96 protein-coding genes and 9 pseudogenes (2 of these 105 running past the window's edge) are annotated in these 115343 nt (G+C 63.5%); 61 read left to right on the top strand and 44 right to left on the bottom strand.

The window, feature by feature from the left end; translation table 11 throughout:
• The 4 genes from CSV86_RS02405 to CSV86_RS02390 form a co-directional block, all read right to left on the bottom strand.
• Nucleotides 1-218 carry the 5' end (the start) of a hypothetical protein gene (locus tag CSV86_RS02405; protein WP_009398583.1) on the bottom strand. 541 nt of this gene lie to the left of the window's left edge, so only the first 218 of its 759 coding nucleotides appear in the window; the start codon lies at nt 216-218; the stop codon falls past the left edge of the window.
• On the bottom strand, nt 211-483 hold the full coding sequence (locus CSV86_RS02400) for a DUF1145 domain-containing protein (protein WP_009398581.1): 273 nt from the start codon (nt 481-483) through the stop codon (nt 211-213). Before CSV86_RS02400 ends, CSV86_RS02405 begins: the two co-directional genes overlap by 8 nt.
• Nucleotides 484-542: 59 nt before the next feature.
• Nucleotides 543-1265: a PA1041 family peptidoglycan-binding anchor lipoprotein gene (locus tag CSV86_RS02395; RefSeq protein ID WP_009398579.1), complete on the bottom strand. Its 723-nt coding sequence runs from the start codon at nt 1263-1265 to the stop codon at nt 543-545.
• A 90-nt stretch (nt 1266-1355) separates the two neighbouring features.
• A complete protein-coding gene (locus CSV86_RS02390; protein WP_037060005.1) occupies nt 1356-2054 on the bottom strand; it encodes a PA1041 family peptidoglycan-binding anchor lipoprotein in 699 nt (232 codons plus the stop codon).
• A 140-nt stretch (nt 2055-2194) separates the two neighbouring features.
• Here CSV86_RS02390 and CSV86_RS02385 point away from each other — a divergent pair, with 140 nt between their 5' ends.
• The 8 genes from CSV86_RS02385 to CSV86_RS02350 all read left to right on the top strand — a co-directional run bounded on the left by CSV86_RS02385 (nt 2195) and on the right by CSV86_RS02350 (nt 10122).
• On the top strand, nt 2195-2689 hold the full coding sequence (locus tag CSV86_RS02385; protein WP_009398574.1) for a DUF6231 family protein: 495 nt from the start codon (nt 2195-2197) through the stop codon (nt 2687-2689).
• Nucleotides 2690-2693: 4 nt separating this feature from the next.
• Nucleotides 2694-3170, top strand: coding sequence for a YchJ family protein (locus CSV86_RS02380; protein WP_009398572.1), 477 nt, complete (start codon nt 2694-2696; stop codon nt 3168-3170).
• A gap of 2 nt (nt 3171-3172) precedes the next feature.
• Entirely contained in the window at nt 3173-3646 is a 474-nt protein-coding gene (locus CSV86_RS02375; protein ID WP_170394326.1) for an LEA/WHy family protein, read from the top strand.
• Nucleotides 3647-3652: 6 nt separating this feature from the next.
• Complete coding sequence (locus CSV86_RS02370) at nt 3653-3856, top strand: SEC-C metal-binding domain-containing protein (protein ID WP_009394439.1); 204 nt, start codon at nt 3653-3655, stop codon at nt 3854-3856.
• Nucleotides 3857-4087: 231 nt separating this feature from the next.
• The gene (locus tag CSV86_RS02365) at nt 4088-4729 is read left to right on the top strand and encodes a glutathione binding-like protein (protein WP_009394438.1); all 642 of its coding nucleotides are present in this window, start codon (nt 4088-4090) and stop codon (nt 4727-4729) included.
• 123 nt (nt 4730-4852) lie between these two features.
• A complete protein-coding gene (locus CSV86_RS02360; protein WP_009394437.1) occupies nt 4853-7282 on the top strand; it encodes a penicillin acylase family protein in 2430 nt (809 codons plus the stop codon).
• A gap of 165 nt (nt 7283-7447) precedes the next feature.
• Nucleotides 7448-8467 (top strand): ligase-associated DNA damage response exonuclease, encoded by a 1020-nt coding sequence (locus CSV86_RS02355; protein WP_009394436.1) that lies wholly within the window; start codon nt 7448-7450, stop codon nt 8465-8467.
• Nucleotides 8464-10122, top strand: a complete 1659-nt coding sequence (locus tag CSV86_RS02350; protein ID WP_009394435.1) for an ATP-dependent DNA ligase — start codon at nt 8464-8466, stop codon at nt 10120-10122. The genes CSV86_RS02355 and CSV86_RS02350 overlap by 4 nt, the downstream gene beginning before the upstream one ends.
• Nucleotides 10123-10261: 139 nt before the next feature.
• On the opposite strand, the gene CSV86_RS02345 is transcribed toward CSV86_RS02350, so the two are convergent.
• The 10 genes from CSV86_RS02345 to CSV86_RS02300 form a co-directional block, all read right to left on the bottom strand.
• On the bottom strand, nt 10262-11719 hold the full coding sequence (locus CSV86_RS02345) for an MFS transporter (RefSeq protein ID WP_100228073.1): 1458 nt from the start codon (nt 11717-11719) through the stop codon (nt 10262-10264).
• Complete coding sequence (locus CSV86_RS02340; protein WP_170394322.1) at nt 11616-12104, bottom strand: prephenate dehydrogenase dimerization domain-containing protein; 489 nt, start codon at nt 12102-12104, stop codon at nt 11616-11618. Before CSV86_RS02340 ends, CSV86_RS02345 begins: the two co-directional genes overlap by 104 nt.
• 7 nt (nt 12105-12111) lie before the next feature.
• A complete protein-coding gene (locus tag CSV86_RS02335; RefSeq protein ID WP_170394320.1) occupies nt 12112-12603 on the bottom strand; it encodes a hypothetical protein in 492 nt (163 codons plus the stop codon).
• A gap of 3 nt (nt 12604-12606) precedes the next feature.
• The gene (gene pabB / locus CSV86_RS02330) at nt 12607-14616 is read right to left on the bottom strand and encodes an aminodeoxychorismate synthase component I (RefSeq protein WP_009394430.1); all 2010 of its coding nucleotides are present in this window, start codon (nt 14614-14616) and stop codon (nt 12607-12609) included.
• Nucleotides 14604-14984, bottom strand: coding sequence for a chorismate mutase (locus CSV86_RS02325; protein ID WP_009394429.1), 381 nt, complete (start codon nt 14982-14984; stop codon nt 14604-14606). Before CSV86_RS02325 ends, pabB begins: the two co-directional genes overlap by 13 nt.
• A 17-nt stretch (nt 14985-15001) precedes the next feature.
• Nucleotides 15002-16282, bottom strand: coding sequence for an aminotransferase class I/II-fold pyridoxal phosphate-dependent enzyme (locus CSV86_RS02320; protein WP_009394428.1), 1281 nt, complete (start codon nt 16280-16282; stop codon nt 15002-15004).
• Nucleotides 16279-17124: a N5-glutamine methyltransferase family protein gene (locus CSV86_RS02315; protein WP_009394427.1), complete on the bottom strand. Its 846-nt coding sequence runs from the start codon at nt 17122-17124 to the stop codon at nt 16279-16281. The genes CSV86_RS02320 and CSV86_RS02315 overlap by 4 nt, the downstream gene beginning before the upstream one ends.
• Nucleotides 17121-18551 carry an NAD(P)/FAD-dependent oxidoreductase gene (locus CSV86_RS02310; protein WP_009394426.1) on the bottom strand — a complete coding sequence of 477 codons (1431 nt, stop codon included), beginning with the start codon at nt 18549-18551 and terminating at the stop codon, nt 17121-17123. Before CSV86_RS02310 ends, CSV86_RS02315 begins: the two co-directional genes overlap by 4 nt.
• A 367-nt stretch (nt 18552-18918) precedes the next feature.
• Nucleotides 18919-19239 carry a LuxR family transcriptional regulator gene (locus tag CSV86_RS02305; RefSeq protein ID WP_170394318.1) on the bottom strand — a complete coding sequence of 107 codons (321 nt, stop codon included), beginning with the start codon at nt 19237-19239 and terminating at the stop codon, nt 18919-18921.
• The gene (locus tag CSV86_RS02300; protein ID WP_170394316.1) at nt 19182-19580 is read right to left on the bottom strand and encodes an autoinducer binding domain-containing protein; all 399 of its coding nucleotides are present in this window, start codon (nt 19578-19580) and stop codon (nt 19182-19184) included. Before CSV86_RS02300 ends, CSV86_RS02305 begins: the two co-directional genes overlap by 58 nt.
• Before the next feature lie 341 nt (nt 19581-19921).
• Between CSV86_RS02300 and CSV86_RS02295 the strand changes: the two genes are divergently transcribed.
• From CSV86_RS02295 to pdeM, 8 genes and pseudogenes are all read left to right on the top strand, one after another.
• Nucleotides 19922-20704 (top strand): transporter substrate-binding domain-containing protein, encoded by a 783-nt coding sequence (locus CSV86_RS02295; RefSeq protein WP_009396467.1) that lies wholly within the window; start codon nt 19922-19924, stop codon nt 20702-20704.
• A 64-nt stretch (nt 20705-20768) separates the two neighbouring features.
• Nucleotides 20769-21497, top strand: a complete 729-nt coding sequence (locus tag CSV86_RS02290) for an ABC transporter permease (RefSeq protein WP_009396468.1) — start codon at nt 20769-20771, stop codon at nt 21495-21497.
• On the top strand, nt 21494-22204 hold the full coding sequence (locus CSV86_RS02285) for an ABC transporter permease (protein WP_009396469.1): 711 nt from the start codon (nt 21494-21496) through the stop codon (nt 22202-22204). The genes CSV86_RS02290 and CSV86_RS02285 overlap by 4 nt, the downstream gene beginning before the upstream one ends.
• 12 nt (nt 22205-22216) lie before the next feature.
• Nucleotides 22217-23332, top strand: coding sequence for a succinylglutamate desuccinylase/aspartoacylase family protein (locus CSV86_RS02280; protein ID WP_009396470.1), 1116 nt, complete (start codon nt 22217-22219; stop codon nt 23330-23332).
• Between the two features lie 9 nt (nt 23333-23341).
• Nucleotides 23342-23814, top strand: a pseudogene (locus CSV86_RS33215) (ATP-binding cassette domain-containing protein); the annotation flags it as partial.
• A gap of 33 nt (nt 23815-23847) precedes the next feature.
• Nucleotides 23848-24105 carry an ATP-binding cassette domain-containing protein gene (locus CSV86_RS33210; protein WP_376699758.1) on the top strand — a complete coding sequence of 86 codons (258 nt, stop codon included), beginning with the start codon at nt 23848-23850 and terminating at the stop codon, nt 24103-24105.
• Between the two features lie 54 nt (nt 24106-24159).
• The gene (locus CSV86_RS02270; RefSeq protein ID WP_009396473.1) at nt 24160-26625 is read left to right on the top strand and encodes a ligase-associated DNA damage response DEXH box helicase; all 2466 of its coding nucleotides are present in this window, start codon (nt 24160-24162) and stop codon (nt 26623-26625) included.
• The gene (gene pdeM / locus CSV86_RS02265; RefSeq protein ID WP_009396476.1) at nt 26609-27268 is read left to right on the top strand and encodes a ligase-associated DNA damage response endonuclease PdeM; all 660 of its coding nucleotides are present in this window, start codon (nt 26609-26611) and stop codon (nt 27266-27268) included. Before CSV86_RS02270 ends, pdeM begins: the two co-directional genes overlap by 17 nt.
• A 2-nt stretch (nt 27269-27270) precedes the next feature.
• Here the strand turns inward: pdeM and CSV86_RS02260 are convergent, their stop codons facing one another.
• Entirely contained in the window at nt 27271-27495 is a 225-nt protein-coding gene (locus CSV86_RS02260) for a hypothetical protein (protein WP_009396477.1), read from the bottom strand.
• A gap of 84 nt (nt 27496-27579) precedes the next feature.
• A complete protein-coding gene (gene dcd, locus CSV86_RS02255) occupies nt 27580-28146 on the bottom strand; it encodes a dCTP deaminase (protein WP_009396478.1) in 567 nt (188 codons plus the stop codon).
• 335 nt (nt 28147-28481) lie between these two features.
• Between dcd and CSV86_RS02250 the strand changes: the two genes are divergently transcribed.
• Nucleotides 28482-28691: a cold-shock protein gene (locus CSV86_RS02250; RefSeq protein WP_009396490.1), complete on the top strand. Its 210-nt coding sequence runs from the start codon at nt 28482-28484 to the stop codon at nt 28689-28691.
• 152 nt (nt 28692-28843) lie between these two features.
• On the opposite strand, the gene apbC is transcribed toward CSV86_RS02250, so the two are convergent.
• A complete protein-coding gene (apbC, locus tag CSV86_RS02245; RefSeq protein ID WP_009396492.1) occupies nt 28844-29938 on the bottom strand; it encodes an iron-sulfur cluster carrier protein ApbC in 1095 nt (364 codons plus the stop codon).
• Nucleotides 29939-30092: 154 nt separating this feature from the next.
• Here apbC and metG point away from each other — a divergent pair, with 154 nt between their 5' ends.
• From metG to CSV86_RS02210, 7 genes are all read left to right on the top strand, one after another.
• Nucleotides 30093-32135, top strand: coding sequence for a methionine--tRNA ligase (gene metG, locus CSV86_RS02240; protein ID WP_009396494.1), 2043 nt, complete (start codon nt 30093-30095; stop codon nt 32133-32135).
• Nucleotides 32136-32194: 59 nt separating this feature from the next.
• Complete coding sequence (locus CSV86_RS02235; RefSeq protein WP_009396498.1) at nt 32195-32857, top strand: Rnf-Nqr domain containing protein; 663 nt, start codon at nt 32195-32197, stop codon at nt 32855-32857.
• A complete protein-coding gene (locus tag CSV86_RS02230; RefSeq protein ID WP_009396500.1) occupies nt 32854-33825 on the top strand; it encodes an RnfABCDGE type electron transport complex subunit D in 972 nt (323 codons plus the stop codon). Before CSV86_RS02235 ends, CSV86_RS02230 begins: the two co-directional genes overlap by 4 nt.
• Nucleotides 33822-34430 carry an RnfABCDGE type electron transport complex subunit G gene (locus tag CSV86_RS02225; protein ID WP_009396502.1) on the top strand — a complete coding sequence of 203 codons (609 nt, stop codon included), beginning with the start codon at nt 33822-33824 and terminating at the stop codon, nt 34428-34430. Before CSV86_RS02230 ends, CSV86_RS02225 begins: the two co-directional genes overlap by 4 nt.
• Nucleotides 34431-34438: 8 nt before the next feature.
• On the top strand, nt 34439-34966 hold the full coding sequence (locus CSV86_RS02220) for an Rnf-Nqr domain containing protein (protein ID WP_037059325.1): 528 nt from the start codon (nt 34439-34441) through the stop codon (nt 34964-34966).
• A complete protein-coding gene (gene nth / locus CSV86_RS02215; RefSeq protein WP_009396506.1) occupies nt 34963-35601 on the top strand; it encodes an endonuclease III in 639 nt (212 codons plus the stop codon). The genes CSV86_RS02220 and nth overlap by 4 nt, the downstream gene beginning before the upstream one ends.
• A gap of 104 nt (nt 35602-35705) precedes the next feature.
• Entirely contained in the window at nt 35706-35885 is a 180-nt protein-coding gene (locus CSV86_RS02210; protein WP_009396510.1) for a PA3496 family putative envelope integrity protein, read from the top strand.
• Between the two features lie 67 nt (nt 35886-35952).
• Here the strand turns inward: CSV86_RS02210 and CSV86_RS02205 are convergent, their stop codons facing one another.
• Nucleotides 35953-36579: a response regulator transcription factor gene (locus CSV86_RS02205; protein ID WP_009396511.1), complete on the bottom strand. Its 627-nt coding sequence runs from the start codon at nt 36577-36579 to the stop codon at nt 35953-35955.
• Between the two features lie 463 nt (nt 36580-37042).
• Here CSV86_RS02205 and CSV86_RS31585 point away from each other — a divergent pair, with 463 nt between their 5' ends.
• On the top strand, nt 37043-37561 hold the full coding sequence (locus CSV86_RS31585) for a hypothetical protein (RefSeq protein WP_009396512.1): 519 nt from the start codon (nt 37043-37045) through the stop codon (nt 37559-37561).
• 30 nt (nt 37562-37591) lie between these two features.
• On the opposite strand, the gene CSV86_RS02195 is transcribed toward CSV86_RS31585, so the two are convergent.
• The 4 genes from CSV86_RS02195 to CSV86_RS02180 form a co-directional block, all read right to left on the bottom strand.
• On the bottom strand, nt 37592-38809 hold the full coding sequence (locus CSV86_RS02195) for an argininosuccinate synthase (protein WP_009396513.1): 1218 nt from the start codon (nt 38807-38809) through the stop codon (nt 37592-37594).
• Between the two features lie 128 nt (nt 38810-38937).
• A complete protein-coding gene (locus tag CSV86_RS02190; RefSeq protein WP_009396515.1) occupies nt 38938-39933 on the bottom strand; it encodes a flagellar protein MotY in 996 nt (331 codons plus the stop codon).
• A 78-nt stretch (nt 39934-40011) separates the two neighbouring features.
• Complete coding sequence (locus CSV86_RS02185; RefSeq protein WP_000610830.1) at nt 40012-41289, bottom strand: ISL3 family transposase; 1278 nt, start codon at nt 41287-41289, stop codon at nt 40012-40014.
• Nucleotides 41290-41301: 12 nt separating this feature from the next.
• Nucleotides 41302-42306 (bottom strand): permease, encoded by a 1005-nt coding sequence (locus CSV86_RS02180; RefSeq protein ID WP_040363373.1) that lies wholly within the window; start codon nt 42304-42306, stop codon nt 41302-41304.
• 141 nt (nt 42307-42447) lie between these two features.
• Here CSV86_RS02180 and CSV86_RS02175 point away from each other — a divergent pair, with 141 nt between their 5' ends.
• The 3 genes from CSV86_RS02175 (at nt 42448) to rnt (ending at nt 44774) form a co-directional block, all read left to right on the top strand.
• Nucleotides 42448-42762 carry an ArsR/SmtB family transcription factor gene (locus CSV86_RS02175; RefSeq protein WP_000349485.1) on the top strand — a complete coding sequence of 105 codons (315 nt, stop codon included), beginning with the start codon at nt 42448-42450 and terminating at the stop codon, nt 42760-42762.
• Nucleotides 42763-43056: 294 nt separating this feature from the next.
• Nucleotides 43057-44103, top strand: a complete 1047-nt coding sequence (gene pyrC / locus CSV86_RS02170) for a dihydroorotase (RefSeq protein WP_009395308.1) — start codon at nt 43057-43059, stop codon at nt 44101-44103.
• Nucleotides 44100-44774, top strand: a complete 675-nt coding sequence (gene rnt / locus CSV86_RS02165) for a ribonuclease T (protein ID WP_009395305.1) — start codon at nt 44100-44102, stop codon at nt 44772-44774. The genes pyrC and rnt overlap by 4 nt, the downstream gene beginning before the upstream one ends.
• 62 nt (nt 44775-44836) lie before the next feature.
• Here rnt and CSV86_RS02160 read toward each other — a convergent pair whose 3' ends face one another.
• Nucleotides 44837-45439 carry a peroxiredoxin gene (locus CSV86_RS02160; protein WP_009399747.1) on the bottom strand — a complete coding sequence of 201 codons (603 nt, stop codon included), beginning with the start codon at nt 45437-45439 and terminating at the stop codon, nt 44837-44839.
• Between the two features lie 230 nt (nt 45440-45669).
• Between CSV86_RS02160 and CSV86_RS02155 the strand changes: the two genes are divergently transcribed.
• On the top strand, nt 45670-45891 hold the full coding sequence (locus tag CSV86_RS02155; RefSeq protein WP_009399750.1) for a bacterioferritin-associated ferredoxin: 222 nt from the start codon (nt 45670-45672) through the stop codon (nt 45889-45891).
• 208 nt (nt 45892-46099) lie between these two features.
• Nucleotides 46100-46570 carry a bacterioferritin gene (bfr, locus tag CSV86_RS02150; protein ID WP_009399751.1) on the top strand — a complete coding sequence of 157 codons (471 nt, stop codon included), beginning with the start codon at nt 46100-46102 and terminating at the stop codon, nt 46568-46570.
• A 190-nt stretch (nt 46571-46760) separates the two neighbouring features.
• Here bfr and grxD read toward each other — a convergent pair whose 3' ends face one another.
• Nucleotides 46761-47096: a Grx4 family monothiol glutaredoxin gene (gene grxD / locus CSV86_RS02145; RefSeq protein ID WP_009399752.1), complete on the bottom strand. Its 336-nt coding sequence runs from the start codon at nt 47094-47096 to the stop codon at nt 46761-46763.
• A gap of 92 nt (nt 47097-47188) precedes the next feature.
• A pseudogene (locus CSV86_RS02140) lies at nt 47189-49295 on the bottom strand (molybdopterin oxidoreductase family protein).
• Between the two features lie 393 nt (nt 49296-49688).
• Here CSV86_RS02140 and argF point away from each other — a divergent pair.
• On the top strand, nt 49689-50609 hold the full coding sequence (argF, locus tag CSV86_RS02135; protein ID WP_009399755.1) for an ornithine carbamoyltransferase: 921 nt from the start codon (nt 49689-49691) through the stop codon (nt 50607-50609).
• Nucleotides 50606-51712, top strand: coding sequence for an ABC transporter ATP-binding protein (locus tag CSV86_RS02130; protein WP_009399757.1), 1107 nt, complete (start codon nt 50606-50608; stop codon nt 51710-51712). Before argF ends, CSV86_RS02130 begins: the two co-directional genes overlap by 4 nt.
• 133 nt (nt 51713-51845) lie before the next feature.
• On the opposite strand, the gene ybaK is transcribed toward CSV86_RS02130, so the two are convergent.
• Nucleotides 51846-52316 carry a Cys-tRNA(Pro) deacylase gene (gene ybaK / locus CSV86_RS02125; protein ID WP_009399764.1) on the bottom strand — a complete coding sequence of 157 codons (471 nt, stop codon included), beginning with the start codon at nt 52314-52316 and terminating at the stop codon, nt 51846-51848.
• 301 nt (nt 52317-52617) lie between these two features.
• Here ybaK and CSV86_RS02120 point away from each other — a divergent pair, with 301 nt between their 5' ends.
• Both CSV86_RS02120 and glpK read left to right on the top strand, forming a co-directional pair.
• Nucleotides 52618-53469: an MIP/aquaporin family protein gene (locus tag CSV86_RS02120; RefSeq protein ID WP_009399766.1), complete on the top strand. Its 852-nt coding sequence runs from the start codon at nt 52618-52620 to the stop codon at nt 53467-53469.
• Nucleotides 53470-53514: 45 nt separating this feature from the next.
• Nucleotides 53515-54990 carry a glycerol kinase GlpK gene (gene glpK / locus CSV86_RS02115; protein ID WP_170394313.1) on the top strand — a complete coding sequence of 492 codons (1476 nt, stop codon included), beginning with the start codon at nt 53515-53517 and terminating at the stop codon, nt 54988-54990.
• 134 nt (nt 54991-55124) lie between these two features.
• Here the strand turns inward: glpK and CSV86_RS02110 are convergent, their stop codons facing one another.
• A complete protein-coding gene (locus CSV86_RS02110; protein WP_000349485.1) occupies nt 55125-55439 on the bottom strand; it encodes an ArsR/SmtB family transcription factor in 315 nt (104 codons plus the stop codon).
• A gap of 141 nt (nt 55440-55580) precedes the next feature.
• Between CSV86_RS02110 and CSV86_RS02105 the strand changes: the two genes are divergently transcribed.
• The 10 genes from CSV86_RS02105 (at nt 55581) to aauR (ending at nt 67492) form a co-directional block, all read left to right on the top strand.
• Nucleotides 55581-56585, top strand: coding sequence for a permease (locus CSV86_RS02105; RefSeq protein ID WP_040363373.1), 1005 nt, complete (start codon nt 55581-55583; stop codon nt 56583-56585).
• A 12-nt stretch (nt 56586-56597) separates the two neighbouring features.
• Nucleotides 56598-57875, top strand: a complete 1278-nt coding sequence (locus tag CSV86_RS02100; protein WP_000610830.1) for an ISL3 family transposase — start codon at nt 56598-56600, stop codon at nt 57873-57875.
• 256 nt (nt 57876-58131) lie between these two features.
• Nucleotides 58132-58887 (top strand): DeoR/GlpR family transcriptional regulator, encoded by a 756-nt coding sequence (locus CSV86_RS02095; RefSeq protein ID WP_009399774.1) that lies wholly within the window; start codon nt 58132-58134, stop codon nt 58885-58887.
• 185 nt (nt 58888-59072) lie between these two features.
• On the top strand, nt 59073-60593 hold the full coding sequence (gene glpD, locus CSV86_RS02090) for a glycerol-3-phosphate dehydrogenase (protein ID WP_009399776.1): 1521 nt from the start codon (nt 59073-59075) through the stop codon (nt 60591-60593).
• Between the two features lie 382 nt (nt 60594-60975).
• A complete protein-coding gene (locus CSV86_RS02085; protein ID WP_009399777.1) occupies nt 60976-61896 on the top strand; it encodes a glutamate/aspartate ABC transporter substrate-binding protein in 921 nt (306 codons plus the stop codon).
• Between the two features lie 145 nt (nt 61897-62041).
• Nucleotides 62042-62788, top strand: a complete 747-nt coding sequence (locus CSV86_RS02080; protein ID WP_009399778.1) for an amino acid ABC transporter permease — start codon at nt 62042-62044, stop codon at nt 62786-62788.
• Entirely contained in the window at nt 62788-63459 is a 672-nt protein-coding gene (locus tag CSV86_RS02075; RefSeq protein ID WP_009399779.1) for an ABC transporter permease subunit, read from the top strand. Before CSV86_RS02080 ends, CSV86_RS02075 begins: the two co-directional genes overlap by 1 nt.
• Entirely contained in the window at nt 63456-64190 is a 735-nt protein-coding gene (locus CSV86_RS02070; protein ID WP_009399781.1) for an amino acid ABC transporter ATP-binding protein, read from the top strand. The genes CSV86_RS02075 and CSV86_RS02070 overlap by 4 nt, the downstream gene beginning before the upstream one ends.
• Nucleotides 64191-64253: 63 nt before the next feature.
• Entirely contained in the window at nt 64254-66170 is a 1917-nt protein-coding gene (gene aauS, locus CSV86_RS02065) for a two-component sensor histidine kinase AauS (RefSeq protein WP_009399783.1), read from the top strand.
• Nucleotides 66167-67492, top strand: a complete 1326-nt coding sequence (gene aauR / locus CSV86_RS02060; RefSeq protein WP_009399787.1) for a two-component response regulator AauR — start codon at nt 66167-66169, stop codon at nt 67490-67492. The genes aauS and aauR overlap by 4 nt, the downstream gene beginning before the upstream one ends.
• A gap of 20 nt (nt 67493-67512) precedes the next feature.
• On the opposite strand, the gene CSV86_RS02055 is transcribed toward aauR, so the two are convergent.
• Nucleotides 67513-68508, bottom strand: coding sequence for an alpha/beta fold hydrolase (locus tag CSV86_RS02055; protein WP_037060430.1), 996 nt, complete (start codon nt 68506-68508; stop codon nt 67513-67515).
• A gap of 292 nt (nt 68509-68800) precedes the next feature.
• On the opposite strand from CSV86_RS02055, the gene CSV86_RS02050 reads away from it, so the two are divergent.
• Together CSV86_RS02050 and metR are read left to right on the top strand one after the other, a co-directional pair.
• The gene (locus CSV86_RS02050) at nt 68801-73954 is read left to right on the top strand and encodes a dermonecrotic toxin domain-containing protein (RefSeq protein ID WP_009399795.1); all 5154 of its coding nucleotides are present in this window, start codon (nt 68801-68803) and stop codon (nt 73952-73954) included.
• A gap of 93 nt (nt 73955-74047) precedes the next feature.
• Nucleotides 74048-74964, top strand: a pseudogene (gene metR, locus CSV86_RS02045) (transcriptional regulator MetR).
• A 3-nt stretch (nt 74965-74967) separates the two neighbouring features.
• On the opposite strand, the gene CSV86_RS02040 reads toward metR, so the two are convergent.
• Nucleotides 74968-75606: a LysE family translocator gene (locus CSV86_RS02040; protein WP_009399802.1), complete on the bottom strand. Its 639-nt coding sequence runs from the start codon at nt 75604-75606 to the stop codon at nt 74968-74970.
• 103 nt (nt 75607-75709) lie between these two features.
• Nucleotides 75710-76108 (bottom strand): NUDIX hydrolase, encoded by a 399-nt coding sequence (locus tag CSV86_RS02035; protein WP_009399804.1) that lies wholly within the window; start codon nt 76106-76108, stop codon nt 75710-75712.
• A gap of 105 nt (nt 76109-76213) precedes the next feature.
• Between CSV86_RS02035 and CSV86_RS02030 the strand changes: the two are divergent.
• The 3 genes and pseudogenes from CSV86_RS02030 to CSV86_RS02020 all read left to right on the top strand — a co-directional run bounded on the left by CSV86_RS02030 (nt 76214) and on the right by CSV86_RS02020 (nt 83440).
• Nucleotides 76214-80484: pseudogene (locus CSV86_RS02030) on the top strand (DEAD/DEAH box helicase).
• Nucleotides 80485-80550: 66 nt separating this feature from the next.
• Entirely contained in the window at nt 80551-82170 is a 1620-nt protein-coding gene (locus CSV86_RS02025; RefSeq protein ID WP_009399809.1) for an FMN-binding glutamate synthase family protein, read from the top strand.
• 145 nt (nt 82171-82315) lie between these two features.
• Complete coding sequence (locus tag CSV86_RS02020) at nt 82316-83440, top strand: OpgC family protein (protein ID WP_009399811.1); 1125 nt, start codon at nt 82316-82318, stop codon at nt 83438-83440.
• 111 nt (nt 83441-83551) lie between these two features.
• Here CSV86_RS02020 and CSV86_RS02015 read toward each other — a convergent pair whose 3' ends face one another.
• A complete protein-coding gene (locus tag CSV86_RS02015) occupies nt 83552-84889 on the bottom strand; it encodes an amino acid permease (RefSeq protein ID WP_009399812.1) in 1338 nt (445 codons plus the stop codon).
• A 203-nt stretch (nt 84890-85092) separates the two neighbouring features.
• Here CSV86_RS02015 and CSV86_RS02010 point away from each other — a divergent pair.
• The 3 genes and pseudogenes from CSV86_RS02010 (at nt 85093) to CSV86_RS02000 (ending at nt 89788) form a co-directional block, all read left to right on the top strand.
• Nucleotides 85093-88259 (top strand): annotated as a pseudogene (locus CSV86_RS02010) (transglycosylase domain-containing protein).
• A 207-nt stretch (nt 88260-88466) separates the two neighbouring features.
• Nucleotides 88467-89024, top strand: a complete 558-nt coding sequence (locus CSV86_RS02005) for a PadR family transcriptional regulator (RefSeq protein ID WP_009399816.1) — start codon at nt 88467-88469, stop codon at nt 89022-89024.
• Nucleotides 89021-89788, top strand: coding sequence for a siderophore-interacting protein (locus CSV86_RS02000; RefSeq protein ID WP_009399817.1), 768 nt, complete (start codon nt 89021-89023; stop codon nt 89786-89788). Before CSV86_RS02005 ends, CSV86_RS02000 begins: the two co-directional genes overlap by 4 nt.
• Nucleotides 89789-89794: 6 nt before the next feature.
• Here CSV86_RS02000 and CSV86_RS01995 read toward each other — a convergent pair.
• A pseudogene (locus CSV86_RS01995) lies at nt 89795-90432 on the bottom strand (Pr6Pr family membrane protein).
• A 4-nt stretch (nt 90433-90436) separates the two neighbouring features.
• Entirely contained in the window at nt 90437-90670 is a 234-nt protein-coding gene (locus CSV86_RS01990; RefSeq protein WP_009399821.1) for a VF530 family protein, read from the bottom strand.
• 162 nt (nt 90671-90832) lie between these two features.
• Here CSV86_RS01990 and CSV86_RS01985 point away from each other — a divergent pair, with 162 nt between their 5' ends.
• The 3 genes from CSV86_RS01985 (at nt 90833) to CSV86_RS01975 (ending at nt 96957) form a co-directional block, all read left to right on the top strand.
• A complete protein-coding gene (locus tag CSV86_RS01985) occupies nt 90833-92872 on the top strand; it encodes a TonB-dependent receptor (RefSeq protein ID WP_009399822.1) in 2040 nt (679 codons plus the stop codon).
• A 293-nt stretch (nt 92873-93165) separates the two neighbouring features.
• Nucleotides 93166-94503 (top strand): carbohydrate porin, encoded by a 1338-nt coding sequence (locus CSV86_RS01980; protein WP_051032702.1) that lies wholly within the window; start codon nt 93166-93168, stop codon nt 94501-94503.
• Between the two features lie 45 nt (nt 94504-94548).
• Entirely contained in the window at nt 94549-96957 is a 2409-nt protein-coding gene (locus CSV86_RS01975) for a glucose/quinate/shikimate family membrane-bound PQQ-dependent dehydrogenase (protein ID WP_009399826.1), read from the top strand.
• Nucleotides 96958-97050: 93 nt separating this feature from the next.
• On the opposite strand, the gene CSV86_RS01970 is transcribed toward CSV86_RS01975, so the two are convergent.
• Nucleotides 97051-97497, bottom strand: coding sequence for a ubiquitin-conjugating enzyme family protein (locus CSV86_RS01970; RefSeq protein WP_009399827.1), 447 nt, complete (start codon nt 97495-97497; stop codon nt 97051-97053).
• A 177-nt stretch (nt 97498-97674) separates the two neighbouring features.
• On the opposite strand from CSV86_RS01970, the gene lon reads away from it, so the two are divergent.
• Nucleotides 97675-100098: an endopeptidase La gene (gene lon, locus CSV86_RS01965; RefSeq protein WP_009399828.1), complete on the top strand. Its 2424-nt coding sequence runs from the start codon at nt 97675-97677 to the stop codon at nt 100096-100098.
• Between the two features lie 195 nt (nt 100099-100293).
• Nucleotides 100294-100692, top strand: a complete 399-nt coding sequence (locus CSV86_RS01960; RefSeq protein ID WP_009399829.1) for a protease inhibitor I42 family protein — start codon at nt 100294-100296, stop codon at nt 100690-100692.
• On the opposite strand, the gene CSV86_RS01955 is transcribed toward CSV86_RS01960, so the two are convergent.
• A complete protein-coding gene (locus CSV86_RS01955) occupies nt 100689-101642 on the bottom strand; it encodes an alpha-xenorhabdolysin family binary toxin subunit B (RefSeq protein WP_009399831.1) in 954 nt (317 codons plus the stop codon). The two genes, CSV86_RS01960 and CSV86_RS01955, sit on opposite strands and share 4 nt — an antisense overlap.
• Nucleotides 101639-102847, bottom strand: a complete 1209-nt coding sequence (locus CSV86_RS01950) for an alpha-xenorhabdolysin family binary toxin subunit A (protein WP_009399833.1) — start codon at nt 102845-102847, stop codon at nt 101639-101641. Before CSV86_RS01950 ends, CSV86_RS01955 begins: the two co-directional genes overlap by 4 nt.
• A gap of 215 nt (nt 102848-103062) precedes the next feature.
• On the opposite strand from CSV86_RS01950, the gene cmoA reads away from it, so the two are divergent.
• The 4 genes from cmoA (at nt 103063) to CSV86_RS01930 (ending at nt 107039) form a co-directional block, all read left to right on the top strand.
• Entirely contained in the window at nt 103063-103806 is a 744-nt protein-coding gene (gene cmoA, locus CSV86_RS01945) for a carboxy-S-adenosyl-L-methionine synthase CmoA (RefSeq protein ID WP_009399835.1), read from the top strand.
• Entirely contained in the window at nt 103803-104759 is a 957-nt protein-coding gene (cmoB, locus tag CSV86_RS01940; RefSeq protein ID WP_009399837.1) for a tRNA 5-methoxyuridine(34)/uridine 5-oxyacetic acid(34) synthase CmoB, read from the top strand. Before cmoA ends, cmoB begins: the two co-directional genes overlap by 4 nt.
• A 229-nt stretch (nt 104760-104988) precedes the next feature.
• Nucleotides 104989-105663, top strand: coding sequence for a heavy metal response regulator transcription factor (locus CSV86_RS01935; protein WP_009399840.1), 675 nt, complete (start codon nt 104989-104991; stop codon nt 105661-105663).
• The gene (locus CSV86_RS01930; protein WP_009399842.1) at nt 105660-107039 is read left to right on the top strand and encodes a heavy metal sensor histidine kinase; all 1380 of its coding nucleotides are present in this window, start codon (nt 105660-105662) and stop codon (nt 107037-107039) included. The genes CSV86_RS01935 and CSV86_RS01930 overlap by 4 nt, the downstream gene beginning before the upstream one ends.
• Before the next feature lie 88 nt (nt 107040-107127).
• Here CSV86_RS01930 and pdxJ read toward each other — a convergent pair whose 3' ends face one another.
• The 8 genes and pseudogenes from pdxJ to CSV86_RS01890 form a co-directional block, all read right to left on the bottom strand.
• Nucleotides 107128-107871, bottom strand: a complete 744-nt coding sequence (gene pdxJ, locus CSV86_RS01925) for a pyridoxine 5'-phosphate synthase (RefSeq protein ID WP_009399844.1) — start codon at nt 107869-107871, stop codon at nt 107128-107130.
• A gap of 44 nt (nt 107872-107915) precedes the next feature.
• Nucleotides 107916-108598 (bottom strand): annotated as a pseudogene (gene recO, locus CSV86_RS01920) (DNA repair protein RecO).
• Between the two features lie 54 nt (nt 108599-108652).
• Nucleotides 108653-109555 carry a GTPase Era gene (gene era, locus CSV86_RS01915; protein ID WP_009399847.1) on the bottom strand — a complete coding sequence of 301 codons (903 nt, stop codon included), beginning with the start codon at nt 109553-109555 and terminating at the stop codon, nt 108653-108655.
• Complete coding sequence (rnc, locus tag CSV86_RS01910; RefSeq protein WP_009399849.1) at nt 109548-110237, bottom strand: ribonuclease III; 690 nt, start codon at nt 110235-110237, stop codon at nt 109548-109550. Before rnc ends, era begins: the two co-directional genes overlap by 8 nt.
• A 233-nt stretch (nt 110238-110470) precedes the next feature.
• The gene (gene lepB / locus CSV86_RS01905) at nt 110471-111325 is read right to left on the bottom strand and encodes a signal peptidase I (RefSeq protein ID WP_009399851.1); all 855 of its coding nucleotides are present in this window, start codon (nt 111323-111325) and stop codon (nt 110471-110473) included.
• Nucleotides 111326-111330: 5 nt separating this feature from the next.
• Nucleotides 111331-113129: pseudogene (gene lepA, locus CSV86_RS01900) on the bottom strand (translation elongation factor 4).
• 188 nt (nt 113130-113317) lie between these two features.
• A pseudogene (locus CSV86_RS01895) lies at nt 113318-114696 on the bottom strand (DegQ family serine endoprotease).
• Nucleotides 114697-115012: 316 nt separating this feature from the next.
• Nucleotides 115013-115343, bottom strand: the 3' end of a protein-coding gene (locus CSV86_RS01890; protein ID WP_009399858.1) for a MucB/RseB family sigma factor regulatory protein. Its footprint extends 635 nt past the window's final position; only the last 331 of its 966 coding nucleotides appear in the window; its start codon lies beyond the right edge, outside the window; it ends in the stop codon at nt 115013-115015.

Genomic DNA, 115343 nt, shown 5'->3' with positions numbered 1-115343 from the left:
GAAATCCGCGCGTCACGTCCCAGGTGCAGTTGGTCGACCTTGAGCTCCACCAGGCTGGCCGGCAGGACCAGGGTGGCCGAGTCCGCCACCTCGAGCCGCTCCAGATGCACCACGCCGGCCTTGCCCGCCAGGCGCAACACCGAGTGGGGCTCGACGTTCAGTGAACCGGCCAGGGCCAGCGGGCTGAACATCGCAGTCAACAGCAACAGCTTACGCATGCGGTACTTCCTTGGGTGCGGGAATGGAGAGGATATGGAAGATGCCCACCAGGAGGATCTGCAAGCGGTCGAACCAACGGTGGCTGCGCTCGCGCAGGCGACCGTTATAGAACAGCACTTCCAGCAGGTGCAAGCCCAGCAGGGCGGCGCCCGCCAGGTTGATCAACTGATGGAAGGGTTTCTCCGCCGGCATCAGCAGATTGGCCAGCACCACCCACCAGAACAGCACGGTCAGGACCTTGAACAGGCCCAGCAGTGTTTTCATCCGTCGTTCTCCTCAAACCGTGGCGGCCCGTGCGCAAACGGACCGCCAGCGTTGCCGGATCAATTCAGATGCAGCTCGACCCGGCGATTCTGCGCACGCCCTTCGTCGGTTTCGTTGTCGGCCACCGGCTCGCTTTCGCCACGGCCCATGCTGGTGACTTTCTGCGGCGCAATGCCCTCGTTTATCAGCCAGGTCGCCACCGCCCCGGCACGCCGTTCGGAGAGCGCCTGGTTGTAGGCATCGGTGCCCTTGCTGTCGGTATGCCCGACCACCCGGATACTCAGGACCTGCGCACCGCTCAATCTTTCCACCAGCCCTTGCAGTTGCTGCCGGGCCGCCGGGGTCAGTTCGGCGGAATCGAAGGCGAACAGCACGTTGCCCTGGTCGCTCAGGGTAATCACCTCGGGCTGCGGCGGTTCAGGCTCGGCGACCTTCTGCGCAGGCGGGTACTGCGGCAACGGGCAGCCGTTGTGGCTGACTGGGGTGTTGGCCGGCGTATCCGGGCAACGGTCGCGGCGGTCGAAGACCCCGTCACCGTCCTGGTCGCCATCCTGGACAAAACAGATCAAGCCACCGGCAATGGCACCGGCCGCCGCGCCACCACCGGCCCAGGCCGAACTTTCGATGGCGCCGAGACCGCCACCGACCAGCCCGCCCAGCAGGCTGCAGATCGGCCAGGTACGTTGATTGAGCGGAGCGCTGCCGTCGCTGTGGGTTGCACAACCTGAAAGCAGGCCGGCTGCCAGTAACACCGGAAGCGCGGCCTTGGTGAGTGCGTTCATGGGGAAATGCCTCCTGTGTTACCGGCCATTACCGGCACACAGGAGTAAAGACCGGCCCGTGGCAGTTCTCAAGCCACGGGCCGCGGGACATCAACGCTGGATCTTGATCTCGGTACGGCGGTTCATGGCCCGGCCTTCCGCAGTTTTGTTATCGGCGACCGGCTGGCTTTCACCTGCGCCGCTGACCGAAACGAAGTAACCCTGCGGCACTCCGCTTTCCACCAGGTAGCGAACCACCGAGTGGGCACGTTTGTCCGACAGCCGCTGGTTGTAGGCATCGGAGCCGACACTGTCGGTATGTCCGGTCACGGTCAGTTGCACACCCTCTTTCTCTGCCCGCAGGCGTTCGGCGATGGTGTTCAGGCGCGACTTGTCGGCAGCGGTCAGCTTGTCGGAGTCGAAGGCGAAGTGCACATCGCGGATGACGATGGTTTCCTCCTTCACCACCACCACTTCCTCGACCACAGGCGGTGCGGGCGGAGCCAGCGGGCAACCGGTGGCATCCACCGGAGTGCCACGCGGCGTGCCCGGGCACTTGTCGCGGCTGTCCGGTACGCCATCGCCGTCTTCATCGCCATCACCATGCACCCAGCAATACGCAGCCGCCATCGAGCCGCCCACCAGCGCGCCCCAACCCGCCCAACTGCTGCTTTCAATGGCGCCCAACGCGGCACCGCCGACACCCCCGACCGCCGCGCATTTCGGCCAGTCGGTCTTTTGCAGACCTGCACAACCAGTCAGTACGCTGGTTAGCAGAACCAGAGGTAAAGCTGTGCGAACTATGCTCATCTGTTGCTTCTCCATGGGAAATGTGCCTTGCGGTACCGCTGCTCTGGGAGTAAAGACCGCCGATTCCATCTCCGCCAGCAATAAGCCATGACGCGAAAGCCTTTGCCCGCTAGGCTTGGCGGAACAGACGAGGATCTTCGATGACCGAGAGTTTTTCTTCGCGCACGCCGCAACAGGCCCTGGCGGCGCTGCTGGATCACTACGCCCCGCACAGTGTGCTGCTGGTGGGTGCGTCCTTCCCTGCACTCGACGCCTTCGCCGCAGCGCATCCGCGAGCCAGCATCGATATCGCCAGCCCCGGCCCGCTGCCGGCAGAACTGGCCGGCAAGCGCTACGACCTGGCGTTGCTGGTGGATTGCCTGGAGCACCTGGAGAAACGCGACGGCCTGCAACTGCTGGGCGGCATCCGCAATCTCAATGCCAGTCGTATCGCCGTGCTCGCCGACAAGGGCGCCAGCCAATGGGAAGACCGCGACTTCTATTCCCTGGCCTTGCAGGCCAGCGAGCGTTTCCGCCGCGACGAGCAGGTGCTCGACCTGTTCACCTACGACGTGCGCGACTACAAGCAGGTCCCGGATTGGCTCAACGCCAAGTTCTGGGCCAACCCGCAAAATTTCGGCAAGTACTGGTGGTGACACGATGAGCGTTTCGGTTTGTCCCTGCGGCAGCGGCAACCTGCTGGACGCCTGCTGCGGGCATTATCACGCCGGGCATCCGGCTCCCGACGCCCAGGCCCTGATGCGCTCGCGCTACAGCGCCTATGTGCTGGGCCTGGTCGATTACCTGGTGGCTACCACCCTGCCGGTGCAGCAGGCCGGGCTCGACCGCGCCGCCATCGCCGCGTGGAGCGCCCAAAGCACCTGGCTGGGACTCGAGGTTGAATCGGCCGAGGTGTTCGGCGGCCAGCCCGAGCATGCCTTCGTTACCTTCACCGCGCGCTGGCACGACCTGGACGGTGAACACAGCCACCGTGAGCGCTCGGCCTTCGTGCAGAACCAGGGCCGCTGGTATTTCATCGACCCGACCGTGGGCCTCAAGGCCGGGCGCAACGACGCCTGCCCCTGCGCCAGCGGGCAGAAGTTCAAGAAATGCTGTTCGAGTTACGTCGGTAACTGAGCATGGCGATGCTGGCGCGCCTGCTGCTGTTCAGCCTGCTGCTGGGCCTGGGCGGTTGCGCCAGCTGGTTCGACAGCGACTGGCGCGAACCGCAAGTGCACCTGGTCAAGATCGAAACGGTGAAGGCGCGCCTGCTGCAGCAGCATTTCATCCTTCACCTGCGTATCGATAACCCCAACGACAGCACCCTGCAGGTTCGCGGCCTGAGCTATGCCGTACGCCTCAACGACATGCTGCTGGCCGAAGGCGACGACGGCCAGTGGTTGCGGGTCGATGCCAATGGCAGCCGGATCTTCAAGGTCGAGGTGCGTACCAACCTGTGGAAGCACGCCAGGCCGGTGGCGAAGATGCTGCGCCAGCACACGCCCCTGCATTACCGCCTCGAGGGCACGCTGCGCACCGGATTATTCTTCGCCCGCGACCTGCACTTGGCGCGCAGTGGTGAGATAATCCCCGGCGATTTTTTCCCGGAGTAACCTGCAATGAACCAGCAACCCCACGTCCACGGCCCAGACTGCAACCACGACCACTACCACGATCACCACCACGACCACGGCCATGTACATGGCCCGCACTGCAACCACGGCCACCAGGAGCCGGTGCGCAACGCCCTGAAGGACGTCGGTCGCAACGATCCTTGCCCGTGCGGCAGCGAGAAGAAATTCAAGAAGTGCCACGGCGCCTGAGTTTGGTGGCTTTGTACGAGAAGTGACTGCGCGGCGATCAGGCAAGGCGAAAACAGGCGAGGAAGCGGAGTTTGCTGGTTGCAAATGAGCATTCCGAGCCTGTTTTCAACGCAGCATGATCGTCGCGCAGGCATTTATCGTACAAAGCCAAGTCTGTAACAGCGGTCGGGCTTTGTGGTATCCATGACGCCCACCGCTGCGCTGGAGCGCAGCAGACTGACGGAGCGCCTCATGATCGATCTGTACTACTGGACCACCCCCAACGGCCACAAGATCAGCCTGTTCCTTGAGGAGACCGGCCTTCCCTACCGGATCCACCCGATCAACATCGGCAAGGGCGAGCAATTCGCCGCCGACTTCCTGAAAATCGCCCCCAACAACCGCATCCCGGCCATCGTCGACCACGACACGGCGGACGGCCAGCCATTGTCGCTGTTCGAATCCGGGGCCATCCTGCTCTACCTCGCCGAGAAAACCGGGAAATTCATTCCCCAGGATCTGCGCGGCCGCCAGGAAGTCCTGCAATGGCTGTTCTGGCAGATGGGCGGGCTCGGCCCGATGGCCGGGCAGAACCACCATTTCAACCGTTTCGCGCCGGAAAAGATCCCCTACGCGATCAAGCGCTACGTCGACGAGACCGCGCGCCTGTACGGCGTGCTGAACAAGCGCCTGGCCGACCGACCGTTCGTCGCCGGAGAGGCCTACAGCATCGCCGATATGGCGATCTATCCGTGGATCGTTTCGCACAAGTGGCAGGAGCAGAATCTCGACGATTTCCCCCACCTGAAGGCCTGGTTCGAAGGTATTCAGGCGCGTCCGGCGACCCAGCGCGCCTACGCCCTGGTGGAGAAGATCAACCCGCCGCAGAAATAAGCTCACATGGCCGGCGCGCGGCTTTGCAAATAAAGCCCGCGCCCCTGCTTGCATGGCGCTGGCGCGCTCACTAACGTAGCGCCTTTCGCCGCCAGCCTTCCCCTTGCATGCAGGAGCTTCGCCATGGCCTCGCCAGCCTTTCCCCTTTCACGTCTGCGCTTCGGCGTCGCTGCGGCCGCGCTCGGCCTGCTAAGCCTCGGCGGTTGCCAGATGGGCAATGTCCGCGACAGCGTGCCGCCCAGCGTCGGCGTGCAACCGCTCAAGGGCCTGGCGAACAACGTGTCGGTACGGCGCAGCGCCCAGGGCCTGCCGCTGATCGAAAGCAGCTCCTTCCATGACGCCCTGTTCAGCCTCGGCTATGTGCATGCCTCGGACCGCATCGGGCAGATGCTGGCCATGCGCCTGCTGGCCCAGGGACGCCTGGCCGAGATGGCCGGCGCCGACGCCCTGGATGCCGATCGCTTCATGCGCGCGGCAAACCTGCGGCAGAGCGCCAGCCAGCTCTACGCCGACGCCTCGCCACGGGTGAAGCGCTTCTTCGAGGTGTATGCCCGGGGCGTCAACGCCTACCTGTTCCGTTACCGCGAAAAACTGCCTTCGCCGATTGCCGACTATCGCCCGGAATACTGGAAGGCCGAGGACTCGGCGCTGGTCTTCGCCCTGTACAGCTTCAGCCAGTCGGTGAACCTGCAGGAAGAACTGGCGGCCCTGACCCTGGCGCAGAAAGTCGGCGCCGACAAACTGGCATGGCTACTGCCGACCTACCCGGACGAACCGCTGGCCGAGGCCGAGGCAGACAAGCTCAAGGGCCTCAACCTCGCCAGCCAGTTGCCCGGCCTGGCCTCGGTGAGCGCCGTCAGTGCGCAACTGGCCGCCTTCAATGTGCTCGGCAGCGGCAATTCAGCCAACTGGGCCATCGCCCCGCAGCGCAGCCGCAGCGGCAAGAGCCTGCTGGCCGCCGACAGCCAGGGCGCCTGGGTGCTGAGCCCGGTGCAGATTCGCACCGGCAAGTACCAGGCCGCCGGCTTCACCCTGCCGGGCCTGCCGTTCGTGCTCTCCGGTTTCAACGGCGCGCTGGCCTGGAGCAGCAGTGCGGTAATGGGCGACAACCAGGACCTGTACCTGGAGAAACTGCGTCGCAGCGGCAACCAATTGAGCTACGAAGTGGACGGCCGCTGGCAGCCGGCGCGCGCGCGCAACGAGACCTACATCATCAAGGGCCGCAGCCCGCTGCGCGAGGTCATCTACGAAACCGGCCACGGCACGCTGCTCACGGGCGCCCAGGGCGGCCTTGGCCTGGCCCTGAAAATGCCCGACCTCAAGGGCGATCGCAGCCTCGATGCGCTGTTCGACCTGAGCCGCGCGCGCAATGTCGAGCGGGCCTCCGAAGCCAGCCGCGAGATCGGTGCGGCGGCGTTGAACATGATCTTCGCCGACGCCAGCAACATTGGCTGGCAGGTCACCGGACGCTATCCGAACCGTCGCGAAGGCCAAGGCCTGGTGCCGTCGCCGGGCTGGGAAAGCCGCTACGACTGGGACGGTTACGCCGACCCGATGCTGCACCCCTACGACCAGGACCCGATGCAGGGCTGGCTCGGTACCGCCAACCAGCGCAGCGCCCCCAAGGGCTACGGCATGCAGTTGTCCAGCAGTTGGTCCTATCCGGAGCGGGCCGAGCGCCTGGCGCAACTGGCCGGCAATGGCAAGCATGACGGTCGCAGCCTGATCGCCATGCAGAACGACCAGATCACGCTGTTCGCCGCCAGGCTCAAGGCGATGTTCGAAGCCCCGGGCATGGCCCAGCCGCTGAAAAAGGCCATCGAGGCCCTGCCGCCGGAGCACAAGGCCAGGGCCCGCGAGGCCTATACCCGGTTGATGGCTTTCGATGGACGTCTTAGCCAGACCTCTACCGATGCCGCGATCTACGAGCTGTTCCTGCAGGAAAGCACCAAGGCCATCTTCCTCGACGAACTGGGCCCGGAGTCGGGCCCGGCCTGGCAGGCGTTCGTCAGCACCGCGCGATCCTCCTACTCGGCGCAGGCCGATCACCTGCTGGGCCGGGACGACAGCCCGTTCTGGGATGACCGCAACACCCCGGCAAAAGAAGACAAACCGACGATCCTGGCCCGCAGCCTTGCCGCGGCGATCAGTGAAGGCGAACGGCAGATGGGCGCGGACCGCCGTACCTGGCAATGGGGACGCCTGCACCAGTACCAATGGCCGACGGCGAACCTGCTCGGCATTGGCGACAACATCGAGCGTCGGGCCCAGGCAACCGGCGGCGACCACAGCACGCTGAATCCGTCGGGGTATGCCTGGGGCCAGGACTTCAAGGCCTCGTTGCCTTCGTCGATACGCATGGTGGTGGACTTCGGCCAGGCCGAGCCGTTGCAGGTACTGACCAGCGCCGGGCAATCGGGGAACCCGGCAAGCCCGCAATTCAACGGGCTGGACGGCTGGTTCCGCGGGCAGTACCAGAGCGTGCCGTTGCAGGGGCAGAACCATGAGCGGGTGTTTGGCAGCAAGCGGCTGACGCTGGTGCCTGGCAAGTGACCTCGAGGTCCTCATCGCTGGCAAGCCAGCTCCCACGGGAATCGCGTCTGTGGGAGCTGGCTTGTCGGATCGCCGCACCGCAGCGATAGGCCCTCAAAAACAAAGAACTTCCCAAGCCGGTCACCGCTCTATCGATACAAGCCCACCCACTCCGGCCCCACGCCCATGGACCTTGTCATCGCCCGCCCCGAAGGCCTCTACTGCCCACCCGGCGACTTCTACATCGACCCCTGGCGCCCGGTAGACCGCGCGGTCATCACCCATGGCCACGGCGACCATTCCCGCCCCGGCAACCAGCATTACCTCTGCGCCGAACCCGGTGCCGGCATCCTGCGTAGCCGGCTCGGCGCAGACATCAACCTGCAGACCCTGCCCTACGGCCAGACGCTGCTGCACCATGGCGTCACCCTCAGCTTCCACCCTGCCGGCCATGTCCTCGGCTCGGCCCAGGTGCGCCTGGAATACCAGGGCGAGGTCTGGGTCGCGTCGGGCGACTACAAGGTCGAGCCCGACGGCACCTGCGCGCCGTTCGAGCCGGTGCGCTGCCATACCTTCATCACCGAATCCACCTTCGGCCTGCCCATCTACCGCTGGCAACCCCAGCAGGAGATCTTCGAGCAGATCAACGCCTGGTGGCGCGACAACCAGGCCAAGGGCAAGGCCAGCGTGCTGTTTTCCTACGCGTTCGGCAAAGCCCAGCGCATTCTTCACGGGATCGACGCCAGTATTGGCCCGATCCTCGCACATGGCGCGGTGGAGCCGCTGAACCGCGTCTACCGCGAGGCCGGGGTGTACATCCCGGAAACCCGCTATGCCGGCGATATCCCACGCAACGACCCGTTGCTGCGCCAGGCCCTGATCATCGCCCCGCCGTCCGCCGGCGGAAGCAGCTGGATGCGCCGCTTCGGCGACTACAGCGATGCCTTCGCCAGCGGCTGGATGCGCTTGCGCGGCACGCGGCGGCGGCGCGGGGTGGATCGCGGCTTCGTGCTTTCGGACCATGCCGACTGGCCCGGCCTGCTCTGGGCCATCGGGCAGACCGGCGCCGAGCGGGTGATGGTCACCCACGGTTCGGTGCAGGTGCTGGTGCGCTACCTCAAGGAGCAAGGCCTCGATGCCCGGGGCTTCGTCACCGAGTACGGTGAGGAAGACGATGCCAGCACCAGTGGCGAGGCCGAAGCATGAAGGCCTTCGCCGAGCTGTACCTGCGCCTCGACGCCACGACCTCCAGCAACGCCAAGCTGCAAGCGTTGCAGGACTACTTCACCCAGGCCCCGGCCGAGGATGCCGCCTGGGCGGTGTACTTCCTTTCCGGGGGACGCCCTCGGCAGCTGGTGCCGACCCGCCTGCTGCGCGAGCTGGCCGTGCGCCTGTCGGACCTGCCCGAGTGGTTGTTCGAAGAGAGCTACCAGGCGGTGGGTGACCTGGCCGAGACCTTCTCCCTGCTGCTGCCGGAGAGCGAGCACAGCAGCGATGCCGGGCTGGCGTACTGGGTCGAGGAACAACTGCTGCCCCTGCGTGGCCTGGCGCCCAATGACCTGGCCGAACGCCTGCCGCCCCTGTGGGCGCAACTGGACCGCAACAGCCTGCTGGTGTGCATGAAACTGATCACCGGCAGCTTCCGGGTGGGCGTGTCGAAACTGCTGGTGACCCGTGCCCTGGCACAACTGGCCGACCTGGATGCCAAGCAGGTTGCCCAACGCCTGGTCGGCTATACCGACCTGCGCCACAGCCCCACACCCGAGGGCTACCTGGCCCTGATCGCCCCGCCCAGCGCCGAGGAACATGCGCAGCGCGGTGGCCAGCCCTACCCGTTCTTCCTGGCCCATGCCCTGCAACAGCCGGTGGAGCAGTTCGACGCCCTGCTCGGCCCGGTCGGCGACTGGCAAGCGGAATGGAAGTGGGACGGTATTCGCGCGCAACTGGTCAAGCGCGACGGGCAACTGTGGATCTGGTCGCGCGGCGAGGAACTGGTCACCGAGCGCTTTCCCGAACTCCATGCCATCGCCACCTGCCTGGCGGACGGCACGGTGCTCGACGGCGAGATCGTGGTGTGGAAGCCCGACACGCGCACCGATGCCATCGCCGTACAGCCCTTCGCCCTGTTGCAGCAGCGTATCGGACGCAAAACCCTGGGCAAGAAACTGCTGGCCGATGCACCGGTGGCCTTGCTGGCCTACGACCTGCTGGAGTGGCAGGGCGAGGACTGGCGCAACCGGCCGCAGTACCAGCGGCGCCAACAACTGGAACAGGTGGTCGGCAATTGCGCGGCATCGGTATTGCAACTGTCGCCGGTACTGACCGCCAGTGACTGGAATGATCTGGCCCGACAACGCGAAACATCACGTAGCCTGGGGGTCGAGGGGCTGATGCTCAAGGCCCGGGAATCGCTCTACGGCGTGGGACGGACCAAGGACATGGGCGTGTGGTGGAAGTGGAAGATCGATCCCTTCACCGTGGACGCGGTGCTGATCTATGCGCAGCGCGGACATGGCCGGCGCGCCAGCCTGTACAGCGACTACACCTTTGCCGTCTGGGATGCGCCGGCGGGCTCGCCGGAACGCAGCCTGGTGCCCTTTGCCAAGGCCTACTCCGGGCTGAGCGATGCCGAAATGCGCAGCGTCGATGCGCTGATCCGCAAGACCACCATCGAAACCTTCGGCCCGGTACGCAGCGTGACGCCGAGCATGGTCTTCGAACTGGCCTTCGAAGGCATTGCCCTGTCGAAACGGCACAAGAGCGGGATTGCAGTACGCTTCCCGCGGATGCTGCGCTGGCGGCAGGACAAGCCGGTGGAGGAAGCGGATGACCTGGCGACGTTGCAGGGGTTGCTCAGTTGACCCGGGTCTTGTGGTGGTGCTGATGGCCTAATCGCTGGCAAGCCAGCTCCCACAAGGTTCTGCACCATTCTTGAGGGCAGCGGTGAACCTGTGGGAGCTGGCTTGCCAGCGATGAGGCCATGAGCATCGACAACACCCCTTACCTGACCCGCAATCCCCGCATCACCACCAACGCAAAGGCCACGACCACCACCGCCACCACCCCGCTGGTCACCATCACCCCTTCCCGGAACGCCAGCCCCGCCGCCGGCGCCAGCCCGTCCACGGCATAAGCCTCGGCCAGCGTTGCCGCAGAAACCCCATCAGGCACCACCAGCGACAGCCGATACACCGCTGCCACCGCCCCGCCAATCAAGGTGGTCCCCAGCACCACCCCGACCTCATACGCCGTCTCGCTCACCGACGAAGCACTCCCTGCGCGGTCCGCCGGCACGCTGCCCAGCACCAGGTCATTGGACACACTGGTGATCGCCGCCACGCTGACGTTCAGCAAAAGGAAGGCAATGCCCAGGCTCAGCACCGTGGCCTCCACCAGCGCCATCAGCGCAAAGGCCGCCGCCGCGCCAAGCAGGCACAAGGCAATCAGGCGATTCGGCACCACCCGCTGCGCGACCGGCACCACCGCCATCCCGGCCATGATCGCCAGCGCCTGCCCCGGCACCAGCACCAGGCAGGCCGCCAGCGGCGACAAGCCGAACACCAGTTGCAGCAACTGGGTAGCAAAAAAGATGAAACCGATCAGCAAGCCGAGGCTGACCAGGTTGACCAGGATCGACACGCTGAACGCCGGTCGGCGAAACAGCCGCAGGTCGAGCAGCGGCTGGTCCAGTCGCAGTTGCCGGCGCACGAACAGCAGCCCCCAGGCCGCGCCTGCGAGCAGGCAGAGCACCGCCTGGGCATCGAGGCCCGTGGCCGCGGCATGCTTGAGGCCGAGCATGATCCCGGTCATGGCAGCGAGGCTGAGCAGGATGCTGGCCAGGTCGATGGCGCCCCCGGCCTGCCGCTCGGTCTCCTTGATCGAGGGTGCCAGCAGCAATACCGGCAACAGGAACGGCAAGGCCACCAGAAACACCGAGGGCCAGCCGAAGAACTGCAATAGCACTCCGCCCAGCAGCGGCCCCAGCGCCGAGCCGAGGGTCAGGCAGGTGGCCCAGACTGCCACGGCGACCCGCCGTTCTTCACGCTCGGGAAAGGCGCTGCTGATCAGGGCCAGGGTCGCTGGCAGGATCATCGCTCCAAAGACGCCAAGCAGCGCCCGACCCGCGATCAGTTGCCAAGACTGCTGGGACAGCGCCAGCAGCAAGGAAACCACGGCGAAACCGCCGCAGCCGATGAACAGCAGGCGCCGGTGGCCCAGCCGGTCACCACTGCTGCCCATGGTGACCAGCAACCCGGCCAGCACCAGCGAATAGGCGTCGATCATCCACAATTGCGCAGCGGCGCCAGGGTTCAGGTCTGCTGCAATCCGTGGCAGGGCAAAGTTGAGGATGGTGTTATCGATGGTCACCAGCAGGACCGGCAGCATGATCACCAGCAGTGCCGCTCCCTTGGCGCGATCCCGCATCATCGAGAACAGAGGGCTTGACGCTTCGTGCATCGGGTAACTCTCCCTGGTACAGGTTCAACAGATTGAAAAGCCGCGTGCAGGTACGGCTGTATCCGGCGGCCCCCGGACCGAACCAATGGCGCACCGCCTCAAGCTCGGCGGCGAAGGCATCCGCCGAGTCCTGGCGGCAAAACTGGTGCAGCAGATCCAGCCCGCCGGCGAGGTGCTCGCGCTGACGGGCGCCATGGCGGTTGTGACGCTGGATATCCCAGTAGGTCTGCGGCGGGTTGTGCAGGATGCGCGCGGCCAGCGCGAGCAACGCCTGCATCGGCGGCGGAGCCAGTTCGGCCAGCAGCCCGGGATCACACTCGCTGCGTTGCAGGGCAAAGGCAAAGGCCATGACCGCCGCATGGGGCAGGGTCTGGCACACCGCCATGGTCCGGTCATGTTCCTCGGGCCCAGATGCCGCACGCGCATGCCCTGCGCGGTGAGCAAGGTGGCGAAGCGCGCCCCGGCCGCGCCGGGTTCGCGTTCGCACAACACCACCGGGCGGCCGCGGCAATCCAGGGTCGGCGAGAACATCGGGTTGATCCCCAGCGACGGCACACCCGGCAGCAACCTTGCGGCACATTCCTGGAACGGTTGCTGCACCGAACAGGTATTGACCAGCAGGCGCAGCGCCGGCATCGCCCCCCACAGCGCTCCAGCACCTGCAAGGCGACCTCCTCGGGCAGGGCCAGGACCAGGGCAGTGGTGGCCTCGAGCAGTTCGGGCGCCTGCTCCGGCAGGTCGAGGGCGTCCATCACCCGCTGGTCGAAGGCGCGTCCGGCAGGCTCCCGGTCGATGATCAGTGGTGCATGGCCGGCATCGGCCAGCAGCCCGGCAATAAAGCGTCCGACGATGCCGGCTCCACCGACGACCAGATAGTTGTCCAAGGTTCACCTCCTGAGGCTGTGGAACGGCACGCTCGCCTTTACCAGCGTCTCGCGCATTTCTTCGGCCGGGTCCGAGGCGGCGACTATGGCGCCGCCGATACCGAAGCTGGCGGTGCCATCCTTGAGCACGGCGGTGCGGATGACAATGCTCAGGTCGGTGTAGCCGTCCATGCCGATCCAGCCCAGGGCACCGGAATACACGCCGCGCGCCGAGGACTCCAGGCGATCGATAATCTGCATGGTCCGGCGTTTCGGCGCACCGGTCATGGAGCCTCCGGGAAAGCAGGCGCGAATGGCCGCGAACGGCGCGATACCTGCGCGCAACTGGCCTTCGACGGTGGACACCAGTTGATGCACCGACGAGTAGCTCTCGATGGCGAAAGCCCGCGGTACCTTGACCGAACCGGGTACGCAGATGCCGTTGAGGTCGTGCCGGACCAGATCGACGATCATCAGGTTTTCCGCGCGATCCTTGGCCGAGTCGGCCAGCTCCTGGCGCAGCGACTGGTCGATCTCGGTATTGCAGCCCCGCGGCCGGGTGCCCTTGATCGGCCTTGAAACGATGCGCCCGCTGCTGTCGATACGCAGGAAGGTTTCCGGCGAGGCACTGAGGATGGCGAAGTCACCGGTATCGATGAAGGCCCCGTAGGGCACCGGGCTGATCGCCCGCATGCGTTGGTAGGCCTTGAGCGGCGCGTCATCACAAGGCATGCGTGCGCGGTTGGTCAGGCAGATCTCGTAGGACTCGCCGTCAAAGATTTCACGCAGGCAGCGGTCGACCTTCTCCTGGTAGGTGGCGGCGCAGTCGGCCAGCCCCAGGGACGATTCGCACACCGGGCCCGGAAAGAACTGCGGAATGCGCGCCCGGCTGGTCTTGCCCGGCGGTTTCAGGGCGAGGCGTTCCCCCCAGAGATAACAGAGCCAGGCCTTGTTGCGCAGATGGTCGAACACCAGCAGGTTGCGCGGCAGATACAAGAGTGCGTCCGGCAGCTCGGAGACATGGATGTTGTCGGAACCGGTCAAGGCCTTGAGTTCGTAGCCCAGGTAACCCACCAGCCCACCGGTGAAGGGAAAGGGCGCCTGGGGTCGATCGGGCTGGCGCAACCGGGCCATGACCTGCCCCATCAACTCGAAGAAGTCGCCCCGCAGCAGGCTTCGCCCGTGCGGGCCCTGAATGCTCAGTTGACGGTTCTCCACGTCATAGCCGAACACCAGGGCCGAGGCCGGGTCGCAGGCGCCCATCAACGAGTAGCGGGCCTGGCCGCGGTCAGCCAGTTCGCTGTCGAGCCAGAACGCCGCGCCCTGTTCGCCGAACTGGCTGGCGAAGGCGTCCAGTGGTTCCGGCACCCGCGCCAGCGGCTGGAAATCGAACGCCAGGCGCTGCGGACCGCCCGCCTCTTGCAGGGCCCTGACGATATCAGCCTCGCGACGGTGGGCACGGCCCGCTGTCACCATGCCCGCGAAATTGCGCAGGATCTGCCGGCCATGCTCGGAGTCGATGGACTCGGGATGGAACTGCACACCCCAGATCGGTCGCTCGCGATGGGCCAGGCCCATGACCAGGCCACAATCGGAACGGGCGCTGACCTCCAGGCACTCCGGCACCCGGGTACAGACCAGCGAGTGGTAGCGCACCACTTCGAAATCCTGGACAAGCCCCGCGAACAGGCCCTGCCCGGTATGGCGGATGCGCGTGCGGTAGCCATGCACCGGCTGCGGCGCGTGCTCGACCTTGCCGCCAAAGTAGCAGTTGATGCCCTGGTGCCCGAGGCACACACCCAGCAAGGGAATACGCGCCCTCTCCAGCACTTCGCGACACACCCCGAAGTCCGCTTCGCGGGTCGGGTGCCCCGGCCCGGGCGACAGCACCACGGCGTCGAAGCGGGCCAGGTCGAGTTGCTCGAAACTGCAGGTATTGGGCAGCACCACCGGCTGTTCGCCACAGACCTCATAGAGGTACTGGGCGATGTTGTTGGTGAAGGAGTCGAAGTTGTCGATGATCAGCGTGCGCATGGTTCACGCCCCTCCGGCGACGCTTCGAGCACGGCCATGACCCGCCGCTCCTCGTCGCAGGTTTCCTCGATGATCAGTCGGAACAAACCATCCAGGTACTCGGGGCGCAACTTACGCGGACCGGACAGGGCGCGAACCTGATCGAGCGTCGAGTTCACGCGCAGCGGCTGCATTATCGCGATGCCGCGGGCCGACTTGACCCTGGCGATAAGCCGGCAGACCTGCATGCGCTCGGCGAGCAAGTCCACCAGCAGTTCGTTGATCCGGTCAAGTTGTTTGCGATAGGGCTGCAGCTCGGCGCTGGCATTGCCATTGCCATGGCCATGGCCATGGCCATGGCCATGGCCATCGCAAGTATCCAGGGACATGGGCGTTCCTCCGCGTTTCAGTGCTGGCTACTGGCCCGGCCGGTCTGCAGGTTGAGCTGCAGGTTGAGCTGGCGGGCCAGGCTATCGATCTGCTCGCTGCTGTGAGCCGCCGACACCGCGCAACGCAGCAGTGCACGACCGGTCTCGACGATCGGATAGAACACCGGGAACGCCACCATTCCCGAGGCTCGCAAGGCATTGGCGGCAAGGATGCCCTGGCGCTCGTCGTCGAACATCGCACCCCGGATCGGCGCACGCAGTCGGGCATTGAGCAGGGTTGGCCCGACCTGGTCGTCGAGGCGTTGCACATTGCTCCACAGCACCTGCTGCAAGGTACGGATTTCCGATGACAGGTGTATCTGCGCGGCGGCGACATTCACCGCCTGCAGCGGTACCGGGATGCTGTGCCCGAACACAAGCGGATTAGCCAGGGCGCGCAACTGCCCAGCATTCGCCCCGCGCTTGAGTACGATGAAGCCGCCGGCGCCACCGAAGGCCTTGCTAAGCGAGCCGGCGATCAAAGTGTTGCCCGGCAGTCGATGTCCGAGACTCTCGAAGGCGTAGCCGGCACCATAGCAACCGCTGATGGAAATACCGTGGGCGTCGTCGACGTAGAGGTAGCCGTGGTGGCGCTGCAGCCGCTCGCTAAGTTCGGCCACCGGCAGCAGGCCGGACATCGAGCCGACGCCGTCGATGAGCATGACCGGGGTCAGGCGCTCGCGTTCGCAGTGCACCAAGGCTTCTTCGAGGCCATCGGTGTCGGCGCTGTCGACCCGGCGCACCGGCCCGAACTGGGCAAGCAGGCCACGCAGCGCCTGCATCGAGGCATGGGCGGTGCGGTCCACCAGCCACATTACCCCGCGCTCGCGGACCAGGTAGCCGTCCATGCATCCGCTACCGAGCAGGGGCAGTACGCCAAGGTGGGCATTGCTGGTGGAACTGAACACGGTAACGCTGCAACCGCCATAGATTTCGCCGAGCAGGTGCTCCAACTGGCGCAAATACAGCGGGCTCATCGCCGAACGGCTAGCGGACAGGTGCACGCCGAAGCGCTCCAGCGCAACCTGGGCAGCCAGGATCAGGGCCGGATGGTTCTCCAGCCCCAGGTAGGAACAGGAGACGAATTCGGTGCAAATGCTGCCGTCCAGCAGGGTCAGTTGCTTGCCATTGCGCGCAATCACCTCGAAGCCGGTCAGGCCGTCGGCCGCGGCACTGTCGAGTGCATCGCTGGTGCGCTGGCGACGAATGTTCATCCAGTTTTCTTCGCTGCCGGCCGGCAGCGGGTCATGGTCGTTCATGGCGCTCTCCCTACGGTGAAAACGGAAGCTCCCGTCGCGTCGCTGAAGTCGTCGTCACGGCAATGGTGGATGGCCTGGAAACCATGGCGCTCCAGGGCAGCAGCGACCTCTCGGGACTGGGTTTCGCCGTGCTCGATCAGCACGACCCCGCCGGCACGCAACAGGCCGGCGGCACAGACGGCACTGGCGACGATCAGCTCGGCGCCCTGGCGGCGGGCATAAATGGTGCCCGGCGGATGATGCTCGCCCCATTCCGGCAGCAGTTCGGTGCCAGGCGGCACATAAGGCGGATTGCTCACCACCACGTCGACACGACCACGAGCCGTGGCGAAGGCCTCCGGGCGGGTGATATCGGCCGCCAGCACGCTGACTTCCCGCTGCGCATCGAGGCGACGGATGTTGCGTTGCAGATAGGTCCTGGCGGTGCTGTCGTTATCGACACAGACGGTCCGGGCAGCGGTCGCGGCCCAGATGGCCAGGCCGATGGCGCCGACACCGGCGCACAGGTCATAGACCGTGGAAGCGCAGGTCAAGGCCAGGTTGAGCTCGATCCAGCGGACCATGGCCAGGCTCTGCCGGCGCGGCACGAAGGTGCCGCTGCCGACCAGCAGGCGGCGCCCGCCGAAATCGGCGTAACCGAGGATATGCCCCAGCGGGATGCGTGCGCAGCGCTCGGCGATATCGTCGCGAAAGGCTTCCAGGCGCTGCGGGTCGAGGGCGCGGCCGCCCTTGAAATGCTTGTCGGTGATGGCCTGCAGATCGCCCTGCGGGTCCCACAGGCCCGCCTCGCTCAACTCGCGCAGGGCCAGGGACTGATGATGTTCGAACGCGCAAAGGATCATGACCAGGCCTCGTAGTAGGCGGCCAGACGCTGGTACATCGAGTGGTACAGCCAGGAGAAGGCCACCAGTTCCGGTGGCGGGGTGAAACGCGGGTGCAGCGAGGTGATCAGGCGCGTGTAGTTTTCGCTCATGCCCTGGTCCAGCAGCGGCATCCAGTAGGGCTTGATGTTCCAGCGGTACTCGTAGCCGGTGGCGAACATCTGCCGTACCGTCTCGGCCACCGTCTCGTCCCGCGGCAGTCCGGCAAGGGGTTCGCGGATCGGCGTGAAGCGGGACAGGTCGAGGCTGTTGTCCAGGCCCTCGATACGGTCGGCGATCCAGGTGGCCAGCAGCGGTGACTGGTGCAGGCCGTCGCGATAGGTGCCGGTGACCATCCACAGGCCGTCATAGTCGCAGGCGCCGATCAGCGGGAAGCCGTCGGCACTGACCGGACGGTTGCCAACCTGGATATCGACTATCGCGGCATCGTGCAGGTCGAGGTTGAGCTGGTCGACGGCGCAATCGAGGAGGAACTGCACGTCGGACACCTGGGCGTGGCTGCGCGGTTGCTCGGCAAGGATGTTGGTGGCGCCGATATAGAGCAGGTCGTCACCACGGGGAACGCAGTGCAGGCCGCAGGCGAAGGCGCGGTTGGGCGTGCGGATTACCGTTTGCGGTACCTGCCGCCCGGCAGGCAGGCGCAGAAGGATGGATACGCCGTAACCGGCGAACAGCGGCGGGATATGCCGGCGGATGTCCTCCAGGCCGTCGAACAGTTCCAGGGAATGCACGCCGGCGGCAACCACCACATGCCGGGCCGGCAGATGGCGGCCATCGTGCAGGGCCACACCCGTGGTGCTCCAGCCTTCGCTGAGGACCGCACGGGCATTGCCGTCGATGATCTCGCCGCCACAGCCGAGCAGCGCGGCGTCGAGTTTTTCCAGAAGCAGATGGGCGTCGATGGCGTTTTCGTCGGGGATCAGCAGGGCCTGCATCGGCCGCACCAGGTCGTTGGCCTTGATCCAGTCCAGCTCAGCGGGAAGCACCGGGGTGTAGAAGGTCTGGTAGTCGCGCAGCGCCTGTTCGATAGCGCCGAAGTTGACACTGTCGATCTCGGCCATGCCGGCCGAGTTGAGGATCACCTGGGTACCGCAGGCGCTGAGCAGGCCCGCCGGGTTGCCGCTGGCCCGGGCCAGGCGTTCGCACCAATGGGCCCAGAGGCCCTTGGCCTGGATATCCATGGCCAGTTTCAGGCGACCATGGTCACTGGCCAGAAGACCGCGGGTGACTTCGCCGAAACAGCCGTTCATGGCCCCGGCTGCCCGGGAAGCGGCAGTACGCCGGGCAGTCTCGCCGACCCGGCAGACGCTGAGTCCGCGGCTGGCCAGTTCGAAGGCAATGGACGCGCCGACAGCACCGCTGCCGACCACAACAACGTCGTGGATCATGGGTGTCTCCCGCGATGAGTGAAAGCAATAAAACAGGACGGCTGGCACTGTAGGAGTGCAGTGCCAGGAGACAGGCTGCCGGCTTGTCTCGAACCCGTCCGAATGTCCAGGGCGAGCGACGCGGACAAAGGGTGGGATTGTCCTTGCGTCGTTCACCGCTCGACAGCACGGCGAAGACACTAGGGGCATCGGCGCGGGGGACAACTACCGGAACAGGCAGGTGAAATCGTGTAGGAAAAGTCCCGTCGAATGGCGCCACGGCGCAGGTCGGCTCACTTTTTCATCGGGCCGGAATTGCGTTTTGCACCTGCGCATCCGCTTTAAACACTCGCCGGCACGACAGGTTGCCGGGCGACCGATGGCAGCCTCAGATCAGCCCGAGCGCGGCCGCCTGCGCCGCTGCCTGTACCCGGTTGGGCGAGTCGAACTTGCGCAGGATGCTCTTGATATGGAAGTTCACCGTGTGCTCGGACAGCTCGAGGATCGCGGCGATGCCCTTGGAGCATTTGCCATCGGCGATCCAGCGCAGGATCTCGGTTTCCCGGTCGCTGAGATGGAGGGTGCAGGGGCGGCCTTCGACACGTTCGAGGTGTTCGTCGAGCAGTTCCAGCAGGCTGCGCAGGTGCAGCTTCAGGGGCAGCAGCTCGCTGGCTTTGAGCGGGCCTTTCTGACGGGCGACGCAGAGCATGTGCCAGCTACCGTCGCGACCACGCTGGGTGAAGGTGGCTCCGCTGGCGAAGCCGAAGTCGCGCAGGCTCCCGGGGGCGTCGGCCTGGTCGTCCCAGAGCAGCAGGCCTGGGGCGGGAACTGATCCTGGTCGGCCAGCCAGGCGGCGGGATAGGTGCCGGTGAACTGCCCACGGGCCTGACTGAACGGCAAGGGGCGGCGGCGGCCCCAGGCGAAGCGCTGGAAATCCAGGGCGCGGGTCAGGCGCGCGGTTTCCTCGAACAGCTCGTCCGGGGTGTGGCAATCGTCGAAGCGGGCATTGGCTTCGAGCCACCAGTGCATGAAGTCGGGGGTGGGCCTCATTGGCGGGGGTCCTGTCCTTGATCTGGTGCTGCTGATGGCCCTATCGCCGGCAACGCCGGCTCCCACAGGGTGGTGCACGCGACCTGTGGGAGCCGGCGTTGCCGGCGATAGGGCAGCCGCCACACCATAGCATCCAGCCCCCCTGCACCGACAAACAGCCTCCCACTCCACCCCCAGCGCCAAAACAGGGCGGCGCCATGCATCCCCTGAATCCCCCAACCCCAACCCGGACAGCACTTTTGGAACGATGGTGCGGAAATTGCTATCACTGCGATGTCGGGCCGCGACCGGTAACGGTGCACGGCCATACCCAATATCCGCCGTTTCACAAGGACTACATGATGAAAAAAGCATGGCTGACGCTTTCCGCTGTTGCTCTGTGTCTGGCTGCCGGCAGTACCTTCGCCAAGGAATACAAAGAGCTGCGCTTCGGCGTCGATCCTTCCTATGCTCCGTTCGAGTCCAAGGCCGCCGACGGCAGCCTGGTGGGCTTCGATATCGACCTGGGCAACGCCATCTGCAAGGAGCTCAAGGTCACCTGCAAATGGGTCGAGAGCGATTTCGACGGCATGATCCCGGGTCTGAAGGCCAACAAGTTCGATGGCGTGATTTCGTCGATGACCGTCACCCCGGCACGGGAGAAGGCCATCGACTTCTCCGATGAACTATTCAGCGGCCCTACCGCGCTGGTCTACAAGAAAGGTTCCGGGCTGAGCGCCGATATCGCCTCGCTCAAGGGCAAGACCGTCGGCTACGAGCAAGGCACCATCCAGGAAGCCTACGCCAAGGCCGTACTGGACAAGGCCGGGGTCAAGACCCAGGCCTACCAGAACCAGGACCAGGTCTACGCAGACCTGCTTTCCGGCCGCCTCGACGCCTCGATCCAGGACATGCTGCAAGCCGAGCTGGGCTTCCTCAAGTCCGAGAAGGGTGCCGGCTATGAAGTGAGCAAACCGGTGGACAGCGAGCTGCTGCCGTCCAAGACCGCCATCGGCATCCGCAAAGGTAACACCGAGCTGAAGGCACTCCTGAACAAAGGTATCAAAGCGTTACACGATGACGGCACCTACGCCGAAATCCAGAAGAAGCACTTCGGTGACCTGAACCTCTACAGCGGCAAGTAACCGCCGAACCAGTGCCCGCCCCACAAGGGTGGGCACTTTTATTTCTGCCTCGGGGTTCGCCTCCATGCTCGACCAACTGCTCGCCCTTCTCGGGCTTTCCGCTTTCAGTCTGAAAGGTTTCGGCCCGCTGCTCTGGCAAGGCACCCTGATGACCGTGGAACTGGCCTTCATGTCCCTGCTGGTGGCGGTGGGCATCGGCCTGGTCGGCGCCAGCGCCAAGCTGTCGCCGATCCGCATGCTGCGCCTGCCGGCCCAGCTCTACACCACGTTGATCCGCGGCGTGCCGGACCTGGTGCTGATGCTGCTGATCTTCTACAGCCTGCAAACCTGGCTCACCAGCCTCACCGACTACCTGGAATGGGAGTACATCGAGATCGACCCGTTCGCCGCCGGGGTCATTACCCTGGGCTTCATCTACGGCGCCTATTTCACCGAGACATTCCGCGGCGCCATCCTTGCCGTGCCACGTGGCCAGGTCGAGGCCGCCACGGCCTATGGCCTCAAGCGCATGCAGCGCTTTCGCTTCGTGGTCTTCCCGCAAATGATGCGCTTCGCCCTGCCGGGCATCGGCAATAACTGGATGGTGATGCTCAAGGCCACCGCGCTGGTCTCGATCATTGGCCTCGCCGACCTGGTCAAGGCCGCCCAGGACGCCGGCAAGAGCACCTACCAGCTGTTCTTCTTCCTGGTCGTCGCAGCGCTCATCTACCTGGCCATCACCAGCGCTTCGAACCTGATCCTGCGCTGGCTGGAACGGCGCTATAACGTCGGCACCCGAGAGGCACTGCGATGATCGAACTGCTCCAGGAATACTGGCGGGCCTTCCTCTATACCGACGGCACCCATATCACCGGGCTGGCCATGACCATGTGGCTGCTCAGCGCCTCGCTGGCCATCGGCTTCCTCGTATCCATCCCGCTATCCATTGCCCGGGTTTCACGCAAGCTGTGGATACGCTGGCCGGTGCAGTTCTACACCTGGCTGTTCCGCGGCACACCGCTCTATATCCAATTGTTGATCTGCTACACCGGGATCTACAGCATCGCCGCAGTGCGCGAGCAACCGCTGCTGGATGCGTTTTTTCGCGACGCGATGAACTGCACCATCCTCGCCTTCGCCCTGAACACCTGCGCCTACACCACGGAAATCTTCGCCGGGGCGATCCGCAGCATGCACCATGGTGAAATCGAAGCCGCTCGCGCCTACGGCCTGCACGGTTGGAAACTCTATGCTTACATCATCATGCCGTCGGCACTTCGCCGGTCGCTGCCGTTCTACAGCAACGAGGTGATCCTGATGCTGCATTCGACCACGGTGGCCTTTACCGCGACCGTGCCGGATATCCTGAAGGTGGCGCGGGACGCCAACTCGGCGACATTCATGACCTTCCAGTCGTTCGGCATCGCGGCGCTGATATACCTGGGCGTCACCTTTACCCTGGTCGGCCTGTTCCGCCTCGCCGAACGGCGCTGGCTGGCCTTCCTCGGCCCTGCTCACTAGGACTGATTTTCCATGCACCACAAGACCCACGACCTGCTGGCCCCGGTTCCCGGCATCGCCCGGCAGATCCACAGCTTTCACTTCGGCCCCCGGGCCGGCGGCAAGATCTACATCCAGGCCTCGCTGCATGCCGACGAACTGCCCGGCATGCTGGTGGCCTGGCACCTTAAGCAACGCCTGGCCGAGCTTGAGGCGCGCGGCCTGCTGCGCAAGGAGATCGTCCTGGTCCCGGTAGCCAACCCGGTGGGCCTGGAGCAGGTGCTGATGGACGTCCCGTTGGGACGCTACGAACTGCAAAGCGGCGAGAACTTCAATCGGCGCTTCGTCGACCTCAGCGACCAGATCGGCGACCAGATCGAAGGCCACCTGAGCCAGGACCCGCGGCACAACATCGAGCTGATTCGCGAATGCCTGCGTCGCGGCCTCGACGCCCATCCGGCCAACACGCCGCTGCAATCCCAGCGCCTGACACTGCAACGCCTGGCCTGCGATGCCGACATGGTCCTCGACCTGCATTGCGACTTCGAGGCGGTGGAACACCTCTACACCACGCCGGAAGCCTGGGCCCAGGTCGAACCGCTGTCACGCTACCTCGGGGTGCAGGCCAGCCTGCTGGCTACCGATTCCGGCGGGCAGTCCTTCGACGAGTGCTTCACCCTGGTCTGGTGGCAATTGCAGCAACGCTTCGGCAAGCAGTTCCCGATCCCGATGGGCAGTTTTTCAGTGACCGTCGAGTTGCGCGGCCAGGGCGACGTCAGCCACCCGCTGGCAGAGGCCGACTGCACCGCGATTCTCGACTACCTGACCCGCTTCGGCGCTATCGAAGGCGAGCCGGCGCCACTGCCGCCGCTGCTTTACCCGGCCACGCCACTGGCGGCGGTGGAACCGGTGGCGACGCCACTGGGTGGCCTGCTGGTGTTCCACGTGACGCCCGGCCAGTACCTGGAAGCCGGACAATTGGTGGCCGAGGTGATCGACCCCCTCAACGACCGGGTCACCCCGGTACGCAACACCCAGGCCGGCCTGCTCTATGCCCGCTCGCTGCGACGCATGGCCACCGCCGGGATGGTCATCGCCCATGTCGCTGGCCGCGAGGCCTATCGCAGCGGCTACCTGCTGTCGCCTTGAGGAATCACTGTGTACAAACTGACCATCGAAGAGCTGCACAAGAGTTACGGCGAGCACAAGGTGCTCAAGGGCGTGTCCCTGAAGGCGAAGACCGGCGACGTGATCAGCCTGATCGGCGCCAGCGGCTCGGGCAAGAGCACCTTCCTGCGCTGCATCAATTTCCTCGAACAACCCGACGACGGGCGCATGACCCTGGATGGCAAGGACATCCGCATGGTCCACGACCGCCATGGCATGCACGTGGCCGATGCCGACGAGCTGCAACGGCTGCGTACCCGGCTGGCCATGGTGTTCCAGCATTTCAACCTGTGGAGCCACCTCAGCGTGCTGGAGAACATCTGCATGGCCCGCGCCGGGTACTGGGGATCGGCAAGCAGGAAGCCGAGGAACGGGCGCGGCGCTATCTGGACAAGGTCGGCCTGGCGCCACGGGTGGCCGACCAGTACCCGGCCTTCCTTTCCGGCGGCCAGCAACAGCGCGTGGCCATCGCCCGCGCCCTGGCGATGGAGCCGGAGGTGCTGCTGTTCGACGAGCCCACCTCGGCGCTCGACCCGGAACTGGTGGGCGAAGTGCTCAAGGTGATCCAGGGCCTGGCCGAGGAAGGCCGGACCATGATCATGGTTACCCACGAGATGGCCTTTGCCCGCCAGGTGTCCAGCCAGGTCATGTTCCTCCACCAGGGGCTGGTCGAGGAGCAAGGCGCCCCGGCGGATGTACTCGGCCAGCCGAAGAGCGAACGCCTGCAGCAGTTCCTGCGCGGCAACCTGAAATAAAACCAACCGGGGCGGCCGATGGTCTGTGAAAACATAGCCCTTGCCGAGCCGCCCATGCCCGCCACTCCTAACCTCGCCGATGCCTGGTTCGCTAACCGCGACTGGACCCCGTTCGCCTTTCAGCGGCAGGTCTGGGCGGCAGTGGGACGTGGCGAATCCGGCCTGCTGCACGCCAGCACCGGCGCAGGCAAGACCTATGCGGTATGGCTCGCAGCGCTGCGCGCCTTCGCTGGCCAGGGTTCGCCGGTCGCGCCCTTGCAGGTGCTGTGGATCACACCGATGCGCGCCCTTGCTGCCGACACGGCGCGAGCCCTGCAAGCGCCGCTGGACGACCTCGGACTGCCCTGGACCGTCGGCGTACGCAGCGGCGATACCGGCAGCGCGGAGCGTGCCCGCCAGGCCCGGCGCCTGCCCTCGGCCCTGATCACCACCCCGGAAAGCCTGACGCTGCTCCTGACCCGGGCCTCGGCGCAACGCGACTTCGCCAGCCTGCGCATGGTGGTCGTGGACGAATGGCACGAATTGCTCGGCAACAAGCGCGGCGTGCAACTGCAACTGGCACTGGCCCGCCTGCGCACCTGGCAGCCGGGCCTGGTGGTGTGGGGATTGTCGGCAACCCTGGGCAATCTCCAGCATGCCCTCGAGGTCTTGCTGCCCCAGGGCGGTCGCCTGGTCGAGGGGCGCCAGGACAAGCGCCTGCTGGTGGACAGCCTACTGCCCAAGGCGATCGAACGCTTTCCCTGGGCCGGGCATATGGGCCTGAGCCAGTTGCAGCAGGTCGCCGGCGAGATCGACGGTTGCCAGAGCTGCCTGGTCTTCACCAATACCCGCGCCCAGGCCGAGCGCTGGTACCAGGGTTTGCTGGAAGTACGGCCGGAATGGGCGGGGTTGATCGCCCTGCACCATGCCTCGCTGGCCCGCAGCACCCGTGACTGGGTCGAGCGCAGTCTCAAGGACGGCGGGCTGAAGGCGGTGGTCTGCACCTCCAGCCTCGATCTGGGGGTGGATTTCCTGCCGGTTGAGCGAGTGCTGCAAATTGGCTCGGCGAAGGGCGTGGCGCGGCTGATGCAGCGCGCCGGACGCTCCGGGCATGCTCCGGGACGGGCTTCGCGGATCACCCTGGTGCCGACCCACAGCCTGGAACTGGTGGAAGCCGCGGCGGCGCGCCAGGCCCTGGCGGCCGGGCAGGTCGAGGCGCGGCAATCGCCACGCCTGTGCCTGGATGTGCTGGTCCAGCATCTGGTGAGCATGGCACTGGGCGCCGGCTTTCGCCCCGAGGCGTTGCTGGAGGAGGTGCGCAGCACCTGGGCATTTCGCGACCTGCGCGACAGCCAATGGCAGTGGGCACTGGATTTCGTCCGGCATGGCGGCAGCTCGCTGAGCGCCTATCCCGATTATCAGCGGGTCGAGCCCGGCGAGGACGGCGTCTGGCGGGTGGTCAGCGAGCGCCTGGCCCGACGCCATCGCATGGGCATCGGCACCATCGTCAGCGACGCCAGCATCCAGCTCAGGTTCTGGAGCAAGGGCGGTGGCGGTGCCAGCCTGGGCAGCGTCGAGGAAGCCTTCATCGCCCGGCTGCGGCCGGACGACGCCTTTGTCTTCGCCGGCCGGGTGCTGGAACTGGTGCGGGTGGAGAACATGACTGCGTACGTTCGCCGCAGTAATTCGCGCAAGGCCGCGCTGGCGCGCTGGAATGGCGGGCGCATGCCGTTGTCCAGCGAGCTGGCCGACGCCCTGGTGGCGCAACTGGATGCCGCAGCCCATGGGCGCTTCATCGGTGCGGAAATGCAGGCGGTGCGCCCGCTGCTGGAGCTGCAACGCGAATGGTCGGCGCTGCCTACACGTGGCAGCCTGCTGGCCGAGACCTGGCATTCGCGGCAGGGCTGGCACCTGTTTCTGTATCCCTTCGCCGGGCGCATGGCCAATCTGGGCCTGGCCAGCCTGATCGCCTGGCGCGCCAGCAAGGAAACACCGCTGAGCGTATCGATCGCAGTGAATGACTACGGTTTCGAACTGCTTACACCCACCGTCGTGGACTGGGCAGCGCTGCTGCCCTCGGCGCTGAGCCCGGACAACCTGCTGGAAGACGTGCTCGCCAGCCTCAATGCCGGAGAAATGGCCCAGCGGCGTTTTCGCGAGATCGCGCAGATTTCCGGGCTGGTGTTCGGCGGATATCCGGCAGCGCAGAAGAGCACGCGGCAGATCCAGGCCTCCAGCGGGCTGTTCTTCGAGGTGTTCCGCCGTCATGACGCCGGCAACCTGCTGCTGGGCCAAGCCCGCGACGAGGTGCTGCGCGAGGAGCTGGAGATCGAGCGCCTGCAACGCCAATTGCTGAAGATGAACGAACTGCACCTGGACCTGCGCGACCTGCGGCGCCCCGGCCCACTGGCCTTTGCCCTGGTGGTCGAAGGCATGCGCGAGACCATGAGTACGGAAAAGCTGGCCGACCGCATCGCGCGCATGGTCGCCGACCTGGAACAAGCTGCCGACGGGAGGTCGCGCCGTGCCCGCTCACGTTGAGATCGAACTGCGTGGCGAACGCCTGTGGCTGCTGGCCGACCGCGCCTTGTACTGGCCGGCGCGCAAGGCATTGCTGGTGGCGGACGTGCATATCGGCAAGGCTGCCAGTTATCGCGCGCTGCACCAACCGGTGCCGCGAGGCACCACCGCCGCGACGCTGGAGCGCCTGGACGGGCTGCTCGACGCGTACGCCTGTGAACGAATGATAGTCCTGGGCGATTTCATCCATGCCCGCTCCGGGCGCGCACCGGCAACCCTCGCCCTGCTTAGGGCGTGGCGCGAGCGTCATGCGCAATTGCATATCCATCTGATCCGCGGCAACCACGACCGCCATGCTGGCGATCCGCCCCCAGAGCTGGGTGTGGAGGTGGTCGATGAACCTTGGTTGGTAGGTCCCTTCGCCCTGCAGCATGAACCGCTGGCACATCCGACACACACTGTGCTGGCCGGCCACGTGCATCCGGTATGGATATTGCGCGGCCGGGCGCGGCAGCGACTGCGCCTGCCCTGCTTCGTGATCGACGAGCAGGTCAGCCTGCTGCCAGCCTTCGGCGAGTTCACCGGCGGCTGGGAAGTAGACCTGCGCCCGCCAGCACGGCTGTATCTGGCGGGTGACGGCCAGGTCTGGGCGCTGGCGCGCTGAACTCAGGCTACCGGGGCGGGAGGCGGTTCATCGGGCAGGGTCGGTTCGCCGGGTTCCATGGGCGGCGTGTCGCCTGGCTGCGGCGGTTGCGGGGTGTCCGGGTCGGGTTGCCCGGGCACGCCACCGGCTTGCAGTGGCGGATGGGCGAGCAATGACCAGGCCAGCAGTCCGATCTGGTTGGGCTGCAGCAAGGCCAGCTTGGCGCTGATGGTCGGGTCGAGTTTCATTGGCTGCTCCTGACGAGACTATTCACCTCGTTGGAGTGCCGAAAGCCGGGGAATTCCCCCGGTTCGTCGGATAACAGCCTGGGATCAGGTACGGGGCAGGGTCACACCACGCTGGCCCTGGTACTTGCCGCCACGGTCTTTGTAGGACACTTCGCACTCTTCATCGGATTCGAGGAAAAGCATCTGCGCCACGCCCTCGTTGGCGTAGATCTTCGCCGGCAGGGTGGTGGTATTGGAGAACTCCAGGGTCACATGGCCTTCCCACTCCGGTTCCAGCGGGGTGACGTTGACGATGATGCCGCAGCGCGCATAGGTGCTCTTGCCCAGGCAGATGGTCAGGACGTTGCGTGGAATCCGGAAATACTCGACGGTACGGGCCAGGGCGAAGGAGTTCGGCGGGATGATGCAGACATCGCTCTTGATATCGACGAAGCTGCCGGCGTCGAAGTTCTTCGGATCGACGGTGGCCGAGTTGATGTTGGTGAACACCTTGAACTCGTCGGCGCAGCGCACATCGTAGCCATAGCTGGAGACACCGAAGGAGATCAGCTTGTCATTGCCGTCGTTGCGCACCTGGCGCTCGACGAACGGCTCGATCATGCCGTGTTCCTGCGCCATGCGGCGAATCCACTTGTCCGATTTGATGCTCATGGCGGGGTTCCTGAAATAGCGGGGTGAAAAAGGTGACGCGCATCTTACCGGGACGCGCGCGCGCTTCAAAGATTTAGCCTGCATCCGATTGCCGGACGGAGCCCGGCAGGCCACGAACGGCGCCGTCAGTCACGAATTGCGCAAAAGGCCCACGAGACCATTGGCACCTCGTGGAAAAAGGGTTATGGTGCCGCCACTGTGCTGCACGTTGTCACTGAGAATCTCTACTTGATGCAAGATTTCGATCGCCCATCCATGAATTTTCTGTCTTTTTGCACTCAGTCCCGGCCAGGGCGTTCCTGAGCCGTAATCAACTTTGTCCAAGGAGACAGACCATGTCCAATCGCCAAACCGGTACCGTCAAGTGGTTCAACGATGAGAAAGGCTTCGGCTTCATCACCCCACAATCCGGTGACGACCTGTTCGTACACTTCAAAGCCATCAAGGCTGACGGCTTCAAGAGCCTGAAAGAAGGCCAGCAGGTTTCCTTCGTCGCTACCCGCGGCCAGAAAGGCATGCAAGCTGAAGAAGTCGAAGTTATCTAACTTCTGCTGATTCGCTTTCATAGCGTTCAAAAAAACCCGCCTCACGGCGGGTTTTTTTATGCCTGGATTTTAGGGTGTGACTACTGGCCCGCTGGCAAGCCAGCTCCCACACGTGTGGGAGCTGGCTTGCCAGCGATAGAGCCCGAACAGGCTCAGTCGTCGCTGATGGTGATATTGGGCATCGCCGGCGCCGCCGCCTCTTGCAGCACCAGCCGCGCGCCCACCGAGCGGGCCAGCTCCTGGTAGACCATGGCGATCTGGCTCTCGGGCTCGGCAATCGCGGTCGGCTTGCCATTGTCGGCCTGCTCGCGGATCAGCATCGACAGCGGCAGCGAGGCCAGCAGCTCGACCCCGTATTGCGCCGCCAGCTTCTCGCCGCCACCTTCGCCGAACAGATGCTCGGCGTGCCCGCAGTTCGAGCAGATATGCACGGCCATGTTCTCGACGACGCCCAGCACCGGGATATTCACCTTGCGGAACATCTCCACGCCTTTCCTGGCGTCGAGCAGCGCCAGGTCCTGGGGCGTGGTGACGATCACCGAGCCGGCTACCGGGACCTTCTGCGCCAGGGTCAGCTGGATATCGCCGGTACCTGGCGGCATGTCGATCACCAGGTAATCGAGGTCGTCCCAGGCGGTCTGGGTCACCAGTTGCAACAGCGCGCCGGAGACCATGGGGCCGCGCCAGACCATCGGCGTGTTGTCATCGGTGAGAAACGCCATGGACATGACTTCCACGCCATGGGCCTTGATCGGCACGAACCACTTCTGTTCCTTGACCTGCGGTCGGGTGCCCTCGGGGATGCCGAACATGATCCCCTGGCTCGGGCCGTAGATATCCGCGTCGAGAATGCCGACCCGCGCGCCTTCGCGGGCCAGGGCCAGGGCCAGGTTGGCAGCGGTGGTGGATTTGCCCACGCCGCCCTTGCCGGAGGCCACGGCGATGATGTTCTTCACATTGGCGAGGCCGGGAATCTGCGCCTGGGCCTTGTGCGGCTCGATCACGCAGTCGATGGTCACCTTGGCGGCGCCGACGCCGTCCAGCCCTTCGATGGCGGTCTGCAGGACCTGCGCCCAGCCATTCTTGAACAGACCGGCGGCATAGCCCAGTTGCAACAGCACGCCAACCCGGTCGCCCTCGATCACGATGGCGCGAACGCAGCCGGCGCTGACCGGGTCCTGGTTCAGGTAAGGGTCGGTGTATTGACGAAGGACGGCTTCAACCGCTGCGCGAGTGACGGCGCTCATGGAGACTCCCGATAAAAGACTGATCGAAACAGGCAGCTATGCTAACCCGTGTGTCCGCCCCGGGACGCCCACGGGGTGAAATATATTTCCCGGCGCTTTATAGTTGCCGATCACCGTTTTTCCCCTGATAGCCGAATTAAGTAGCCGAGCCCCCATGTCCGAGCCACGCCAGATCCTCGTTACCAGTGCCCTGCCCTATGCCAATGGTTCCATCCACCTTGGCCATATGCTCGAGTACATCCAGACCGACATGTGGGTGCGTTTCCAGAAGCACCGTGGCAACCAGTGCATTTACGTCTGCGCTGACGATGCACACGGCTCGGCGATCATGCTGCGCGCGGAAAAGGAAGGCATCACTCCGGAACAGCTGATCGACGGCGTGCAGAAGGAACATGCTGGCGATTTCGCCGATTTCCTCGTCGATTTCGACAATTTCCATTCCACCCACGCCGAAGAAAACCGCGAGCTGTCCAGCCAGATCTACCTGGCACTGCGCGACGCCGGCCACATCGCCACCCGCTCGGTCACCCAGTATTTCGATCCGGACAAGAAAATGTTCCTGGCCGACCGTTTCATCAAGGGCACCTGCCCGAAATGCGCGGCCGAGGACCAGTACGGCGACAACTGCGAGAAATGTGGCGCCACCTACGCGCCGACCGAGTTGAAGAACCCCAAGTCGGCGATTTCCGGCGCCACCCCGGTGCTCAAGGACTCCCAGCACTTCTTCTTCAAGCTGCCTGACTTCCAGGCCATGCTCCAGGAGTGGACCCGCAGCGGCACCCTGCAGGACGCCGTGGCCAACAAGCTCGCCGAATGGCTGGATTCCGGCCTGCAGGAGTGGGACATTTCCCGCGATGCGCCGTATTTCGGCTTCGAGATCCCGGACGAGCCAGGCAAGTATTTCTACGTCTGGCTGGACGCACCGATCGGCTACATGGCCAGTTTCAAGAACCTCTGCGCACGGCGCCCGGAACTGGACTTCGATGCCTTCTGGAACAAGGATTCCACCGCCGAGCTGTACCACTTCATCGGCAAGGACATCGTCAACTTCCACGCACTGTTCTGGCCAGCCATGCTCCAGGGCGCCGGCTACCGCAAGCCGACCGCGATCAACGTGCACGGCTACCTGACCGTCAACGGCCAGAAAATGTCCAAGTCCCGCGGAACCTTCATCAAGGCGCGCACCTACCTGGATCATCTGTCGCCGGAGTACCTGCGTTACTACTACGCCTCCAAGCTCGGCCGTGGTGTCGACGACCTCGACCTGAACCTCGAGGACTTCGTGCAGAAGGTCAACTCCGACCTGGTCGGCAAGGTGGTCAACATCGCCAGCCGCTGCGCCGGCTTCATCCACAAGGGCAACGACGGCGTGATGGTTGCCGGCGACGCCGCGCCGGAGCTGACCGAGGCCTTCCTCGCCGCCGCACCGGGGATCGCCGAGGCGTATGAAGCCCGTGATTTCTCCCGCGCCATGCGTGAGATCATGGCCCTGGCCGACCGTGCCAACGCCTGGATCGCCGACAAGGCGCCGTGGTCGCTGAACAAGCAGGAAGGCAAGCAGGACGAAGTCCAGGCCATCTGCGCCCAGGGCATCAACCTGTTCCGCCAGCTGGTGATCTTCCTCAAGCCGGTCCTGCCGGTGCTGGCCGCAGAGGCCGAGGCGTTCCTGAACGTCGCCCCTCTGACCTGGAACGATCACCTGACCCGCCTGGAAAACCACAAGCTGAACCCGTTCAAGGCGCTGATGACTCGCATCGAGATGGCCAAGGTCGAAGCCATGGTCGAAGCCTCGAAGGAAGATCTCGCCGCCAGCCAGGCCCCTGCGGCGCCAGCCGGCAACGGCGAACTGGCCAAGGACCCGCTGTCCCCGGAGATCGATTTCGATACCTTCGCCGCGGTGGACCTGCGCGTCGCCCTGATCGTCAAGGCCGAGGCCGTGGAGGGCGCCGACAAGCTGCTGCGCCTGACCCTGGACATCGGTGACGAACAGCGCAACGTCTTCTCCGGGATCAAGCCGGCCTACCCGGACCCGGCCAGCCTGGAAGGTCGCCTGACCATGATGATCGCCAACCTGAAACCGCGGAAAATGCGCTTCGGCGTTTCCGAAGGCATGGTCATGGCCGCCGGCCCTGGCGGTGAAGAGATCTACCTGCTGAGCCCTGACAGCGGCGCCAAGCCCGGTCAGCGCATCAAGTAACCCCGTCGCCCCGGCCTCACTGCCGGGGCGTTTTCATTGCATGGTCGGTGCCGGATGCCATGACCGAACTGATCCTCGCCCTGATCGGCGCCGCGCTGGTCAATAACATTGCTTTGCAGCACCTGCTGGCGATCGATCCCCTGCTGCGCAAGGAACGCGGCCCATGTGGGAGCGGGTTCACCCGCGATTGCAGTGGTGGATTCAAAACCGTAATCGCGGGTGAACCCGCTCCCACATGGGCCGCGTTTCGCGTCAAGGTGCATGCACTTGGCCTGGCGACGCTGGTAGCGATGTTGCTGGTCAGCGTTTCAGGCCAGTTGCTCTACCGCTACGCCCTGCAACCCCTGCAACTCGACTACCTGCGCCTGTTCGTCTTCCTTCCGCTTTGCGTGCTGGGCCCAGCGCCCATTCTCGCCGGCCTGCAACGCTGGCTGAAGGGCTGGCCGTTCACCAGCCTGCAGCCGCTATTGACCGGCAACGCCGCGCTGCTTGGCCTGTGCCTGCAACTGAGCGGCGAGCATCAAGGCGTGCTGCACGCCGCCATGGTCGGCCTCGGCAGCGGCCTGGGGTTCTGGCTGGTGCTGGCCCTGTTCGACGATCTGCGTCAGCGCAGCCAGCATGAAGATGTCCCAAGGGCCTTTCGCGGACTGCCCATCGAACTGATGGGCGCCGGGATCATGGCCATGGCGTTTCTTGGCTTCAACGGACTGTTCGCCTCATGAACACCGACCCGCGACTGCGCGATGCCATGCAACAGGTGTTGCTGGCGTGCCTGCCCGGCGTGCTGGTGCTGTTCTGGGTATATGGCTGGGGCGTGCTGTGCAATCTGCTGTTGTGCGCCGCCTCCGCCTTGCTGACCGAGGCCGCACTGCTGCGCCTGCGCGGGCACCCTGTGCTGCCCGCGCTGAACGATGGCAGTGCCCTGGTCAGCGCCTGCCTGCTGGCCGTCGCCCTGCCCGCCTATGCGCCCTGGTGGATACCGGTGATCGCGGCGGGCAGCGCCATCGCCCTGGGCAAGCAGCTGTATGGCGGGGTCGGGCGCAATCCATTCAACCCGGCAATGCTCGGCTACGCCGTGGTGTTGCTGTCGTTTCCCGTACCGATGACCCATTGGCCTGCACCCCAGGCGCTGGACCTCGGGCATGCCTTGCAGGCCCTGTCGGGGTTTGCCGAACGGCCGGATGCTTGGGCCCAGGCCACGGTGCTGGACGGCCTGCGGCAGAATCGCAGCCTGACCATCGACGAGTTGTTCGCCAGCCATGCCGGCTTCGGCCACCTGGCCGGGCGCGGCAGCGAGTGGGCCAGCCTGGCGTTTCTCGCCGGTGGGCTGTTCCTGCTGCAACGCAAGGTGATCAGTTGGCAGACGCCCGTGGCGATGCTCGGCAGTCTGTTCCTCGTCAGCCTGCTGTGCTGGAACGGTTCAGGGTCGGACTCCAACGGCTCGCCCCTCCTGCACCTGCTGGCAGGTTCGACCATGCTGAGCGCCTTCTTCATCGTCACCGAGCCGGTCAGCGGGCCGAAAACCCCGTGGGGCCGGTTGGTGGGCGGCGCAATGGTGGGTGTGTTGATCTACCTGATCCGCACCTGGGGCAACTACCCCGATGGCGCAGCGTTCGCGGTGCTGCTGATGAACCTCTGCGTGCCGGCGCTGGACCGCTTGGCACAACAGCGACGTCCGGAGACGGCATGAACGTACGCGGACCGCTTGTCGTGGGCCTGCTGACGCTGATCAGTGCAGGCGCCAGCATTGCCTGGCAGCACTACTGCGCGCCGCTGATCGCCGCTGCCGAAGAGGATCAACAGGCCCGGGCCTGGCTCGCGGTATTGCCAGAAGCGAGCTATGACAACCAGCCACTGCAGCAGCCGATCGCCCTGCCGGATCCTGACCTGGCCCATAGCCGCATTCAGGCCGGCTACCTTGCCAGCTTGCATGGCCGGTCCAGCGCGGTGCTGCTGCTGAGCCGTTTTCCGGGCTACGCCGGGCCGGTCGACCTGCTGATTGCCATCGACCGCGACGGCCGGGTGATCGCCAGTCGCGTGCTGCAACAGCAGGAAACCCTAGGCCTGGGCGCGCGCATCGCGGAGCCGGGCAATACCTGGCTGCAAGGCTTCAACGGCCACGGCCAGGGCAATACCCCGGACAGCGCCTGGGCGCTGAAACGCGATAATGGCCAGTTCGATCAATTGGCTGGCGCGAGCGTTACCTCCCGCGCCGTTATTCACGCGATCCAGGACGCCTTGCGCTACTTCGACCAGCATGCGCCGCAATGGCTAAACGAGGGCACAGCTCCGTGAAGAGCCCCGTGAATAGATCCTCCCTGGCCGTCCTCAGCCTGGCGCCACTGCTGGGCGCAAGCCAGACATTGCTGCACGCAGCGACCATGACAGCGCTGAGCGTCGTGGCGATTGTCGTGCACCGGGCCCTGATGACACCGCTGCGTCGGCAACTGGATGCAAGCTGCGCGATGATCGCCAGCGTACTGCTCGCCGCCGCCGTGGTGACCTGCCAGACCCTGACCCTGCACGCCTGGGCGCTGGAACTGCGCCAGGCCCTGGGTATCTACCCAGAATTGATCGCCGTGTCCTGCCTGCTGGTCGAACAGAGCCTAGGCTCGCCTGGCCAGTGGCGTCGCCTGGCGCTGCTGCTTGCTGGCTACGGCGCCCTTTTTCTGCTGCTCGGTGCCTGCCGCGAATTGCTCGCCAGCGGCTCCCTGCAGCTCGCCAACCTGGCACCGGGAGCGCTGTTGCTGCTCGGCCTGCTGCTGGCGTTGACCAAACGAGCCTGTCCGAAACAGGCCGCTCCGACCGTGAAGGAAACTGCTGACAGATGAATGCCACCAAACGCCTGGAGATTTTTCGCAGGCTGCACGAAGACAACCCCGAACCCAAAACCGAACTGGCCTACAGTTCGCCGTTCGAGCTGCTGATTGCCGTGATTCTCTCGGCGCAGGCCACCGATGTCGGAGTCAACAAGGCCACGGCAAAACTCTTCCCGGTGGCCAATACTCCCGCGGCCATTCATGCCCTTGGCGTGGAAGGGCTGTCGGAGTACATCAAGACCATCGGCCTGTACAACAGCAAGGCTAAGAACGTTATCGAAACCTGTCGCATCCTCGTCGAACAGCACGGTAGCGAGGTACCACAAACCCGCGAGGCGCTGGAAGCGCTCCCGGGCGTCGGACGCAAGACCGCCAACGTGGTGCTCAATACCGCCTTCCGCCAACTGGCCATGGCGGTGGACACCCATATCTTCCGTGTCAGCAATCGCACCGGTATCGCCCCGGGCAAGAACGTGGTGGAAGTGGAAAAAGCCCTTCTCAAGTTCGTGCCCAAGGCGTATCTGCTGGATGCCCATCATTGGCTGATACTGCACGGCCGCTATGTGTGCCAGGCGCGCAAGCCCCGTTGTGGCAGTTGTCGAATCGAAGACTTGTGCGAGTACGAGCACAAGACCTGCGACGATTGAAGAAATAGGAAAATTCAGCCAGTCCGATTGAAAAAATCTTTTTTACCAGTCTCTGGAATATCGATATAAGGGGCGCCAACGGCCCTCTTGGAACGGAGTGACACATGAGCACTGATAAAGAAGACCTGGATATAGACGACGACGCCCCGGTAGCCGAAGAGTTCGTTGCGGAAAACCCGGCGCTTGTCGCCAAGACCAACCTGAGCAAGCGCCGCACCATCGATAACCTGCTTGAAGAACGCCGCCTGCAAAGGCAACTGGCCGATTACGACTTCGATCTTTGAAACGCCATGGTCCGAAAACAAGAAAGCCTCCTGTGAAAGCGGAGGCTTTTTGCATTGCGGACCGGAATCAGACCAGGCCGTTGCGCTGTGCCAGTTCGATCAGGTCGACCAGGGAGCGGGCATTGAGCTTGAGTAACAGTCGGGTCTTGTAGGTACTGACGGTCTTGTTGCTGAGGAACATGCCGTCGGCGATTTCCTTGTTGGACTTTCCTTTCGCCAGTTGTTGCAGAACCATCATTTCCCGCCCCGACAGGCGTCCGACCATATCCGCCTCGCTGGAACCGCCAAGGTTGGTCCGCACCGAGTGCAATGCCTGGTTGGGGAAATAGCTGTACCCGGACAGCACGGCCTTGATGGCGCTGAGCAGCTCGGTCAGGTCCTGTTGCTTGCAGACGTATCCGGCAGCGCCGGCCTGCATGCAGCGCATGGAAAAATGCCCCGGTGCCTGGGAGGTAAGGACCAGCACCTTGATCACGATACCGTTGGCCGTCAGCCGCCCTATGACCTCCAGGCCATCGAGCTTGGGAATCCCTATGTCGAGGATGACGATATCCGGAAGATGCTCCCGGGCCAGTTGCAACGCATCGACGCCGTTGTCCGTTTCCCCAATCACTTCATAACCATGCCGGTCCATCAGCATGCGCACGGCCAAGCGAATGACAGGATGGTCATCGACGATCAGCACTTTATTCATGGGCAAGATCCATTCTTAAACTATTCGACTTATTAGAAGCCCGCACAATAGCCCAGTCGGTAGAAGCAATGCATGATCACTGCGACACGCATGTGCACGCTCAGAAAGGGACTACCCAAACAAAGGAAAAACCCTACGGATATTTCCTACAGGCAATGTATTTGAAAACAACTCCCCGCCATATTTGCATTAAATAGGCATATAACGATGCTAGCCGGGGAGGTCGAAAATATCGCTAAGAATATTGGCTGATCATATGCAGGAAATGTCCTTAATATCCCTGAAATAAGTCTGATTGCCATTGGATCCTTCATCCACCCTCGCGTCCTTCGCCCGTGGAAACAATGCTCCATCCAGAGCCTTCACCCCTGATACATGGATCCATTGCGTTGCACACTGCGTGCACCCTTCCTATTTCCCGCGCCGATACGCAGCTGAAGACCGCGAAACAGAGACCATGCCCATGAGCAGTCCAGAACCGAAGAGCCCCCTGACCATCATCGCCATCTTCGCCGGAATCATCGAAGCATCGGCCCTGGCGTCCTTACCGTTTCTGGATGAAAGCAGCCAGAGTATCTACACCTGGTTCCTCGTGGGTTTTCCACCGTTTCTGACATTGCTGTTCTTCCTGACCCTGAACTTCAATACCAAAAGTCTCTACGGCCCAGAGGAGGCCAGCAGTGAAAGTCATTATGAGGAAAGCGACATGCTGGCAGCGGACTTGTCGGAAAAAACTTCCCACCCTCAAACTTCTCCGACACTTGCACTTGAGTTTTCACACAGCCTGGAATATTCCACCGTTGTGCTTTCCGGCCCGGATGCGCAGGCCTTGCTTGAGGTCGTAGCCCGCCACGTCCTGCGCAAACCCCGCGCCGGGGGCGTGGTCATGCATAACGTAGAACTGGGTACCCGGGTCAGCATCGTCACCGAGAGTTCGCGCAACTCTTCCTCTGCGGCCGGGCATAAAAAAACCCGGCAATGAATGCCGGGTTCTTCATATCGCAGTGGCGAATCAGAGCGGCGAACGGCCCTTGCTCGCAGCAATGCGCATACGCAGGGCGTTGAGCTTGATGAAGCCGGCTGCGTCAGCCTGGTTGTACGCTCCGCCGTCTTCTTCGAAGGTGGCGATATTGGCGTCGAACAGCGAGTCGTCGGACTTGCGGCCGGTGACGATGACGTTGCCCTTGTACAGTTTCAGGCGAACCACGCCGTTCACATTGACCTGGGAGGCGTCGATCATCTGTTGCAGCATCAGGCGCTCAGGGCTCCACCAGTAGCCGGTGTAGATCAGGCTGGCGTACTTCGGCATCAGCTCATCTTTCAGGTGAGCGACTTCGCGGTCCAGGGTGATCGACTCGATGGCGCGGTGAGCCTTGAGCATGATGGTGCCGCCGGGCGTCTCGTAGCAGCCGCGGGACTTCATGCCGACGTAGCGGTTCTCGACGATGTCCAGGCGACCGATGCCGTTGGCGCCGCCGATGCGGTTCAGCTCGGCGAGTACGGTGGCCGGGGTCATCTCGACGCCGTCGATGGCAACGATGTCACCGTTGCGGTAGGTCAGCTCCAGGTAGGTAGCCTGGTCCGGGGCGTTTTCCGGGGAAACGCTCCAGCGCCACATGTCTTCCTCGTGCTCGGTCCAGGTATCTTCCAGGACACCGCCTTCATAGGAGATGTGCAGCAGGTTGGCGTCCATCGAGTACGGCGACTTCTTCTTGCCGTGGCGCTCGATCGGGATGCCGTGCTTCTCGGCGTAGTCCATCAGCTTCTCGCGGGACAGCAGGTCCCACTCGCGCCATGGCGCGATGACCTTGACGCCCGGCTTGAGCGCGTAGGCGCCCAGCTCGAAGCGGACCTGGTCGTTGCCCTTGCCGGTAGCGCCGTGGGAAATGGCGTCGGCGCCGGTTTCATTGGCGATTTCGATCAGGCGCTTGGCGATCAGCGGGCGGGCGATGGAAGTACCGAGCAGGTACTCGCCTTCGTAGACGGTGTTGGCGCGGAACATCGGGAACACGAAGTCTCGGACGAACTCTTCGCGCAGGTCATCGATGTAGATCTCTTTCACGCCCATGGCCTGTGCCTTGGCACGGGCCGGCTCGACCTCTTCGCCCTGCCCCAGGTCAGCGGTGAACGTCACCACCTCACAGTTGTAGGTATCCTGCAGCCACTTGAGAATCACCGAAGTATCAAGGCCGCCGGAATACGCCAGTACGACCTTTTTTACGTCCGCCATGCCATCACTCCACGGGGTTGTACGGAAAACCCCGGATTCTACCGCTCTCCGGCTCGAATTTACAGTGGGGCGACAGCTTGTGACGACAAAGCGACAGGAACTGTCGTGGGCGCGACGGGCGGTCGCGCTCAGGACTTCGGCGCAGGTTTGCCGGGCTGTGCCTGGGCCGCCGGACTCGCAGGCGCCGCAGAAGTTGCCGGCGCAGCGGCCGGCGTCGAGGCGGCGGGGATCACCGGATCCGCCGGCTTTTCCGCGACCGGTTTTTCGACCGGTGCAACGCGGTCGAGCTGGATGTTCACGCGTCGGTTGCGCGCACGGTTGGCTGCGGAGTTGTTGGCCGCCAGCGGATAACGCTCGCCGTGGAAACGCACCACGATGTTCTCTTCCGGCACGCCGTGGGCCTTGAGGTATTCCTGCACCGCCAGGGCTCGCCGGCGCGACAGGTCGCGGTTGGTCAGGCGGTTGCCGCTGTTGTCGGAATGTCCGTCCAGCTCGATATGGTTGACGGTCGGGTCGGCCTTGAGGAAATCGAGGATCACGTCGAGGCGCGCACGGGCGTCGGCATCCAGGTCGATGCCGTTGCCCGGGAAACCGATTCGCGCCTGGCGGATCTGGTCGAAGTTCATCGGCAGCAGCTTGGCCGAACAGGCCTGGTAATCAGCGTAGGCCTTGTTGAACCGGACCGGCAACAGGTGCACTTCCATGACCTGCCCGCCTTCGCCGGCATAGTTGCGGATCACCGTGCTGCGCCCGTCCATCAGGCCATTGATCAGGCGGCTGGCCTGGCCCTGGGAACTGTTGAACAGCACGCCGCTGCGGGCCATGCGGATCGAGCCGAGGTTGATGTCACCGCGCCCCGGCTGCCAGGGTGCGGCGGCGGCCAGCAAGGTCGCCGAGCCGCTGCCGAGCATGTTGTTGCCCGAGCGCAGGCGGAAGGTCGCCTGTTCACCGGCGCGGCGCACGAACTCGCCCGTGCCGAAATCGGCGATGGGCTGGATCAGGCGGCACTCGAACTGATCGCCTTCGACCTTCCATTCGATATTTTCCACTCGCGTCTGGAACGTGAGGGCGGCCACCGGAAAGCTGGCGAACAGACTGAGCAGGGCTATATAACGCTGGCGCACGGGCGGCTCCACAAAATTCCGGGTATACGGATTTAATGGTTGATGGGGCACCTTTACCCCACCAACCTGATACCATTATCAGATGGTTGATAGATCGACTCCGTAGTTGAGTTCCTCTGCGAAGTCCGGCAGTCCGTAACCGATGGTTTTCTTGTAGAAAGGAGAGACCTTCGCAGTCGGTGCCTTCTTCTTGTGCTTCGTGGTGTAGAGCATTCGTGCCCGCATCACCTCGAAGGAGTAACCGCGCCCTTCACGGTTCTTGTCCTTGGCCAGTCGGTTGATGGACTCCGTGTAAGCGTTGGTGACGGGCATGTCCGTCTCGAAGTAGGTCATGGTCTCTTCGCGCCAGTTTCCCACTGCCCTGACCAGATCGCTCCAGACTTCCTTTTGGCCCTTCGGGATGGTGGCTATCCACTCGTCCAGGGCGGCTTCTGCCTGGAGCCGTGTGGTGGCGTCCCAGATGCCGTAGAAGCGCTCCTTGTGCTCGTAGGCGGCCAGCAGTTGCGGGAACGCGCCTGTCCAGGTCTCCATGATGAGGCGCTCCCGGTCTGAGACTTCGTGAGCGCGTTTCAGCAGGATTTTCCGGTCTCCCTTGAGAGTCCGGCTCTGGGACGGTTTCAGCTCCTTTCTGAGGCCCTTGCGCACTCTCTCTAGGGCATCGTTGGCCATGCGCACCACATGGAACTTATCGACCACGATACGGGCCTGGGGCAGCACAGCCTTGACCGCTGCCCGGTAGGGGTTCCACATGTCCATGCTGACGATCTCGACCTTCTGCCGGTCTTTCAGCTTCATCAGGTAGTTGGTCACCACGTCCTGGCGGCGGGTGGCCAGCAGGTCGAGCAGGGTTCGCTCCTCAATGTTGGTCAGAATGCAGCGGTAGCGCTTGTTCAGGTATAGCTCGTCAATGCCCAGGATGCGGGGCGTCTCGAAGCGGTGCCAGCGCCCCAGGAACTCGGCGCGGGCGTTGAAGATGTCGCGCACCGTCTTCTCGTCCAGGCCGGTCTGTGCCGCCACAAAGGTGTAGGGGTGGTTGAAGGATTCCTTCTCCACGTACTCATGCAGCCGCAGTGTCATACGGAATCCGTCCACCATCTCCGGTAGCTGGGGCCTGAATGTTGTCTTGCAGGCCCGGCAGGTGTATCGGCGGCGGACCACCCAGAGAGTGACCCGCTTGCCGTGGATGGGCAGATCACGATAGGGAACGTCACGCTTGCCGAACCGCACGAACTCACCCTGCACGCCGCACCCCTCGCAGGCTACTGGTGTAGGTGCTTCAAGCCGAAAATGTATGTCTTCATTCTGCTCATCAGAATCCACCAACTGGTACCCAGGAAGGCTTAACGAATTAATCATCTCCCGCCTTGATCAGAAAAACAGGTAGGTGGCGTAACCGGCAATCATCGCCATAGCAAAAATGACTGCTAAAAACGCCGCTAAAAGCTTCAGCGTGAACAAAGAGCGCAACAGAATGAGCTCAGTCAGGCTGGCTCCGGCACTGCCGATGATCAACGCTAGCACCGTCCCGGCACCCACGCCTTTGGCCATCAGAGCCGCTGCCAGAGGTATGACGGCTTCAGCGCGAATATACAACGGCACGCCGATGACAGCGGCAACTGGAATGGCAAAGGGATTATCTGGGCCTGCATACTGCTCCAATAAGTCAGTGGGCATGAAACCATAGATCACGCTGCCAATCGCAATACCGATGAGCAGGTAAGGCAACACATCGATAAAGTCCGACCAAGCTTCCCGCCACACACCACTGTACTTCCCTTCTTTCTTAACCGTGACAGTGGGTTGACTGTCACAGCATTCGCTAGACGTAGAGACTGTTGTCTTCCTATCAGCCCCGCAAGAAGCCGTCTTCGGAGTGGTGTCGCAGCTGTTGGTGCCGCAACTCGATGCGGTCGATGTAGCACTGCACGGGCTTGCTGATGAACTACATCCACTGCTCTCTTGTGTCGCCGTCCGGCGCACATAACGCTCGAAGCCAAGCGTGTGAAGCAGCCATCCGGCACCTACCGCGACCACCAAAGCGGCGAGCACATAGATAGCAGTAAGTGTCCATCCAAACGTGGCAACCAGCAGGCCGACGACGATAGGATTCAGCAACGGAGATGAGAAAAGAAACACCATCATCGGCCCAAAACCGGCCCGTGCCCGAATCAACCCTTTCAACATGGGGATAGTCGAGCAACTACAGAAGGGCGTTATAGCTCCTAAACCAGCAGCAAGAAAATAGCCTCGCTTCCCACTGGAAGTCAGTAACGCTTCCACCTTGGATGGTGGGATGTGACGTTGAAGAACTCCGACCAGCAAGCTAATGCCAATGAATAAAACCGATAGCTCGATAGCGAGAAAGGCGAACATGCCTAGAGCGTCTTGGAGTTGAGATGACATTCAATATTACTCCTATATTTCTAGTATTGTCGAAATGATGTACGCAGCCTACTTGCGTTTATCCGACCTGTCAACTATAATTCTAGAAACATCGAATTATTGGGGCGTGCTATGGATCACGAAAAGGTTGCAGCCAGCTTAGCTGAGCTAGGGAATAGTCACCGACTGTCCGTGTTCCGCTTTCTGGTCAAAGCTGGCCATGATGGGGCTTCGGTCGGAGATATCCAGAAGGGGCTGGGTATTCCTGCTTCGACGCTATCACATCACCTTGCGCGCATGGCCAAGGTAGGGCTGATCCGGCAGGAGAAACATAGCCGCACGATTGTCTGTATACCCGAGTATGGGCACCTAGAGAATTTGATCGGTTTCTTACAAGAGGAATGTTGTGCAGGTGTCCGGATTGCGCATGAACCAGAACCGCTTTGACGCTTGCCCAGCTCTCGCTGTCCTCCCTAGTCAGCATCGCTATGAAGACTCAGGCGAAGGTGGAAACAGAAAATTGGCAGTAGAGTAGGCTGAAGAGGATCAATCAGATAATCCGCTGAGAAAGATTTTCTTCTTTACATCTTTGGCATTTTATCAACCAGAAATTCCGGATACCCAAAATTCCATCACTTACCAGCAGGCTATCGGACGCCTGCGGCAAAACTTGATAGCGAGTGCTCGGGGAAGGCTTTTCCGGTAGCATTCGCCCAGAGTTCGAACCGCCTGGAAACCCCAATGTCCGATCGCCTGACCCTCCTGCGTCCCGACGACTGGCACATCCATCTTCGCGATGGAGCCGTGCTGCCTCATACCGTCCGGGACGTGGCGCGCACCTTCGCCCGCGCCATCATCATGCCCAACCTGGTGCCGCCGGTGCGCAACGCCGACGAAGCCGGTGCCTATCGCCAGCGCATCCTCGATGCGCGCCCGGCGGGTAGCCCGTTCGAGCCGTTGATGGTCCTGTACCTCACCGACCGTACCCAACCGGAAGATATCCGTGCGGCCAAGGCCAGCGGTTTCGTCTACGCCGCCAAGCTGTATCCGGCCGGCGCGACCACCAACTCCGATTCCGGAGTCACCAGCATCGACAAGATCTTCCCGGCACTGGAAGCCATGGCCGAAGTCGGCATGCTCCTGCTGGTCCACGGTGAAGTGACCCGTGGCGAGATCGACGTGTTCGACCGCGAGAAGCTGTTCATCGACGAGCACCTGCGTCGTGTGGTCGAGCGTTTCCCGACCCTGAAAGTGGTGTTCGAACATATCACCACCGCCGAGGCCGCGCAGTTCGTCAAGGAAGCCCCGGCCAACGTCGGCGCGACCATCACCGCACAGCACCTGCTGTACAACCGCAACCACATGCTGGTCGGCGGTATCCGCCCGCACTTCTATTGCCTGCCGATCCTCAAGCGCAACACCCACCAGATCGCCCTTCTGGACGCGGCCACCAGCGGCAACCCGAAGTTCTTCCTCGGCACCGACTCGGCGCCCCACGCCCGTCATGCCAAGGAAGCGGCCTGCGGCTGCGCCGGTTGCTACACCGCCTTTGCTGCGATCGAGCTGTACGCCGAAGCGTTCGAGCAACGCAATGCCCTGGACAAGCTGGAAGGCTTCGCCAGCCTGCACGGCCCGGCATTCTATGGCCTGCCCGCCAACACCGAGACCATTACCCTGGTCCGCGAGGACTGGACCGCCCCGGACAGCCTGCCATTCGGCGACAACACCGTGGTTCCGCTGCGCGCCGGTGAGCAACTGCGCTGGCGCCTGCTGGAGGAAAGCAAGTGAGCGACGATCAGTTCGACGACGACCAGGAAGGTCTGGGCGGCGGTGGTTCGCGCCACCCGATGGCGCAGCGTTTCCGCGGCTATCTGCCGGTAGTGGTGGACGTCGAGACCGGTGGCTTCAATGCTGCCACCGACGCACTGCTGGAAATCGCCGCCGTCACCATCGGCATGGATGAAAAGGGCTTCCTGTTCCCGGAACACACCTATTTCTTCCGCGTCGAGCCGTTCGAGGGTGCCAACATCGAGCAGGCGGCCCTCGAGTTCACCGGAATCAAGCTCGACCATCCCCTGCGCATGGCAGTCAGCGAGGAATCGGCACTGACCGATATCTTCCGCGGCGTGCGCAAGGCGCTGAAGGCCAACGGCTGCAAACGGGCGATCCTGGTCGGCCACAACAGCAGCTTCGACCTCGGGTTCCTGAACGCCGCAGTGGCGCGCAACGATCTCAAGCGCAATCCGTTCCACCCGTTCTCCAGCTTCGACACCGCCACCCTGGCCGGCCTCGCCTATGGCCAGACCGTGCTGGCGCGGGCCTGCCAGAGCGCAGACATCGACTTCGACGGCCGCGAGGCACATTCCGCCCGCTACGACACGGAGAAGACCGCCGAGCTGTTCTGCGGCATCGTCAACCGCTGGAAGGAAATGGGCGGCTGGCAAGATTTCCACGATTGAGTGGAATGTGCAGACACAAAAAACCGGCCGATGAAAGGCCGGTTTTTTTGTGTCTGGCGAAATTACAGCTTGCCAGCGTTCTCGCTCAGGTAGGCAGCAACGCCTTCTGGCGAAGCGGTCATGCCCTTGTCGCCTTTTTTCCAGTTGGCAGGGCAGACTTCGCCGTGCTCTTCATGGAATTGCAGGGCGTCGACCAGGCGCAGCAGTTCGTCCATGTTGCGGCCCAGCGGCAGGTCGTTGACGATCTGCGAGCGAACCACGCCATTGGTATCGATCAGGAAGGCGCCACGGAAGGCTACGCCACCTTCGGATTCAACGTCGTAGGCCTTGCAGATCTCGTGGGAGATGTCGGCGGCCAGGGTGTACTTGACCGGGCCGATACCGCCGTTGTTGACCGGGGTGTTGCGCCAGGCGTTGTGGGTGAAGTGCGAGTCGATCGAAACGCCGATGACTTCGACGTTGCGCGCCTGGAACTCAGGAATGCGGTGGTCCAGGGCGATCAGCTCGGACGGGCAGACGAAGGTGAAGTCCAGTGGGTAGAAGAACACCAGGCCGTACTTGCCCTTGATAGCGGAAGCCAGGTTGAAGCTGTCGACGATTTCGCCATTGCCCAGTACGGCGGCAACGGTGAAGTCCGGGGCTTTTTTGCCAACGAGCACGCTCATTCGATATCTCCTGATGGTGTTTGAAAACTGACTACGCAGAAGGTCGCAACCTTCTGACAGGGGTTGAGCATCATACACGGCCTCGGGCGGCACGCCGAGTCATGGCCAATGGACTGATCTCCTACCGGCGGTCGCTCTGCCCTGCATCTTTGAGAAAGAGTTTTGACAAGCATTCTCATTACCATTAGGCTTCACTGCATTCGAGCCTAACGCCTGATGGTCTTCTTTCTATGTATGTGTGTCTTTGTGTTGGTGTAACCGACGGACAGATCCGCGATGCGATCTATGAAGGATGCTGTAGCTACAAGGAAGTACGCGCCGCCACCAACGTGGCAAGCCAGTGCGGCAAATGCGCATGCGTTGCCAAGCAGGTGGTACGCGAGACCCTGACGGAAATCCAGGTCAGCCAGGCGGCCGCCCTGCCCTACCCGGTGGAATTCACCGCGGCGTGAAAATTTGTTTTTCCCCGTTTATAAAGAACCGGACCTCGTGTCCGGTTTTTTTATGCCCGAAATTCAATTAGTTAGCGTTAAAACGAGGAATACAAACATTCTTATTCCTATTAAATTTCACTTATTATTCAATAGCTTAGGTTTGACATGCATACCTGCCCGGCTCACACTCGCGGTTATTGGCACATAGACAGGGCGGGACCCCACCATGAAAGGCGACGTAAGCGTCATCCAGCATCTCAACAAGATCCTCGGAAACGAGCTGGTCGCGATCAACCAATACTTCCTGCATGCGCGCATGTATGAAGACTGGGGTCTGGATAAGCTCGGCAAGCACGAATACAAAGAATCCATCGACGAGATGAAGCACGCCGACAAGCTGATCAAGCGGATTCTTTTCCTCGAAGGCATCCCCAATGTCCAGGACCTGGGCAAGCTGCTCATCGGCGAGCACACGCGTGAGATGCTCGAATGCGACCTGAAGATCGAGCAGAAAGGCCTGATCGACCTGAAAGCCGCAATCGCCCACTGCGAAACCGTTGGCGACTTCGGCAGCCGTGAGCTGCTGGAAGACATCCTCGAATCCGAGGAAGAGCATATCGACTGGCTGGAAACCCAGTTGAGCCTGATCGACAAGGTCGGGCTGGAGAACTACCTGCAGTCGCAGATGGGTGAGTGAGCGGCTGCACGCTTTTTCTTGCCCATTCGTTGTGCTCATGCAGCCCTGTGGGAGCGGGTTCACCCGCGATTGCGTCGGGGAATTCACCACCGCAATCGCGGGTGAACCCGCTCCCACAAGGTATGTGGTGAACCGCCATTTGAAATGAAAAAGCCCCGCATTCGCGGGGCTTTTCGCTGTAGGCAGGCTATCAGGCTTCGGAAGCCTTGGCCTTGGCAGCTGCGTCCTTGATCAGGGTCTGCAGCTCACCCTTCTCGAACATCTCGGCCATGATGTCACTGCCGCCGACCAGCTCACCCGCCACCCACAGTTGCGGGAAGGTCGGCCAGTTGGCGTACTTCGGCAGGTTGGCGCGGATTTCCGGGTTCTGCAGGATGTCGACATAGGCGAACTTCTCGCCGCAACCCATCACGGCTTGCGCCGCTTTTGCCGAGAAACCGCACTGCGGCGCATTCGGCGAGCCTTTCATGTACAGCAGAATGGTGTTGTTAGCGATCTGCTCTTTGATTGTTTCGATGATATCCATGAAGCACCTCGGCTGGACTTTCCGACCTGGTTTGTCGGCACGGTGGCGCATTGTATCGGAAAGCCGTGCACGACGCTCGGCATTGCCGACGATCAAGCGGCAACCACTTCCACCGGCACGCCGTTGAGCACCGCGTTGCCCGAAAGCGCATCGATCAATCGATCATCCGTCAGGTCGTTGGCACTGGCACCGAGCTGGGTGCTGGCGATGTCGAGCAGCACTCCCGGACGGGCATGACCGAAACCATGGGGAAGACTGACCACCCGGGCATCATGTCGCTGCTGGCCATTACCTCCACCTCGATGCTGCCGACCCGCGAGGTTACCCGTACACGCTGACCATCCTGCAACTGACGTCCGGCGAGGTCCTGAGGGTGCATCAGCAATTGATGACGCGGCTTGCCTTTGACCAGACGATGGAAGTTGTGCATCCAGGAGTTGTTGCTGCGCACATGCCGACGTCCGATGAGCAGCAGTTGTGCAGCACTTGGCGGCTGTTGTGCGGCGAAGCGCTGAAGGTCGGCCAGCAGCGCAGCAGGCGCCGCTTCGATGGTCTTGCTCTCGGTCTTGAGCCGCGCCGCCAGGTTTGGCTGCAACGGCCCGAGATCGATGCCGTGGGGATGCTGGTCAAGGGTTTTCAACGACAGGTCGTATGGCGAGCCTTCACCATAACGCCCGCCACGCAGCCCCATGTCGATGATGTTCGCCGGGGGATGGTCGGTTTCAGCGGCTTGCCGGCGATACGCGCAAACGCCTCGGCCAGGCCGACGAAGATTTCCCAATCGTGCAACGCACCTTGCGGCTTGGGCAGGATGGCCCGGTTGAAGCGGGTGACGTTGCGCACCGCGAACAGGTTGAAGGTGGTGTCGTAGTGATCGTTTTCCAGTGCCGAGGTGGAGGGCAGGATGAGATCGGCATAACGCGTGGTCTCGTTGATATAGAGATCGACGCTGAGCATGAACTCCAGCCCGTCCAGCGCCTGCTCCAGTTGTCGGCCATTGGGCGTCGACAGCACCGGGTTGCCGGCCACCGTGACCAGGGCACGTACCTGCCCCTCGCCTTCGGTGAGCATTTCCTCGGCCAACGCCGCAACGGGCAACTCGCCGCCATATTCCGGCAATCCGGATACCCGGCTCTGCCAGACATTGAAATGCCCGCCGCCGGTGGATGCCACCAGGTCCACCGCAGGCTCGGTGCACAGCGCGCCGCCGACCCTGTCGAGATTGCCACTGACCAGATTGATCAGTTGCACCAGCCATTGGCACAGCGTGCCGAAGGCCTGGGTAGACACGCCCATGCGTCCGTAGCAGACCGCCTTGTCGGCCGCTGCGAAATCCCGCGCGAGCTGGCGTATCAGGCTCGCATCGATACCGCACAGCAGGCTCATCACTTCCGGGGTGAACGGTTGCAACGCCGCCCGCACCTCATCCAGGCCACTGACCGGCAGATGACTGGCACGGGCAAGCCCCTCTTCGAACAGCGTATTGAGCAGCCCGCAAAGCAACGCCGCATCACCGCCCGGACGAACGAACAGGTGCTGGTCGGCCATGGCCGCCGTCTCGCTGCGCCGCGGGTCGACGACCACCAGCTTGCCGCCGCGCCCTTGCAAGGCCTTCAGGCGTTTCTCGACATCCGGCACGGTCATGATGCTGCCATTGGACGCCAGCGGGTTGCCGCCGAGGATCAGCATGAAGTCGGTGTGGTCGATATCCGGGATGGGCAGCAGCAGGCCGTGGCCGTACATCAGGTAGCTGCTCAGGTGATGGGGCAACTGGTCGACGGAGGTCGCGGAAAAGCGGTTGCGGGTCTTCAGCAGGCCGAGAAAATAGTTGCTGTGGGTCATCAGCCCATAGTTGTGCACGCTGGGATTGCCCTGGTACACCGCCACGGCGTTCTGTCCGTGGCGCTGCTGGATCTCGTGAAGCTTGCGCGCAGCCAGCTCGAAGGCTTCGTCCCAAGGAATTGGAAGCCATTGCTCCCCAACCCGCACGACCGGGCCACGCAGGCGGTTGGGATCATTCTGGATATCCTGCAGGGCCACCGCCTTGGGGCAGATATGCCCACGGCTGAAGCTGTCCTGGGGATCGCCCTTGATCGAGGCGATGCGCGGCGCGCCGCTGTCGTCGGTGTCGAGTTCGAAGGTCAGGCCGCAGATGGCCTCGCACAGGTGACAGGCTCGGTGGTGCACGGTCTTGGTCATGGCCGCCTCTTGTTCTGGATCGGGGGGAGTGCCGTCCCCGACTATGGCCCCGGTCCTACCACGCCGCCAGCGATCTTCGCCCGGTGAATTCTCCGCCATCAGCCTGGACGATGGTCCCAGGAGGCCGACAAAGCCCCGTCCTTGCGTTGCAAAGTCCTTCCGGGGCAGTGTAAAAAGCTCCCTTGCTCTTGAAAAAGGAGCAGACAGACGGCACGCGTTGTATTCGACCAAGACCGTCGAGGCAGCCCCCACTTGGTAAGACGCGACATTTAATTATAGTATTGCGCCTTCCCCTATTTCGTCGCCCCGTGCGGCTTACGCCGCAGGTCTCATCCGTGTTTCCGAAAACCGGTATTGGCTGATCTGCGGTCTGTTGCAAAAAGGTAGTCAATGATGAGCGCTAGGCACTTTCTCTCCCTGATGGATTTCACCGCCGATGAACTGGTCAGTGTGATCCGCCGAGGGATCGAGCTGAAAGACCTGCGTAACCGCGGCGTACTCTTCGAGCCCCTGAAAAATCGCGTGCTGGGCATGATCTTCGAGAAGTCCTCGACGCGTACCCGGCTGTCCTTCGAGGCCGGCATGATCCAGCTTGGTGGCCAGGCGATCTTCCTCTCCCCGCGCGACACCCAGCTGGGCCGCGGCGAGCCGATCGGCGACTGCGCCATCGTCATGTCGCGCATGCTCGATGCCGTGATGATCCGCACCTTTGCCCACAGCACCCTGACCGAATTCGCCGCCAACTCCCGTGTGCCGGTGATCAACGGCCTGTCCGACGACCTGCACCCGTGCCAGTTGCTGGCCGACATGCAGACCTTCCTCGAGCATCGCGGCTCGATCCAGGGCAAGACCGTGGCCTGGATCGGCGACGGCAACAACATGTGCAACAGCTATATAGAAGCGGCCATCCAGTTCGACTTCCAACTGCGCGTCGCCTGCCCGGAAGGCTACGAGCCGGATCCGCGCTTCGTCGCCCAGGCCGGTGACCGCGTGCAGATCGTCCGCGATCCAAAAGACGCCGTGCGCGGCGCCCACCTGGTCAGCACCGACGTCTGGACCTCCATGGGCCAGGAAGACGAAACCGCCCGCCGCCTGGAGCATTTCGCGCCGTACCAGGTAACCCGCGAACTGCTCGACCTGGCCGCTGCCGACGTACTGTTCATGCACTGCCTGCCCGCCCACCGCGGCGAGGAGATCAGCATGGACGTACTCGACGATCCGCGTGCCGTTGCCTGGGACCAAGCGGAAAACCGCCTGCATGCCCAGAAGGCACTTCTCGAATTCCTTGTCGAACCGGCCTATCACCACGCATGAGTCAGCCTCTGTTGCTCAACCTGCGCAACCTCGCCTGCGGCTATGGCGAGGCGCGCATCGTCCAGAACCTCAACCTTCACCTCAATGCCGGCGACATCGGTTGCCTGCTGGGCTCCTCGGGGTGCGGCAAGACCACCACCCTGCGCGCCATCGCTGGCTTCGAGCCGGTGCATGACGGCGAGATCAGCCTGGCAGGCGAGGTAATTTCCAGGGCAGGGTTCACCCTGGCCCCGGAAAAGCGCCGGATCGGCATGGTATTCCAGGACTACGCCCTGTTTCCGCACCTGACCGTGGCGCAGAACGTCGCCTTCGGCATCGGCAAGCATCCGCGCCAGCAGGACGTGGTCAAGGAGATGCTGGAACTGGTCAAGCTCGGCGGCCTTGGCGGGCGCTACCCCCATGAACTGTCCGGCGGCCAGCAGCAACGGGTCGCCCTAGCTCGCGCCCTGGCGCCAGAGCCGCAGTTGCTGCTGCTCGACGAACCCTTCTCCAACCTCGACGTCGAACTGCGCCGGCGCCTCAGCCATGAGGTTCGCGACATCCTCAAGAGCCGCGGCACCAGCGCGATCCTGGTCACCCATGACCAGGAGGAGGCCTTTGCCGTCAGCGACCATGTCGGCGTGTTCAAGGAAGGCCGGCTGGAGCAATGGGATACGCCCTACAACCTTTATCACGAGCCGGCCACGCCGTTCGTGGCCAGCTTCATCGGCCAGGGTTACTTCATCCGCGGCCAGTTGCTCAGCCCGGAAACCGTACAGACCGAACTGGGTGAACTGCGTGGCAATCGCGCCTATACCCTGCCGGTGGGTAGCGCGGTGGATGTGCTGCTGCGGCCTGACGATATCGTGCATGCCCCAGGGAGCGCGCTGAACGCGCAGGTCATCGGCAAGAGTTTCCAGGGGGCTTCGACCCTGTACCGGCTGCAACTGGCTACCGGTACGCAACTGGAGGCGATTTTCCCGAGTCATCTGGACTATCAAATTAGCCAGGAGGTGGGGATCTCGGTGGCGGCGGATCACCTGGTGCTGTTTGCGGCGTCGGGCAGTGTCGAGGCCAGGCTGCCTGCCGGCGAGAACGGCGTTCGCCGGTACAGTTCAAGCTGACTGGTTCCTGTGGGAGCTGGCTTGTCGGACCGCCGCACCGCAGCGATGAGGCCGGCCTGAGCAATGATGTTGTCAGGTCTAACCAAATCGCTGGCAAGCCAGCTCCCACAGGGATAGCACAACGCTCACGCTTCTATTCTTTCCCGATCGCCGCAAACTTCCCTTGGGTATGCTCCGCCAGCACCCCCGCCGCCAGTTCCACTTCCAACCCCCGACGCCCGGCACTGACGTGGATGGTCGGAAAATCCTCTGCGGATTTGTCGATAAAAGTCCTCAGACGTTTCTTCTGACCCAGTGGGCTGATTCCCCCGACTAGGTAGCCGGTTGAACGCTGCGCCGCCGCCGGATCCGCCATTTCGCACTTCTTCGCCCCGGCAGCCTGTGCCAGCGCCTTCAGGTCCAGCGTCCCCACCACCGGTACCACCGCTACCAGCAATTCGCCCTTCTCGGTTGCCGCCAGCAGCGTCTTGAACACCTGCTGCGGATTCAAATTCAGCTTTTCAGCCGCCTCGAGGCCGTAGGAAGCGGCCTTGGGGTCGTGTTCGTAACTGTGAATGCGATGTTCGGCGCGCACCTTCTTCAACAGATCGAGAGCAGGGGTCATGCAAGGCTCCAACAGCGATGTTCGGTTTCGATTCGCTGGCTACTGTAGGACAAATCCCGACATACAACCATCGGCTTGTAGGACGAGGCCCGGACGACATGTGGGCCGCCAGTCAGTTTATGAATCATGGTTCGCTTTCGACCTTTGACATCAGCGTTTCTTGTCTATATTTTTTCGTTTCTGAATATAGCTGCCCTTATAAGGTGCATGTCCACCCCCGCCTGACCGGAAATGGGGATTTCCGCCGGGCTTTCCGTCGAGCGCTCACTGCGCCTCACAACAACAAGAACCGAGGTATCGAATGACGACTGCTCTACAACAACCGACGTTATCCAGCCAATGCCTGGCGGAATTCTTCGGCACCGCGCTGCTGATCTTCTTCGGCACCGGTTGCGTGGCCGCGCTCAAGGTCGCGGGTGCCAGCTTCGGCCTCTGGGAAATCAGCATCATCTGGGGGATCGGCGTAAGCATGGCGATCTACCTGACCGCCGGGATTTCCGGCGCGCACCTGAACCCGGCAGTGAGCATCGCCCTGTGCCTGTTCGCCGGTTTCGAAAAAGGCAAACTGCCCTTCTATATCCTCGCTCAGGTCGCCGGCGCCTTCTGCGGTGCGGCGCTCGTATACGCGCTTTACAGCAACCTGTTCTTCGATTACGAACAGACCCATGCCTTGGTCCGTGGCAGCCAGGCCAGCCTCGAGCTGGCCTCGGTGTTTTCCACCTACCCGCATCCGGCCCTGTCCACCGGCCAGGCCTTCCTCGTCGAAGTGGTGATCACCGCCATCCTCATGGCCGTGATCATGGCCCTGACCGACGACAACAATGGCCTGCCCCGCGGCCCGCTGGCCCCGCTGCTGATCGGCTTGCTGATCGCCGTGATCGGTAGCGCCATGGGCCCGCTGACCGGCTTCGCGATGAACCCGGCTCGTGATTTCGGGCCCAAGCTGATGACCTTCCTCGCCGGTTGGGGCGAAGTCGCCTTTACCGGCGGTCGCGAGATTCCCTACTTCCTCGTTCCGGTTTTCGCGCCGATCATGGGAGCCAGTCTTGGCGCCGCGCTGTACCGCGGCGTGTTCTCCCGCAGCCTGCCGAGCCCCGCTGCGGCCACCGCCGCGAGCGACGACACCGCTCAAGGCAAGACCCAGGCGTCCTGATCAGCGACCCCTGACTCCAACCCTATTCACTGCAAGGCCAACGACATGACCGACCTTCAGAACAAGAACTACATCATTGCCCTCGACCAGGGCACGACCAGTTCGCGGGCCATCATCTTCGACCGTGACGCCAACGTCGTCGGGACCTCCCAGCGCGAGTTCGCCCAGCACTATCCGCAAGCCGGCTGGGTCGAGCACGATCCGATGGAAATCTTCGCCACCCAGAGTGCGACCATGGTCGAGGCCTTGGCCCAGGCCGGCATCAGCCATGACCAGGTGGCTGCCATCGGTATCACCAACCAGCGCGAAACCACCGTGGTCTGGGACAAGGAAACCGGGCGCCCGGTGTACAACGCCATCGTCTGGCAGTGCCGGCGCAGCACCGAGATCTGCGAGCAGCTCAAGCGCGACGGCCTGCAGGACTACATCCGCGAAACCACCGGCCTGGTCACCGACCCGTACTTCTCCGGAACCAAGCTGAAGTGGATCCTCGACAACGTCGAGGGCGTGCGCGAGCGTGCCGAGCGCGGCGAGCTGCTGTTCGGTACCGTCGATACCTGGCTGATCTGGAAATTCTCCGGCGGCAAGGTGCATGTCACCGACTACACCAACGCCTCGCGGACCATGCTGTTCAACATCCATACCCTGCAATGGGACGAAAGGATGCTCGAAGTGCTGGGCATCCCGAAACAGATGCTGCCGCCGGTACGTCCCTCTTCGGAAATCTACGGCTATACCAAGAGCAACATCGCCATCGCCGGTATCGCCGGTGACCAGCAGGCCGCGCTGTTCGGCCAGATGTGCGTGGAGCCCGGCCAGGCCAAGAACACCTACGGTACTGGCTGCTTCCTGCTGATGAACACCGGCGAGAAGGCCGTGCAGTCGTCCCACGGCCTGTTGACCACCATCGCCTGCGGCCCGCGGGGCGAAGTGGCCTACGCGCTGGAAGGTGCAGTGTTCAACGGCGGCTCCACCGTGCAATGGCTGCGCGACGAACTCAAGATCGTCAACGACGCCCATGACACCGAGTACTTCGCCAGCAAGGTCAAGGACAGCAACGGCGTGTACCTGGTGCCGGCCTTCACCGGCCTTGGCGCGCCCTACTGGGATCCGTATGCGCGCGGCGCGCTGTTCGGCCTGACCCGCGGGGTCAAGGTCGATCACATCATCCGCGCCGCCCTGGAATCCATCGCCTACCAGACCCGCGACGTTCTCGATGCCATGCAGCAAGACTGCGGCCAGCGCCTCAGCGCCCTGCGCGTGGACGGTGGCGCGGTGGCCAACAACTTCCTGATGCAGTTCCAGGCAGACATTCTCGGCACCTGCGTCGAGCGTCCGCAAATGCGCGAAACCACTGCCCTGGGCGCCGCCTACCTGGCAGGCCTGGCCTGCGGTTTCTGGAGCGGCCTGGACGAGTTGCGCGGCAAGGCGCTGATCGAGCGGGAGTTCACCCCGCAACTGGACGAAGCTGCAAAAGAAGGGTATCCGGAATTTCTGGTTGATAAAATGCCAAAGATGTAAAGAAGAAAATCTTTCTCAGCGGATTATCTGATTGATCCTCTTCAGCCTACTCTACTGCCAATTTTCTGTTTCCACCTTCGCCTGAGTCTTCATAGCGATGCTGACTAGGGAGGACAGCGAGAGCTGGGCAAGCGTCAAAGCGGTTCTGGTTCATGCGCAATCCGGACACCTGCACAACATTCCTCTTGTAAGAAACCGATCAAATTCTCTAGGTGCCCATACTCGGGTATACAGACAATCGTGCGGCTATGTTTCTCCTGCCGGATCAGCCCTACCTTGGCCATGCGCGCAAGGTGATGTGATAGCGTCGAAGCAGGAATACCCAGCCCCTTCTGGATATCTCCGACCGAAGCCCCATCATGGCCAGCTTTGACCAGAAAGCGGAACACGGACAGTCGGTGACTATTCCCTAGCTCAGCTAAGCTGGCTGCAACCTTTTCGTGATCCATAGCACGCCCCAATAATTCGATGTTTCTAGAATTATAGTTGACAGGTCGGATAAACGCAAGTAGGCTGCGTACATCATTTCGACAATACTAGAAATATAGGAGTAATATTGAATGTCATCTCAACTCCAAGACGCTCTAGGCATGTTCGCCTTTCTCGCTATCGAGCTATCGGTTTTATTCATTGGCATTAGCTTGCTGGTCGGAGTTCTTCAACGTCACATCCCACCATCCAAGGTGGAAGCGTTACTGACTTCCAGTGGGAAGCGAGGCTATTTTCTTGCTGCTGGTTTAGGAGCTATAACGCCCTTCTGTAGTTGCTCGACTATCCCCATGTTGAAAGGGTTGATTCGGGCACGGGCCGGTTTTGGGCCGATGATGGTGTTTCTTTTCTCATCTCCGTTGCTGAATCCTATCGTCGTCGGCCTGCTGGTTGCCACGTTTGGATGGACACTTACTGCTATCTATGTGCTCGCCGCTTTGGTGGTCGCGGTAGGTGCCGGATGGCTGCTTCACACGCTTGGCTTCGAGCGTTATGTGCGCCGGACGGCGACACAAGAGAGCAGTGGATGTAGTTCATCAGCAAGCCCGTGCAGTGCTACATCGACCGCATCGAGTTGCGGCACCAACAGCTGCGACACCACTCCGAAGACGGCTTCTTGCGGGGCTGATAGGAAGACAACAGTCTCTACGTCTAGCGAATGCTGTGACAGTCAACCCACTGTCACGGTTAAGAAAGAAGGGAAGTACAGTGGTGTGTGGCGGGAAGCTTGGTCGGACTTTATCGATGTGTTGCCTTACCTGCTCATCGGTATTGCGATTGGCAGCGTGATCTATGGTTTCATGCCCACTGACTTATTGGAGCAGTATGCAGGCCCAGATAATCCCTTTGCCATTCCAGTTGCCGCTGTCATCGGCGTGCCGTTGTATATTCGCGCTGAAGCCGTCATACCTCTGGCAGCGGCTCTGATGGCCAAAGGCGTGGGTGCCGGGACGGTGCTAGCGTTGATCATCGGCAGTGCCGGAGCCAGCCTGACTGAGCTCATTCTGTTGCGCTCTTTGTTCACGCTGAAGCTTTTAGCGGCGTTTTTAGCAGTCATTTTTGCTATGGCGATGATTGCCGGTTACGCCACCTACCTGTTTTTCTGATCAAGGCGGGAGATGATTAATTCGTTAAGCCTTCCTGGGTACCAGTTGGTGGATTCTGATGAGCAGAATGAAGACATACATTTTCGGCTTGAAGCACCTACACCAGTAGCCTGCGAGGGGTGCGGCGTGCAGGGTGAGTTCGTGCGGTTCGGCAAGCGTGACGTTCCCTATCGTGATCTGCCCATCCACGGCAAGCGGGTCACTCTCTGGGTGGTCCGCCGCCGATACACCTGCCGGGCCTGCAAGACAACATTCAGGCCCCAGCTACCGGAGATGGTGGACGGATTCCGTATGACACTGCGGCTGCATGAGTACGTGGAGAAGGAATCCTTCAACCACCCCTACACCTTTGTGGCGGCACAGACCGGCCTGGACGAGAAGACGGTGCGCGACATCTTCAACGCCCGCGCCGAGTTCCTGGGGCGCTGGCACCGCTTCGAGACGCCCCGCATCCTGGGCATTGACGAGCTATACCTGAACAAGCGCTACCGCTGCATTCTGACCAACATTGAGGAGCGAACCCTGCTCGACCTGCTGGCCACCCGCCGCCAGGACGTGGTGACCAACTACCTGATGAAGCTGAAAGACCGGCAGAAGGTCGAGATCGTCAGCATGGACATGTGGAACCCCTACCGGGCAGCGGTCAAGGCTGTGCTGCCCCAGGCCCGTATCGTGGTCGATAAGTTCCATGTGGTGCGCATGGCCAACGATGCCCTAGAGAGAGTGCGCAAGGGCCTCAGAAAGGAGCTGAAACCGTCCCAGAGCCGGACTCTCAAGGGAGACCGGAAAATCCTGCTGAAACGCGCTCACGAAGTCTCAGACCGGGAGCGCCTCATCATGGAGACCTGGACAGGCGCGTTCCCGCAACTGCTGGCCGCCTACGAGCACAAGGAGCGCTTCTACGGCATCTGGGACGCCACCACACGGCTCCAGGCAGAAGCCGCCCTGGACGAGTGGATAGCCACCATCCCGAAGGGCCAAAAGGAAGTCTGGAGCGATCTGGTCAGGGCAGTGGGAAACTGGCGCGAAGAGACCATGACCTACTTCGAGACGGACATGCCCGTCACCAACGCTTACACGGAGTCCATCAACCGACTGGCCAAGGACAAGAACCGTGAAGGGCGCGGTTACTCCTTCGAGGTGATGCGGGCACGAATGCTCTACACCACGAAGCACAAGAAGAAGGCACCGACTGCGAAGGTCTCTCCTTTCTACAAGAAAACCATCGGTTACGGACTGCCGGACTTCGCAGAGGAACTCAACTACGGAGTCGATCTATCAACCATCTGATAATGGTATCAGGTTGGTGGGGTAAAGGTGCCCCATCAACCATTAAATCCGTATACCCCAAAAGAAAAGCTCTACCGCGGCTGGCTCAAGGCAGTCGATCGTACCCGTGACTGGGAACCGCACGAGGAATAACGTTTCAGCACTGCGGCGCAGTTCCGACTGCGCTGCAAGCCACGCCGAGGCCGCCTTCAGGCTGGTCCCCGGCACCTTCCTCCGGCATCATTGCAGAATTTTTCGGCTGCCCCAAAGGACGCCCATGAATCTGCCTCCACGCCAACAGCAAATTCTCGAACTGGTCCGTGAACGCGGCTACGTCAGCATCGAGGAAATGGCGCAGTTGTTCGTCGTCACTCCGCAAACCATCCGCCGCGATATCAACCAGTTGGCGGAGGTCAATCTGCTACGCCGTTATCACGGTGGCGCGGCCTACGACTCCAGTATCGAAAACACCGCCTATGCCATGCGTGCCGACCAGATGCGCGACGAGAAGCAGCGCATCGCCGAAGCCGTGGCGCGGCAGATTCCCGACCATGCCTCGCTGTTCATCAATATCGGCACCACTACTGAATCCATCGCCCGTGCGCTGCTCAACCACAGCCACCTGAAGATCATCACCAACAACCTGCATGTAGCGTCGATCCTCAGCGCCAAGGACGATTTCGAGGTGCAACTGGCCGGCGGCAACGTGCGCCGCGACGGTGGCGTGGTCGGCCAGGCCAGTGTCGATTTCATCAATCAGTTCAAGGTGGACTTCGCCCTGGTCGGCATCAGCGGCATCGACGAGGACGGCAGCCTGCTGGACTTCGATTACCAGGAAGTACGCGTATCCCAGGCGATCATCGCCAACGCGCGCCAGGTAATCCTCGCTGCCGACTCCAGCAAGTTCGGGCGCAACGCCATGGTACGCCTGGGCCCGATCAGCCTGATCGACTGTCTGGTGACCGACCAGGCACCGGTCAGCGCCCTCACCCAGTTGCTCAACCAGCACAAGATCCGCCTCGAAGTCGTCTGATCCCGCCTCGATCCGCCACTGCACCCGGTGGCGGCGTCAATGTTCGAAATTTTTCACTTGTTTGTCATCCGATCAGTATTTTCTATGAAAAGCGACTGGTGGCGGGCTTTTTGTTCGGCTAACATTTTCGAATGTGAACATTAATGTTCAGAAAAGATATCAAACGACTTTCGAGAGGCCGTGCCGTGTCCCAGTCCAATGCTCCCACCCTTGCCGAAATCTATGATGTCGTCGTCATCGGTGGCGGCATTAATGGCGTCGGCATCGCCGCCGACGCGGCCGGACGCGGCCTGTCGGTGTTCCTTTGCGAAAAGGATGACCTTGCCAGCCACACCTCCTCGGCCAGCAGCAAGCTGATCCATGGTGGCTTGCGCTATCTCGAACATTACGAATTCCGCCTGGTCCGCGAAGCACTGGCCGAGCGCGAAGTGCTGCTGGCCAAGGCGCCGCATATCGTCAAGCCGATGCGCTTCGTTCTGCCGCACCGGCCGCACCTGCGCCCGGCCTGGATGATCCGCGCCGGCCTGTTCCTCTACGACAACCTCGGCAAGCGCAAGAAGCTTGGCGCTTCGCGCAGCCTGCGCTTCGGCCCGGAAAACCCGCTGAAGGCGGAGATCACCCGCGGTTTCGAATACGCCGATTGCGCGGTGGACGACGCCCGCCTGGTGACCCTCAACGCCATGGCCGCCCGCGAGCGCGGTGCGCATATCCGCACCCGCACCCGCTGCGTCAGCGCCAGCCGCCACGGCAAGCTGTGGAACGTGCAGATCGAACATGCCGATGGCAGCCTGCAAAGCATCCAGGCCCGTTCGCTGGTGAATGCCGCCGGCCCCTGGGTGGCGAAGTTCATCAAGGACGACCTGCAGCTCGACGCCCCCTATGGCATCCGCCTGATCCAGGGCAGCCACCTGATCGTGCCGAAATTCTACGAGGGCGAGCACGCCTACATCCTGCAGAACGAAGACCAGCGCATCGTCTTCTGCATTCCCTACCTGGAGCGCTTCACCCTGATCGGCACCACTGATCGCGAGTACAGCGGCGATCCGGCCCAGGTGAAAATCAGCGAAGAGGAAACCGGCTACCTGCTCAAGGTGGTCAACCAGCATTTCAAGCAGCGTCTCAGCCGCGACGACATCCTCCACACCTATTCCGGCGTACGCCCGCTGTGCAACGACGAATCGGACAATCCGTCGGCGGTAACCCGCGACTACACCCTGGCGCTGTCCTCCCAGGACGGCCAGGCGCCCCTGTTGTCGGTGTTCGGCGGTAAGCTGACCACCTACCGCAAGCTGGCCGAATCGGCCATGGCAGAACTGGCGCCGTGGTTCCCCCGGATGACCGCAAGCTGGACCGCCACTGCACCGCTGCCAGGGGGCGAAGGCATGAGCACACCGCAGGCGCTGTGCGACGAGATCCTCGCCCGCTTCGGCTGGCTGCCGGCGGCACTGGCCCGGCGCTGGGCGCTGACCTATGGCAGCCGCACCTGGCAGTTGCTGGATGGCGCCAAGGGGCCGGAAGACCTCGGTGAAGCCATGGGTGGCGGGCTGTTCGCGCGGGAAGTGGATTATCTGTGCCGGGAAGAGTGGGCCGTCTCGGCCGAGGACATCCTGTGGCGGCGTAGCAAGCTGGGGCTGTTCATGACCGAGGCTGAGCAGCAGAACCTGGCGGGTTATCTGCAACGCCGGGAATTGAACCAAGCTGCTTGATTTTTCAGTGCTGCTGAGGGCCCTATCGCTGGCAAGCCAGCTCCCACAGGGTCCGCGGCGCTGCCGACTCTGTGGGAGCTGGCTTGCCAGCGATGAGGCCCGAAAGACCGGCACATGAAACAAGATGTTTATAAGCCGTTCGGTTTCCCGAACGCCCTGCCCCGCACTATTCGGCCCGCCGTACATTCCAGCCTGTAAAACCTCCGTCAAAAACCTCTGCTACCCCTGTAGGACGGGCTTTGATGATCGAAATCACGGCCTGGCACGACTCATGCTCTACACTCACAACCCGGATGCGCCGTTGTACAAACGCAGCGGTCGCTGAACGAACGGCCGGCCAACGGCCTCATAAGAAAAACAAGCACACTTCGAGGAAAATTCGATGCGTATCGTTCGTCATCTGTTGGGCGCTGCAATCGCAGCCGCCGTGATTTCTTCCCCGGTCATGGCCGAAGAGCTGACCGGCACCCTGAAGAAGATCAAGGACTCGGGCACCATCACCCTGGGCCACCGCGACTCCTCCATCCCGTTCTCCTACCTGGCCGGCAAGCCGGAGCCAGTGGGCTACTCCCACGACATCCAGGTAGCGGTGGTCGAACACCTGAAGAAAGAGCTGAACGCTCCAGACCTCAAGGCCCGCTATAACCTGGTCACCTCCCAGACCCGTATCCCGCTGGTGCAGAACGGCACCGTCGACCTGGAATGCGGCTCCACCACCAACAACGTCGAGCGCCAGCAGCAGGTAGCCTTCTCGGTCGGCATCTTCGAAGTCGGCACCCGCCTGCTGACCAAGGTCAAGGACGGTCAACCCGCCTACAAGGACTTCCCGGACCTGGCCGGCAAGAACGTGGTGACCACCGCCGGCACCACCTCCGAGCGCCTGCTCAAGGCAATGAACGCCGACAAGCAGATGAAGATGAACGTGATCTCCGCCAAGGACCACGGCGAAGCCTTCAACATGCTGGAAAGCGGCCGCGCCGTGGCCTTCATGATGGACGACGCCCTGCTCGCCGGCGAAATGGCCAAGGCCAAGAAACCGAGCGACTGGGTCATCACCGGTACTCCACAGTCGTACGAGATCTACGGTTGCATGGTGCGCAAGGACGACCCGGCCTTCAAGAAAGCCGTGGATGACGCCATCGTCGCCCTCTACAAGTCCGGCGAGATCAACAAGATCTACGACAAGTGGTTCCAGCAGCCAGTGCCGCCAAAAGGCCTGAACCTGCAGTTCCCGATGAGCGACGAACTGAAGAAGCTGATCGAGAACCCCACCGACAAAGCCGCGGACGAAAAACAGTCCTGATCCACGCCTGATGCCGGACGTGGCTGATTCGAGCGTACGAATCAGCCGCACGGCCAACACTTAGTGTCTAACCTTTCCTCCGGGGGTGTCCGCGCCCCCGGAAGCTGGAAGGTGCCCGTGAAACGACTATCCGAGGGGAGACCCGATGAATTACAACTGGGACTGGGGCGTATTCTTCAAGTCCACCGGCGTGGGCGACGAAACCTATCTGGACTGGTATATCACCGGCCTGGGCTGGACCATCGCCATCGCCATCGCCGCCTGGATCATTGCCTTGCTGCTGGGCTCGGTGCTCGGCGTGATGCGCACCGTGCCGAACCGCTTCGTATCGGGCATCGCCACCTGCTACGTGGAACTCTTCCGCAACGTACCGCTGCTGGTGCAACTGTTCATCTGGTACTTCCTGGTGCCAGACCTGCTGCCCGAAGGCCTGCAGGAGTGGTTCAAGCAGGACCTCAACCCGACCACCTCGGCGCTGATAAGCGTGGTCATCTGCCTCGGCCTGTTCACCGCCGCGCGGGTCTGCGAACAGGTACGCACCGGTATCCAGGCCCTGCCCCGCGGCCAGGAAGCCGCCGCCCGGGCCATGGGCTTCAGCCTGTCGCAGATCTACCGCAACGTGCTGCTGCCCCAGGCATTCCGGATCATCATTCCGCCGCTGACCTCGGAATTCCTCAACGTCTTCAAGAACTCGTCCGTGGCCTCGCTGATCGGCCTGATGGAACTGCTCGCGCAGACCAAGCAGACCGCCGAGTTCTCCGCCAACCTGTTCGAAGCCTTCACCCTGGCGACGCTGATCTACTTCACCCTGAACATGGGCCTGATGCTGCTCATGCGCATGGTCGAGAAGAAGGTCGCGGTCCCCGGCCTGATTTCCGTGGGAGGTAAATGATGGAACTGGACTTCAGCGAAATCATCCCGGCGCTGCCTGCCCTTTGGGACGGCATGCTGATGACCCTGAAACTCATGGTCATGGGCGTGGTCGGCGGCATCGCCCTGGGCACCATCCTCGCCCTCATGCGCCTGTCGTCGAGCAAGCTGCTGGCCAACCTGGCGGGAGCCTACGTCAACTACTTCCGCTCCATCCCGCTGCTGCTGGTGATCACCTGGTTCTACCTGGCGGTACCGTTCGTGCTGCGCTGGATCACCGGCGAGGACACCCCGATCGGTGCGTTCACCTCCTGCGTCGTGGCGTTCATGATGTTCGAGGCGGCCTACTTCTGCGAGATCGTCCGCGCCGGCGTGCAGTCGATCTCCAAGGGCCAGATGGGTGCGGCACAGGCCCTGGGCATGACCTACGGCCAGACCATGCGCCTGATCATCCTGCCCCAGGCCTTCCGCAAGATGACCCCGCTGCTGCTGCAGCAAAGCATCATCCTGTTCCAGGACACCTCGCTGGTATACACCGTCGGCCTGGTGGACTTCCTCAACTCGGCCCGTGCCAACGGCGATATCATCGGACGCTCCCATGAGTTCCTGTTGTTTGCCGGCGCCGTCTACTTCGTCATCAGCTTCTCCGCTTCCTTCCTGGTCAAGCGTCTGCAGAAAAGGATAACCGTATGATTTCCATCAAGAACGTCAACAAGTGGTACGGCGACTTCCAGGTGCTGACCAACTGCAATACCGAGGTCAAGAAAGGCGAAGTGGTGGTGGTCTGCGGGCCGTCCGGCTCCGGCAAGTCGACCCTGATCAAGTGCGTCAACGCCCTGGAGCCCTTCCAGAAGGGCGACATCGTCGTCGATGGCACCTCGATCGCCGATCCGAAGACCAACCTGCCCAAGCTGCGCTCCCGCGTCGGCATGGTGTTCCAGCACTTCGAGCTGTTCCCGCACCTGAGCATCACCGAGAACCTGACCATCGCCCAGCGCAAGGTACTGGGCCGCAGCGAGGCGGAAGCGACCAAGAAGGGCCTGGCCCTGCTCGACCGCGTCGGCCTCGGCGCCCATGCCAAGAAACACCCCGGCCAGCTTTCCGGCGGCCAGCAGCAGCGCGTGGCCATCGCCCGGGCGCTGTCCATGGACCCGATCGTCATGCTCTTCGACGAACCGACCTCGGCCCTGGACCCGGAAATGGTCAACGAGGTGCTCGACGTGATGGTCGAACTGGCCAACGAGGGCATGACCATGATGTGCGTAACCCATGAAATGGGCTTCGCCCGCAAGGTCGCCAACCGGGTGATCTTCATGGACAAGGGCAGCATCATCGAGGATTGCCAGAAAGAAGCGTTCTTCGGTGACCCGTCGGGCCGCCACGAGCGCACCCAGCACTTCCTCAGCAAGATCCTGCAGCACTAAGCGGGCAGCGCCCGTCGTCCGGTTTCACGGACGGCGGGCGCTGGTCGTTACAAGGCCTCTGTGATGAAATGCGATCCCACGCTCTTTCGCCCAGCCAAGCCTGCCCTTGCCGTGAAACCCCGTCTGATCCGCCATCTGCTGATTCCGCCGCTGATCCTCCTGCTGACGATCGGCCTGGGCGTCGCCGGTTACCTGATCAGCGAACACAACGGCATCCGCACCTTGAGCGACAACGGCGAGCGCCAGCTCGAGCTGCACGCGCGCACGGTCGAAAGCGAGATCAGCAAGTACACCTACCTGCCCAGCCTGCTGGAGCTGGAAGACAGCGTGTCGAAGCTGCTCACCGAGCCGGACGGCGAGCACCGCCAGACCGTCAACGAATACCTCGAGGGCCTGAACCGCCGCAGCCGCAGCCGGGCGATCTTTGTCCTCGACACCACCGGCCGGGTCCAGGCCACCAGCAACTGGCGCGACGTCGACAGTTTCCTCGGTGAAGACCTGTCGTTCCGCGCCTATTTCCAGGATGCCGTGCGCGGCCAGCCGGGGCGGTTCTACGGCATCGGCAGCACCACCGGCGAACCCGGCTATTACCTGGCCCACGGCCTTGAGGAACACGGCAAGATCATCGGCGTCGCGGTGATCAAGGTGCGCCTGGAAACCCTCGAGGAACGCTGGCAGCGTGCCCGCTTGGAAGCGTTCGTCAGCGACGAGAACGGCATCATCATTCTCTCCAGCGATCCGGCCCGGCGCCTGAAGTCGGTGCGCCCGCTGCCTGCGGAAGTCAAGGAACGCCTGGCCCGCAGCCTGCAGTACTACTGGTTCTCGCTCGACGAGCTGCAACCGCTGGACCGCGAGAAACTCGGCGACGGCCTGGAGAAACTCACCTTCCCGGCCAATGCCCGGCTCGACGACGGCACCCATGAGGTCTCCTACCTGGCCCAGACCCGGCGCCTGGCCGATACGCCCTGGCACTTCACCCTGCTTACACCGCTGCAGGACCTGCGCCGCGAGTCGATCATCCAGGGCGTGCTGGTGGCCATCGCCTTCGCCCTGCTGACCATCCTCGCCATCGCCTGGAACGAGCGGCGCAAGGTGATCGCCACCCGCCTCGCCGCCCGCGAAGCCCTGGAAGAAGCCAACAACCAGCTGGAACGCAAGATCGCCGAGCGCACCGCCGACCTGCGGGCCAGCAACGACCGCCTCAAGGCGCAGATCCGCGAGCGGCGCCAGGCCGAACAAACCCTGCGCCATGCCCAGGACGAGCTGGTCCAGGCCGGCAAGCTGGCGGCCATCGGGCAGATGTCCACCAGCATCGCCCATGAACTGAACCAGCCGCTGGCGGCGCTGCGTACCCTGTCCGGCAACACCGTGCGTTTCCTCCAGCGCGGCTCGCTGGAGATCGCCAGCGCCAACCTGCTGACCATGAACGACCTGATCGACCGCATGGGCCGCATCACCGCCAGCCTGCGCTCCTTTGCCCGGCGCGGCGACGATCACGGCCAGGCCTCGCTGGCCAAGGCGGTGGAGGCCACCCTGCAGGTGCTCGCCGCGCGCATCGAGGCGTGCCACCTGAAGCTGCACAGCAACTACAGCGAACAGCAATTGAAGATCGACCAGACCCGCCTGGAGCAGATTCTCGTGAACCTGATCGGCAACGCCCTCGATGCCATGGCCGCGGTCCCGTTGCCGGAGCTGTGGCTGGAAGGCGACGTGCAGGATGGCAAATATCGCCTGCGGGTGCGCGACAACGGCCATGGCATCGACGACGAAACCCGCAAGCACCTGTTCGAACCCTTCTTCACCACCAAACCCGGCGAGCACGGCCTGGGCCTCGGCCTGACCCTGTCCGCCAGCCTGGCCGCCGCCGCCGGTGGCAGCCTGGGCGTCGAACATCCCGCCGGCGGCGGCACCGCATTCATCCTCAGCCTGCCGCTGCTCCAAGCCTCCACAGAATCCGCGGAACCCGCCGAGTCCCTATGAACACATCGCCCCTTACCGTCCTGATCGTCGAAGACGACCCGCATGTGCTGCTCGGCTGCCAGCAGGCGCTGGCCCTGGAAGATATCGTCAGCGAAGGCGTGGGCAGCGCAGAACAGGCCCTGGAGCGGATCGGCGACGACTTCGCCGGGATCGTCGTCAGCGATATCCGCCTGCCCGGCATCGATGGCCTGGAACTGCTGACCCGCCTCAAGGCCCGTGACAGCAGCCTGCCGGTGGTGCTGATCACCGGTCATGGCGACATCGACATGGCCGTCGGCGCCATGCGCAACGGTGCCTACGACTTCATGGAGAAACCCTTCTCGCCGGAACGCCTGGTGGACGTGGTGCGCCGGGCCCTCGAACAACGCGGCCTGGCCCGGGAAGTCTTCGCCCTGCGCCGCCAGTTGGCCGAGCGCAGCACCCTCGAAGGCCGCATCATCGGCCGCTCGCCGGCGATGCAGAGCCTGCGCGAGCTGATCGCCAATGTCGCCGACACCTCGGCCAACGTGCTGATCGAAGGCGAGACCGGTACCGGCAAGGAGCTGGTGGCGCGCTGCCTGCACGACTTCAGTCGGCGCCAGGGCCAGCCCTTCGTTGCCCTGAACTGCGGCGGGTTGCCGGAGAACCTGTTCGAAAGCGAAATCTTCGGTCATGAAGCCAATGCCTTTACCGGCGCCGGCAAGCGCCGTATCGGTAAGATCGAGCACGCCAACGGCGGCACGCTGTTCCTCGATGAAATCGAGAGCATGCCGATCAATCTGCAGATCAAATTGCTGCGGGTCCTGCAGGAGCGCACCCTGGAGCGCCTCGGTTCGAACCAGAGCATCCCGGTGGACTGCCGGGTGATCGCGGCCACCAAGTCCGATCTGGAGTCCCTCGGCCAAAGCGGCCAGTTCCGCAGCGACCTGTATTACCGGCTCAACGTGGTCACGCTGGAACTGCCACCGCTGCGCGAGCGCAGGGAAGACATCCTGCAACTGTTCGAGCACTTCCTCCAGCAATCCTCCCTGCGCTTCGACCGCGAAGCCCCGCAACTGGACAGCCAGACCCTGTCGCGCCTGATGAGCCACGACTGGCCGGGCAACGTGCGCGAACTGCGCAATGTCGCCGAGCGCTTCGCCCTCGGCCTGCCGGCCTTCAAGAAGGCCGGCGCCGCCACGTCGCAGGGTGTCGGCTTTGCCGAGGCGGTGGAAGCCTTCGAACGCAACCTGCTCAGCGACGCCCTGCAACGCACCGGGGGCAATCTCAGCCAGGCCAGCCAGGAGTTGGGCATGGCCAAGACCACCCTGTTCGACAAAGTGAAGAAGTACGGTCTGGGCTGAACGGACAGGGGCCGCTGGCACTAACGCTGGGCGATATGACGGATATCGTCGGCACGGTGTGATTGCAGGTACGGCAGCACCGCCCCCAGCAGCGCCGCCTTGAACGGCTCCTGGAAACGATGGGCCAGGCCGGGGATCAGGGCCAGCTGGCTGCCCTGGATATGCGCCGCCAGGTGCACGCCATGCATCACCGGCAGCAGCGGGTCGGCGGTGCCGTGCACGACCAGCGTCGGCACCCGCAGGCGATTGAGCAGCTCGACCCGGCTCGGCTCGGCGAGGATCGCCATGATCTGGCGTTTCACCCCGTCCGGATTGAAGGCACGGTCATAGGACTGCGCCGCCTGTTGCAACAGCACCCGACGATCATCCTGTACCTGCGGGCTGCCCAGCGCCGCCAGCAGATCGGCCTGCTGCTCGATGGCCACCTCGCGGTTCGGAGCGCTGCGCCGGGCCAACTGGCTTATCAGCGCCGGGCTTGGTGCCGGCAGGCCCTGGGCGCCGGAACTGGACATGATCAGGGTCAGGCTCTCGACCTTGTCCGAGGCCATGGCCGCCACGTGCTGGGCGATCATTCCGCCCATGCTCACGCCCAGGACATGGAAACGCTCCTGGCCCAGGTACGCCATCAGTTCCAGGCTGTCCTCGGCCATGTCTTCCAGGGTATAGGGCGCGCTCACCGACAGACCGAGACGGTAGCGCAACAGTTCATAGGCCAGGCTGGCGTCAGCCGGTGGCTGGTTCCAGCGCGACAGGCCGACATCACGGTTGTCGTAGCGAATCACCCGGAAACCCTGCTTGCACAGCGCCTCCACCACCTCGTCGGGCCAATGGATCAATTGTCCGCCCAGGCCCATGATCAGCAACAAGGCCGGATCAGTGGCGCGACCAACGCTTTGGTAAGCCAGGCTGACCTGCTTCAGTTGCGCCTGCTGGACAGGCGCATGCACATCGCAGCGCGGCGCCGCCCACGAAAAACAGGCGCATGACAGCGCCAGTAGAAATAAACAAACCCGCATGGAAAAAACACCGAAAACGAAATCCCCAGTAGAACGCGAGTGTGATGATGTTCGTGCCGGCGCGCTGCCACAGTTCGGTGACAATTTCGTGAACCCTGCCCAATGGCCTTGTGTTGCCTTTGCGGGCCCTATCGCTGGCAAGCCAGCTCCCACAGGGACCGCAGGCGCCGCAAAACCCTGTGGGAGCTGGCTTGCCAGCGATAGGGCCGGGAAGAACAACACATAACTACCGCCCTGCCCCTGATGGCTTGCCCTCAAATCCGCCTTCCCTGGCCCTCATAAGGACAAGCCCATGCTCGACACCCCGGACCACCCCCTCATGGACGTAGTTGATTTCGACCTGGCCCGCCATCTCGATACGCCCCGGCAACTGGACGAAAACCTGTTTCTCGATGCCAGCCGCACCCTGCAGCGCAGCCACCGGCGCCTGCTGGAGCTGCTGCGCGACGTTCCTACCATCGATACCGCGAAGACTCGCGACGAACGCGACCGCCAGTGGCAGGACTACTGGAGCGGTCGTGCCCCGCACACCGCCATCAGTCGCCTGGCCGACGCCGCCCGGCACTTCCGCCAGCATTTCCAGGCCGCTTGCATCCACGCCTTCGCCGAGGGCTGCCTGACGGTCGATCAGCTGTCGGACCTGCAGCACACCCGCCACGCCACGATTCCCCATGGCCGCCAGGTCTCCGGCAGCCAGCGTTCGCTGCCCGGCGCGCTGGTCATCGCCGGGCAGCTGCTCTACCTGCCCAGCCATAACCCCACGTTGCAGGCCTTCGACAGCGCTGACGCGCTGGAGCGGCATCTGCTACAACACCCCGGGCTGCTCCGCGACTGCCTCGGTATCGATCACGAAAGCGTTGCCGCGCCGCTGGACAGCGCCTTCAAGCGCCTGCTCGGCGCGGTGCGCTTGCGTCGTCTCGACGCCGATACCGCAGAAGCCGCCCTCGCGTTCGATAGCTGGCGCCTGAATACGCCCCTGCTGGCCGACGCCCCGCCGCGGCCTGCCTTTGACGATGCCGGGTCATCGCTGGCCGACAGCTTCGGCACCCTGTACCAGGACCTGCCCTTCAGCGCCCGGGTGGCCAAGGTCGAGCAACAGCTCGTCGCTTTCGAAAACCTGGCCGATGCCAATGCCGGGCAATTGCCCGCCAGCCTGCTCGATGCCCTCGACACCCTGGCCGGCGCCGAAACCGCCAGCTTCGCCGCCGCCTCGGCCCTGCTCGCACCGCAGGTGCCCGATCGCACCAGCAGCCACTACCTGGCCCTGAAACAGGCGCGTATCAGCGGCCTGCGCGCCGAAGCGGATATTCAGCAGGCAATGAACTTGCTGGATGCCGGCCAGCGCGCCCTGCTCGAAGCTGTACTGCTGGCGCCCCAGGCCGTACAGCGCCTGGACCCGGTGATCGTCGCCACGCTGTACCTGCAACGCCACGACCAGCCCGGCGTGCATGAGCTGGAAGGCGTTTTGCTGATCGGTCATAGCGATGACCAAGGGCAGCTGTCGGCCGCCCAGCCGCTATTGCTCTACTGGCCGGGCGCAGGCGGCGGCCTGCAAGGCTTCGCCTCACGCCAGGCGCTGGAACGGGAATTCTTCAGGATCGTGCCCGGCGAACACAGCCTTGGCATCCTGCCGCTGGCCGAAGATGCCTTCGATTACAGCCTCGCCCGGCAACTGTCCAGGTACGAAGCGGCACTGCGCGAGCTGCAGGCTGTCAGCACGGATGAAACCCTGGAGCCCGTCCTGCATGCCCTGCGCGAGGACACCCTGGAAAAACTGCGGGTGCCCACCCATGCCGCCCGCGACATGGCACGACAGCATCTGCTGGAACAGCACCGCACGCTGGCCCTGGCGCGTCAGGCCCCGGGCTGGCTCGATCGTCTGGATGCCAGCGAGCGCCAGCAGCTCAAGCAGCTCATCGAGGACTATCTGGCCGCCGTGCAACGTTCGCGCAATTACCTGTCCGGTGCCCTGCCCCTGCGCGGCGAGTTCGCCCGGCGGCAGGTTGCGGCGCGCCTGCGCGAGGCCTTCGCACTGAGCAGCGACGTGCAGGTGCAGCTCGATCTGCCGGACACCGTCACCTACAGCCGCGACCCGGTGCCCGGCTCCGGCGCGCCGGGGACGCCGTCGAAACTGATTACCGTCCCAAGCAGCGAGCGCAGCCGGCTGTACCTGGAAGACCTGGCCCTGCAGAACATCGATCTGCCCATGCAACAGCGCCTGCTGTTCATGCGCGTGCTGGTCAGTGGCGGTACCGGCGCCGAGCATCCCCGGGTTCTTGCCGGCATCACCCAGGACTGGCTGGAAACCTTGGTCAGCGACCTTGATGTGGCCGGGCGCTATGAACAGAAGATCCTCGCGGCCTTCATGGGCAGTACCAGCGAGTCGCCGTTCGCCGCCGAGTATCGCCAGCAATGCCTGCTCGACCCGCTGCGCCTGATGTTGCGCATCCAGGGCGAGGCCGCCCTGCGCCAGCAACGCATCGATCAGCAGGGCAAGGCGTTGCTCGATGCCGCCATCGACATGGGCAGCCCGCAGGTAAGCCTGGTGCCAGTGCTCCTGGCCAGCGGTGGTGACGATACCGAAGGCCATGCGGCCGGCCTGTCCGGCATCACCCTGATCCACGACGCCGACACTACCCTGCTGTATCTTCCGGACAGCCCGGACGGCCAGTTCCTGCGCCAGTTCGACAGCCTGGAGAGCGCGCGCCGGGCAGTGTTCCGCCTGTGTTTCGATACCTCCATGGCCCGGTACCTGGCCGGCCGTGCGCTGGCCGGTGATGTCGCGGCACATCTCGCCCGGATCGATGCGGCCTGCGTTCGCCAGTTCGACGGCATCATCGCCATCGGCCTGGCATGGCCTGCGACCACCTCCCTGGCCGCCCACCTGTGCGACGCGCACAAGGGCCGGCTGATCGTCGCCCACCGCTCCTCGTCACGCTCGCGCCATGACCTGTTCATGGAGCGCCATGCCCTGGAAAGCGGCATGGTCTTCAATTACATCAAGATGGCCTTAGGTGCGGTGCCCTTCGTCGGCACCCTGGTTGCCGCCTTCGACGGCTGGCTGGCGGCCAACGAGGCGGCGGCGGCCTTCCAGCGTGGCGACAACGGGGAAGCCCTGCAGCAGCTGGAATGGGTATTGATGTGCCTGCTCGACGGAGTGATGGACCTGCTGCCGGGCATCAGCGTCAACCCGGCCGCCCTGCGCCAGGTCACCCGCCAGCGCCGCCTCAACGGGCTCGACCGTCTCTCCTCCGGGCGCATCGCCGGGCGCACGGCGGTGCAGCGCTTCAGTGGCTACGAATATGCCGGCGAGCTGTCCCTGGCCGATGTCGCCCCGGCCAGCGAGGGTATCTACCGCAACATCTACCGGCACGAGCAGGGCGACTTCATCCTCAACCACGGTCGCCTGTACCAGGTGACGTTCGACGAAAGCCGGCATACCTGGCGCCTGCTCGGCAAGGACAAGGGTTACCGCCAGCCGATCGCCCTGGACGACAACGGCCAGTGGGACACCCATGGCGCGCTCTACGGCGTCAATGTGGTCAGTCCGGTCAATGGCGGCGGCAACGTGATCGGCCATATCGCCGATGGCCTCGATCCGCTGTGGCCGACGGTAATCCGCGATCGCCTGCCGCGCTGGTGGGTGGATGCCGGGCTGCGCCGCCTGCGTACCCTGCAAAGCAGCACCGACTACCAGTTGCGCGAGCTGCACCGCCTGAATCTGCAAACGGCCGATGCCCAGCGCCTGTTCAACCGCCTGACCGACGACGGCCAGCGCTATCGCCAGGCGGAGAAACTGGCCAACCACTTCGCCTACGAGCGGCAGATTGCCGAAAAGGTCTATCCGGAGCTGGAGGAGCTGGCGCAGCTCAGTGCCGGCAATAACCGCACCCGCGCCCGCGACCTGATGAGCCGGGTCGCCTGGCTGCAGGTCAATCGCTTGGCCAACGAACTCAACGGGGTCAAGCGCAGCGCCACGGAGATCCTCGACCAGGTCGACCGGCTCGTTGAACAGACCGCCAGCACACCTGCCACCGAGGTTTCCAGGCACCTGGAGATCATGAAGCGGCGCAAGGTCCTGCGGATCCAGGTGCTGGGCAAGCTCCAGGCCGTGGCCAACTACACCCATGCCATCGAGACCTGGAGCAAGCGCATCACCAATGCCACGCAAAAAGCCAAGGTTGCCGAGGATATCGCCTACGCACGCAACAACTTCAACCAGGCGACCTGCGACATCCTCAAGGTGCGCAACTACCTGGAAGTGATCAACCGCTATGAAACCGCCACCGACGAATCCTGGTTCTACCTGCAGATCCCCGTGGCGCAGGCGCGAACCGAGGTGGATCGCAGCCTCAACAACCTTTTCCATCTGCCGGCGGTACGCAGCAGCGGCGAGCAGCGCAAGCGCATGCTGGAAGCCTGCATCGATACCTTCGAGCGCTACAGCTATAACCTTCGGGCTTGGTCCACCAGCTACTCGCACTGCTTCGACCATGATTTCGTCGAGCCGCTGCTGGAGCATCTGCAATCGATCAGCGAAGTTGCCGAGCGCTGGAAACAGAAGATCCCCGAGCCTGTCACGAAGCCAGCACCCGGACCGGGACGCGGCCCGTCGGTAGCACGCAAGCTGTTCGAGACCGAGGACAACCAGTTCTTCATCGGCGTGGAGGAAGACGCTGGCGGCCCGCAACGGCGCATGACCATCAATCGGGTCAACAACGCTACCGAGGTCTATGTGCCTGGAAAAGCCGGACGCTGGCGTCGGCTCGATGAGCCGAACAACGCGAAGCCAGGCACGCCGGTGGACCTCGAGCGCCTGCTGCGCGAAGCCCGCGAGCGCCTGGACAAGCTGCCCGCCTATCAGGAAAAGATCGAAAGCTATGCTCGCAGCAACATGCTGCCACGCAACCTGGAGCACCTGTTCCTCAGCGAAGCCAACGAGCTGCGGATACGCGCCGAGCGTATTGCCGAGCAGGCTCCACAAGCCGAACTGCTCGACATGCTGCGGCGCAAGGCCGACGATCTGGTCAGCACCGGGCGCGCCCTGCGCATCCGTCAGTCGCTGACGAGCAAGACACCCAACGAAGGCGTCCTCGATTACCTGCTCGAACAAAAAGCCGTGGATATTCGCAAGATCGGCACCCTGACCAAGCTGCCCAAGCGCATCGATGGGCAACCGGATTTCCTTCTGGAGTACGAGATCCGCGACCTGACCCAGGGCCAGCCCTACAGCCTGTGGTATGCGCATTTCCACTACCAGAACCAGACCCCGGGCTTCGAGCGCTTCACCAAGGCCCACCTGAAGATTGCCGAGCAGCGCCGTCTCGGCCTGCAATGGCAACTGGCCCAGGGCGAGGGCGCCGAGCGTATCTGGCGCGGTGATATCGGTCGGCCGATGGCGAAAAAGCACTTCGCCGAGCTGTTCCGTCAGCCGGCCTCGCAATAGCCGTTCGGGCAGCGCCGGTCGACAGCCGGCGCTGCATGAGACAAACTCACCGGCATTCTGTTTTCCTTAAAGATTTCTCATGGAGAATGCCGGGTGCTGGAAATCCGCCATCTGAAAACCCTGCACGCCCTGCGCGAAGCCGACAGCCTGGTTGAAGCCGCCGAGCGCCTGCACCTGACCCAATCGGCGCTGTCGCACCAGTTCAAGGAGCTGGAAGAACGCCTGGGCATGCAGCTGTTCGTGCGCAAGACCAAACCGATCCGCTTCACCAGCGCCGGCCTGCGCCTGCTGCAATTGGCCGATGCCACCCTGCCGTTGCTGCGCGGCGCCGAACGGGATATCGCCCGCCTGGCCGGCGGCACCGCCGGGCGCCTGCACATGGCTATCGAATGCCACAGTTGTTTCCAGTGGCTGATGCCGACCATCGACCAGTTCCGCGATGCCTGGCACGAAGTCGAACTCGACCTGGCCTCGGGCTTCGCCTTCGCCCCGCTACCGGCCCTGGCCCGCGGCGACCTCGACCTGGTAGTGACTTCCGACCCGCTGGACCTGGCCGGCATCACCTACGTGCCGCTGTTCACCTACGAGGCCATGCTCGCCGTGGCCAACCAGCACCCCTGGCCAGCAAACCCTACGTGGTACCGGAAGACCTGGCCAAGGAAACCCTGATCACCTACCCGGTGGAGCGTGATCGCCTGGACATCTTCACCCGCTTCCTCGAACCTGCGGACGTCGAGCCGGCGCAGGTGCGCACCGCGGAACTGTCGGTGATGATGATGCAACTGGTGGCCAGCGGCCGGGGTGTCTGCGGCATGCCACACTGGGCGCTGCACGAATACAGCTCGCGAGGCTATGTGAAGGCCAAGCGCCTGGGTGAGAAAGGGCTGTTCGCCACGCTCTACGCGGCGGTGCGCACCGATATGCTCGATGCGCCGTATATGCGCGATTTCCTGCTGACCGCCAAGGACACTTCGTTCTCCACCCTCGACGGCGTCAGTGCCGTGCGCTGAGGCTCAGGCCAGCTTGCGCTGCTCCTGCACCAGGCGCAGCGCCAGGGCAGCGAGGACGAAGCCCATCACATAACGCTGCAGCATCAGCCACAGCGGATAGCGCATGAACCAGGCGGAAATGCCGGCGGCGAACAGGGCGATCAGCAGGTTGACGGTAAAGCTCACGCTGATCTGGGTGATGCCGAGGATCAGGCTCTGCGCCAGCACCGAGCCGTGTTCCGGGGTGATGAACTGCGGCAGGATCGACAGGTAAAACATCGCCACCTTGGGATTCAGCAGGCTGGTCAGGAAGCCCATCAACACCAGCTTGCGCGGCGAGTCCGGTGCCAGTTCGCGGGGTTCGAAGGGCGAACGGGCGCCGGGTTTCACGGCCCGCCAGGCCATCCACAACAGATAGGCTGCGCCGCCCCAGCGCAGCAGGTCGTAGCCCAGGGGCACGGCCATGAACAGCGCGGTCAGGCCGATGGCTGCGGCGGTCATATGGATCAGGAAGCCGGCGACCACACCGAGCAAGGACGTCACCCCGGCCATGCGGCCCTGGCAGATGGAGCGGGAGATCAGGTAGATCATGTTCGGCCCCGGGGTCAGGACCATCAGCAGGGCGGCGCCGGTGAACAGCAGCCAGTCGTTGAGGGGGATCATCGGGTGCACTCCTTTGCAGTGGGTTCTTTGTTGTTCTTCAGGGCCTCATCGCTGGCAAGCCAGCTCCCACAGGGATCGCATGTGGCTTGCCAGCGATGGTGGTTTAGTCACCACAATACAGCGGCAGGATCAAATCCCGGGTCAACGGCGCCAGTTCCAACGCCCCGGCACTCACGCCATCCACCCACACCGCCTCTTCGATTTCCGCAGCCGGCACTACCTCGGCACTGGTTTCCACCCGAAACAGCTCGCACACCACCTCGAACCCCGGCTCGTTCGCCGCCGGCGCGCTGAAGTTGCCGAGATAATTGGCCTGCGCTTCGTCGATGCGCAACCCCAGTTCCTCGAACAATTCCCGGGCCAGCGCGCTCACCGGCGCTTCATCCGCCTCGATCTTGCCGCCGGGCTGCATGAACGCCAGGGTGCCGCGCTTGCGCACCAGCAGGGTCTGCCCGCGCGGGTCGATCAACAGGGCGGCGGCGATTCGGATGGTCTTGCTCATGGAAACAGCTCACAACGATAGAAAGACGCGCAAGGATCCCATGCCCCTGCCACAACTGACCAGTGGCACCTTGCAAGCACCGAACAAAGGCCGCATAAACAGCGAATGAATCTTCCTGCCCTCGATCATCCGGTACTGGACGCCTTTCACCCGGCCGTGCGCAGCTGGTTCCGCCGCAGCTTTGCCACGGTCACCGCCGCCCAGGCCCGCGCCTGGCCGCTGATCCAGGCTGGCCGGTCGCTGCTGGTGGCGGCGCCCACCGGCTCCGGCAAGACCCTCACCGCCTTCCTTGCCGTGCTCGACGAACTGTTCGAACAGGGCCTGGACAACCACGGCCAGTTGCCGGACGAAACCCTGGTGGTCTACGTTTCGCCGCTCAAGGCGCTGTCCAACGATATCCAGATCAACCTGCAGAACCCGCTGGCAGGGATCAGCGCCGAACTGGAACGCGACGGCCTGCCGCTGCCGCACATCCGTACCGCCGTGCGCACCGGCGACACGCCGCAGAAAGAACGCACGGCGATGCGCCGGCAGGCCCCGCATATCCTGGTGACCACCCCCGAGTCCTTGTATGTGCTGCTGGGTTCCGAATCCGGGCGCAAAGGCTTGCAGACCGTGCACACGGTCATCGTCGATGAAATCCACGCCATCGCCGGCAACAAGCGCGGCAGCCACCTGAGCCTGACCTTGGAGCGCCTGGAAGCCCTGTGCCAACGGCCGTTGCGGCGCATCGGCCTGTCGGCCACGCAACGTCCGCTGGAGCGTGTCGCGCAGTTCCTGGTCGGCGCCGGGCGCCCCTGCGCTATCGTCGATATCGGCCATGCCCGCAAGCGCGACCTGGCCATTGAACTGCCGCCGCAACCGCTGGGCGCGGTGATGGCCAACGATGTCTGGGACAGTGTCTACGACCGCCTCGCCGTACTCGCCCGCGAGCATCGCACCACGCTGGTTTTCGTCAATACCCGGCGCCTGGCCGAGCGCTTGGCCCGCCATCTGAGCGACCGCCTCGGTCGCGAAGCCGTGGCCGCGCACCATGGCAGCCTGGCCAAGGAAGCCCGCCTGGAGGCGGAGCAACGCCTCAAGCGCGGCGAGCTGCAGGTGCTGGTGGCGACCGCCTCGCTGGAACTGGGCATCGATATCGGCGAGGTCGAACTGGTCTGCCAGATTGCTTCGCCGGGCTCCATCGCCGCCTTCCTGCAAAGGGTCGGGCGCTCCGGGCACCACGTGGAAGGCACGCCCAAGGGCCGTCTGTTTGCCATCAGCCGCGACGACCTGATCGAGTGCGTGGCCCTGCTCGACTGCGTGCGCCGTGGCGAACTGGACGAGGTGGTGATCCCCCGCGCGCCGCTGGACGTGCTGGCCCAGCAGATCATTGCCGAGGTCAGTTGCCAGCCCTGGCCGGAACAGGCGTTGCTCGACTGTTTCCGTCGCGCCCAGCCCTACGCCGGGCTGGATGAAAAACACTACGTGGCCTTGCTGCGCATGCTCGCCGAGGGCTACAGCGGCCGCCAGGGCGTGCGCGGCGCCTATCTCCATCGCGATGCGGTAAGCGGCGAATTGCGTGGCCGCCGCGGCAGCCAACTGACCGCCCTGACCAGCGGCGGCACCATCCCCGACAACGCCGACTATGCCGTGCTCCTGGAACCCCAGGCGCTGAACATCGGCAGCGTCAACGAGGACTTCGCCGTGGAAAGCATCGCCGGCGATATCTTCCAGCTCGGCAACGCCTCGTACCGCATCCTGCGGGTCGAGCCGGGCAAGGTGCGGGTCGAGGACGCCCGGGCCTGCCACCGAACATTCCGTTCTGGCTTGGCGAAGCGCCGGGACGCAGCGACGACCTGTCGCGTGCCGTGGCCCGCCTGCAGGCGGAGATCGACCAGCGCCTGCAAGACAGCGGCGGCCGTGAACAACCGTTGCTCGACTGGCTCGCCGCCACGCTCGGCCTCGGCCCCGACAGCGCCGGGCAATTGCTGGATTACCTGGGCCGCACCCGCCAGGTGCTCGGCGCCCTGCCGTCCCAGGACACCCTGGTGATGGAGCGTTTCTTCGACGAATCCGGCGGAACCCAGCTGATCATCCACTCGCCGTTCGGCAGCCGCATCAACCGCGCCTGGGGCCTGGCCCTGCGCAAGCGTTTCTGCCGCACCTTCAACTTCGAATTGCAGGCGGCGGCCAGCGAGGACGCGATCATCCTGTCGCTATCGGCCGGCCATAGCTTTCCCCTCGAAGAGGTCTGGCATTACCTGCCCAGTGCCACGGCCGAGCACATCCTGATCCAGGCGCTGCTCGATGCGCCGCTGTTCGGCGTGCGCTGGCGCTGGAACGCCGGGGTTGCCCTGGCCCTGCCGCGCTTTGCCGGCGGCAAGCGCATCGCCCCGCAGATCCAGCGCATGCGCAGTGAAGACCTGACCGCGGCGGTGTTCCCCGACCAACTCGCCTGTCTGGAAAATATCGCCGGAGAACGCGAGGTGCCGGATCACCCGCTGGTGGAGCAGACCCTCGACGACTGCCTGCACGACGCCATGGACGCCGAAGGCTGGCTGGCCCTGCTGCGGCGTATCGAAAGCGGCGCTATCCGCCTGGTGTGCCGCGACCTGCCGGCGCCCTCGCCGCTGGCCGCGGCGATTCTCAATGCCCGGCCCTATGCCTTTCTCGACGATGCACCGCTGGAAGAACGGCGCACCCAGGCCGTGCTCAACCGGCGCTGGAGCGAGCCGCAAAGCGGCGATGAACTGGGCGCGCTGGACCGCGATGCGATTGCCGCCGTGGCGACGGAGGCCTGGCCGACGCCGAACGGCAACGACGAGATGCATGAAGCGTTGATGACCCTGGGGGCGATCAGCGCCGAAGAGGTGGCGGCCAACCCGGGCTGGGCAGAGTGGCTGGACGCGCTTGCCAGGGCGGGGCGTGCCTGCCGGGTTGCCGGGCTGTGGCTGGCGCGGGAGCGACTAAACCTGTTGCTGGCTGTCTATCCCGGGTCCAGCGTCAAACCCGCGGTGCCCCTGCTGCCGGGCTTCGATGAGGTCATCGACCCGGACAGCGCCGCCCTCGAACTGATCCGCGCCCGCCTCGGCGCCTTCGGCCCGCTGACAGCGCCGCAGATCGCCGCGCCGCTGCATCTGCCGCTGTCTGCGGTGAACCAGGCCCTGGCCCGGCTGGAAGGCGAAGGCTATGTGCTGCGCGGCCGGTTCCACCCCGACCAACCCGATGAACAATGGTGCGAACGCCATCTGCTGGCGCGCATCCATCGCTACACCATCAAGCGCCTGCGCCGCGAGATCGAACCGGTCAGCCTGCAGGACTTCATGCGTTTTCTCTTCGACTGGCAGCACCTGTCCACGAGCGCACGCCTGCAAGGCAACGCGGCGCTGGGCGAAGTGCTGGAACAGTTCGAAGGCTACGCGGCGGCAGCCGGCTCCTGGGAAAGCGACTTGCTGCCGGCACGGCTGAGCGACTACAACCCGCGCTGGCTGGACGAAGCCTGCCGCGCCGGCAAGTTCGCCTGGGCCCGGCTCGGGCCTTCGGCCAAAGTGGCGGCCAGCACCTTGCGCAGCACGCCGCTGGTATTGCTGCCGCGCAGTCGCCTGGGGCTTTGGCAGGGGCTCGGGCCAGCGTTCGACTTCGACGCCCTGTCGCCTCGCGCGCAGAAGGTGCATGCCGCGCTGAGCCAGTATGGCGCGCTGTTCTTCGACGAACTGCGCGACGAGGCCCGGCTGCTTCCCACCGAACTGGAGAACGCCTTGCAGGAGCTGGTTGCCGCCGGGCTGGTCAGTGCCGACAGCTTTGCCGGATTGCGCGCGCTGATCACGCCGGCCAGCAAGCGCCAGGCCCACGGCAGCCGGCGCGGACGCGGGCCACTGTTCGGCGGCATGGATGATGCCGGGCGCTGGGCCCTGTTGCGTCGGGGCAGCGCCGAGCGCGAGGACACCCATGAACATGTCGCCCGCGTGCTGCTGCGCCGCTACGGCGTGGTGTTCTGGCGCCTGCTGGAGCGCGAGGCCGACTGGTTGCCGAGCTGGCGCGAACTGCTGCGCACGTTCCACCGTCTCGAAGCCCGTGGAGAGATCCGCGGCGGGCGCTTCGTCAGCGGACTGGCCGGGGAGCAGTTCGCCTTGCCGGAGGCCATTGCGGTGCTGCGCGGGGTTCGGCGGAGGCCGCTGGATGGCAGCCTGGTGGTGGTCAGCGGCAGCGACCCGCTGAACCTCAGCGGCAGCCTGCTGCCCGGCAGCAAGGTCCCGGCGCTGGCGGGCAACCGCTTGCTGTATCGGAATGGCGTGCCGCTGGCGGCGCTGGTGGCGGGGACGGTGCAACTGTGGCCGGAGGTGGATGGGCAAGATGAAAGCCTGCTGCGGGAGCGTCTGATCCGGGGCATGTGACTGGATACAATTCCACATCCGCTATATGGTTTACGGCTTGCCTGACGTGCCCCACAAGGAAACCGTATGAGCCTGTCACTCCTGAGCCGCTACGCCTTCTTCGTTGCCTGCGTCATCTTCACCCTCGCCTGCCTGCCTTTCCTCCGGCACGACTGGCTCTGGCCGTTCGCCCTGGCCACCGGGGTGCTGAGCCTGATCGGTGTGTTCGACCTGCTGCAGAAGCGCCACGCGGTGCGGCGCAATTACCCGATCCTCGGCAATATCCGCTATCTGGTCGAGGGCATTCGCCCGGAGATCCGCCAGTACCTGCTGGAGGCCGACAGCGATGCCCTGCCGTTTTCCCGGGCGCAACGCTCGCTGGTGTATGCCCGGGCCAAGAACGAGCAGTCGGACAAGCCGTTCGGCACGCTGATCGATGTGTATCAGTCCGGCTTCGAGTTCATCGGCCACTCCATGCGCCCGGCGCCGCTGGCCGACCCCACCGCGTTCCGCGTGATTGTCGGCGGGCCGCAGTGCACCCAGCCGTACTCGGCCTCGGTATTCAACATCTCGGCGATGAGCTTCGGCTCGTTGAGCGCCAATGCCATTCGCGCCCTCAACCTCGGTGCCAAGCTGGGCAATTTCGCCCATGACACCGGCGAGGGCAGTATCAGCCCCTATCACCGCGAACATGGCGGCGACCTGACCTGGGAACTGGGTAGCGGCTACTTCGGTTGCCGCACCGCCGACGGTCGTTTCGACCCCGAGCGCTTCGCCGCCCAGGCCCGGGACCCGCAGGTGCGCATGATCGAAATCAAGATGAGCCAGGGCGCCAAGCCCGGCCACGGCGGCATCCTGCCCAAGCACAAGGTGACCAGGGAGATCGCCGAGACCCGCGGCATCATGATGGGCGAGGACTGCATTTCGCCGTCACGGCACAGCGCGTTTTCCACGCCGATCGAGATGATGCAGTTCATCGCGCAATTACGTGAGCTGTCCGGCGGCAAGCCGGTGGGCTTCAAGTTCTGCCTGGGCCATCCCTGGGAATTCATGGGCATCGCCAAGGCCATGCTGGAAACCGGCATCCTCCCGGACTTCATCGTGGTCGACGGCAAGGAAGGGGGTACCGGCGCGGCGCCGGTGGAGTTCACCGACCATATCGGCGTACCACTGCGCGAGGGCCTGCTGTTCGTGCACAACACCCTGGTCGGGCTCAACCTGCGCGACAAGATCAAGCTCGGCGCCAGCGGCAAGATCGTCAGCGCCTTCGATATCGCCAGCGTCCTGGCCATCGGCGCCGACTGGGCCAACTCGGCACGGGGCTTCATGTTCGCCATCGGCTGCATCCAGTCGCAAAGCTGCCACACCAACAAATGCCCGACCGGGGTCGCCACCCAGGATGGCCTGCGCCAGCGCGCCCTGGTGGTGCCGGACAAGGCCGAGCGGGTATTCAATTTCCACCGCAACACCCTCAAGGCCCTGGCGGAAATGCTTGCCGCCGCCGGCCTCGATCATCCGTCGCAACTGGAGGCCAAGCACCTGGTGCGGCGCATGTCGGCTACCGAGATCAAGCTGTTCTCCCAGTTGCATGTGTTCCTCAAACCGGGAGAACTGCTGGGCGGCGAGGTCAGCGGCGAGTTCTACCAGCGCATGTGGCGCATGGCGCGGGCAGACAGCTTCGAGCCGCACAGCGAAGCGGCGGCCTGAGAGACATTCAGTAACATCCCTCCGTTGCAATCGCCGTCGAAACTGCCCACCCTCCGCGCCGTCGATCGGTTATGACCGACGGCGCGGAACCGGGGATCACTGCGCTCGATCCTCTACTGAAATACCCTTCGCACGAGCCTTCAGCATGACCAATGCCCGCGATCATCGAATCGACTTCTTCCGGGGCCTGGCGCTGGTCTTCATTTTCTGGGACCACATTCCCGGCAACCCGCTGGCCAACCTGACCGTACGCAATTTCGGCTTCAGCGACGCCGCAGAGATCTTCGTCTTTCTCGCCGGCTACGCGGCGGTGCTGGCCTACGGCAAGGTGGCGCTGCGCGACGGCTGGGTAGTGGCCTGCGTGCGTATCCTGCGCCGGGCGTGGGTGCTTTACGTGGTGCATATCTTCCTGCTGGTGTTGTTGATGGGCATCGTCTTCGTCGCCAACAACCATGTGGAAACCCGCGACATGATCCAGGAAATGGGCCTCTACTATTTCCTCGGCAATCCGCAGCAGGCACTGGTGGACGAACTGCTGCTGCGCTTCAAGCCCAACCTGATGGACCCGCTGCCGCTGTACATCCTGCTGCTGCTCGGGCTGCCGCTGGTGCTGCCGTTGCTGATGAGGAAGGCGGAATACGTGGTCGGGGTGTCGGTCGCGCTGTACCTGATGGCGCCGATGTTCCAGTGGAACCTGGCGGCGCAGGAAGGCGGGGTATGGTTCTTCAACCCGCTGGCCTGGCAGTTGCTGTTCATTCTTGGCGGCGCGGTGGCGATCAATGGGCAGCGCGAGCAGGCGCCGGAGCTGCGACCATTGCTTCGGCAGCCGTTGTTCGTTGTCTCGGCGATCTACCTGGTGCTGTGTGCCGCGATTGCCCTGTCGTGGCGCTGGCCCGAGGTGCATGACGCGGTGATGCCGAAGTGGCTGGCGGAGTGGTTGTATCCGATCAGCAAGACCAACCTGTCGCCGGCGCGCTTGCTGCATTTCCTGGCGCTGGCCTATTGCACGGCGAAGCTGCTGCCGGCCGGGCCGTGGGTGGAAACCTGGCTGGCGCGGCAGAGTTGCCGGATGGGCAGGTATTCGCTGGAGGTGTTCTGCCTTGGCGTGCTGCTGGCGCCGTTGGCCGACATGGGCAATGCGCTGGCGGGGGATCATTGGGCGATGCAAGTGGTAACCGCATTGCTGGGGCTCGGGTTGATGATGGGGCTGGCGTTGTGGCTGGACTGGAACAAGCAGTTGACCCGCGTTGTGCCAGTCAGGGCTGCGTGAGCGTTTTGGGGCCGCTTTGCGGCCCTTCGCGGGCAAGCCACGCTCCTACCTTGGAACGCGATCTCCTGTAGGAGCGTGGCTTGCCCGCGAAGGACCGCAAAGCGGTCCCCATCAATTCTTCAGCCAGTAATAGACTCCCGCCAGCCCCAGCAGAAACCCCGGCCCCACATACAAAGCCATCCGCAACTCCCCGAAATATCCCATCACCCCCAGCACCAGCCCGAGAAACGCCAGGGCCAGGTACGAACTCCACGGCCACAGCCACATCGGATAGCCCAGCCGCCCATGCTCTTCAGGGCTCAACCCGGCCCGAAACCTGAGCTGCGCCAGCAGGATCACCGCCCAGGTCCAGATCGCACCGAAGGTGACGATGGCCGTAGCCCAGAGAAACACCTGCTGCGGTACCAGGTAATTGCCCAGCACACCCAGCAGCAACACGGCGAGCGACAGCAGCAGAGCATTGCGCGGCACTCCGCTCGCCGTGGTACGCCCGAACAGCGCCGGCGCCTGACCCTTCTCCGCCAGGGCGCAGAGCATCCGCCCGGTGCTGAAGATCGCTGCGTTGCAGGCCGACAAGGCCGCCGTGATCACCACGAAATTGATCAGCCCCGCCGCCGTGCGAATTCCCAGGCGCTCGAAGGTGAGCACGAAAGGGCTGCCGCCGCTGCCGATCCCGTGCCACGGATAGATCGACAGGATGACGAACAACGCACCGACATAGAACAGCATCACCCGCCAGAACATCGAACCGATGGCACGGGGAATGGTGGTTTCCGGGCGCCTGGTTTCGCCCGCGGTGAGGCCGATCAGCTCGGTGCCGAAGTAGGCGAACATCACCAGTTGCAGCGACATCAGCACGCCTTCCAGGCCCTTGGGCATGAAACCGTCGTGACGCCAAAGATTGGCGATGCCCGTTGCCACGCCGTCGTTGCCCAAGCCGAAGGCGATGATGCCGACCCCACCCAGGATCAGGCCCAGGATGGTGATCACCTTGACCAGGGCGAACCAGAACTCGAATTCGCCGAAGGCCTTCACCGCCAGCAGATTGATCGCGGCCATGCTGGCCAGCGCCGCGAGCGCCCACAGCCAGCGCGGTGTGTCGGGAAACCAGACGTCCATGTAGATGGCCACCGCGCTGATTTCCGCGACGCAGATCACCATCAGGGCGAACCAGTAGTTCCAGCCGGTGAGAAACCCCGCCAGCGGACCAAGGTAGTCGTGGGCATAGCGGCTGAACGAGCCGGCTACCGGGTTGTGCACGGCCAGCTCGCCGAGCGCACGCATGATCACCAGGATTACCAGGCCGCCAACGAGGTAGGCCAGGAGAATCGCCGGCCCGGCCATCTCGATGGCCCTGGCCGAGCCGAGGAACAGGCCGACGCCGATACAGGCGCCCAGGGCGATCAGGCGTACGTGGCGTTCGCCAAGCTCGCGTTTCAAGGTGGGCATGGGTTCGATCTCCGTTTGAGGTGAGAGACAGGCCATCACCCTAGTCCGACACATCGCAGCCCAACTGCCAAAGCGGCATAACGGGATATTTCCTACTGCCACTTAGGAAATAACCGACGACACTCAACAATTTCCGCTCCGCCTGCGACCAGCGTCTAAGCTTCAGACAAAGCAAGAGAAATAACGAAATCAGGCTTAAGACTATGGGCGCACAGTGGCACTCCGATAACGGCAGTAACCTCGCAGCCGCCGAGCAATCGGAAGTACCGCCGTCCCCACCACCGCCTCCGCGTCGTTCCCGGCTGCGCCTGCTGTGGTGGCTGCTGTTCCTGATCGTGCTGGTTACCCTGGCCCTGCTGGCCTATGCGGCAGCCAAGGAAATGCAGACCTCGGCCATCCAGTCCCGGGAATTCAGCCGCTTCGCCGCCACCCTCAGCTACTCGATGCACAAGGGGCCAAGCGATGCGATCGTCTATCCGGGTGAAGGCCCGTTCGACAAGCGCCTTGGCTACAGCGCCCTCGGCGAGTTCATCCCGCGCCTGCTGAAGCGGGACTACGTGGTGGTGGAACAGACGCGCTTCTCCCGGCACTGATGGACTACGTCAACCACGGCTTCTTCGTACCCTATACCGAGAAGATCCAGAGCGGCCTGAGCATCACCGACTGCAAGGGCAGCGTGCTTTACCAGTACCAGTACCCCCAGCATCTCTACCCCGACTTCGCCTCGATCCCGCCGGTGATGGTGCACAGCCTGCTGTTCATCGAAAACCGCGACCTGCTCGACCCCAATGACCCCAATGCCAACCCGGCCGTGGACTGGCCACGCTTCGCCAAGGCGGCCTACACCCAGGTCGCCAAGTACCTGGCCTTGCCCGGCCAGTCGGCGGGCGGCAGTACCCTGGCCACGCAACTGGAAAAATACCGCCATTCGCCGGACGGCCTGACCGTGTCCGGCGCCGAGAAGATTCGCCAGATGATTTCCGCCAGCGTGCGCGCCTACCAGGACGGCCCGCAAACCCTGGAAGCACGCCAACGCATCGTTCGCGACTACCTCAACAGCGTGCCGCTGTCGGCAGTGCCCGGACATGGCGAAGTGCACGGCATGGCCGAAGGCCTGCGGGTCTGGTATGGCGCCGACTTCGCCGAGGTCAACCGCCTGCTGTCGTCCACCGCCACCGACCCCGACACCCTTGCCGCCCGTGGCCTGGCCCTGCGCCAGGTGCTGTCGCTGATGATCGCCCAGCGCCGGCCTTCGCATTTTTTGTCCAAGGGCCGCAACGAACTGGCGACCCTGACCGACAGCCATGTCCGCCTGCTCGCCGCCAACAACATCATCGACAAGCCGCTGGCCGACGCGGCTCTGGCGAGCAAGGCCATCTACCGCGACTGGGTGGCCCAGCCGACCATCGTGCCGATCGTCACCAACAAGGGCATCAGCGTGGCCCGCAGCCGCTTGTCGAGCATGCTCAACCGACCGCTGTACGACCTCGACCGCCTCGATCTGTCGGCCACCAGTACCCTGCAATCGGACCTACAGGAGCAGATCAGCCAATACCTGCGCGACCTCGCCAATCCGGAGTTCGCGGCGAAGATGGGTTTGTTCGGCGAGCGCCTGCTGACACCCACCAGTACCACCCAGGTGCGCTACAGCTTCACCCTCATGGAGCGCACCGCCGACGGCTCGCGGGTGCGGGTGCAGACCGACAGCACCGACCAGCCCTTCGATATCAACGAAGGCAGCAAGCTGGAACTGGGCTCCACTGCCAAGCTGCGGGTGCTGACCAGCTACCTGGAGATCATTTCCGAGCTGCATGACCGCTACGGCAAGATGTCGGTCGCGGAACTGAAGAAAGTCGAAGTGGCCGATGTCGATTTCATCACTCGCTGGTCCATCGACTGGCTGATCCAGAACAAGGACCGCGACATCAACGCAATGCTCGACGCAGCGCTTGAGCGCAAATACTCGGCCAGTCCTGGCGAGGCTTTCTTCACCGGCGGCGGGCTGCATGTGTTCAACAACTTCCGCAAGGAAGACAACGGGCGCATCCCGACCCTCAAGGACTCCCTGCGCGAGTCGATCAACCTGCCGTTCATTCGCCTGATGCGCGACCTGGTGCGCTACAGCACCTACCAGGCGCCGGGCAACAGCACGGCCCTGCTCAAGGACGATGCCGAACCACGGCGCCAGGAATACCTGGCGCGCTTCGCCGACCGCGAAGGCACCGATTTCCTGCGCCGGTTCTGGAAAAAATACCAGCGCAAGACCTCCCAGGAACGGCTCGACACCTTCCTTGACGGGCTGAGGGTCACGCCGATCCGCCTGGCCGCAGTGCACCGCTACCTGTTCCCGGAGGCCGACCAGGCCACCTTCAACGCCTTCGTCCGCGCCCATATGAAGAAGGAAGGCGTGGTCGCCAAGCCGGCCGGTGGCAAAAAGGACCCGCTCAGCGACGAGCGCCTGGAAATCCTCTACGCCGCCTACGGCCCCGGCAAGTACGACCTGCCCGACCAGGGCTTCATCGCCAAGTCGCACCCGCTGGACCTGTGGCTGGTCGGCTACCTGCTCAAGCACCCCAGCGCCAGCTTCCAGGAAGCGACCCTGGCCAGCCATTTCGAGCGCCAGGAAGTCTATGGCTGGCTGTTCAAGAGCAAGCACAAGGGCGCACGCGACAGCCGCATCCGCACCCTGGTGGAGGTCGAAGCCTTCCTCGATATCCACCAGCGCTGGAAGCGGGTCGGCTACCCCTTCGACCACCTGGTGCCCTCGCTTGCCACCGCCATCGGCAGCTCCGGCGACCGCCCGGCGGCATTGGCCGAGTTGATCGGGATCATCCAGAACGATGGCGTGCGTTTGCCAGTGTTGCGCATCGATACCCTGCATTTCGCTGCAGGAACGCCTTATGAAGTGAGCCTGGCCGGGGATCCGGACCGCGGCGAGCGGGTGCTGTCCGTCGAAGTGGCCCGGGCCTTGCGCGGGGCGCTGTCGCAGGTGGTGGATGCCGGTACGGCGCGGCGGGTCTCGGGGACCTTCAAGCTGGATGACGGCACCGTACTGACCATGGGCGGCAAGACCGGGACCGGTGACAACCGGATCGAAAGCTTCGGTGCCGGTGGCCGGCTGATCGGCTCGCGTTCGCTCAATCGCACTGCGACCTTCGTGTTCTACCTGGGCGACAACCATTTCGGCACGCTGACGGCGTTCGTGCCGGGGCGCGCCGCAGAGTCGTTCAAATTCACCTCGGCGCTGCCGGTGCAGGTGCTCAAGGGCATGGCGCCAATGCTGCTGCCGTATCTCAAGCCGGGTGGCAATACGCAGTGCGCGGTGCCGTTGACGGCGGAGCCTGGGGCGAGTGTTACCCAGGCACATTAGATCTTTGTTGCTCTTAAGGGCCCTATCGCTGGCAAGCCAGCTCCCACAGGTACTGCACAAGACTGAAGGTTTGTGCTGACCCTGTGGGAGCTGGCTTGCAGCGATGAGGCCCTTTGCTTCAACACACCTTTCAGCACCTGGGCTTGCAATAAGATATATCTTGAGTAATATCTTGAGACATATCGCAAGCAACCAGGAGCCCCTCCCATGCGCGATCACCACTCTTCCCACCGCGAGCCCGAAGGCTTCGAGCGTCGTCGCGAGCGCGGCGACCGGGGCCCGCGGGTCTTCGCCCCGGGCGATCTGAAACTGCTGCTTTTGGCCATGCTGGCCGAGCAGCCCTGCCACGGCTACGACCTGATCCGCCAGATCGAAGCCCTGTTCGACGGCAACTACAGCCCGAGCCCCGGCGTCATCTACCCGACCCTGACCTTCCTTGAAGAGAGCGAGCTGATCATTGGCGAAGTCCATGGCAGCAAGAAGCGCTACCAGGCCACCGAGGCCGGGCGCGAATCACTGAAGGAACAGGCTGTGGCCCTGGATGGCGTGCGCACCCGCATCGAAGTGAGCAAGCGCTCGTTGCGCGGCCATGACCGGCCGCCGGAGATCCACGAAGCCGTACACAACCTGCGCCATGCCCTGCAGATGCACAGCGGGCGCTGGAACCCACAAGAAATAGAGCGGGTACGCCACCTGCTCAATGAAACCGCGAAAGCCATCGTTGCCGGACCTCTCACCTCCCCTTCCCAGGAGCCATCCGAATGACTTCGAGCGAAAACACCATCCACCGCGTCATGCACCCGATCAAGCACCGTCAACTGACGGTACTCAAGGTGGTCGACCTGACCCCGCGCATGCGCCGCGTCACCCTTGGCGGCGAGCAATTGCAGGGCTTTGTCAGCCTGGGCAGCGACGACCACGTCAAGCTGCTGTTCGCCAACAACGCCGAAGAGCAGGCGGCCATGGATGCCCTCGACCTGCCGAAGGACGGCATCAAGCCGACCATGCGCGAGTACACCCCGCGCCGTATCGACCTGGTCAACAACGAACTGGACCTGGACTTCGTTCTCCACGGCGATGGCCCTGCATCGACCTGGGCGGCCCAGGCCAAACCCGGCCACAGGCTGAATATCGCCGGCCCACGGGGCTCGCTGGTGGTGCCGGATATCTTCGACAGCTACCTGCTGGTGGGCGATGAGACCGCGATTCCGGCCATTGGCCGGCGCCTCGAAGAACTCGGCGCCGGACGCAAGGTGCTGGTGGTAGTGGAAATCGAGGACGAGCATGAACGCCAGGCGCTGCCGAGCAAGGCCGATGTCGAGGTGATCTGGGTCGAACGGCACAAGCAGTCGGTGCTGGACGTGCTGGCCGGCCTGCAATTGCCGGGCGGCGACCTGTACGCCTGGGTTGCCCTGGAAAAGGCCCTGACCCGCAAGGCCAAGGCGCTGCTGCTTGAAGAGAAAGGCATAGCCGACGATCGCCTCAAGGCCGCCGCCTACTGGCGCCTCGATCCGCACGACGAGGAGTAATAGCGCTCAGGCCTGGCCCCGGCACTTTCCCTGCCAGCGGTCCAGGCCGACGACGCACAGGCCCAGGAGCATGAACGCCGCGAGCATCACCAGCGCATTGAGCAGCACCTGCTCGTAGCCGAGCGCGGCGACATCGATGAACGGATACGGGTAGAACCCGATCATCTGCCCGCGCAGCAGGACATAGCCGAAATACACCAGCGGATACGCCGACCAGGCCAGCACATGGCCAATGCGCAAGGCGCCCTTGTGCGTCCGCCGCCACCAATACAGCGCGAACAGCAGCGGCATCACATCGTGCAACAGCCCGTCGGCAACCCATTGCCAGCCCGGGGCTGCCAAAGATGGCGCAGCAGCAGGCTGTAGGCGATCGCCACGAACAGAATGCTCGCCAACACACCGGACACCACCGAAGACGCCAGCCAGAAACGCCGTGCCGAAGCGTCACGCCCGAAGGCATCCGCGGTCAGTACGGTGGCAACCAGGATGTTGCTGAGCACGGTGAAGAAACCGAAGAAATTCACCAGCCCGCCCAGCAGGCTGGCGTCGCCCTGCCAGCGGGCGATCAGGATCAGGTACAACTGCACCGTCAGCCCGAACCAGCCAAGCACCGCCGCGGCACCGGTCCAGCCCTTTGCACTCATGCGCCTACTGCTCGCGCTTGATGTCACGCAGCATCTTCAGATAGAGGCTTTCCACCTTTTCCCGTGCCCACGGCGTCTTGCGCAGGAAGGTCAGGCTCGACTTGATGCTCGGATCGCTCTTGAAGCAGCGAATATCGATGCGCTGCGCCAGCCCGGACCATTCGTAGCGGGCCACCAGGGCATTGAGGATCTGTTCCAGGGTCACGCCATGCAGCGGGTTCTTGTCAGTGGCGGTCATGCCAGTGCTCCAGCCAAACGAAGGTGCGCACCTTAGGCCCCTTTGTGCAGCGGGGCAATGCTCCAGACAGTCTAGTCCGCGGGGTGGTCTTCCAGGTGGATTACAAATGGACATTATTGCAATGTTATAGTGTAACCACTCATAACCTGCCAAGGACCCTCCATGCGTTACCTGCCCCACCCGCTCTCTCCTCTCGCTGTCGCGCTCTGGCTAGCGTCGTCGCCCAGCCAGGCCCTGGAACTGGAGCCCCAGGTGATCACTGCCAATCCGCTGGGCAACGCCCAACTGGCGACGCCGAGCAGCGTGCTCGAAGGCGACCGGCTGCTGCTGCAACAAAAAGGCAGCCTCGGCGAAACCCTCAATGGCGAGCCGGGCGTGTCCTCCACCTGGTTCGGACCGGGCGCCAGCCGCCCGATCATTCGCGGCCTGGATGGCGACCGGATTCGTATCCTGCGCAATGGCGTCGGTGCCCTCGATGCATCGTCACTGTCTTACGACCATGCCGTGCCGCTGGATCCGGTGAACATCGACCGGGTGGAAATCGTTCGTGGTCCGGCCGCGCTGCTCTATGGCGGCAACGCCATCGGCGGCGTAGTCAACACCTTCGACAATCGCATCCCGACCGAGGCCATCGAAGGTATCCAGGGTGCCGGCGAACTGCGCTACGGCGGCGCCGATACCACACGCAGCGCGGCAGGAAGACTGGAGGCCGGCAACGGGCAGTTCGCCCTGCACCTGGACGCCAACAGCCGGCAGTTCAACGACCTGCGCATTCCCGGCTACGCCCGCAGTTCGAAGGTGCGTGACGCCGACGAGCCCGGCAGCCGCCATCGCCTGGAAAACAGCGACGGTCGCCAGGACGGTGGCGCGGTCGGCGGTTCCTATACCTGGGAGCATGGCTACACCGGCGTGTCCTACAGCCGCTACGACGGCAACTACGGCTCGGTGGCCGAGCCCAGCGTGCGCCTGGCGATGGAGCAGGACCACTACGGCTTCGCTTCGGAAATCCGTGACCTGGAAGGCCCGTTCAGTTCGCTGAAGGTCGATCTCGGCTACACCGACTACAAGCACAGCGAACTCGAAGAAGGCGAAGTCCACACCACCTTCAAGAACAAGGGCTACGAGGCCCGGGTCGAAGCCCGTCACCAGCCGCTGGGGCCGCTGGAAGGGGTGATCGGCGCGCAGGTCAACCGCAACGAATTCTCCGCCCTGGGCGAAGAAGCCTTCGTCCCGCAGACCGATACCGACAGCGTCGCCCTGTTCGTCCTGGAGCAGTGGCAGGCCACCGAGCGCCTGGCCTTGAGCCTGGGCGGACGCCTGGAGCACACCCGGGTCGATCCGGACGCCAAGGGCAACGAGCGCTTCGCTGCAGCCGACAGCGCCAGCAGCTTCACGGCTGCCAGCCTGTCCTCGGGCGCGGTCTATCGACTGACACCGATCTGGTCCCTGGCCGCCAGCCTCGGCTATACCGAACGCGCTCCGACCTTCTACGAGCTGTATGCCAACGGCGCCCACGTCGCCACCGGCGCCTACGAAGTGGGCGACCCCAACCTGTCCAAGGAAAAAGCCATCTCCGGCGATCTTGCCCTGCGTTTCGACAACGGTACCCACAAAGGCAGCGTCGGCGTGTTCTATAGCCACTTCCGCAACTACATCGGCCTGCTGGCCAGTGGCGAATTGCGCGAAGGCCACGACCATGGCGATGACGATCATGACCATGACCACGACGACGGTGATATCCCCGAGTACCTGTACAGCGGCGTACGGGCGCGCTTCTACGGCATCGAGGCGCAGGACCGCTGGCAATTGCTGGAAAACCGTTACGGCAGCTTCGCCCTGGAACTGTCCGGCGACTACACCCGGGCCAGGAACCTCGACACTGGCGAAGACCTTCCGCGCATCGCGCCGCTGCGCCTGAACAGCGGGCTGGTGTGGAATCTGGATCGCTGGCAGGCACGGATCGATGTGCAGCACGCCGCATCACAGCATCGCAAGCCGGCCAACGAGACCAGTACCGATGGCTACACCACCTTGGGCGCCAGCGTCGGGTATCGCTTCAATGTGGGTGAAAGCGAATGGCTGGCGTTCGTCCGCGGTGAAAACCTGACTGACCAGACCGTGCGCTATGCCAGCTCGATCCTGCGGGACGTGGCGCCGGCTGCGGGGCGGAGTGTGGAGGTGGGGCTGCGGACGACCTTCTGATCAGAGGAGTCCCCAATCGCTGGCAAGCCAGCTCCCACAGTGTCCGCAGCGCTGCTGAACCCTGTGGGAGCTGGCTTGCCAGCGATGAGGCCCGAAAAATCGACACAGGATTATTACCAATCCCACAAAACACCCTGACAACCTCCAGCCTTTCCAACCCCAACAATCCTCTATATCCTCCCCGCCCCAAGCTGAAACGCTTAATCACCCCGAATTTACCGAAGAATCCTGGCGAACTCCCAGCGCCGGGATATCTGCCGTTTTTTTCAACAATCAAAAGATAGCGCTATCTCATGCCCTGCCCCCCTGCTTTCCGACTCCTCGCCGCACCGCTGTTGTGCGCCCTCGCCGCCTCTGTCCAGGCCACGCCGATGTTCAGCGCCGACTCCCCATGGATGCTCGGCGACTGGAACGGCACCCGCAGCGCGCTGGCCGAGCGCGGCTATGACTTCAGCCTGGACTACACCGGGGAAATGGGCAGCAACCTGCACGGCGGCTACGACCACGACCGCAGCGCGCGCTACAGCGATCAGTTCGCCTTCGGCAGCCATCTGGACCTGGACAGGATCCTCGGCTGGAACGCCACCGAGTTCCAGTTGACCATCACCGAACGCCACGGCAACAACATCAGCAACGACCGCATCAACGATCCCCGCGTTGGTGGTTTCACTTCGGCCCAGGAAGTCTGGGGCCGTGGCCAGACCTGGCGGCTGACGCAGCTGTGGATCAGACAGAGGTACTTCGACGGTGCCCTGGACGTAAAGGCCGGGCGCTTCGGCGAAGGCGAGGACTTCAACAGTTTCCCCTGCGACTTCCAGAACCTGGCGTTCTGCGGCTCCCAGGTCGGCAACTGGGTCGGCGACAGCTGGTACAACTGGCCCGTCAGCCAATGGGCCGCGCGGGTGCGCTACAACTTCAGCCCGGAGCTGTACGCCCAGGTGGGCGCCTTCGAGCAAAACCCGTCGAACCTCGAACGCAACAACGGCTTCAAGCTCAGCGGCAGCGGCACCCGGGGCGCGATGTTCCCGGTTGAACTGGTCTGGAGCCCGGCAATCAGAGGCCTTAAAGGGGAATATCGGGCGGGCTACTACTACAGTAATGCCAATGCCAAGGATGTTTACCGCGACGACAACGACCAGTCCGCTGCATTGAGCGGCCAGAACTACCGCAGCCGTTCGAGCAAGCACGGGTTCTGGCTTGGAGCACAGCAGCAGGTGACGTCGTTGGCCAGCGACCATTCCCGTGGCCTGAGCGTTTTCGCCAATGCCACGCTGCACGACAAGAAGACCAATGCCATCGACAACTACGTTCAGGCAGGTGTGGTGTACAAGGGGCCGTTCGACGCCAGGGCCCAGGACGATATCGGCTTCGCCCTGGCCCGCGTGCACGTCAACCCGGCCTACCGCAAGAACGCCGCGGCGCACAACCGCGTCGCCGGCGTCGATGATTTCGACGAACCGGCCTTCCTGCCGGTCCAGGACACCGAATACAGCGCCGAGCTGTACTACGGCATCCACCTGGCCAACTGGCTGACCCTGCGCCCGAACCTGCAATACATCCGCCATCCGGGCGGGGTACAGGCAGTGGACGATGCGCTGGTCGGCGGTTTGAAGATCCAGAGCCACTTTTAACCGGCCCGCGGGCCTGACGATTCAACATTGATGGAGAACCTTCCAATGAGCGCAGACGGAACCCGCTGGCTACCGAGACTGCTCGGTGTGCTGCTATTGCTGATGGGCATGGCCCTGGTGGCCGGCGGCATCAAGCTGATGCAACTGGGCGGCTCGCTGTATTACCTGATCGCCGGCATCGGCTTCGCCGTGTCCGGGATCATGCTGCTGGCCTTGCGCAAGCACGCCCTTGGCCTCTACGGGCTGGTGCTGCTGGGCAGCACCGCCTGGGCCCTGTGGGAAGTGGGCCTGGACTGGTGGCAACTGGTGCCGCGCCTGTCCCTGTGGTTTGCCCTTGGCGTGGTCTTGCTGCTGCCCTGGGCGCGGCGGCCACTGCGGGGCCTGGCCGGCCAGCCGGCGCGGGTCAACCTGGCGGTGCTTGGCGTAGCCGTGGTCGCTTCCGGCGCCACCGCGATTGCCAGCCAATTCACCCATCCGGGCGAGATCAAGGGCGAGCTGGGGCGTGACACCACCACCTTGTTCAGTACCGCACCGGACATGCCCGACGGCGATTGGCAGGCCTATGGCCGCACCGAATATGGCGATCGCTACTCGCCGCTGCGGCAGATCACCCCGAGCAACATCTATCAGCTGGAAGAAGCCTGGCGCATCCGCACCGGCGATCTGCCCAGTGCGGACGACCCGGTCGAGCTGACCAACCAGAACACTCCGCTCAAGGTCAACGGCATGCTCTACGCCTGCACGGCGCACAGCAAGGTGCTGGCCCTGGACCCGGATACCGGCGCGGAAATCTGGCGCTTCGACCCACAGATCAAGAGCCCGTCCGGCAGCTTCAAGGGCTTTGCCCACATGACCTGCCGAGGCGTGTCCTATTACGACGAGAACAACTACGTCAACGCCGACGGCAGCCCGGCACCGAAGATCAGCGAAGCCGGCCAGGCCGTGGCCCGCGCCTGCCCGCGGCGTCTCTACCTGCCGACCGCCGACGCCCGGCTGATCGTGCTCAACGCCGACAACGGCAAGGTCTGCGAAGGCTTCGCCAACAACGGCACCATCGACCTGACCCAGGGCATCGGCCCGTTCACCGCCGGTGGCTACTATTCCACCTCGCCGGCAGCCATCACCCGCAGCCTGGTGATCATCGGCGGCCACGTCACCGATAACGAATCGACCAACGAACCGTCCGGCGTGATCCGCGCCTATGACGTGCACGACGGCCGTCTGGTGTGGAACTGGGACAGCAACAACCCGGACGACACCAAGCCGCTGGCCCCGGGCAAGACCTACAGCCGCAACTCGGCGAACATGTGGTCGCTGGCCAGCGTCGATGAAAACCTCGGCATGGTCTACCTGCCCCTTGGCAACCAGACCCCGGACCAATGGGGCGCGGACCGCACGCCGGGCGCCGAGAAATTCAGTGCCGGCATCGTTGCCCTCGACCTGGCGACCGGCAAGGTGCGCTGGAACTACCAGTTCACTCACCATGACCTGTGGGACATGGACGTCGGCAGCCAGCCGACCCTGCTCGACCTGAAGACTGCCGATGGCGTCAAGCCGGCGCTGATCGCCCCGACCAAGCAGGGCAGCCTGTATGTCCTCGACCGTCGCGACGGCACGGCTATCGTGCCGATCCGTGAGATCCCCGTGCCGCAGGGCGCGGTACCGGGCGACCACACTTCGCCGACCCAGGCCCGCTCCGACCTCAACCTGCTCGGCCCGGACCTGACCGAACAGGCCATGTGGGGCGCCAGCCCGTTCGACCAGATGCTCTGCCGCATCCAGTTCCGCGAGCTGCGCTACGAAGGCCAGTACACCCCGCCGTCGGTGCAGGGTTCGCTGGTGTATCCGGGTAACGTCGGGGTGTTCAACTGGGGCAGCGTATCGGTGGACCCGGTGCGTCAACTGCTGTTCACCAGCCCGAACTACATGGCCTTCGTCTCGAAAATGGTGCCGCGTGCCGAGGTGGCCGAGGGCAGCAAGCGCGAAAGCGAGACCAGCGGCGTGCAGCCCAACACCGGTGCACCTTATGCGGTAACCATGCACCCGTTCATGTCGCCACTGGGCGTGCCGTGCCAGGCACCGGCCTGGGGCTATGTGGCGGGGATCGACCTGCTCAGCAACAAGGTGGTGTGGAAGCACAAGAACGGCACCAGCCGCGACAGCTCGCCGATTCCGATCGGCCTGCCGATCGGTGTGCCAAGCATGGGTGGTTCGATCGTCACCGCCAGTGGCCTGGGCTTCCTCAGCGGCACCCTGGACCAGTACCTGCGCGCCTATGACGTCAATACCGGCAAGGAACTGTGGAAATCGCGCCTGCCGGCGGGTGGGCAGGCGACACCGATGACCTACACCGGCAAGGATGGCAAGCAGTATGTGCTGGTGACTGCCGGCGGGCATGGCTCGCTGGGGACCAGGATGGGCGACTACATCATCGCTTACAAACTGCCTAACTGATTGCCCTTGAGGGTCTCATCGCTGGCAAGCCAGCTCCCACAAGTCCTGTGGGAGCTGGCTTGCCAGCGATGAGGTCCTCAAGTTCACCGCAAATCACATGGCGTACGTCTGCGTCCACTCCCGCGCCGTCCTGTCGAACTGAGCCCGCACCCGCTGATACTCCGCCGCCGCTTCCAGGTTCAACGCCCCACGCGGCTCCGGATCCGCCAGCAGCGCCTGCACGCTCAACAGCACCTTGGACAACGTCAGCGCCGGGCTCCAGTTTTCGTCGAGAATCTCCAGCCCGATCTCGCCATCCTCATCGATATTCGGATGCCAGACCCGCGTCTTGAACACCAGTTTCAACGGCTTTGCCGGATACTCCCGGGGAAACTGCACATCCAGGAAAAACACCCCGCCCTCATAGGGCGTATCCCTCGGCCCCATCACCGTGGCCTGCCAGTGATAGAAATCATCACCCACCGGCCCGGCCGAACAATTGGCCGGCGGATCCTTGCTGATGTCCTGCAACTCACGGTGGATGCGCTTCAGTGCGTCCATTGACGACTCCTTTGACCCGATCAGGCGACAGGCAGCAACAGTAGCACTTCGCAATCAGTTTTCCCTACATGCACTAAGCTGCATTTTCACCGGGCCTTCCCGACAAAAGCCGTCCGGTATTGAAACCACCCTCGGACCGCCCCATCTAAGCACCATAGTCATTCACGCAGGTGCCCCATGAGCGACCAGCAGGATCTCCCGGAACATCCCGACGAATACGCCGAAGTCGAACATCTCGATACCACCGACCCCACCGGCCGGACCCTCGCCCTGCCCGGCCAGCAACTGCCGGACAAGGTCTACGTGATCCCGATCCACAACCGCCCGTTCTTCCCCGCGCAGGTGCTGCCGGTGATCGTCAACGAAGAGCCCTGGGCGGAAACCCTCGACCTGGTAGCCAAGACCCCGCACCACAGCCTGGCCCTGTTCTTCATGGACGAGCCGCTGCAGGACCATCGTCATTTCGACACCTCGGCCCTGCCGCTGTACGGCACCCTGGTCAAGGTGCACCACGCCAGCCGCGAGAACGGCAAGCTGCAGTTCGTTGCCCAGGGCCTGACCCGGGTGCGTATCCGCACCTGGCTCAAGCATCATCGCCCGCCCTACCTGGTGGAAGTCGAATACCCGCACCAGAGCCCCGAGCCCACCGACGAGGTGAAGGCCTACGGCATGGCCTTGATCAATGCGATCAAGGAACTGCTGCCGCTCAACCCGCTGTACAGCGAAGAACTGAAGAACTACCTCAACCGCTTCAGCCCCAACGACCCGTCGCCACTGAGCGACTTCGCCGCCGCCCTGACCTCGGCCACCGGCCAGCAGCTACAGGAAGTGCTGGACTGCGTGCCGATCCTCAAGCGCATGGAGAAAGTCCTGCCGATGCTGCGCAAGGAGGTGGAGGTCGCGCGCCTGCAGAACGAGATTTCCGCCGAGGTGAACCGGCAGATCGGCGAGCACCAGCGCGAGTTCTTCCTCAAGGAACAGCTCAAGGTCATCCAGCAGGAGCTGGGCCTGACCAAGGACGACCGCAGCGCCGACCTCGAACAGTTCAAGCAGCGCCTCGACGGCAAGACCCTGCCCGCCGCCGCGCAGAAGCGCATCGACGAAGAGATGGGCAAGCTGGCGATCCTCGAGACCGGGTCACCGGAGTACGCGGTGACCCGCAATTACCTGGAATGGGCCACCGCCCTGCCCTGGGGCGTGTATGGCGAAGACAAGCTGAGCCTCAAGCACGCACGCAAGGTCCTCGACCAGCATCATTCCGGGCTGGAGGACGTCAAGGACCGTATCCTCGAATTCCTCGCGGTCGGCGCCTACAAGGGCGAGATCAGCGGCTCCATCGTGTTGCTGGTGGGCCCGCCGGGCGTGGGCAAGACCAGCATCGGCAAGTCCATCGCCGAATCCCTGGGCCGGCCGTTCTATCGCTTCAGCGTCGGTGGCATGCGCGACGAGGCCGAGATCAAGGGGCATCGCCGCACCTATATCGGCGCCCAGCCGGGCAAGCTGGTGCAGGCGCTCAAGGATGTCGAGGTGATGAACCCAGTGATCATGCTCGACGAGATCGACAAGATGGGCCAGAGCTACCAGGGTGATCCGGCCTCGGCACTGCTGGAAACCCTCGATCCGGAGCAGAACGTAGATTTCCTCGATCACTACCTGGACCTGCGCCTGGACCTGTCCAAGGTGCTGTTCGTGTGCACTGCCAATACCCTGGATTCCATCCCCGGCCCGCTGCTCGACCGTATGGAAGTGATCCGCCTGTCTGGCTACATCACCGAGGAAAAACTGGCGATCGCCAAGCGCCATCTCTGGCCCAAGCAGTTGCAGAAGGCCGGGGTCGCCAAGGCCAGCCTGAGCATCAGCGATGCCGCGCTGCGTACGGTCATCGAAGGCTATGCCCGCGAGGCGGGTGTGCGCCAACTGGAGAAACAACTGGGCAAGCTGGTACGCAAGGCGGTGGTACGGCTGCTGGATGAGCCGGACGCGGTGATCAAGATCGGTCCGAAGGACCTCGAGGCGGCGCTGGGCATGCCGGTGTTCCGCAGCGAGCAGGTACTGGCCGGCAAGGGCGTGATCACCGGGCTGGCCTGGACCAGCATGGGCGGCGCCACCCTGCCGATCGAAGCGACACGGATCCATACGCTCAATCGCGGCTTCAAGCTCACCGGGCAACTGGGTGACGTGATGAAGGAATCGGCAGAAATTGCCTACAGCTATGTCAGTTCGCACCTGAAACAGTTTGGCGGCGATCCGACCTTCTTCAACGAAGCCTTCGTTCACCTGCACGTGCCGGAAGGCGCAACGCCGAAAGATGGCCCGAGCGCCGGCATCACCATGGCCAGCGCCCTGCTATCGCTGGCGCGTGACCAGGCGCCGAAGAAAGGCGTGGCGATGACGGGAGAGATGACCCTGACGGGAGCGGTCCTGCCAATTGGTGGGGTACGCGAGAAGGTGATCGCGGCGCGCCGGCAGAAGATCTTCGAACTGATCCTGCCAGAGGCGAACCGGGGTGATTTCCTGGAACTGCCGGAGTACCTGAAACAAGGGCTGACGGTGCATTTCGCCAAGCGCTTCGGGGATGTGGCCAAGGTTCTGTTCAACTGAGTTTTTGAGGGCCTCATCGCTGCGGTGCGGCGGTCCGACAAGCCAGCTCCCACAGGTCCAGCGGAGCACGCGGACCCTGTGGGAGCTGGCTTGCCAGCGATGAGGCCCTCAAAATCACCAGGTAGAACCCGACAACCCATCCGGTTTAAGCTCCGAGGCCGATACCCAAAGCCCACCCGCGTTCCGGAGTGCTGCATGACGATCCGCCGTACCGCCCTGCTGTCGGGCCTCACCTTGTTGGCTGCCTGCTCCCACGACACCACCCGCACCGAGCCTGTGGTGGTGGAAAAGCAGAGCCAATGCCCGGTCGACCTGAGTATCGGCCAGGCGCTGATCCTCACCCTGCCGAGCAATCCCAGCACCGGCTATCGCTGGCAGGTGCAAGATGCCGCAAGCAGCGTCCTCGGCGCCTTGGGCCCCGAGGTCTATCGCAGCAACGACAACACCGGCATGGTCGGTAGCGACGGCCAGTCCACCTGGCGCTTCCGGGCCAAGGGTGCTGGAGAAGGCCATCTGGTTCTGGTCTACCAGCAGCCCTGGGCTCCGGAAGAGTCGCCAGTGCAACGCTTCGACTGTACCGTCAAGGTGCGCTAGAGCTCCTCGTAGCGACGCCGCACGGCCAGTAGCCAGGCTTCCATTGCGCACAGGGCGTCGGCCATGGCCTGCAATTCAGTCTGTGCGCTTACCGCTTCGACCCGCTCTGTCCAGCCCCGGGCCAGCATTCCTGCGTTTTCCAGCCACTGGTCCCGCACCCCGCCGAGGGCGGCAACGCCGGGCAACTCCGCCAGTTCGCTTTCCACGGCTGCGCGCCGGGCCTTCCAATTGCAGACTTCATCGAGCAGTACTCCGCGCTCGATGACCAAGCTCATGCGCAACTTGATGACACCACTCAGCTTGCGTCCCTCGAGCAACCCGGCGACCTTGTCCACGAAGATCCGTGCAGCAGCCATCAGGCTGTCCGGGTCCACCCCTTTCACGAGCATTTTCTGTATCAAGGCGATTTCAGCTTCGGTCGGAACCATACCTTTGAAGACCCGTTGCAGGTCCGGCACCTCGAAAGCGTTGATCACTTCGCTCATGGCTTCGATCTGGGCATTGAAGCCCTCGATGCGGGCTTCCTGACTGGCGATAGACGCGTTCAGGGTATCCCGTTGATCCGCAAGCGCGTCGACGCGCTCCTGTACTGCAGGAAGCCTGGCCTTTCCCAACTGCGCCAGGGCATCGACGATTTCCTGGCCTTTGGCCTGCAAACGCTGCCTATCGCGCAGGGCGTCCTGCTCCAGCACCTGAACCTGGCCCGGGTTCTGGGCAAGAACAGGCGCCAGGTCGCCCCATTTATGATTGCCCACCAGCACCAAGGCGCTGAGGACGCGCTCGGAAAGCAGGCGATCGGTATCCAGCAGGCGTTCGGACAGGCCGGTCAACTGCTCGCGAAGGGCCGGCAGCAGGGCTCCCGTGGTGCGATAAAGCTGCTTGAGGAAATCCTCCTTCAGGTCGTTCATCCGGCTGATATCCGGCAACGTCTGCGGGTTGAGCTGGTTCATGAAAAGGTTCCTTCCTTGCTGATCTCGTCCACGGTTTCGTTGAAGATCTTCGACAATTGCGAAGAGATGTCACGGATGCTGTGCCACGGGCGCAGAACCCGTTCGAAGCGCAGCATGAAGGTTGCCAGCTCGATGTCGGTGCCAATGAGTTCCAACTCCTCGCCAGACTGCTCGACATAGACGCCCAGCATATTCCAGACATCCTCGAGGTTCTTGGCGGCGGTCTGTACTTCGGTCAGGCGGAACTTCAGGTCGGCGATCTGCAGGGTGGTGGTTTCGAACACCCCGACCATGGGGCTTATCGCCTCGATCTGCTGCACCAGGGTCTCGCGCTTGCGGCGCAGGAGGTTGTTGGCCGCACGTACGCCCTCGGCCTGGGCACCGTAGATGCCTCCGGTTATCGCCACGCCAATGGGCCCGAACACCAATCCGGTGAAGGCCAGGCCAACCAGCTTCTGGTAGGAGGCATCCATCTTCTCGATTTCCTCGTCCAGCGGGGTGAGCCGCTGGCGCAAGTCATCGACGAGTTTTTCCGGGCTTATATCCTTGATCTGACGGTTCAGTGCATCGGTTTCCGGCCGCAACTGGCGAACCACCGCATCGGCGAACCACTGGGCACGCTCCTTGATTGCCGTGATCTGCTGGCGTACCTCGGCGATGTCCTCGGCGATGATGCCCAGATGGCTACGTAGGTCGGCCACCTGCTTACGCTCTCCTTTACCGAGCACCCTGAAGCCCGAACGGGCCAGCGAAACTTCGTCGACCACGTCACGCAGGCGAGCCTTGAGCGTGCGAAACGCCTCGGTCGCCTCGAGCTTCTCGATCAATGTCCTGCCATCCGTGATGAAGGAACTGGCGAATATCTCAAGACGGGTGCCGAGGCTCTTGGTTTCCCGCTCCAGTACATCCCAGGTCTCTACATGGGTACGCAGGTTGGTATACAGCCGATCCACCTGGGCGGCATCGATACCAATCAGGGACAGGTCGTGGGTACCGTTGATCTCGTCGATGCTCTTGGGCAGGCGCAGGACATAGTGGACGTAGCGCTTGATACTTCGCAGGTTGTCGGCCGTGAAGATCAACGCAGGCTGCATGCGGTTGTTGTCGGCGCGCCTGGAAATGACGTCGAAATATTGCTGGGGCACGAATTCGGCACGCTGTTGGGCATCCATGGCCTGCAACGAATCGTTTTCTTTGGTGGTCATGATCTTATCCTTGGCAAATAGCTGCCCTGTCTCCCAAGGCAGTGGAGTCACCCTAGGCCCCGAGGGACTTGCCCGAAATCGCCGGGCTTCGCCGCACAATGCGGGAAACCTCCGGCAACCCCTGGCGAAGTCGGGCATCCGTCCGGCAACGCATAGGCATGGCTTCCCCACTTGGCTAGAATGGCGCCCCGTTTCGACCATCCCGTGTACAGACCGTGAGCCAAGAACCCGACCGTCTATTTTCCGCCGCGCTGGACCAGGTGCCCGACTTCACCTTCAACGAAGATGTAGTGCGGGTGTTCCCCGACATGATCAAGCGCTCGGTGCCCGGCTACCCGACCATCGTCGAGAACATCGGCGTGCTCGCCGCGCAGTTCGCCCGGCCGGATACCCTGCTCTACGACCTCGGCAGTTCCCTCGGCGCGGTGACCCAGGCCCTGCGCCGGCATGTACGCAGCGATGGCTGCCGGGTGCTGGCGGTGGACAATTCCGCGGCCATGGTCGAACGCTGCGCCGAGTACCTGAAGGCCCAGGACGCCATGTACCAGGAGCTGCTCCCCGTGCAGGTGCTCGAAGCCGATATCACTGCGCTGGAACTGCAACCGGCCTCGGTGGTGGCGATGAACTTCACCCTGCAGTTCATCGAGCCGGCGGTGCGCCTGGCCTTGCTCGGCAAGATCCGCCAGGCCCTGGTGCCGGGTGGCGCCCTGATCCTCTCGGAAAAACTGCGCTTCGAAGACGCAGGCGAACATGCCCTGCTCACCGACCTGCATATCGCCTTCAAACGCGCCAACGGCTACAGCGAACTGGAAATCGCCCAGAAACGCAGTGCCATCGAAAACGTAATGAAGCCCGACAGCCTCGAAGAACACCGCACGCGCCTTGAGGCCGCCGGTTTCTCCAAGGTGGTGCCGTGGTTCCAATGCCTGAACTTCGCCTCCCTGATTGCCCTGCCATGATCGATCTTTCTCCTCTGGTCCGCCGCCTGGCGGGTACGCCCCTGGCGCACTGGTCGCAAGGCCTGCAAGCACAACTCGATGCCAAGCTGGAAAAAGGCCATGGCGACCTGGAGCGCTGGCAAAGCGCGCTGGACCGGCTGCCAAAGCTGATGCCGAGCGAGGTCGATCTGGTCAACGGCCTGCGCCTGGACTTCGCCTGCGACGAGGCCACCCGCGAACAGGCCCGCGCTGCCTTGATGGGCCTTTCGCCATGGCGCAAGGGACCGTTCGACCTGTTCGGCGTGCATGTGGATACCGAATGGCGTTCGGACTGGAAATGGGCGCGGGTCGCTCCGCACCTGGACCTGCGTGGCAAGCGGGTGCTGGATGTCGGCTGCGGCAACGGCTATTACCAGTGGCGCATGCTCGGCGCCGGTGCCGACAGCGTGATCGGCGTCGACCCCAACTGGCTGTTCTTCTGCCAGTTCCAGGCGGTGCAGCGCTACCTGCCGGACCTGCCGGCCTGGCACCTGCCCTTCGCCCTGGAAGACCTGCCGGCGGCGCTGGAAGGCTTCGACACCGTGTTTTCGATGGGCGTGTTCTATCACCGGCGCTCGCCGATCGAGCATCTGCTGGCGCTGAAGGATTGCCTGGTCAAGGGCGGCGAGCTGGTCCTGGAAACCCTGGTGATCGAAGGTGACGAGAACCAGGTGCTGGTGCCCGAGGACCGTTATGCTCAGATGCGCAACGTCTGGTTCCTGCCGTCGGTGCCGGCGTTGGAACGCTGGCTGCGACGGGCCGGTTTCAGCGACGTGCGCTGTGTGGATGTGAGCACCACCAGCGTGGAAGAGCAGCGCAGTACCGAGTGGATGAAATATCAATCCCTGAGTGATTTCCTCGACCCGCAGGATCACGGTCGCACCATCGAAGGATTGCCTGCGCCTCGGCGGGCTGTGCTGGTAGCCCGAAAGTAAGGTTGGCAGTTCGGGCCTCATCGCTGGCAAGCCAGCTCCCACACTGTGGGAGCTGGCTTGCCAGCGATGAGGCCGGGAAGAACACCTAACTTTCAAATGGCTGAAACATTACAAATCAGTAAACTTCCCCACCCCCGCAATCCCCTGTCATACCATCCCCTCCGCCCTTCTTGACCCTGAAGCTGCTTCAGGCCCGAGACTCGCCGCCTTTCCCATGCCAGAGCCTGCCATGCGCCTACTGATCATCGAGGACGAAGTCCGCACCGCCGATTACCTGCAACAAGGCCTGAGTGAAAACGGCTACGTGGTGGACTGCGCGCGGACCGGCACCGACGGCCTGCACCTGGCCCGGCAACAGCCATACGACCTGGTGATCCTCGACGTCAACCTGCCGGAGCTGGACGGCTGGACCGTGCTGCAACGCCTGCGCGCGCAGTCGGCGACGCGGATCATGATGCTCACTGCCCACGGCCGCCTGGCCGATCGGGTCAAGGGCCTCGACCTAGGTGCCGACGATTATCTGCTCAAGCCCTTCGAGTTCCCCGAACTGCTGGCCCGGGTACGCAGCCTGCTGCGCCGCAGCGAACAGCCGTTGCAGCCGGCCACCCTGAAAGTCGCCGACCTGGAACTCGATCCCGGCCGTCATCGCGCCTGGCGCGGGGGCCAGCGCATCGACCTGACCGCCAAGGAGTTCTCCCTCCTGCATCTGCTGATGCGCCAGAGCGGCGAAGTGCTGTCGCGAACCCAGATCATCTCGCTGGTCTGGGACATGAACTTCGACTGCGACACCAACGTGGTGGAAGTATCGATTCGCCGCCTGCGGGCAAAGATCGACGATCCGTTCGAAAGCAAGCTGATCCACACCCTGCGTGGCGTCGGCTACGTGCTGGAAGCCCGCGAATGAAGCCAGCGCGCCTGTCACTGCGCCTGGGCCTGAGCGTGATCCTGATGGGCGCGGCGCTGGTCCTGCTGCTGGCGGCGCTGGCGGTATTCGCCCTCGACCGGGAACTGGACCAGCGCGCCCGCGAGCATCTGCAACGCAAGATGGATCAGATCGAACATAGCCTTAACGTCGACCTCAAGGTCAGCGACCTCGGCGCCCGCGCCCATCCGCTGCTGGATGTAGTGATGGGGCATGACAACCTGAGTCTCAGTGTGGTCGAGCACAGCGCCCGGCACCCTGCGCGCTTGAGCCTGGGGCCCTTGCTGGAGGCGCCCAGCGAGCCGATTCCGGTCGGTCCGCGCCTGGGCTTCAGCGAATGGGTCGACAGCGACAAGAAACAACTGCTCACCGCGTCCCGCACCATGCGCCTGCAGGACGGCACGGCGGTGCAGGTGCTGCTGACGGTCAATCGCAGCGAAGACCTCGACCTGCTCCACGCCTACCTGCGCTCCACCTTGCTGGCCTTGCCCTTGCTGCTCGTGCTTATCGGGGTCTGCGCCTGGCGCCTGGTGCAGGGCGGGCTCGCACCGCTGCGGCGGTTCCGGCGAATCGCCGAGCAGGTCTCGGCCCAGGAGCTGAACCATCGCCTACCGGAAGACGGGCTACCGCTGGAGCTGCACACCCTGGCGCAGAGCATCAACGTCATGCTCGACCGACTCGAGAACGGCGTCGGTCAACTCGCGCAGTTCTCCGATGATCTCGCCCATGAATTGCGCACGCCGATCAGCAACTTGATGGGCAAGGCCCAGGTGACACTCAGCCGCGAGCGGCCGCCGCAGGACTACAAGCTGGCGCTGGAGGACAGCATCGAGGAACTGACCCGGCTGACCCGGATCATCACCGACATGCTGTTCCTGGCCCAGGTGGAGCAGCCCTCCACCAAGGTGCCGTTGAACCCCGTAGCGCTGGGCGAGGAGGTCCGCCGGGTGGTGGAGTTGTTCGAGCTGAGCGCGGAAAGCAAAGGGATAGAGCTGAAGGTACGCGGCTGGGGCACGGTGCGCGGGGATCGGTTGATGATCCAGCGGGCGTTGTCGAACCTGCTGAGCAATGCCATCCGGCATGGCGCCGAGGGACAAGCGGTGCGGATAGGGATAGAGCCGCAGGAAGCCGGGCTGAGCTGCTGGGTCGAGAACGAGGGGCCGGGTATTGCGGCGGAGCATGTACCGCATCTGTTCGAGCGGTTTTACCGGGCAGGGTGCGGGCGTTCGCGGCTGGACGGAGGGACCGGGCTGGGGCTGGCGATCGTCAGGTCGATCATGCAGGTGCATGGGGGACGGGTCGAGGTGGCGAGTGCGGTGGATGGGCCGACCCGGTTCAGCCTGGTTTTTCCCGACTGAATGTCAGGGCCTCATCGCGGGTGAACCCGCTCCCACAGAGTACGCGTAACCTGTGGGAGCGGGTTCACCCGCGATGAGGCCCGAAAGATCAACCGCGGCTGGCGGCCAGGATCAAAGCCTTCATTTCCGCCACGGCGCCCTTGAAGCCAACAAAGAGGGCATGGGCCACCAGCGCATGGCCGATGTTCAGCTCGTTGATACCCTTGATCGCCGCCACCGCCTCGACATTGTGGTAATGCAGGCCATGCCCGGCATTGACGATCAGGCCTTGGCCCAGGCCAAAGGCCACGCCATCGGCAATCCGCTTCAGCTCGTCAGCCTCTTGCGCCGGAGTATGGGCATCGGCATAACGCCCGGTGTGCAGCTCGATGGCCGGTGCACCGACGCGACGGGAGGCCTCGATCTGCCGCTCGTCGGCATCGATGAACAGGGATACTTCCGAGCCCAGCTTCGACAGGCGTTCCACCGCCGCCTTGATCCGCGCTTCCTGGCCGGCGACATCCAGCCCGCCTTCGGTGGTCAGTTCCTGGCGGGTCTCGGGTACCAGGCAGATATGCGCCGGACGAATGCGCTCGGCGAAGGCCATCATTTCCTCGGTGACCCCCATCTCGAAGTTCATCCGGGTTTGCAACACATCCTTGAGCACCAGTACGTCACGGTCCTGGATGTGCCGGCGATCCTCGCGCAGGTGCACGGTAATCCCGTCGGCACCGGCCTCCTCGGCGTCCAGCGCGGCCTTGACCGGGTCCGGGTAACGGGTACCACGGGCCTGGCGCAGGGTCGCCACATGGTCGATGTTGACACCGAGGAGGATGCGGTTGCTGTGGGTCACGAAGAAACTCTCCTGAAGATTGAGCCCGACAGCATACGTCGTGCTCAGCGCTTGCGAAACAGTTCGCGGCTGACCAGCGGACGACCGCCCAGGTGGACCGCCAGCGCCTGGCGCATCAGGCGCTTGGCCGCGGCCAGGACACCGGGGGCTTCCCAGTCGGCCTGCGCCATGGCCGCCAGGTCACGGCCGCTGAACAGGCCGGGCTGGAGCAGCCAGACCCGCTCCAGCCCGGCATCGGTCTGCAGGCGGTACCAGCCGTCGGGTTCAAGCACATCACCGTTGATGTCCTGGTCCAGGGCGAAGGCATAGCCGAGTTCGTCCAGCAGGCGCCATTCGAAACTGCGCAGCAAAGGCTCCAGCGCGCGCCCCTCGGCCAGGGCCTGCAAGGTCGCGGCGTAGTGGACGAATAGCGCTGGATGGGGATCCTCGGCCGGCAGCAGGCGAATCAGCAGCTCATTCAGATATAGCCCGCTGAACAGCGCATCACCGTGCAGCCAGGCAGCGACGCCGACGCTGTCGAGACGACCGACATTCTTCAGCTCGCCGCGCCCGCGCAGTTCAAGCTCCAGCGGCACGAACGGCCGTGCCAGGCTGCCGCCCTTGCCCGGGCGCGGCGCATGACCGCACGGAAACGCCCCTGCGGCGTAAGGAAATCCACCAGGGCACTGGTTTCGCGGTAGGCACGGTTATGCAGAACGTAGGCCGGCAGGGCCTCTGGCTGTTCCATGATGGCGTTCGCAGGAGAGTCGGCCCGACACCGGACGGTATCGGGCCAGGCGGATTACAGGTCGCCGTAGCCCAGGGAGCGCAGGGCGCGCTCGTCGTCGGACCAGCCACCCTTGACCTTGACCCAGAGGTTAAGCATGACCTTGGCGTCGAACAGCACTTCCATATCCTTGCGCGCCTCGGAGCCGATGCGCTTGATGCGCTCGCCCTTGTCGCCAATGATGATTTTCTTCTGCCCGTCACGCTCGACGAGGATCAGCGCGTGGATGTGCAGGACATGCCCCTGCTGCTTGAACTCCTCGATTTCCACGGTGATCTGGTACGGCAGCTCGGCACCGAGCTGGCGCATGATCTTCTCGCGCACCAGCTCGGCGGCAAGGAAGCGGCTGCTGCGGTCGGTGATCTGGTCTTCCGGGAAGAAGTGCTCGTTCTCCGGCAAGTGCTTGGCGATCAGCGCCTCCAGGGCCTCCAGGTTGTGCCCCTGCTGGGCGGAGATCGGCACGATCTCGGCATTCGGCAGTTGCTCCTGCAGCCATTGCAGGTGCGGGATCAGATCGGCTTTTTCTTCGATGCGGTCGGTTTTGTTGATCGCCAGGATCACCGGGCCCTGCACGTACTGCACACGTTCGAGAACAAGCTGATCCTCGTCGGTCCAGCGGGTGCGGTCGACCACGAAAATCACCACGTCGACGTCCTTCAACGCCGCCGAGGCCGTCTTGTTCATGTAGCGATTGAGCGCTTTTTCATTGCTCTTGTGCATGCCAGGGGTATCGACGTAGATCGCCTGGACATCACCCTCGGTCTTGATCCCGAGCATGTTGTGCCGGGTGGTCTGCGGCTTGCGCGAGGTGATCGCCAGCTTCTGCCCGAGGATGTGGTTGAGCAGCGTCGACTTGCCCACGTTGGGACGGCCGACGATGGCGACGTAGCCGCAACGGGTAGTGTTCTGTTCAGTCATTGCCATTCTCCACGCCCAGGGCGATCAATGCCGAAGCGGCAGCGACCTGCTCGGCGATACGCCGGCTGACACCCTGCCCCCGGCTTTTTTCGGTCAACAGGGTCACTTCGCACTCGACGAAGAAGGTCCGGCAATGCGGCTCGCCCTGGATATCCACCACTTCATAGCGGGGCAGTTCGCAGGCCCGGGACTGCAGGAACTCCTGCAGGCGGGTTTTCGGGTCCTTGTTGGTGTCCACCAGGGTCAGGCTTTCGAACTCACCGGCCAGCCACGACAGCACACGCTCGCGGGCGGTCTGCATGTCGGCGTCGAGGTAGATCGCGCCAATCAGGGCTTCCAAGGCATCGGCAAGGATCGACTCGCGACGGAAACCACCGCTTTTCAGCTCGCCCGAGCCCAGGCGCAGGTAATCACCCAGCTCGAAACCGCGGGCCAGCAGAGCCAGGGTCTCGCCCTTGACCAGGCGGGCGCGCAGGCGCGACAACTGGCCTTCGCGGGCCTGGGGGAAACGTTCGAAGAGGGCTTCGCCGGCAACGAAGTTGAGGATGGCATCACCGAGAAACTCCAGGCGCTCGTTGTTGCGGCCGGCGTAGCTGCGGTGGGTCAGGGCCAGCAGCATCAGCTCCTGGTTCTTGAAGCTGTAGCCGAGCTTGCGCTCCAGGCGACTAAGGGAAGGGCTCACAGTGACCCCACGCGAAGTTCGTGGCGGTTCAGCGGCGACGACGGGGCGCCGATGCCGCTCGGTTCAGTCCGGCCAGCGGCCGTCGAGATCAAAGCCTTGTTCAAATGCGGATCCTGAAAAACGTTTTGGATTCATTGCTGCTCGCCCGGATGGCTGGGAACCGCGTCCGGTCCCTCGTTACAGCCTATGCCAGAAAAGCATTCGGCGCCGTCCTGGGACAGCGCCGTGAAGTGCTACTTGATCAGCCCGACCCGGGACAGGCTCGGGAAGTGGCTGAGTTTCGGCTCGGGCCAGCTCATCCAGACGGCAAAGGCCTTGCCGACGATGTTCTGGTCCGGAACCATGCCCAGCAGCTCCTTGGGAATCGACGGGTCGTCCCAGTAGCGGCTGTCGTTGGAGTTGTCGCGGTTGTCGCCCATCATGAAGTAGTGGCCGGCAGGTACCGTCCACTGCTGGTCCGGCGGCATGCGGTAGCGACTCATTTCCTTGCGGATCAAGTGCTCGGCCTCGCCGAGCTTTTCCTTGTACAGCTCGGCGCTGCCCAGGGTACCCGGCTCGGCACCGACCAGTTGCTCGGCAACCTGCTGGCCGTTGACGTACAGGCGCTTGTCGCTGGTATAGCGCACCACGTCGCCCGGCAGGCCGACCACACGCTTGATGTAGTTGACGTTCGGGTCGCTCGGGTAGCGGAACACCATCACATCGCCACGCTGCGGGTCACCAACCTCGATGACTTTCTTGTCGATCACCGGCAGGCGGATGCCATAGGAGAACTTGTTGACCAGGATGAAATCGCCCACTTCCAGGGTCGGCTTCATCGATCCCGAAGGAATCTGGAACGGCTCGACCAGGAACGAGCGCAGCACCAGCACGATGAACAGCACCGGGAAGAACGACTTGCCGTACTCGACCAACAACGGCTCCTTGTTCAACTGCTCGAGCACCGACACTTCGGGCTGGCTGACGCTGCCCTGGTAGGTGGCGATGGCGGCCCGCCGACGCGGGGCCAGGAACAGCAGATCGATCAGCGCCAACAGCCCACAGACAAAGACTGCGATGACCAGCAACAGCGGGAAATTTAGTGACATAGGACCTAGCTATCCAACCGGAGCACGGCGAGGAAGGCTTCTTGTGGAATCTCCACGTTGCCCACCTGTTTCATGCGTTTCTTACCAGCCTTCTGTTTCTCCAGCAGCTTGCGCTTACGGCTCACGTCGCCACCGTAACATTTGGCCAGTACGTTCTTTCTGAGCGCCTTGACCGTGGTCCGGGCAACGATCTGGCCGCCGATGGCTGCCTGGATCGCTACGTCGAACATCTGCCGCGGGATCAGTTCCTTCATCTTCTCGGTCAACGCGCGCCCTTTGTAGTGCGCGTTGTCGCGGTGCACGATCAATGCCAGGGCATCGACCTTGTCGCCGTTGATCAGTACATCGAGCTTGACCAGGTTGGCCGACTGATAACGGTCGAAATGGTAATCCAGGGAAGCATAGCCGCGACTGGTGGACTTGAGACGGTCGAAGAAGTCCAGTACCACCTCGTTCATCGGCAGGTCGTAGCGCACCTGCACCTGCGAGCCGAGGAACTGCATGTCGCGCTGGACGCCGCGCTTCTCGATGCACAGGGTAATGACGTTGCCCAGGTGCTCCTGGGGCACGAGGATGGTCGCTGCGACGATCGGCTCGCGGAAGTCTTCGACCGAGGAGATGTCCGGCAGTTTCGACGGGTTGTCGACGTAGATGGTTTCGCCAGTCTTGAGCTTGACCTCGAAGATCACGCTCGGCGCGGTGGTGATCAGGTCCAGGTCGTATTCGCGCTCCAGGCGCTCCTGGATGATCTCCATGTGCAGCATGCCGAGGAAGCCGCAACGGAAGCCGAAGCCCAGGGCGTCGGAGCTCTCCGGGGTGTACTGCAGCGACGAGTCGTTCAGGGTCAGCTTCTGCAACGCATCGCGAAAATCTTCGAAATCGTCGGAACTCACCGGGAACAGGCCGGCATATACCTGCGGCTGGATCTGTTTGAAACCTGGCAGCACTTCGACTTCGGGCGTCGAGGACAGGGTCAGGGTGTCGCCCACCGGCGCACCGAGGATTTCCTTGATGCTGGCGATGATGAAGCCCACTTCACCGGCCTTGAGGTCGGCGGTGACCGTGTGTTTCGGGGTGAAGACGCCGACGCTGTCGACCAGGTGCACCTTGCCGGTGGACTTGACCAGGATCTTGTCGCCCTTCTTCACGCGGCCGTGGCGCACGCGGACCAGGGACACCACGCCCAGGTAGTTGTCGAACCAGGAGTCGATGATCAGCGCCTGCAATGGCGCGTCGATCTCGCCTTCCGGCGCCGGAATGGTCTGTACCAGGCGCTCGAGCACGTCATTGACGCCCATGCCGCTCTTGGCCGAACAGGCCACGGCGTCGGTGGCGTCGATGCCGATGATCTTCTCGATTTCTTCCTTGACCCGGTCCGGATCGGCCTGGGGCAGGTCCATCTTGTTGAGGACCGGCATGACTTCAAGGCCCTGTTCGATGGCGGTATAGCAGTTGGCGACGGACTGCGCCTCGACACCCTGCCCGGCATCGACCACCAGCAAGGCGCCCTCGCAGGCAGCCAGCGAACGGCTGACTTCATAGGTGAAGTCGACGTGGCCGGGGTATCGATGAAGTTCAGCTGGTAGGTTTTGCCGTCGCCTGCCTTGTAGTGCAGGGTGACGCTGTGGGCCTTGATGGTGATTCCGCGTTCGCGCTCGAGGTCCATGGAATCGAGAACCTGCGCCTCCATCTCACGGTCGCTCAGGCCGCCGCACATCTGGATGAACCGGTCAGCCAGGGTCGACTTGCCGTGGTCAATGTGGGCGATGATGGAGAAATTGCGGATATGACTCAAATCACTCACGGATCAACACTCAAAAAGGCCGCGGGCCGGACGCCCGCCGAAAAATAGCCGGGAATTGTACCTGATGCCGATGGGTTGTGGGAGATTCCGTTCGGCAGCATCACGGTCTTGTGGCGGCTTTAGAAAGCAGAAAGCTGCAAGAAGAGCAGTTGCCCTTCTTGCAGCTTATGGCTTACCGCTTGTGGCTATTATTCAGCCAGCTTGAAGGTAATGAAACTTGCACGCCCCTGGCGCAGGACACGCATGGACACCGAACGGTTCTTCGGCAGTTCCTTGGCGATCTCGGTGAACTGCTTGGCCGAGGTGATCGCCTGGTTGTTCAGGTGGCTGATCACATCGCCCGGGCGCAGGCCGATCATGGCTGCGGGGCCGTCCTGGACATCCTTGATGACCACACCGCCTTGCAGCTCAAGGGTTTTCTTCTGCTCGGCGGTCAGGTCCGACACGCTCACACCCAGGCGGTTGCTGCTGCGCTCGACGGCGCCGCCGGGGTGGTGGTGACTTCCGCGTCTTCGTCAGGCAGGGCGCCGATGGTCACATCGAGGTTCTGACGCTTGCCGTTGCGGATGATATCCAGACGGGCCTTGGCGCCGTCCTTCAGGCCACCGACCAGGTGCGGCAGGTCAGCGGACATGACGATCGGCTGGCCGTTGAGGCTGAGGATCACGTCACCCACCTGCAGGCCGCCCTTGGCCGCCGGGCCGTCTTCCAGGACCTGGGCCACCAGCGCGCCGGCCGGCTTGTCCAGGCCGAAGGATTCGGCCAGGTCCTTGTTGACTTCCTGGATCACCACGCCGAGCCAGCCGCGACTGACCTTGCCATCCTTCTTCAACTGGCTGGAGACATCCAGCGCCACGTCGATCGGGATGGCGAACGACAGGCCCATGAAGCCACCGGAGCGGGTGAAGATCTGCGAGTTGATACCGACCACCTCGCCATTCATGTTGAACAGCGGGCCACCGGAGTTGCCCGGGTTGATCGCCACGTCGGTCTGGATGAACGGCACATAGGTGTCGTTCGGCAGGGTGCGACCCTTGGCGCTGACGATACCCTTGGTCACCGAGTGGTCGAAACCGAACGGCGAGCCGATGGCCAGTACCCATTCGCCGACCTTGAGCTTCGACGAGTCGCCCAGCTTGACCGTCGGCAGGTTCTTGCCGTCGACCTTGAGCAGCGCCACGTCGGTACGCGGGTCGGTGCCGACCAGCTTGGCCTGCAGCTCGCTGCGGTCGGACAGGCGAACGATGATTTCGTCGGCGTCGGCGATCACGTGGTTGTTGGTCAGCACGTAACCATCATCGGAAATGATGAAGCCCGAGCCCAGCGATTGCGCTTCGCGCTGGCGGTCGCCACGGGGCTGGCGCGGCTGCTGCGGAATGCTGCGCTCGAAGAACTCGCGGAACATCGGCGGCAGACCTTCCAGGTCCGGCATCTGTCCGTTGGCGTACTTGCGGTCCGGCAGCTTCTGCTTGGTACTGATGTTCACCACCGCCGGCGAGGCCTGCTCGACCAGGGTGGTGAAGTCCGGCAGGGCTTCGGCTTGCACAGTGGCCATCTGGCCGAGCATAAGCACGGCAGCAAACAGCGATAGGTAGGATTTCAAGCGTGGTATCGACATACGGCTCCCGTCACAACGAGCGTGGTTAAGCAGTAGGGTCCTGCCCATGAAAAAGGCCCGGTTGCAACCTTAAGGCTGCGACCAGGCCTGGAACATCGGCATTTCTTGAGGCTGCAACAGCAGGAAAGGCCAGACCCGCAAGGGCCTGACCTATAGAAAAATCTGGGTGGATTTGCAAACTTGAAGGCTTACCAATCATGTCAGTGGCTCTGGGACATGCCTTTCATCCTTTCTCGTCCATGTATGGGATGCAACTCCAACATCGTTACTGACTTGCCTGGACGTCCTGGGGGCGCATCGACAAGGCCACATGCTCGGCGGTACCGATGGGGATCTCCCCGACCACCGTCACCATCACCTCGCCCTTGGGCGTGGTGAGCTGTCGCGAGACCGCAACGGTCGGGCCCAACTGGGTGCGCGTATCGAAGCCACCACCGCCGTCCAGCGCCTCGAGGAATACCGAGAAGCGGGCCAGGCCATCGTCATACATTAGACTGCTGACGCTGTGCTTGCCGTCGGCATCCTTGCGTACGCTGCTGTTGACCAGTTCAAAGCCGGGCGGCAACCACTCCGAGCGCCAACCGGCAACGGCCTCG

The organism is Pseudomonas bharatica CSV86 (assembly GCF_000319305.2).
GTDB classification, from domain to species: domain Bacteria; phylum Pseudomonadota; class Gammaproteobacteria; order Pseudomonadales; family Pseudomonadaceae; genus Aquipseudomonas; species Aquipseudomonas bharatica.
The sequence above is the reverse complement of the archived record's forward strand: the minus strand, read 5'-3'. Positions and strand labels throughout refer to the sequence as shown.

What these genes read in the sequence shown, in the direction of transcription:
- CSV86_RS02160 (WP_009399747.1), bottom strand. Translation starts at nt 45,439, where the DNA reads ATGAGCGTGCTCGTTGGCAAAAAAGCCCCGGACTTCACCGTTGCCGCC.
- pabB (WP_009394430.1), bottom strand. Translation starts at nt 14,616, where the DNA reads ATGCGCACGCTGATCATCGACAACTTCGACTCCTTCACCAACAACATC.
- CSV86_RS01960 (WP_009399829.1), top strand. Translation starts at nt 100,294, where the DNA reads ATGACGATCCGCCGTACCGCCCTGCTGTCGGGCCTCACCTTGTTGGCT.
- CSV86_RS02290 (WP_009396468.1), top strand. Translation starts at nt 20,769, where the DNA reads ATGCTCGACCAACTGCTCGCCCTTCTCGGGCTTTCCGCTTTCAGTCTG.
- CSV86_RS02345 (WP_100228073.1), bottom strand. Translation starts at nt 11,719, where the DNA reads ATGCACGAAGCGTCAAGCCCTCTGTTCTCGATGATGCGGGATCGCGCC.
- CSV86_RS02225 (WP_009396502.1), top strand. Translation starts at nt 33,822, where the DNA reads ATGAACGTACGCGGACCGCTTGTCGTGGGCCTGCTGACGCTGATCAGT.
- CSV86_RS01950 (WP_009399833.1), bottom strand. Translation starts at nt 102,847, where the DNA reads ATGACCACCAAAGAAAACGATTCGTTGCAGGCCATGGATGCCCAACAG.
- CSV86_RS02325 (WP_009394429.1), bottom strand. Translation starts at nt 14,984, where the DNA reads ATGTCCCTGGATACTTGCGATGGCCATGGCCATGGCCATGGCCATGGC.
- bfr (WP_009399751.1), top strand. Translation starts at nt 46,100, where the DNA reads ATGAAAGGCGACGTAAGCGTCATCCAGCATCTCAACAAGATCCTCGGA.
- CSV86_RS02295 (WP_009396467.1), top strand. Translation starts at nt 19,922, where the DNA reads ATGAAAAAAGCATGGCTGACGCTTTCCGCTGTTGCTCTGTGTCTGGCT.
- CSV86_RS02195 (WP_009396513.1), bottom strand. Translation starts at nt 38,809, where the DNA reads ATGGCGGACGTAAAAAAGGTCGTACTGGCGTATTCCGGCGGCCTTGAT.
- cmoB (WP_009399837.1), top strand. Translation starts at nt 103,803, where the DNA reads ATGATCGATCTTTCTCCTCTGGTCCGCCGCCTGGCGGGTACGCCCCTG.
- CSV86_RS02015 (WP_009399812.1), bottom strand. Translation starts at nt 84,889, where the DNA reads ATGCCCACCTTGAAACGCGAGCTTGGCGAACGCCACGTACGCCTGATC.
- CSV86_RS02075 (WP_009399779.1), top strand. Translation starts at nt 62,788, where the DNA reads ATGGAACTGGACTTCAGCGAAATCATCCCGGCGCTGCCTGCCCTTTGG.
- CSV86_RS02375 (WP_170394326.1), top strand. Translation starts at nt 3,173, where the DNA reads ATGGCGATGCTGGCGCGCCTGCTGCTGTTCAGCCTGCTGCTGGGCCTG.
- ybaK (WP_009399764.1), bottom strand. Translation starts at nt 52,316, where the DNA reads ATGACCCCTGCTCTCGATCTGTTGAAGAAGGTGCGCGCCGAACATCGC.
- CSV86_RS01990 (WP_009399821.1), bottom strand. Translation starts at nt 90,670, where the DNA reads ATGACCGCCACTGACAAGAACCCGCTGCATGGCGTGACCCTGGAACAG.
- CSV86_RS01975 (WP_009399826.1), top strand. Translation starts at nt 94,549, where the DNA reads ATGAGCGCAGACGGAACCCGCTGGCTACCGAGACTGCTCGGTGTGCTG.
- CSV86_RS02385 (WP_009398574.1), top strand. Translation starts at nt 2,195, where the DNA reads ATGACCGAGAGTTTTTCTTCGCGCACGCCGCAACAGGCCCTGGCGGCG.
- CSV86_RS01930 (WP_009399842.1), top strand. Translation starts at nt 105,660, where the DNA reads ATGAAGCCAGCGCGCCTGTCACTGCGCCTGGGCCTGAGCGTGATCCTG.
- CSV86_RS01955 (WP_009399831.1), bottom strand. Translation starts at nt 101,642, where the DNA reads ATGAACCAGCTCAACCCGCAGACGTTGCCGGATATCAGCCGGATGAAC.
- CSV86_RS02175 (WP_000349485.1), top strand. Translation starts at nt 42,448, where the DNA reads ATGGATCACGAAAAGGTTGCAGCCAGCTTAGCTGAGCTAGGGAATAGT.
- aauR (WP_009399787.1), top strand. Translation starts at nt 66,167, where the DNA reads ATGAACACATCGCCCCTTACCGTCCTGATCGTCGAAGACGACCCGCAT.
- CSV86_RS02210 (WP_009396510.1), top strand. Translation starts at nt 35,706, where the DNA reads ATGAGCACTGATAAAGAAGACCTGGATATAGACGACGACGCCCCGGTA.
- CSV86_RS02260 (WP_009396477.1), bottom strand. Translation starts at nt 27,495, where the DNA reads ATGAAACTCGACCCGACCATCAGCGCCAAGCTGGCCTTGCTGCAGCCC.
- CSV86_RS02180 (WP_040363373.1), bottom strand. Translation starts at nt 42,306, where the DNA reads ATGTTCGCCTTTCTCGCTATCGAGCTATCGGTTTTATTCATTGGCATT.
- CSV86_RS02350 (WP_009394435.1), top strand. Translation starts at nt 8,464, where the DNA reads ATGAAGGCCTTCGCCGAGCTGTACCTGCGCCTCGACGCCACGACCTCC.
- CSV86_RS02070 (WP_009399781.1), top strand. Translation starts at nt 63,456, where the DNA reads ATGATTTCCATCAAGAACGTCAACAAGTGGTACGGCGACTTCCAGGTG.
- apbC (WP_009396492.1), bottom strand. Translation starts at nt 29,938, where the DNA reads ATGAGCGCCGTCACTCGCGCAGCGGTTGAAGCCGTCCTTCGTCAATAC.
- CSV86_RS02340 (WP_170394322.1), bottom strand. Translation starts at nt 12,104, where the DNA reads ATGGCGGTGTGCCAGACCCTGCCCCATGCGGCGGTCATGGCCTTTGCC.
- aauS (WP_009399783.1), top strand. Translation starts at nt 64,254, where the DNA reads ATGAAATGCGATCCCACGCTCTTTCGCCCAGCCAAGCCTGCCCTTGCC.
- CSV86_RS02360 (WP_009394437.1), top strand. Translation starts at nt 4,853, where the DNA reads ATGGCCTCGCCAGCCTTTCCCCTTTCACGTCTGCGCTTCGGCGTCGCT.
- CSV86_RS31585 (WP_009396512.1), top strand. Translation starts at nt 37,043, where the DNA reads ATGAGCAGTCCAGAACCGAAGAGCCCCCTGACCATCATCGCCATCTTC.
- CSV86_RS02390 (WP_037060005.1), bottom strand. Translation starts at nt 2,054, where the DNA reads ATGAGCATAGTTCGCACAGCTTTACCTCTGGTTCTGCTAACCAGCGTA.
- CSV86_RS02095 (WP_009399774.1), top strand. Translation starts at nt 58,132, where the DNA reads ATGAATCTGCCTCCACGCCAACAGCAAATTCTCGAACTGGTCCGTGAA.
- CSV86_RS02105 (WP_040363373.1), top strand. Translation starts at nt 55,581, where the DNA reads ATGTTCGCCTTTCTCGCTATCGAGCTATCGGTTTTATTCATTGGCATT.
- CSV86_RS01970 (WP_009399827.1), bottom strand. Translation starts at nt 97,497, where the DNA reads ATGGACGCACTGAAGCGCATCCACCGTGAGTTGCAGGACATCAGCAAG.
- CSV86_RS02130 (WP_009399757.1), top strand. Translation starts at nt 50,606, where the DNA reads ATGAGTCAGCCTCTGTTGCTCAACCTGCGCAACCTCGCCTGCGGCTAT.
- CSV86_RS02120 (WP_009399766.1), top strand. Translation starts at nt 52,618, where the DNA reads ATGACGACTGCTCTACAACAACCGACGTTATCCAGCCAATGCCTGGCG.
- CSV86_RS02230 (WP_009396500.1), top strand. Translation starts at nt 32,854, where the DNA reads ATGAACACCGACCCGCGACTGCGCGATGCCATGCAACAGGTGTTGCTG.
- era (WP_009399847.1), bottom strand. Translation starts at nt 109,555, where the DNA reads ATGACTGAACAGAACACTACCCGTTGCGGCTACGTCGCCATCGTCGGC.
- CSV86_RS02270 (WP_009396473.1), top strand. Translation starts at nt 24,160, where the DNA reads ATGCCCGCCACTCCTAACCTCGCCGATGCCTGGTTCGCTAACCGCGAC.
- CSV86_RS02110 (WP_000349485.1), bottom strand. Translation starts at nt 55,439, where the DNA reads ATGGATCACGAAAAGGTTGCAGCCAGCTTAGCTGAGCTAGGGAATAGT.
- CSV86_RS01980 (WP_051032702.1), top strand. Translation starts at nt 93,166, where the DNA reads ATGCCCTGCCCCCCTGCTTTCCGACTCCTCGCCGCACCGCTGTTGTGC.
- pyrC (WP_009395308.1), top strand. Translation starts at nt 43,057, where the DNA reads ATGTCCGATCGCCTGACCCTCCTGCGTCCCGACGACTGGCACATCCAT.
- CSV86_RS02310 (WP_009394426.1), bottom strand. Translation starts at nt 18,551, where the DNA reads ATGATCCACGACGTTGTTGTGGTCGGCAGCGGTGCTGTCGGCGCGTCC.
- grxD (WP_009399752.1), bottom strand. Translation starts at nt 47,096, where the DNA reads ATGGATATCATCGAAACAATCAAAGAGCAGATCGCTAACAACACCATT.
- CSV86_RS02100 (WP_000610830.1), top strand. Translation starts at nt 56,598, where the DNA reads ATGATTAATTCGTTAAGCCTTCCTGGGTACCAGTTGGTGGATTCTGAT.
- dcd (WP_009396478.1), bottom strand. Translation starts at nt 28,146, where the DNA reads ATGAGCATCAAATCGGACAAGTGGATTCGCCGCATGGCGCAGGAACAC.
- CSV86_RS02000 (WP_009399817.1), top strand. Translation starts at nt 89,021, where the DNA reads ATGACTTCGAGCGAAAACACCATCCACCGCGTCATGCACCCGATCAAG.
- CSV86_RS02205 (WP_009396511.1), bottom strand. Translation starts at nt 36,579, where the DNA reads ATGAATAAAGTGCTGATCGTCGATGACCATCCTGTCATTCGCTTGGCC.
- CSV86_RS02315 (WP_009394427.1), bottom strand. Translation starts at nt 17,124, where the DNA reads ATGATCCTTTGCGCGTTCGAACATCATCAGTCCCTGGCCCTGCGCGAG.
- CSV86_RS02020 (WP_009399811.1), top strand. Translation starts at nt 82,316, where the DNA reads ATGACCAATGCCCGCGATCATCGAATCGACTTCTTCCGGGGCCTGGCG.
- nth (WP_009396506.1), top strand. Translation starts at nt 34,963, where the DNA reads ATGAATGCCACCAAACGCCTGGAGATTTTTCGCAGGCTGCACGAAGAC.
- CSV86_RS02235 (WP_009396498.1), top strand. Translation starts at nt 32,195, where the DNA reads ATGACCGAACTGATCCTCGCCCTGATCGGCGCCGCGCTGGTCAATAAC.
- CSV86_RS02155 (WP_009399750.1), top strand. Translation starts at nt 45,670, where the DNA reads ATGTATGTGTGTCTTTGTGTTGGTGTAACCGACGGACAGATCCGCGAT.
- CSV86_RS02305 (WP_170394318.1), bottom strand. Translation starts at nt 19,239, where the DNA reads ATGCTCTGCGTCGCCCGTCAGAAAGGCCCGCTCAAAGCCAGCGAGCTG.
- CSV86_RS01985 (WP_009399822.1), top strand. Translation starts at nt 90,833, where the DNA reads ATGCGTTACCTGCCCCACCCGCTCTCTCCTCTCGCTGTCGCGCTCTGG.
- CSV86_RS02300 (WP_170394316.1), bottom strand. Translation starts at nt 19,580, where the DNA reads ATGAGGCCCACCCCCGACTTCATGCACTGGTGGCTCGAAGCCAATGCC.
- CSV86_RS02280 (WP_009396470.1), top strand. Translation starts at nt 22,217, where the DNA reads ATGCACCACAAGACCCACGACCTGCTGGCCCCGGTTCCCGGCATCGCC.
- CSV86_RS02320 (WP_009394428.1), bottom strand. Translation starts at nt 16,282, where the DNA reads ATGAACGACCATGACCCGCTGCCGGCCGGCAGCGAAGAAAACTGGATG.
- lon (WP_009399828.1), top strand. Translation starts at nt 97,675, where the DNA reads ATGAGCGACCAGCAGGATCTCCCGGAACATCCCGACGAATACGCCGAA.
- CSV86_RS02370 (WP_009394439.1), top strand. Translation starts at nt 3,653, where the DNA reads ATGAACCAGCAACCCCACGTCCACGGCCCAGACTGCAACCACGACCAC.
- CSV86_RS02185 (WP_000610830.1), bottom strand. Translation starts at nt 41,289, where the DNA reads ATGATTAATTCGTTAAGCCTTCCTGGGTACCAGTTGGTGGATTCTGAT.
- CSV86_RS02085 (WP_009399777.1), top strand. Translation starts at nt 60,976, where the DNA reads ATGCGTATCGTTCGTCATCTGTTGGGCGCTGCAATCGCAGCCGCCGTG.
- CSV86_RS02050 (WP_009399795.1), top strand. Translation starts at nt 68,801, where the DNA reads ATGCTCGACACCCCGGACCACCCCCTCATGGACGTAGTTGATTTCGAC.
- CSV86_RS02395 (WP_009398579.1), bottom strand. Translation starts at nt 1,265, where the DNA reads ATGAACGCACTCACCAAGGCCGCGCTTCCGGTGTTACTGGCAGCCGGC.
- CSV86_RS02285 (WP_009396469.1), top strand. Translation starts at nt 21,494, where the DNA reads ATGATCGAACTGCTCCAGGAATACTGGCGGGCCTTCCTCTATACCGAC.
- lepB (WP_009399851.1), bottom strand. Translation starts at nt 111,325, where the DNA reads ATGTCACTAAATTTCCCGCTGTTGCTGGTCATCGCAGTCTTTGTCTGT.
- CSV86_RS02400 (WP_009398581.1), bottom strand. Translation starts at nt 483, where the DNA reads ATGAAAACACTGCTGGGCCTGTTCAAGGTCCTGACCGTGCTGTTCTGG.
- metG (WP_009396494.1), top strand. Translation starts at nt 30,093, where the DNA reads ATGTCCGAGCCACGCCAGATCCTCGTTACCAGTGCCCTGCCCTATGCC.
- CSV86_RS02055 (WP_037060430.1), bottom strand. Translation starts at nt 68,508, where the DNA reads ATGCGGGTTTGTTTATTTCTACTGGCGCTGTCATGCGCCTGTTTTTCG.
- CSV86_RS02080 (WP_009399778.1), top strand. Translation starts at nt 62,042, where the DNA reads ATGAATTACAACTGGGACTGGGGCGTATTCTTCAAGTCCACCGGCGTG.
- CSV86_RS02025 (WP_009399809.1), top strand. Translation starts at nt 80,551, where the DNA reads ATGAGCCTGTCACTCCTGAGCCGCTACGCCTTCTTCGTTGCCTGCGTC.
- CSV86_RS02355 (WP_009394436.1), top strand. Translation starts at nt 7,448, where the DNA reads ATGGACCTTGTCATCGCCCGCCCCGAAGGCCTCTACTGCCCACCCGGC.
- CSV86_RS02380 (WP_009398572.1), top strand. Translation starts at nt 2,694, where the DNA reads ATGAGCGTTTCGGTTTGTCCCTGCGGCAGCGGCAACCTGCTGGACGCC.
- argF (WP_009399755.1), top strand. Translation starts at nt 49,689, where the DNA reads ATGAGCGCTAGGCACTTTCTCTCCCTGATGGATTTCACCGCCGATGAA.
- CSV86_RS02005 (WP_009399816.1), top strand. Translation starts at nt 88,467, where the DNA reads ATGCGCGATCACCACTCTTCCCACCGCGAGCCCGAAGGCTTCGAGCGT.
- CSV86_RS02365 (WP_009394438.1), top strand. Translation starts at nt 4,088, where the DNA reads ATGATCGATCTGTACTACTGGACCACCCCCAACGGCCACAAGATCAGC.
- CSV86_RS02040 (WP_009399802.1), bottom strand. Translation starts at nt 75,606, where the DNA reads ATGATCCCCCTCAACGACTGGCTGCTGTTCACCGGCGCCGCCCTGCTG.
- CSV86_RS02035 (WP_009399804.1), bottom strand. Translation starts at nt 76,108, where the DNA reads ATGAGCAAGACCATCCGAATCGCCGCCGCCCTGTTGATCGACCCGCGC.
- CSV86_RS01935 (WP_009399840.1), top strand. Translation starts at nt 104,989, where the DNA reads ATGCGCCTACTGATCATCGAGGACGAAGTCCGCACCGCCGATTACCTG.
- CSV86_RS02250 (WP_009396490.1), top strand. Translation starts at nt 28,482, where the DNA reads ATGTCCAATCGCCAAACCGGTACCGTCAAGTGGTTCAACGATGAGAAA.
- glpK (WP_170394313.1), top strand. Translation starts at nt 53,515, where the DNA reads ATGACCGACCTTCAGAACAAGAACTACATCATTGCCCTCGACCAGGGC.